93 protein-coding genes, 1 other RNA gene and 1 pseudogene (1 of these 95 running past the window's edge) are annotated in these 115343 nt (G+C 36.3%); 18 read left to right on the forward strand and 77 right to left on the reverse strand.

The annotated features are described in order from the left end of the window. Window positions 1-43 precede the first annotated feature (43 nt). The 4 genes from AC6IWN_RS11210 to AC6IWN_RS11225 form a co-directional block, all read right to left on the reverse strand. Entirely contained in the window at window positions 44-1654 is a 1611-nt protein-coding gene (locus AC6IWN_RS11210; protein ID WP_497987498.1) for a sensor histidine kinase, read from the reverse strand. After that, window positions 1651-2328: a response regulator transcription factor gene (locus tag AC6IWN_RS11215; protein ID WP_497987499.1), complete on the reverse strand. Its 678-nt coding sequence runs from the start codon at window positions 2326-2328 to the stop codon at window positions 1651-1653. Before AC6IWN_RS11215 ends, AC6IWN_RS11210 begins: the two co-directional genes overlap by 4 nt. Window positions 2329-2481: 153 nt before the next feature. Beyond that, window positions 2482-3474 (reverse strand): Gfo/Idh/MocA family protein, encoded by a 993-nt coding sequence (locus tag AC6IWN_RS11220; RefSeq protein ID WP_497987500.1) that lies wholly within the window; start codon window positions 3472-3474, stop codon window positions 2482-2484. A 168-nt stretch (window positions 3475-3642) separates the two neighbouring features. Then, window positions 3643-4536 (reverse strand): GNAT family N-acetyltransferase, encoded by an 894-nt coding sequence (locus tag AC6IWN_RS11225; protein WP_497987501.1) that lies wholly within the window; start codon window positions 4534-4536, stop codon window positions 3643-3645. Window positions 4537-4705: 169 nt separating this feature from the next. On the opposite strand from AC6IWN_RS11225, the gene AC6IWN_RS11230 reads away from it, so the two are divergent. From AC6IWN_RS11230 to AC6IWN_RS11240, 3 genes are all read left to right on the forward strand, one after another. Next, window positions 4706-5569: a YitT family protein gene (locus AC6IWN_RS11230; protein ID WP_497987502.1), complete on the forward strand. Its 864-nt coding sequence runs from the start codon at window positions 4706-4708 to the stop codon at window positions 5567-5569. Window positions 5570-5699: 130 nt separating this feature from the next. Then, window positions 5700-6512 (forward strand): DUF2935 domain-containing protein, encoded by an 813-nt coding sequence (locus AC6IWN_RS11235; RefSeq protein ID WP_497987503.1) that lies wholly within the window; start codon window positions 5700-5702, stop codon window positions 6510-6512. A gap of 56 nt (window positions 6513-6568) precedes the next feature. After that, window positions 6569-7105: a rubrerythrin family protein gene (locus AC6IWN_RS11240; protein ID WP_497987504.1), complete on the forward strand. Its 537-nt coding sequence runs from the start codon at window positions 6569-6571 to the stop codon at window positions 7103-7105. Window positions 7106-7341: 236 nt separating this feature from the next. On the opposite strand, the gene AC6IWN_RS11245 is transcribed toward AC6IWN_RS11240, so the two are convergent. Together AC6IWN_RS11245 and AC6IWN_RS11250 are read right to left on the reverse strand one after the other, a co-directional pair. Then, window positions 7342-8097 carry a M15 family metallopeptidase gene (locus AC6IWN_RS11245; RefSeq protein WP_497987505.1) on the reverse strand — a complete coding sequence of 252 codons (756 nt, stop codon included), beginning with the start codon at window positions 8095-8097 and terminating at the stop codon, window positions 7342-7344. A gap of 162 nt (window positions 8098-8259) precedes the next feature. Beyond that, window positions 8260-8985 (reverse strand): CAP domain-containing protein, encoded by a 726-nt coding sequence (locus AC6IWN_RS11250; RefSeq protein WP_497987506.1) that lies wholly within the window; start codon window positions 8983-8985, stop codon window positions 8260-8262. Window positions 8986-9325: 340 nt separating this feature from the next. Between AC6IWN_RS11250 and AC6IWN_RS11255 the strand changes: the two genes are divergently transcribed. Both AC6IWN_RS11255 and AC6IWN_RS11260 read left to right on the forward strand, forming a co-directional pair. Further along, on the forward strand, window positions 9326-9730 hold the full coding sequence (locus AC6IWN_RS11255; protein WP_497987507.1) for a hypothetical protein: 405 nt from the start codon (window positions 9326-9328) through the stop codon (window positions 9728-9730). A gap of 177 nt (window positions 9731-9907) precedes the next feature. Continuing rightward, window positions 9908-10057 carry a hypothetical protein gene (locus AC6IWN_RS11260; RefSeq protein ID WP_497987508.1) on the forward strand — a complete coding sequence of 50 codons (150 nt, stop codon included), beginning with the start codon at window positions 9908-9910 and terminating at the stop codon, window positions 10055-10057. Between the two features lie 12 nt (window positions 10058-10069). Here AC6IWN_RS11260 and AC6IWN_RS11265 read toward each other — a convergent pair whose 3' ends face one another. Continuing rightward, on the reverse strand, window positions 10070-10768 hold the full coding sequence (locus AC6IWN_RS11265) for an ATP-binding protein (RefSeq protein ID WP_497987509.1): 699 nt from the start codon (window positions 10766-10768) through the stop codon (window positions 10070-10072). 108 nt (window positions 10769-10876) lie between these two features. Here AC6IWN_RS11265 and AC6IWN_RS11270 point away from each other — a divergent pair, with 108 nt between their 5' ends. After that, entirely contained in the window at window positions 10877-11536 is a 660-nt protein-coding gene (locus AC6IWN_RS11270; RefSeq protein WP_497987510.1) for a Crp/Fnr family transcriptional regulator, read from the forward strand. Window positions 11537-11653: 117 nt separating this feature from the next. On the opposite strand, the gene AC6IWN_RS11275 is transcribed toward AC6IWN_RS11270, so the two are convergent. From AC6IWN_RS11275 to AC6IWN_RS11305, 7 genes are all read right to left on the reverse strand, one after another. Further along, window positions 11654-12514: a YitT family protein gene (locus tag AC6IWN_RS11275; RefSeq protein ID WP_497987511.1), complete on the reverse strand. Its 861-nt coding sequence runs from the start codon at window positions 12512-12514 to the stop codon at window positions 11654-11656. Between the two features lie 73 nt (window positions 12515-12587). Beyond that, window positions 12588-13718, reverse strand: a complete 1131-nt coding sequence (locus tag AC6IWN_RS11280; RefSeq protein ID WP_497987512.1) for a DUF4317 domain-containing protein — start codon at window positions 13716-13718, stop codon at window positions 12588-12590. A 60-nt stretch (window positions 13719-13778) separates the two neighbouring features. Then, a complete protein-coding gene (locus AC6IWN_RS11285; RefSeq protein WP_497987513.1) occupies window positions 13779-15629 on the reverse strand; it encodes an ABC transporter ATP-binding protein in 1851 nt (616 codons plus the stop codon). Between the two features lie 2 nt (window positions 15630-15631). After that, window positions 15632-17350 (reverse strand): ABC transporter ATP-binding protein, encoded by a 1719-nt coding sequence (locus AC6IWN_RS11290; protein ID WP_497987514.1) that lies wholly within the window; start codon window positions 17348-17350, stop codon window positions 15632-15634. Between the two features lie 25 nt (window positions 17351-17375). After that, window positions 17376-18824 carry an MFS transporter gene (locus AC6IWN_RS11295; protein ID WP_497987515.1) on the reverse strand — a complete coding sequence of 483 codons (1449 nt, stop codon included), beginning with the start codon at window positions 18822-18824 and terminating at the stop codon, window positions 17376-17378. Window positions 18825-18846: 22 nt separating this feature from the next. Next, window positions 18847-19263: a MerR family transcriptional regulator gene (locus tag AC6IWN_RS11300; RefSeq protein WP_497987516.1), complete on the reverse strand. Its 417-nt coding sequence runs from the start codon at window positions 19261-19263 to the stop codon at window positions 18847-18849. 361 nt (window positions 19264-19624) lie between these two features. Then, entirely contained in the window at window positions 19625-21769 is a 2145-nt protein-coding gene (locus AC6IWN_RS11305; RefSeq protein ID WP_497987517.1) for a methyl-accepting chemotaxis protein, read from the reverse strand. Window positions 21770-22081: 312 nt separating this feature from the next. Here AC6IWN_RS11305 and AC6IWN_RS11310 point away from each other — a divergent pair, with 312 nt between their 5' ends. Together AC6IWN_RS11310 and AC6IWN_RS11315 are read left to right on the forward strand one after the other, a co-directional pair. Then, window positions 22082-24244: an InlB B-repeat-containing protein gene (locus tag AC6IWN_RS11310; RefSeq protein WP_497987518.1), complete on the forward strand. Its 2163-nt coding sequence runs from the start codon at window positions 22082-22084 to the stop codon at window positions 24242-24244. A 392-nt stretch (window positions 24245-24636) separates the two neighbouring features. Continuing rightward, window positions 24637-25500, forward strand: coding sequence for an MBL fold metallo-hydrolase (locus AC6IWN_RS11315; RefSeq protein WP_497987519.1), 864 nt, complete (start codon window positions 24637-24639; stop codon window positions 25498-25500). Between the two features lie 135 nt (window positions 25501-25635). On the opposite strand, the gene AC6IWN_RS11320 is transcribed toward AC6IWN_RS11315, so the two are convergent. The 20 genes from AC6IWN_RS11320 to AC6IWN_RS11415 all read right to left on the reverse strand — a co-directional run bounded on the left by AC6IWN_RS11320 (window position 25636) and on the right by AC6IWN_RS11415 (window position 47977). Further along, window positions 25636-26220: a cytidylate kinase-like family protein gene (locus AC6IWN_RS11320; protein ID WP_497987520.1), complete on the reverse strand. Its 585-nt coding sequence runs from the start codon at window positions 26218-26220 to the stop codon at window positions 25636-25638. A 20-nt stretch (window positions 26221-26240) separates the two neighbouring features. Beyond that, window positions 26241-26981: an amino acid ABC transporter ATP-binding protein gene (locus tag AC6IWN_RS11325; RefSeq protein ID WP_497987521.1), complete on the reverse strand. Its 741-nt coding sequence runs from the start codon at window positions 26979-26981 to the stop codon at window positions 26241-26243. After that, window positions 26971-27639, reverse strand: coding sequence for an amino acid ABC transporter permease (locus tag AC6IWN_RS11330; RefSeq protein ID WP_497987522.1), 669 nt, complete (start codon window positions 27637-27639; stop codon window positions 26971-26973). The genes AC6IWN_RS11325 and AC6IWN_RS11330 overlap by 11 nt, the downstream gene beginning before the upstream one ends. A gap of 106 nt (window positions 27640-27745) precedes the next feature. After that, complete coding sequence (locus tag AC6IWN_RS11335) at window positions 27746-28534, reverse strand: transporter substrate-binding domain-containing protein (protein WP_497987523.1); 789 nt, start codon at window positions 28532-28534, stop codon at window positions 27746-27748. A gap of 236 nt (window positions 28535-28770) precedes the next feature. Then, a complete protein-coding gene (locus AC6IWN_RS11340) occupies window positions 28771-29403 on the reverse strand; it encodes an undecaprenyl diphosphate synthase family protein (protein WP_497987524.1) in 633 nt (210 codons plus the stop codon). Window positions 29404-29625: 222 nt separating this feature from the next. After that, window positions 29626-30354, reverse strand: coding sequence for a response regulator transcription factor (locus AC6IWN_RS11345; RefSeq protein ID WP_497987525.1), 729 nt, complete (start codon window positions 30352-30354; stop codon window positions 29626-29628). 4 nt (window positions 30355-30358) lie between these two features. Then, window positions 30359-32161, reverse strand: coding sequence for a cache domain-containing sensor histidine kinase (locus tag AC6IWN_RS11350; RefSeq protein ID WP_497987526.1), 1803 nt, complete (start codon window positions 32159-32161; stop codon window positions 30359-30361). A 79-nt stretch (window positions 32162-32240) separates the two neighbouring features. Then, window positions 32241-33077: a carbohydrate ABC transporter permease gene (locus tag AC6IWN_RS11355; protein ID WP_497987527.1), complete on the reverse strand. Its 837-nt coding sequence runs from the start codon at window positions 33075-33077 to the stop codon at window positions 32241-32243. A gap of 1 nt (window position 33078) precedes the next feature. Further along, window positions 33079-33966, reverse strand: a complete 888-nt coding sequence (locus AC6IWN_RS11360; protein ID WP_497987528.1) for a carbohydrate ABC transporter permease — start codon at window positions 33964-33966, stop codon at window positions 33079-33081. A gap of 127 nt (window positions 33967-34093) precedes the next feature. Further along, a complete protein-coding gene (locus AC6IWN_RS11365) occupies window positions 34094-35437 on the reverse strand; it encodes an ABC transporter substrate-binding protein (protein ID WP_497992198.1) in 1344 nt (447 codons plus the stop codon). Between the two features lie 524 nt (window positions 35438-35961). Continuing rightward, window positions 35962-36564 (reverse strand): VanZ family protein, encoded by a 603-nt coding sequence (locus tag AC6IWN_RS11370; RefSeq protein ID WP_497987529.1) that lies wholly within the window; start codon window positions 36562-36564, stop codon window positions 35962-35964. A 147-nt stretch (window positions 36565-36711) separates the two neighbouring features. After that, on the reverse strand, window positions 36712-40104 hold the full coding sequence (locus AC6IWN_RS11375; RefSeq protein WP_497987530.1) for an ATP-binding protein: 3393 nt from the start codon (window positions 40102-40104) through the stop codon (window positions 36712-36714). Then, on the reverse strand, window positions 40061-40705 hold the full coding sequence (locus tag AC6IWN_RS11380) for a DUF4194 domain-containing protein (protein ID WP_497987531.1): 645 nt from the start codon (window positions 40703-40705) through the stop codon (window positions 40061-40063). The genes AC6IWN_RS11375 and AC6IWN_RS11380 overlap by 44 nt, the downstream gene beginning before the upstream one ends. A gap of 80 nt (window positions 40706-40785) precedes the next feature. Then, on the reverse strand, window positions 40786-42195 hold the full coding sequence (locus AC6IWN_RS11385; protein ID WP_497987532.1) for a Wadjet anti-phage system protein JetA family protein: 1410 nt from the start codon (window positions 42193-42195) through the stop codon (window positions 40786-40788). Window positions 42196-42439: 244 nt separating this feature from the next. Continuing rightward, window positions 42440-43063 carry a hypothetical protein gene (locus AC6IWN_RS11390; protein ID WP_497987533.1) on the reverse strand — a complete coding sequence of 208 codons (624 nt, stop codon included), beginning with the start codon at window positions 43061-43063 and terminating at the stop codon, window positions 42440-42442. Between the two features lie 23 nt (window positions 43064-43086). Beyond that, the gene (locus AC6IWN_RS11395; RefSeq protein ID WP_497987534.1) at window positions 43087-44274 is read right to left on the reverse strand and encodes an ABC transporter permease; all 1188 of its coding nucleotides are present in this window, start codon (window positions 44272-44274) and stop codon (window positions 43087-43089) included. Further along, on the reverse strand, window positions 44271-44951 hold the full coding sequence (locus AC6IWN_RS11400) for an ABC transporter ATP-binding protein (protein ID WP_497992199.1): 681 nt from the start codon (window positions 44949-44951) through the stop codon (window positions 44271-44273). The genes AC6IWN_RS11395 and AC6IWN_RS11400 overlap by 4 nt, the downstream gene beginning before the upstream one ends. 55 nt (window positions 44952-45006) lie before the next feature. Next, a complete protein-coding gene (locus AC6IWN_RS11405; protein ID WP_497987535.1) occupies window positions 45007-46827 on the reverse strand; it encodes a hypothetical protein in 1821 nt (606 codons plus the stop codon). Between the two features lie 301 nt (window positions 46828-47128). Next, window positions 47129-47398, reverse strand: coding sequence for a hypothetical protein (locus tag AC6IWN_RS11410; RefSeq protein ID WP_497987536.1), 270 nt, complete (start codon window positions 47396-47398; stop codon window positions 47129-47131). A 126-nt stretch (window positions 47399-47524) separates the two neighbouring features. Next, window positions 47525-47977 (reverse strand): hypothetical protein, encoded by a 453-nt coding sequence (locus AC6IWN_RS11415; protein WP_497987537.1) that lies wholly within the window; start codon window positions 47975-47977, stop codon window positions 47525-47527. A gap of 267 nt (window positions 47978-48244) precedes the next feature. Between AC6IWN_RS11415 and AC6IWN_RS11420 the strand changes: the two genes are divergently transcribed. Continuing rightward, window positions 48245-48625 carry a YkvA family protein gene (locus AC6IWN_RS11420; RefSeq protein WP_497987538.1) on the forward strand — a complete coding sequence of 127 codons (381 nt, stop codon included), beginning with the start codon at window positions 48245-48247 and terminating at the stop codon, window positions 48623-48625. Between the two features lie 124 nt (window positions 48626-48749). On the opposite strand, the gene AC6IWN_RS11425 is transcribed toward AC6IWN_RS11420, so the two are convergent. The 4 genes from AC6IWN_RS11425 to AC6IWN_RS11440 form a co-directional block, all read right to left on the reverse strand. After that, window positions 48750-50039: an MFS transporter gene (locus tag AC6IWN_RS11425; RefSeq protein WP_497987539.1), complete on the reverse strand. Its 1290-nt coding sequence runs from the start codon at window positions 50037-50039 to the stop codon at window positions 48750-48752. A gap of 632 nt (window positions 50040-50671) precedes the next feature. Beyond that, a complete protein-coding gene (locus AC6IWN_RS11430; RefSeq protein ID WP_497987540.1) occupies window positions 50672-52093 on the reverse strand; it encodes a carbohydrate ABC transporter substrate-binding protein in 1422 nt (473 codons plus the stop codon). Window positions 52094-52249: 156 nt separating this feature from the next. After that, window positions 52250-54010, reverse strand: a complete 1761-nt coding sequence (locus AC6IWN_RS11435; protein WP_497987541.1) for a hypothetical protein — start codon at window positions 54008-54010, stop codon at window positions 52250-52252. 23 nt (window positions 54011-54033) lie between these two features. Then, entirely contained in the window at window positions 54034-55455 is a 1422-nt protein-coding gene (locus AC6IWN_RS11440; RefSeq protein ID WP_497987542.1) for an ABC transporter substrate-binding protein, read from the reverse strand. A gap of 397 nt (window positions 55456-55852) precedes the next feature. Here AC6IWN_RS11440 and AC6IWN_RS11445 point away from each other — a divergent pair, with 397 nt between their 5' ends. Beyond that, window positions 55853-56335: an RNA polymerase sigma factor gene (locus tag AC6IWN_RS11445; RefSeq protein WP_497987543.1), complete on the forward strand. Its 483-nt coding sequence runs from the start codon at window positions 55853-55855 to the stop codon at window positions 56333-56335. Then, window positions 56332-57609: an anti-sigma factor family protein gene (locus AC6IWN_RS11450; protein WP_497987544.1), complete on the forward strand. Its 1278-nt coding sequence runs from the start codon at window positions 56332-56334 to the stop codon at window positions 57607-57609. The genes AC6IWN_RS11445 and AC6IWN_RS11450 overlap by 4 nt, the downstream gene beginning before the upstream one ends. Window positions 57610-57833: 224 nt before the next feature. On the opposite strand, the gene AC6IWN_RS11455 is transcribed toward AC6IWN_RS11450, so the two are convergent. From AC6IWN_RS11455 to AC6IWN_RS11475, 5 genes are read right to left on the reverse strand one after another with little or no spacing between them, the layout of a single operon-like run. Then, a complete protein-coding gene (locus AC6IWN_RS11455) occupies window positions 57834-58919 on the reverse strand; it encodes an ABC transporter permease (RefSeq protein ID WP_497987545.1) in 1086 nt (361 codons plus the stop codon). An 18-nt stretch (window positions 58920-58937) separates the two neighbouring features. Beyond that, window positions 58938-60356, reverse strand: a complete 1419-nt coding sequence (locus AC6IWN_RS11460; protein WP_497987546.1) for a hypothetical protein — start codon at window positions 60354-60356, stop codon at window positions 58938-58940. A gap of 32 nt (window positions 60357-60388) precedes the next feature. Beyond that, window positions 60389-61234: a carbohydrate ABC transporter permease gene (locus tag AC6IWN_RS11465; protein ID WP_497992200.1), complete on the reverse strand. Its 846-nt coding sequence runs from the start codon at window positions 61232-61234 to the stop codon at window positions 60389-60391. 11 nt (window positions 61235-61245) lie between these two features. After that, window positions 61246-62091 (reverse strand): carbohydrate ABC transporter permease, encoded by an 846-nt coding sequence (locus AC6IWN_RS11470; protein ID WP_497987547.1) that lies wholly within the window; start codon window positions 62089-62091, stop codon window positions 61246-61248. 10 nt (window positions 62092-62101) lie between these two features. Next, window positions 62102-64333, reverse strand: a complete 2232-nt coding sequence (locus AC6IWN_RS11475; RefSeq protein WP_497987548.1) for an ABC transporter substrate-binding protein — start codon at window positions 64331-64333, stop codon at window positions 62102-62104. Between the two features lie 201 nt (window positions 64334-64534). On the opposite strand from AC6IWN_RS11475, the gene AC6IWN_RS11480 reads away from it, so the two are divergent. Beyond that, window positions 64535-65209, forward strand: coding sequence for a response regulator transcription factor (locus AC6IWN_RS11480; RefSeq protein WP_497987549.1), 675 nt, complete (start codon window positions 64535-64537; stop codon window positions 65207-65209). A 24-nt stretch (window positions 65210-65233) separates the two neighbouring features. Beyond that, entirely contained in the window at window positions 65234-66526 is a 1293-nt protein-coding gene (locus AC6IWN_RS11485) for a sensor histidine kinase (protein WP_497987550.1), read from the forward strand. 84 nt (window positions 66527-66610) lie between these two features. On the opposite strand, the gene AC6IWN_RS11490 is transcribed toward AC6IWN_RS11485, so the two are convergent. From AC6IWN_RS11490 to AC6IWN_RS11590, 21 genes and pseudogenes are all read right to left on the reverse strand, one after another. Next, entirely contained in the window at window positions 66611-67603 is a 993-nt protein-coding gene (locus AC6IWN_RS11490; RefSeq protein ID WP_497987551.1) for a 2-hydroxyacid dehydrogenase, read from the reverse strand. 205 nt (window positions 67604-67808) lie between these two features. Then, complete coding sequence (locus AC6IWN_RS11495; RefSeq protein WP_497987552.1) at window positions 67809-68423, reverse strand: hypothetical protein; 615 nt, start codon at window positions 68421-68423, stop codon at window positions 67809-67811. Between the two features lie 705 nt (window positions 68424-69128). Then, entirely contained in the window at window positions 69129-69542 is a 414-nt protein-coding gene (locus AC6IWN_RS11500) for a hypothetical protein (protein ID WP_497987553.1), read from the reverse strand. A gap of 120 nt (window positions 69543-69662) precedes the next feature. Beyond that, window positions 69663-70553 (reverse strand): C39 family peptidase, encoded by an 891-nt coding sequence (locus AC6IWN_RS11505; RefSeq protein WP_497987554.1) that lies wholly within the window; start codon window positions 70551-70553, stop codon window positions 69663-69665. After that, the gene (locus tag AC6IWN_RS11510) at window positions 70525-70827 is read right to left on the reverse strand and encodes a hypothetical protein (RefSeq protein WP_497987555.1); all 303 of its coding nucleotides are present in this window, start codon (window positions 70825-70827) and stop codon (window positions 70525-70527) included. The genes AC6IWN_RS11505 and AC6IWN_RS11510 overlap by 29 nt, the downstream gene beginning before the upstream one ends. 266 nt (window positions 70828-71093) lie before the next feature. Beyond that, a pseudogene (locus AC6IWN_RS11515) lies at window positions 71094-71211 on the reverse strand (IS3 family transposase); the annotation flags it as partial. Between the two features lie 454 nt (window positions 71212-71665). Next, window positions 71666-72044, reverse strand: a transfer-messenger RNA (tmRNA) gene (gene ssrA, locus AC6IWN_RS11520). Window positions 72045-72398: 354 nt separating this feature from the next. Beyond that, window positions 72399-72863 (reverse strand): SsrA-binding protein SmpB, encoded by a 465-nt coding sequence (gene smpB / locus AC6IWN_RS11525; RefSeq protein ID WP_497987556.1) that lies wholly within the window; start codon window positions 72861-72863, stop codon window positions 72399-72401. Next, entirely contained in the window at window positions 72864-74996 is a 2133-nt protein-coding gene (gene rnr / locus AC6IWN_RS11530; protein WP_497987557.1) for a ribonuclease R, read from the reverse strand. A gap of 404 nt (window positions 74997-75400) precedes the next feature. Next, the gene (secG, locus tag AC6IWN_RS11535; protein ID WP_497987558.1) at window positions 75401-75643 is read right to left on the reverse strand and encodes a preprotein translocase subunit SecG; all 243 of its coding nucleotides are present in this window, start codon (window positions 75641-75643) and stop codon (window positions 75401-75403) included. A gap of 57 nt (window positions 75644-75700) precedes the next feature. Continuing rightward, window positions 75701-77242: a 2,3-bisphosphoglycerate-independent phosphoglycerate mutase gene (gene gpmI, locus AC6IWN_RS11540; protein WP_497987559.1), complete on the reverse strand. Its 1542-nt coding sequence runs from the start codon at window positions 77240-77242 to the stop codon at window positions 75701-75703. A gap of 436 nt (window positions 77243-77678) precedes the next feature. Further along, a complete protein-coding gene (gene tpiA, locus AC6IWN_RS11545) occupies window positions 77679-78428 on the reverse strand; it encodes a triose-phosphate isomerase (RefSeq protein WP_497992201.1) in 750 nt (249 codons plus the stop codon). Between the two features lie 232 nt (window positions 78429-78660). Continuing rightward, entirely contained in the window at window positions 78661-79851 is a 1191-nt protein-coding gene (locus tag AC6IWN_RS11550; RefSeq protein WP_497987560.1) for a phosphoglycerate kinase, read from the reverse strand. Window positions 79852-80015: 164 nt separating this feature from the next. After that, window positions 80016-81026 carry a type I glyceraldehyde-3-phosphate dehydrogenase gene (gap, locus tag AC6IWN_RS11555; RefSeq protein ID WP_497987561.1) on the reverse strand — a complete coding sequence of 337 codons (1011 nt, stop codon included), beginning with the start codon at window positions 81024-81026 and terminating at the stop codon, window positions 80016-80018. A gap of 264 nt (window positions 81027-81290) precedes the next feature. Then, window positions 81291-81497: a hypothetical protein gene (locus AC6IWN_RS11560; protein WP_497987562.1), complete on the reverse strand. Its 207-nt coding sequence runs from the start codon at window positions 81495-81497 to the stop codon at window positions 81291-81293. 268 nt (window positions 81498-81765) lie between these two features. Continuing rightward, window positions 81766-82566 carry a sporulation transcription factor Spo0A gene (spo0A, locus tag AC6IWN_RS11565; protein WP_497987563.1) on the reverse strand — a complete coding sequence of 267 codons (801 nt, stop codon included), beginning with the start codon at window positions 82564-82566 and terminating at the stop codon, window positions 81766-81768. Window positions 82567-83103: 537 nt separating this feature from the next. After that, window positions 83104-84387 (reverse strand): SpoIVB peptidase, encoded by a 1284-nt coding sequence (gene spoIVB, locus AC6IWN_RS11570; protein ID WP_497987564.1) that lies wholly within the window; start codon window positions 84385-84387, stop codon window positions 83104-83106. Window positions 84388-84633: 246 nt separating this feature from the next. Beyond that, entirely contained in the window at window positions 84634-86358 is a 1725-nt protein-coding gene (gene recN, locus AC6IWN_RS11575; protein ID WP_497987565.1) for a DNA repair protein RecN, read from the reverse strand. A gap of 184 nt (window positions 86359-86542) precedes the next feature. Beyond that, a complete protein-coding gene (locus AC6IWN_RS11580; RefSeq protein ID WP_497987566.1) occupies window positions 86543-90367 on the reverse strand; it encodes an Ig-like domain-containing protein in 3825 nt (1274 codons plus the stop codon). Between the two features lie 145 nt (window positions 90368-90512). After that, on the reverse strand, window positions 90513-92663 hold the full coding sequence (locus AC6IWN_RS11585; protein WP_497987567.1) for a heavy metal translocating P-type ATPase: 2151 nt from the start codon (window positions 92661-92663) through the stop codon (window positions 90513-90515). A 2-nt stretch (window positions 92664-92665) separates the two neighbouring features. After that, on the reverse strand, window positions 92666-93031 hold the full coding sequence (locus AC6IWN_RS11590) for an ArsR/SmtB family transcription factor (RefSeq protein WP_497987568.1): 366 nt from the start codon (window positions 93029-93031) through the stop codon (window positions 92666-92668). Window positions 93032-93288: 257 nt separating this feature from the next. Between AC6IWN_RS11590 and AC6IWN_RS11595 the strand changes: the two genes are divergently transcribed. Further along, window positions 93289-93807 carry a GNAT family N-acetyltransferase gene (locus AC6IWN_RS11595; RefSeq protein ID WP_497987569.1) on the forward strand — a complete coding sequence of 173 codons (519 nt, stop codon included), beginning with the start codon at window positions 93289-93291 and terminating at the stop codon, window positions 93805-93807. Between the two features lie 104 nt (window positions 93808-93911). On the opposite strand, the gene AC6IWN_RS11600 is transcribed toward AC6IWN_RS11595, so the two are convergent. The 5 genes from AC6IWN_RS11600 to AC6IWN_RS11620 all read right to left on the reverse strand — a co-directional run bounded on the left by AC6IWN_RS11600 (window position 93912) and on the right by AC6IWN_RS11620 (window position 105369). Beyond that, window positions 93912-94169, reverse strand: a complete 258-nt coding sequence (locus AC6IWN_RS11600; protein ID WP_497987570.1) for a TfoX/Sxy family protein — start codon at window positions 94167-94169, stop codon at window positions 93912-93914. Window positions 94170-94183: 14 nt separating this feature from the next. Beyond that, the gene (locus tag AC6IWN_RS11605; RefSeq protein ID WP_497987571.1) at window positions 94184-95383 is read right to left on the reverse strand and encodes a glycoside hydrolase family protein; all 1200 of its coding nucleotides are present in this window, start codon (window positions 95381-95383) and stop codon (window positions 94184-94186) included. Between the two features lie 506 nt (window positions 95384-95889). Then, complete coding sequence (locus tag AC6IWN_RS11610) at window positions 95890-98322, reverse strand: glycoside hydrolase family 94 protein (RefSeq protein WP_497987572.1); 2433 nt, start codon at window positions 98320-98322, stop codon at window positions 95890-95892. 15 nt (window positions 98323-98337) lie between these two features. Next, entirely contained in the window at window positions 98338-104424 is a 6087-nt protein-coding gene (locus AC6IWN_RS11615; protein ID WP_497987573.1) for a glucoamylase family protein, read from the reverse strand. A 132-nt stretch (window positions 104425-104556) separates the two neighbouring features. Beyond that, window positions 104557-105369, reverse strand: coding sequence for an alpha/beta fold hydrolase (locus tag AC6IWN_RS11620; protein ID WP_497987574.1), 813 nt, complete (start codon window positions 105367-105369; stop codon window positions 104557-104559). A gap of 132 nt (window positions 105370-105501) precedes the next feature. Here AC6IWN_RS11620 and AC6IWN_RS11625 point away from each other — a divergent pair, with 132 nt between their 5' ends. The 3 genes from AC6IWN_RS11625 to AC6IWN_RS11635 all read left to right on the forward strand — a co-directional run bounded on the left by AC6IWN_RS11625 (window position 105502) and on the right by AC6IWN_RS11635 (window position 107175). After that, on the forward strand, window positions 105502-105879 hold the full coding sequence (locus tag AC6IWN_RS11625; RefSeq protein ID WP_497987575.1) for a LysM peptidoglycan-binding domain-containing protein: 378 nt from the start codon (window positions 105502-105504) through the stop codon (window positions 105877-105879). Between the two features lie 80 nt (window positions 105880-105959). Beyond that, entirely contained in the window at window positions 105960-106799 is an 840-nt protein-coding gene (locus AC6IWN_RS11630) for a glycosyl hydrolase family 18 protein (RefSeq protein ID WP_497987576.1), read from the forward strand. Window positions 106800-106893: 94 nt separating this feature from the next. After that, the gene (locus AC6IWN_RS11635; RefSeq protein WP_497987577.1) at window positions 106894-107175 is read left to right on the forward strand and encodes a hypothetical protein; all 282 of its coding nucleotides are present in this window, start codon (window positions 106894-106896) and stop codon (window positions 107173-107175) included. Window positions 107176-107295: 120 nt separating this feature from the next. Here the strand turns inward: AC6IWN_RS11635 and AC6IWN_RS11640 are convergent, their stop codons facing one another. From AC6IWN_RS11640 to ygiD, 5 genes are all read right to left on the reverse strand, one after another. Further along, entirely contained in the window at window positions 107296-108075 is a 780-nt protein-coding gene (locus tag AC6IWN_RS11640; RefSeq protein WP_497987578.1) for a DUF7847 domain-containing protein, read from the reverse strand. A 71-nt stretch (window positions 108076-108146) separates the two neighbouring features. Then, a complete protein-coding gene (locus AC6IWN_RS11645) occupies window positions 108147-109022 on the reverse strand; it encodes a methionyl aminopeptidase (protein ID WP_497987579.1) in 876 nt (291 codons plus the stop codon). 18 nt (window positions 109023-109040) lie between these two features. Continuing rightward, window positions 109041-109409 (reverse strand): helix-turn-helix domain-containing protein, encoded by a 369-nt coding sequence (locus AC6IWN_RS11650; RefSeq protein WP_497987580.1) that lies wholly within the window; start codon window positions 109407-109409, stop codon window positions 109041-109043. A gap of 106 nt (window positions 109410-109515) precedes the next feature. Continuing rightward, entirely contained in the window at window positions 109516-110136 is a 621-nt protein-coding gene (locus AC6IWN_RS11655) for a nitroreductase family protein (protein ID WP_497987581.1), read from the reverse strand. A 179-nt stretch (window positions 110137-110315) separates the two neighbouring features. Continuing rightward, window positions 110316-111095 carry a 4,5-DOPA-extradiol-dioxygenase gene (gene ygiD / locus AC6IWN_RS11660; protein WP_497987582.1) on the reverse strand — a complete coding sequence of 260 codons (780 nt, stop codon included), beginning with the start codon at window positions 111093-111095 and terminating at the stop codon, window positions 110316-110318. A gap of 429 nt (window positions 111096-111524) precedes the next feature. Here ygiD and AC6IWN_RS11665 point away from each other — a divergent pair, with 429 nt between their 5' ends. After that, window positions 111525-112934, forward strand: coding sequence for a PQQ-dependent sugar dehydrogenase (locus tag AC6IWN_RS11665; RefSeq protein ID WP_497987583.1), 1410 nt, complete (start codon window positions 111525-111527; stop codon window positions 112932-112934). Window positions 112935-113142: 208 nt separating this feature from the next. Here AC6IWN_RS11665 and AC6IWN_RS11670 read toward each other — a convergent pair whose 3' ends face one another. From AC6IWN_RS11670 to AC6IWN_RS11680, 3 genes are all read right to left on the reverse strand, one after another. Beyond that, complete coding sequence (locus AC6IWN_RS11670) at window positions 113143-113997, reverse strand: MetQ/NlpA family ABC transporter substrate-binding protein (RefSeq protein WP_497987584.1); 855 nt, start codon at window positions 113995-113997, stop codon at window positions 113143-113145. A 43-nt stretch (window positions 113998-114040) separates the two neighbouring features. Beyond that, a complete protein-coding gene (locus tag AC6IWN_RS11675; RefSeq protein ID WP_497987585.1) occupies window positions 114041-114751 on the reverse strand; it encodes a methionine ABC transporter permease in 711 nt (236 codons plus the stop codon). A 94-nt stretch (window positions 114752-114845) separates the two neighbouring features. Beyond that, on the reverse strand, window positions 114846-115343 hold the 3' portion of the coding sequence (locus AC6IWN_RS11680; protein ID WP_497987586.1) for a methionine ABC transporter ATP-binding protein. Its footprint extends 291 nt past the window's final position; 498 of the gene's 789 nt are visible here — the last part of the coding sequence; the start codon falls outside the window, past its right edge — the gene reads right to left on this strand; its stop codon occupies window positions 114846-114848.

Below are 115343 nucleotides of genomic sequence, written 5' to 3' on the forward strand. Positions count from 1 at the left end.
AGGAACATGCTATTCCCTTTCCGATTATGTTCTATTCTTTTTGTTAAATGGATTCAGCCTTAATATCAAGCTCAAACCAGAATTCAACACCGACAGGTCTATTAATTACACCAAATTCCTTATTATGAGAATTCATAACTGCCTTAACAATTGATAATCCAATACCGCTGCCACCATACTCTCTCGTTCTGGCTTTATCTACCTTATAGAATTTAATCCATATTTTATCCAGTTCATCCTCCGGAATATTATCTCCGGTATTGAATACCGCTACTCGCAAGGTGTCCTCTCTCGGTATCAACTTAACTTCAATGATTCGATTACCGGTAACATGGTTCAAAGCATTACTGATATAATTACTTACTACCTGTTGAATCAGGAATTCATCTGCCCATACATATACTGGTTCCGTATTATCAAAGTATAATGTAACTTCTTTTTGCTTTATCAAGATGTCGGAAGAATCTATGACGGAACGAATTAATGTAACAATATCAAAACGTTCAAAATTGACTTGATTATTTCCAAATTCTATTTCATTCAAGCTCAATAGTTTTTTCACTAAGTTATTCATTTTACCTGCTTCATCAATAATAACTTCGCAATAGAAATCACGACTTTCTATATCATCATTAATATTTTCTTTTAAACCTTCAGCATAGCCTTGAATCAATGATATCGGAGTTTTCAATTCATGGGACACATTAGATAGAAATTCCTTCCTCAACTCATCAATTTCAATTTTTCTTTGAATGTCTGTCATAAGCTCATTATTTGCTTGTTTCAATTCTGTAATAGTTGATTCTAATCTATCGGATAACGTATTGATACTGGTACCCAATTCGCCTATTTCATCTTCAGACTTAATCGGATACTTAATGTCAAAGTCCAATTCCGTCATTTTCTTAGCAATTCCCGCCATCTCTAAAATCGGTTTTGTAAACTGCTTACTAATTATAAACATAGCCAATGTTCCCATTATAACAGAAAGGATACCTACATACGCTAAAAATTCATTTGCTATAGCGACTCCTTCATCAATACTCTCAACATTGGATCGAATGAGTATAAACTTATCATCTATTCCATAAAGAATTTGGGGTATGCTTTTTGTTATCTGAGTATGATCTTTTAGCCCAGCCTTACCTGAATTATTAATGACTATACCAAACAAATCAATATAATTCGAATCCAGCTCCTTGTCATGAAGTTTGAAGATAAAGTAATTGTCCCTTTCTAATAAAAGTTTTTTATTATATTTATAAGGATTGTAGTAATTAAAGTATTCCTGAAACATATCTCTTATCTTATCTTCTTCTCTCTTACTTATCTGATTTGCAGGATACATCGTAAAAAAGTCAGGCTTTTTTTGCTTGTTTAAAGCTCTTGTAGAGTTCATGATATATGCATGTACATCATAATGGGTTTCATATTTTTGTATTTTCTTTTGCTGTTTCTCTGTAAGGCTTTCCTGATCTCCTGCTTCCTGAATCAGATCAGAAATCTTCTCATAGGACTCATCTATGTTATTTATCTTGCTATGACTGTAATAATATGGTAGGAAGGTTCTGTTGATACACCATGTAATCAACAGAGTAAGTACGATTACTATCGTAAGAGATAGGGTTATCTTCGTTCTAATGGAGTACTTCATGCATCCACCTCAAATTTATAACCCAATCCCCAGATTGTTTTAATAAAATCTCCCTTCTCTCCCATCTTGCTTCTTAACTTTTTCACGTGAGTGTCAATTGTTCTCGCATCACCAAAGTAATCATAATTCCATACATTATTCAAGATTTTTTCACGAGATAAGGCTACCCCTTGATTCGTTACAAAATAGGTCAAGAGTTCGAATTCCTTGAAGCTAAGTTCAATTTCCTCACCATCAATTTTAACCTGATGGGCCGATTTATCCAGAACTATTCCACCCACATCGATCATCTCATCATCGCTATTTGTAGTTCTTCGCAAAACCGCCTCAACACGTGCCACAAGAATCTTTGGGCTAAAAGGTTTTGATATATATTCGTCTACCCCCAAATCAAAGCCTAATAATTCATCTTTTTCATCACTCTTCGCAGTAAGCATAATGATAGGCACCTTTGAATATTGGCGAATTTCACGGCACACCTGCCACCCATCCATCTTCGGCATCATGACATCCAATATAATTAATGCAATGTCCTTCTTCGAAAAAAAGATATCCGTTGCCTGCTCACCATTTTCTGCCTCTATCACTTCATAATCCTTACGAACCAGAAAATCTTTCACCAATTTTCTCATTCGGCTTTCATCATCAACAACAAGGATTTTGAGTTTATCCATATCGCACCTCCATAGTTAATCCATTATTTCTTCTATTAATTAGTAAACTTCGTATTCATTCCATGTAGCATCCATACTTTTAATGAATTATATCATCCAACTATGACAGAATTGTGAAATAAGCCCCTCAGTTTTTGTACAACATTATGTATTCTATTTACACTCTCCAGGATAAACCAATCCCCAATCCTTACGCAAGGAGTCCATTAATTTCATGATATCAAGGGTATCCTGTAACGGTAGCATACTACTTTCCCTTTTCCCATCTCTAAGACATTGATTAACTTCTTCTGCTTCGAAGATATAACCATTCGGATGATAATTAGCGGAAAATGTATCCAACCGTTTTCCTGCTGTATCATAGCAACTTGCATTGTCCGCCATCCAGAAATTCGGAACCACAATGTGACCTTTATCCCCTATAATGACTGCATCCTTGCCAACATCTACTGTAACTGCCGAGCTAAGCTCTGCCAATACACCTTCTTCTTTATATTGGAAAGTAATCACATTCATTTCATCCACATTCGTAACACCGAGATGAGCACTGCTTGTGACATAATCCGGAAGGCGATCCATCATATGAATCACATAAGTAATCGGGTATATGCCCACATCAAGTAACGCTCCGCCTGCTAGATCAGGATTAAACAAACGATTCGTTGCATCAAATTCCTTGGTAAATCCAAAGTTCACTCTAAAGAACTTTACTTTTCCAATCAAACCACTCTTGATCCACTCTTTTACCTTTTTTGTTGCCGGAAGAAACTTTGTCCACATTGCTTCCATCAAGAAAACATTATGCTCCTTAGCCAAATTTATTAAATATGATGAATCATACTGATTTAACGTAAATGATTTTTCACAGAGTACCGCTTTCCCATATTTCAAGCAAAGAGATGCGTTATCTCTATGCTCGGTATGAGGTGTCCCGATATAAATTACATCCACCTCGGGATCTTTAGCCAACTCTTCATAACTGGAATAAGCCTTCTTAACAGAATACTCTTTTGCAAATTTATCTGCCTTATTCTGTGTTCTAGATGATACAGCAACGATCTCTGTATGATCCAATGAGTTCAGTGCCGTAGCAAAAACAGATGATATCGTTCCGGTACCAACAATACCCCAACGAATTGTCTTCATATCTTGTCCTCCATGAAATCTTTAGTTTAGACCGGCAGGAACAGTGTATTTGCTGAAAATAACGAATAACCTATCCGGTTTTGCCTGTTATATTATTTTACTCCTCACCCCTATAAAACGCAAGAAATCTATCCTTTATTCCATATGAGATATAGATATTTGGTGAGATTATTCCTCTGGAACCAATTGATATTCATACACTTGATCAATCACTTCGTATCCAACTTTTTCATAAGATCTTTCGGATAGCGGATTCTTTTTGTCAGCAAATATTGTACAGTAATCGTTGCCTGTTTTTAATAATTCCATACTCAAATAGAATACATTTGCAGCGGCAAACCCATTTCCACGGAATTCTTCAGGAGTATAAATGTAGGTAATCGTAGTACCATGCGGTAAATTTCTTGATGCGATTGCCATAGTAGCCACTTTGTTCTCCTTATTCTCATAAAAGAATACCTTATTATCATGAATTAAGTGATCCGCTCTAACTCTTGCTGCCTGATAATCTAACTCCAGCGCGAAAGCTTCTAATTGAAATTCGATCATCCATTCTGCGACCAATTTCGCTTCCTCCGGTAAGGCCGGGCGATGTGTCCCCTCTATTAAATTCATTTCCTTAAGCTCGCGTAGTTCCATTAAATCCATCCCCCATATTTCTTTGAACTGACTCATGGTAAGCTTCTTGTATTCCTCTATAAATTCTCTACATATATCAAATCTACCGATGATACCATTAATTTCGATATGGTTATTGCCAAAATAATCCGCTAAGGCAATCACTGATGATAAATCAGTGTTTTCCGGAGCGACATAGACAGCCAAATTATATGGCAGAACATTTGCAAAGAACATCTGTGGGCTCCCTGCTTTTATTACACTTCCGAATAAAACCTGATCAGTAATCTTTTTTTCACAGCATTTATACGCAGAATATAAAACAAGTTGGCAGATTGATTCGTGCTCAAGAAGAATTGATTCATAATCGTTAAGAAACATTTGTGCATCGTTATATTCTTTTATTTCCAATACTCTTCCCTTCTTCCTTCCAATTAATCTCAATAATAATCTTCCCGTATTTTACTACTTTAAACTTTAACTTGAAGAATCAGAGGTATCGATTCTGACATAGTTTTCAAACCCGTATAGCTAGCTATATCTTGTAGTATAAAATATTTTAACAAAGCAAATATTATATTGTGAGTTTTTCAGCCTGCAAAGGAGGTTGTTTATGGAACGAATTAATAATATAAAAGAAAAAATCAAAGAGTACACAGTAATAACAGTAGGAATTATGCTTGTAGTAGTTGGAGTATATTTCTTCAAATTTCCAAATCATTTTTCTATCGGTGGAGTTACCGGTGCATCAATTATACTTAGTAATGTATTTGATCAAAAAGTCAGCTCAGGAACTATCGTCCTAATTGCAAATGGCATTCTTTTAATTGTAGGTTATATATTTTTAGGCAAAAGCTTCGGCAATCGTACTGCTTATGGCACCATCTTATTATCCGTAACGCTAAAGGCTCTGGAATATATCTGCCCCATGAGTAAACCATTGACGCATCAACCTACCTTGGAGCTGGCTTTTGCTGTAATTCTTCCGTCATTGGGCGCCGCTATCTTATTCAACATAGGCGCATCCACCGGTGGCACTGATGTAATTGCTATGTTACTAAAAAAATATAGTAATCTTGATATCGGAAGAGCTCTGTTAACCAGTGATTTATTATTTACGCTGCTCACCTTTCCGGTTTTTGGCGTAACAATTGGACTTTTTTCAACTTTGGGACTTTTCCTAAAATCTACCCTGGTGGATACGATCATTGAAAACTTGAATTTAAACAAGTATTTTACGATTATATGTGAAAACCCGAAACCCATTGCCGACTTTATCATTAAGGATATTCACCGTAGTGCCACTGTTTTCGCTGCAAAAGGAGCTTACTCCGATCAAAACAGACATATTATCATTACAGTCATGAACCGTGGACAGGCTGTTTTGTTAAGAAAATTCATAAAACAGCAAGATCCGAATGCCTTCATCTTTATAACAAATACCAGTGAAATCATAGGAAGAGGTTTTCGAACATAGCAACACCAAAAACCTAGCCTTGTTATAATAATTAATCTAATCCTTCTATACTCTGCATATATTTATTAAGTAATAAACCATATACTCAAATGTTTATTTCAAAAATTGATTATTTTGGGGGATTAAGAGAATGGATTGTAATGTTGATATGACTTATGCATTATCGGAGCATCAATTTTGGTTACAAATTATGGGTGACCACTCCCGTTTTATTTATTTCTCTCTGGCTCCTACCGAGTCAGATTACATACAAATGGCAGGGGACTTTATTGCCTTATTTGATAGTTTACTGGAGCAATCTCATAAGCATGCTACTATTACCAGCTTAGAAGAATTAAATCGAAAGGCCTATGAGGCTACGCATCGTCTACGTGAATTTAAGATAGATTTATTAACCCTCTCTATTACTTCTACCCTTAACTCAAGCCTACCCCCATCATTTTTTAATGACATGCTGAATGAACTTGAAGAGTATCTTTTTATAGTTAATTCTTTAATAAATGGACAATGTCCTTTGCTGGATCCCATTCACTATCATATATTATGGTTAACTGATGCATTTGGACATTCCGCTTCTATCCTATCGGGATTAGATTTCATAGAGAAAGATCTTATTAATTTAGCAGATGAATTCGAAATCTCGTTTCATGATTTAATGACAAAATCCTATATGATGAACGGATACCTTCGAACAGGTATCAGTAACTTTCCTTCCTTGGATCGCCTCAACGAACAGGCCGAATATTTAATCAAGGAATTTATGGATTTTCTCAGCAAATTGCGCGACCAACGAATTGATAGTAAGATTCTCGGTACCTTGACTCCATTAATGGCAGACCATATGTATCGTGAAGAGTGTTATTATTTACTTAAATTATCCCAAAGCGCGGACAATATAAGAAAACCTGATTGTGATCCGGCAAGCCCAAGAATGGAACGATAATCATATAACCATAAACTTATTCATATTATTATACAAATGCAGTAACAGGAGGCAATATGGAGTTCAAGCAAAGCCAAACATATCAGAATATCCAAAGCATGTTTATGAGAAAACTCATGATCAGCACCTTATTTGATATATATAGTGACAAAGCTAGACAGGAGACCTTTATTCAGATCAGTAATATATTTACTTTTGCTGCACGGAATGAAAAAGAGCATGCCCGGATCTTTTTACGAAAATTGAACAATGATGTTATTCCTGATACCCAGACGAATCTATATGATTCGATCAATATTGGAACTGAAACAAATGCGCTATGTAGATCATATTCCACAACTGCAAGAGAGGAAGGCTATGCCGATATCGCTGCTCTGTTTAACGGAATTGCCAATATTGAACTAAATCATAATCTGGACTTTCGTACTCAATACGATGATATCATTCAACAACAGGTTTTTTGCAAACCAACCCAATCGCTCTGGATATGTTTGCAATGTGGAAATATCTTGGTTGGAGACTGTGCTCCACAACGTTGCCCAATCTGTGGCTTCCCTCAAGGTTATTATCAGATTTATGTTGCTGGGAGTTGACGTTCCTACTCCGAATTCAAATACATACAACGTGCGGCAGATTATGCATCCTTATTACACAGTTTGGAAATTAGATCAAACTGCGCTTAAAAAGGGCTGTTGTAAAATAATAGTTTATAGAAACAACGATTTATTGCAATTATGCACCATTTGGATTACAACCTGTGTAGGATGCAATATAACATTGTTCCTTGATATAATTATTATTTTGCAACAGCCCTAATTTTCATTCACATCTACTGAATATATCTTGAATAGAATTCATCATAGGTTAGTGAACTCTCATAGATAGCATCCGCTAAATCCTTCCCTACATAACGAAAATGCCAAGGCTCATAATCATACCCGGTGATCTCTTCTTTTCCTTTCGGGTATCTAAGGATGAAACCATAGCTTTGCGCATTCGCCACTAACCATTTCCCCGCCAAGGTATGTTCAAAGCTCTGCTCTAATTCATTGATGTCTACCGCTAATCCGGTCTGGTGTTCACTATGCCCCGGCCGTGCCGACACCCTATCTCGATCCGGTTGATACTCTGCCAAGGACATATAAGGTGTAATATTATTCAGGTACACTTTCCATTGGTAATAAAAGCTTCGGAAAGTTGATATTGCTTCCAGGTGAACGCCTTGCTCCAGAGCATCATTACACATTTTTTCAAATGCAACTCGAGCTTCATGTCTCAACATTAATCCATAAGAATTAAATAATGGGTTGATTTTTTCTAGATCTGCCGGAATATAATCCTCTCCGAGCTGATGATACTTATTCACTAATATAGTAAAACTCCCCGGGTCCTCTACCCTATGTATTCCCTGATAGAACTCCTGATCAAGGCCAATATTTACATAAGTGATAACATCCACCCATAATTTATGAGGGTGCTTTTGTTTGTAAATGGTATATTGATCTTTTTTATCACTTTTAAAAAACGGTAAGTATGAAATCTGAGCTATTTCATCCGAGTAATAATCTTTACAAAAATCATCCATATCGATTTCCCCTTTTCTCCGTCAGCACCTGTGTACTAATGCAATCCTTATCATATTATTATTCACTACCCGAAATAAATATTCTAGGGTCTTCGCAATGGCACTTTAATACAATTGCAAAAACCCTAGAATGATTATTGTTTAACTATATAATGATTAAATTTAATTTGTGAATACTTGTGTCCAATATATTGATCCATTTTTCTGATAAACGCCAACACCCAGTTTTCTATATTTTGTGTTCAAAATATTTGCTCTGTGTCCGGGTGAATTCATCCATGCATTTACAACCTCCTGTGGTGTCTTCTGACCACTAGCTATATTTTCCCCTGCTGCTCTGTAAGGAATTCCATATTCTACTAGTACGGAAGAAAAACTGGCTCCATTTGGTCTGGTATGTGAGAATGATGATGAGATTTCCCTTGCACGCTTACCGGATGCGGAAGACAATGTCTGATTTGTTGTACACGATACCAAGCCGGTTTTTGCACGTTGTTGATTAACCAACCGAAGAACCTCGCTTGCATAGCTACCCATTCCGGTAGATGCTGAGCTATTTGTGTTTGATGACGGCTTTGGTGTTATAACCGATTTAGTCGGCGCTTTCGTCACTTGCGCAGAAGATATAATCGATGGAGTTGTTGATACCGATGGGGTTGTTGATACTATTGCTTTATCGGTTGGCATTGGTGTTGAAGTAGAATTAGTAAACGGCGTCGGAGTAGTATCATTTGTGGCCAATTGACCACTCTGATAAGGTGTTTTTGTTACGACTAAATCGGCGGTATTACCTTCTGAATTTGATTTGATCATATTCTGATTATAAGCATACGCCCCATAAAGTGCCAGAACAGCCAGGCACGCTAATGTTACAAATAATTTTTTCATCTGTCGACCTCCACATTCATGTCTGTTTTAAAGTATGTTTTTAATTGAGTGTCTTACCTAAACTTTTTAATACTACATTAATACAGGTAAATCTGTCGATTTTATCCTTTCCATAATTTTAAAAATTTATGTATTTCAAAATGTTTTTATATTAATAATAACTTTTAAGCATTCAGATATTATTACCATTATAGCGGTTGTTCCATATAAAAGGCTTTTTAAAACCATCTACCATTATTTAATTGAATTAACATTATTTCTTATCATTTTATTTATCACAAAGGCAATACTAATTTTGAAAGAAGTGTACTCGCTGTTATTTTAGAAAGTGAGGAAGCTAATGTTAAAAGCGAAATTTTGCAGTTTTGCTATCGCAGGCCTGATTGGTTGTGCTAGTTTTCTTCCAATGAGTGCATATGCAACTGAAACGAACAAAGAATCAGTAACACTGTCGGATAAGAATGATAATCATAAAGAGAGAAAAGCTGCTTTTGAAGAATCGGTAGTAAAAGCCAACCAAAAATGGAATTCGTTATCTGCTCAGCAAAAGGCAGAGGTTTATGCATTGATTGAAGACGAGATGAAATCCGAGATGAGACTCTTAGACAAACTCGTAGAGTTTGAAATCATTAGTAGAGAAGATGCTGCAGCAGTAAAAGGACATTTAATGAGTCGGTTTGGAGAGATTAAAAAGAGTGGAGAATTTCCGTTTATGAGACAACGAGGTGCAAATAAGAAGAAATAATTGAACCTGATGCGGATAGGTTACGATTTAAATAACAGTAAGCACACTAACTTTCGTTCATATAAATAGGGTAATTGCAGAACATAGACTCTATGTTTTGCAATTACCCAAAATTAATTTGATTTAATATTGAAGGCAAGTTTAAAACTTACATTCTCATATGAAAGGAGCTATATGATGACACATAGTAATAATAATGATCAAAACACTCAAATTGGAGATCAAGACCCTCATAATACCAATACCACCAAACCAGAAATTGAACAACCTAAGCCCTCCACAGTTAACCCTTCCTATCCTCAAGAGATGCCTTCGAGAGAAGGGTAAGTAATATATTTTTTAGTTTAAAATCTTGCCATCGGTGGAGATTGTAACAACCTGCCATGGCAAGAATTTTCCGCTATTTTTTAAAGCAGTTACAGTTGCATGCTCAATGCCACCACAGCACGGAACTTCCATACGTACAACAGTAACACTCTTAATATTATTATTTTTAATAATCGCAGTCAATTTCTCACTATACTCACCCTCATCCAGTTTTGGGCATCCAATTAAAGCGATTCTGTTTTTAATAAACTGATTATGAAAATCTCCATAAGCATAAGCGGTACAATCAGCAGCAATCAGAAGATTTGCATTATTAAAGTAAGGCGCATTGATCGGTACAAGTTTTATTTGAATCGGCCACTGCTGTAGCTGACTTGATATATTTCCTACTGTATTCTCAACGACTTCTTCTGTTCTATGAATTGCTTTAGAATTTGTTCCCGGACAACCGCAAGGAAGTGTCGCCTCCTGCTGCTGTTGTTTATTCTCTAATACTGCTTCTTCATCGAACTCTGCTGCCTCACGCTCTTCAAATCCAATTGCTTCTGTTGGGCAGTGTGGAAGACACGCTCCTAAACCATCGCAATAATCATCACGTAATAATTTAGCCTTTCCATTAATTATTCCGATTGCTCCTTCATGACATGCATCCGCACATAATCCACATCCATTACATTTTTCTTCATCGATTTTTATAATTTTTCTTAACATAATTTATTCCTCCTATATGATTAAACATCTATGTTCTTGACTTTATGTGTTGATTTTACTATAGTGAAACAAATAAGTATGTTGTATTTACAACGAAAAGAGGATAATTTGAAAGAATATTATAAAATTTTAAAAAATGTTACTTTATTCGAAGGATTAAAGGAAGAAGAACTTGAGTCAGTATTAAACTGTCTCTCTTCTAAAACAGCAAAGTATGGTAAGAATCAGGTGATCCTTCATCATGGAGAAAATACTACAAATATCGGAATTGTACTATCCGGACAGACTCAGGTTGTGAAAGAGGATTATTACGGAAACCGTAACCTTATTGCAAGCTTAAGCGAAGGAATGCTCTTTGGCGAAACGTTTGTGTGCGCTGATATAAAAACGCTTCCGGTCAGTGTTATCAGCACAACCGAAAGCGTTATTCTTTGGATTGATTATCGAAGAATCATCTCTCCCTGCACACAGGTATGTTCCTTCCATAGTACATTAATTTATAACATGTTAAGAATTGTGTCCATGAAAAATCTATTACTTAGCCAGAAGATCGAATTCACATCAAAGCGCACCACCCGCGAAAAGCTGGTTGCTTATCTATCTTCTGAAGCTCAGAAAAATGGGACCAACCAATTTTCGATTCCATTTAATCGGCAGGAGTTGGCAGACTATCTCAGCGTTGATCGTAGTGCAATGTCTGCCGAACTCGCTCGATTAAAAAAGGATGGGATATTAGACTACCACAAAAATCAGTTTACATTATTATAGGAAAAACCTCAAACACAGCTAATCGCTCAGGCTTTTCAGCGGAATTCTTAATACAGTGAACTTTTCATACAGCAGAATGGATTATGCAGCTGATGGATTCTTATATAACAAGTCTCCTTAATGGATTGCTCTCTTTCCGTGATGGCCACCCATGACATCCGCAACATCATTAATCGTTACAAATGCATTCGGATCCTTATCATTAATGATGGCACGCATCTTTGAAAGCTCGAGACGTGAGACTACGGAGTAAATCACTGTTTTAGAATCATTCGTAAATCCTCCTCTTCCCTCAAGGAAAGTTACTCCACGTCCTAAACGATCATTTATGGCAGATGCGATTTCATCTCCGTTATTCGTCACGATCATAACTGCTTTGGCTTCGTCGAAACCTTCAATCACTATATCAACTGCTTTATGCACCACAAAGTACGCAAGCATGGAATATAATGCACGATCTCGTCCTAGCACAAGAGCTGCTAACAAGAAGATGAATACATTAAATATCATTACAATCTGTCCGATGGAAAACATACCACCCTTACACAAGATAATTGCGATAATCTCTGTACCATCCAACGATCCGCCATATCGTATGATCAAACCAACTCCTACCCCTAATATAATTCCGCCAAATACTGTTGCAAGTAATACATCTCCTGTATATTCTGAGATAGGGTGGAATAGATACATAAATATTGAGAACATTGTTATAGAAAAGAGCGATGTAATTACAAAGGTTTTACCAATTTGTTTATACCCCAAAAACAAAAAGGGAACATTAAGTACAAAGGTAAAAAAAGCAATTGGAATATGTGTTAATCGACCAGCTATGATAGAGATACCTACAACACCACCATCAATGATACTATTCGGTACCAAAAATATTTCGAGTCCCAAAGCAGCAATCAAGGCACCCAGCAATAATAAAAAATATTTTTTTAATATCTTATAGACGTTATTTTGTTTTTTTTTCATATATTCCCCCTATATTAAATCTCCATCTATTCAATAAGCTATGTTATTCCGTAGATGAGTTTACCCTAATTCATTACAGTGGTTTTACCACCATTCCATTTACCTCAACTTCGTCCGTAATTTCAATTACGATACATTTTCGTCCGTCCACCATCTTGGTTTGAATCAAATCCGTTCTCTCCGGATTTACCTTCACTACAACATCCGGTGTTTTCACTTCAAAAGCTCTGGTACTAGTAAGATTCGCTGCAAGCAATGTGGCATTCTCCCCAGTCATAGCATCAAAGTTCTTATCAAATTCAATCAGCTTTTCCTCCTCAACTCCGCTATCGGATAAGAGGGTTTTAACTTCTGTCTTATCAAGAACCAAAGGCTCCGGAATTTCCTTCATTTTATGTTCTTCAATTATCTCATTTAATTTATCATGAATATTCTTTACGATTTCATATTCGCATTCTTCCCCGAGTGTCTCTTTCACCAAGGTTTGAAAGGTTTCTTTTTGTATCCCTGCAGTCATTGGCACATCACATCCAAGTAGACCATCAACAAATTCATTGTGTAACTCTTCGGAATCTTTGGAATAGTACAGTATGCTATGTATGTCTGTACTTCTATCATTAAAAGCTGGGAATAAGAATCCGTTGTTAGGAGCTCCTACCACCCAATCTTGGATACGCTTTTGAATCTGATTTGTATCGGTATTATAGCTAAGTCCAGGTTTTGAGAGTTTAACCGGACAGATGGAACTTAATATAAAGCGATAAACCTCATCGGAGGCATCCTCCATAAACTGTCTATCTTTTGATTTTCCTGGAACGTCATAAGCAGCATATATTACTAAGATTAAGTAGCTTCCCACAAAATCATACAACTGCACAATCTTCTGATAAAATTCATCCAGTAATTCTTCCTCTTTTAATTCACTATCCCGAAGCTTAAGTAAGAACTCTTGCGTTCCTCCGTTAAACTCACTCTCGGTAGGAAACTCCATGTTCATTAGATTCTTTCCAACTGAACCGGATAAGGTCTTTTTAAAGATTTCAAAATATTTAAAGGTTTCTTCCTCCGGCATACAGAGAAAGGATTCCGTAAATCTTGACTTAATCTCTTTTTCTCCGTCAACATAACATCCGCTGACCTTTGTAATAGAACAATTCTCATGATTAAATTGTTTTTTAATTTCAGATATTTCACTATTGATCATCTGCATTCTCCTCCCAGTAATTTATTCTCAAAAACAGTTTATCATCTCATTAACTTATAATCAAGTGATAGGTAGCGCAGTAACACTATATCCCATCTGACTCATCACCATCTCATAGTATTGTCCTTTCAATTTCATAAGGCTTTGATGATTCCCGTATTCTAGAATTTGTCCATCTCCAATAACCATAATCTTATCCGCATCACGGATTGTAGACAGGCGGTGAGCAATTAAAAAGCTGGTACGGTTTTTCATAAGTGATACCAAAGCCTTCTGTATCTCCTTTTCTGTCTTTGTATCCACACTACTGGTTGCCTCATCTAAAATCAATATCGGACTGTCACAGAGAACCGCTCTGGCGATGGATATCAGTTGCTTTTGTCCCTGACTCAAATTATCCGTTGAGGCTGACACAATCGTATCATATCCATTTGGTAATTTATCGATAAAATCATGTGCATGTGCTATTTTAGCCGCCAAAATCACCTGTTCATCATCCGCATTAATATTAGAATACCGAATATTATCCTTAATGGTACCACCGAATAAGTTCGTGTCTTGCAGCACTACAGAGAAGCATTTCCTTAGGCTATCTCTTTTTATATCGGTTATTGGAATTCCATCAATTAAAATCTTTCCGCTATCTGCATCATAAAACCGAGTCATAAGATTAACAATTGTAGTTTTCCCAGCACCGGTTTCCCCTACTAGCGCAACAACCTCTCCCGGTTTCACTTGAAAGCAAACATTCTTAAGAATCTGCCTATTCCTATCATAGGAGAAGCACACGTCAGAAAAAACGACCTCACCGGTTGGATTTTTTATAATGATTGCTTTATCCACATCAGCAGTTTCTTCTTCATAATCTAATATTTCAAATACCCTCTCTGCACCCGCAAGTGCAGATTGTATTGTATTAAACATTCCTGCTACCGAATTAAGTGGCTGAGCAAATTGCTTCGAATAGCTCAAGAAGCTCACAACCGTACCAACTGCAAGCCCATTTTGTATTGATAAGATCCCTCCTACAATGGATACCACTGCAAATATTAAATTATTAATGACATTCATAAGGGGCATCATATATCCGGACCAAATTTGCGCTTTAGTACTGCTCCTTTGCAAATTCTCATTGATCTCCTTGAACTGAACGATTACTTCCTCACGACGTTCAAAGGCCTTCACCATCTTAAGTCCGAGTATACTTTCTTCTATTACACCATTCAAAGCTCCAAGACTTCTCTGCTGAGACAAAAAGTACGCACGGCTTCTAGAGGCAATTAACTTCGTTAAAAGTGTTACCAAGGGTACACATAAAAGAACAGTAAACGTCAATGGAATATTCAATCGAATCATCACGATTAAGGAGCCGATCAAGGTGAGCACGCTTGAAATTAATTGAGTTGTCGTTTGAGCGATAACAGTGCTGATATTATCCACATCATTTGTAATTCGACTCATCGTATCACCATGAGACCGGGTGTCATAAAAACTTAACGGTAGCTTCTGCATCTTCCGGAAGAATTCACTGCGAAGCGTTAAAACTAATTTCTGGGATATCTTCAGCGTGATTACACCATTAATTAAATTTATCAACCAATTTGTAATATAAAATGATAGAATCACAATTAATAAAAAAGTGAGCCGGTTAACATCTACACTTCTATCCTTCATATGAAAGGTATTAAAGCTTTTACCGATATAATATGGAATTGCGACTGATATCACAGAAGAAACACCGGTCAGTAAGATAGCAACAAATATAGTCTTCCCCCATCGCATATAGATTTGAATGATACGAAACAAGGTTCCCTTTGCATTTTTCGCCTTTGCAGTGGGCGCGAAGCGATCCCTTCCGGCTCCCGGACGGTGACCTAATGTTGGTCCCCTCTGTTGAAGTGGCTCAGCCATATTTATGCCTCCTTTCCACTTTCTATCTGCGTATGATAAATATCCTGATATACTTCACAAGCCCTCATTAATTCCTCGTGGGAACCAAAACCGACTTTTCTTCCGTTCTCTATAACAAGAATCTTATCAGCTAGCATCGCAGTTCCACACCGCTGTGTTATAGTAATTAGCGTCTGACAATGTTGTGATGCTCTAAGATTATCCCGAACTTTCGCTTCTGTCACAGCGTCTAATGCACTTGTAGCGTCATCAAGAATTAATATCGGTGATTGTTTTATCATTGCACGTGCTATGGAGATCCGCTGCTTTTGTCCTCCGGATAGATTTACTCCTCCACTTCCAAGAATGCTGTCATAGCCACTATTCATCTGTGTAATGAAGTCTGCCTGAGCTTTCTCCGTTACCAGCTTTATCTCATCAATTGATGCATCCTTCTTACCCCAACGTATATTATCCGTTACCGAACCGGAGAATAACATCGGCTTTTGAGGTACGATTGAGATATTGTTCCGAATCTCATCTACTCCCAAACTTTTTATATCATAATTATCCAAGAGGATTTTACCACTGTCCGTATCATAAAAACGCAACAGAAGCCAAGCGATTGTAGATTTACCGCTGCCGGTGGGTCCGATAATTGCCAGACTTTCACCCCGATTAACCGAGAAGGACAAATCCTTTATTGCTGGAACGCCGCTGCCGCCGGGATACGCAAAGCTAACTCGTTCAAAAGCAATACTTCCGTATAGATGATGCTCCTTCTCGCTCCCAGCGAAATCCTCATCACAATCAAATACCTCTTGAATACGTGTAGTGGAGGCTTTCGTTCGGACAAACACGGTAAATATATTCGTAATCATTATTAGTGAATTCAGTATTTGAGCCATGTAGATGGTAAATGCAGTCATATCTCCGGTATTCGCCAGATTCCTTTGAAATAATCTGCTGCCGACTAGAATAACAGTTACCGTTCCTAATCCAACCACTAATGTCAATATCGGTGAGATTACTGTTATTACCATCTGGGAAGACACGCCCTTTGTCATTAAATTACTGTTTTCCTTATCAAATTTATCTGTTTCACTATCGTATGTACCAAAGGCCTTCACCAGCCGTACTCCGATCAGATATTCCTGAACCCTTGAGTTAACGCGATCAACCGCTTTCTGTAATTGATAAAATCTAGGATAACTGAATTTCATGCTGATATAGATTAATATTGATACGAGGATAACTACCCCATAGATAATAAGACTTAACCGCGGATTCATTATGGTTGCTAATATAATACTTCCTATACAGGTAATTGGAGCTTTCATGAATATCCTCATGGTTCCATTAACACACTGAATAATCTGAGCAGTATCATTCGTCATTCTGGTAATTAGTGAGCCATTCTCAATTTTATCAGCGCTAACTTCCGAAAAGGACATTATCTTCTCGAATAAATCAGATCTAAGATCTGCTCCCGTTCTTTGTGATACATAGCTTGCCAAGTTGTTTCGTATCACTGCAAAGCATGCTCCTATCAAAGTCACAAACAGCATCATCATGCCCCAATAATAGACCTGGCTTAACTCTCCCTTTTCGATTCCACTATTGATAATATGTGACATAAGAGTCGGACCTAACAAATCACAGAATGCTTCAAGGGATACACATAGGAGTGCAACTAAAAAAGGGGTTTTATATCTCCTGAAATATTTTTCGTACAACTTCAATCTACATCCCTCATTTCATATCTTACTAACTCAATGAATCCAACTTACCATCCGATGACCAATCCGGTTCTGCCCCTCTGGAATAGGAAATTATCGCTGCGATTATACTAAATATAAATGATATCATAAATGCCATTCTAAGTCCGCCCATAAATTGACCTACTGCAATTCCTTTTGACCCCACTTGAGTTCCTACAAATAAAGCCTGCATCGCATCCGGTGATATGGAGGAAGATATAATAGCCATAGATATCGCTATACTTAATACATTGCCTGCATTCATTGACATCGTTCTCACTCCGGCCGCAATCCCTCGTTTATTTGCAGGCACAATACTCATAATCGCAGAGGTATTCGGCGAGAAAAACATTCCGGAACCAAAACCCATAATTAACATCCATACCATTAATTCTACCATAGATGTGTTCTTCGTGATAAACATCATTCCAAAAAGACCGGCTGCAGAAATCAGTAGTCCAACCGAGCTGAGCACTCTTGCGCCGTATTTATCCGAAAGATAACCGCTAACCGGGGACACAACCATCATCGAGATAGCAAATGGTGCAAGTAAAATCCCTGCCTGAATTGGATCAATGCCTTTAATCCCCTGAAAATAAAAGATTAATAAGAATGTAACCGCACCTCTTGCAATCCCATTAAGAAGATTGCTGGCATATGCAAAAGCAAGTACTCTTGTTTTTAAAAGCTTCATATCAAGCATGGGGTCTTCTGTTCTGTTTTCAATATGCACGAAAGCACTTAACAACATTACTGATATTACGCTTAACCCTATAACAGAAGTATGGAACCACCCGGTAAATCCACCTATCGTAAGAGCGATTAATAGAGCAAGCATGCCAAACGAGAATGTTATCGTTCCCTTAATATCAAACTTCTGTTTTGTTGTTATAATCTCTCCCTCCTTCAGCATAAAAGCTGCCCAAAGAGTTCCGATAATACCGATTGGAATATTAATATAGAATATGCTTCTCCATCCGATATTTATCAAAAATCCACCAAGAATGGGACCTGCGATTGAGGCTATACTAATAATCATGCTATTAATTCCCAGTGCCCTTCCAAGTTCACTTTTTGGAAATGCATCTGCAACAATCGCAGTACTATTTGCAACCATTAACGCTCCTCCAAGAGCTTGAATTAATCGAAATATCAACAGCTGAGTCCCTGTCTGTGATATTGCACATAATAAAGAAGAAATTGTAAATATCGCGAAACCACTCACATATAATTTCTTTCTCCCCCACATATCTGCAATTCTGCCGATAGCTGGGACTAATATGGTCATCGCTAGCATATATCCCATCAAAATCCAGGTTACTAATGCCATGCCCACTTTTAAATCCTTCATAATTACAGGAAGTGCCATCATTAATGTACTTCCGCTTAATACTGAAAACAATGCACCCATTGATGTGCAGGAAAGTGCAATCCATTTATATCTATCTTGTTTCATTTTCGTCATCTCCTATGGTGGATTAATTATTGTTGATTTTTGTATCAAGGTCAGTCAATATATCCAAATATTTTGCTTTCACTCGCTTCATCGTTTCTTCTTTCTTCTCGATCAATTCAATCTGTTTACCGATTGAATGAATTGATTTTTCAATCATCTCCTTATCTTGATGTTCCCCATCAATAATACCTCTGATAATCAATTCTAGATCAAATACATCCTTCACTTCATTCAGACTAAAGCCAAGACTGTCCTTATAAGATCTTATTCTCGATATCCTTTCAATGTCATCATCGGAATATAATCTGTACTGTGATTCAGTTCTGACTGGTTTGATCAGTTCGATATCCTCATAATAACGGATTGCTCGCTTTGTAAGGCCAGTTATTTTCGCCACCTCTTCAATTCGATAAAGCTTTTTCTCCATAACAATTATCATACCTTTCATCTAATGGCTGTTGCATAACAATAATTTCATTAAGGAACAAAGATATATTATCTGTTTTGCATAAGCCTCATCGTCAGCGAATTTACGTTTATTCACGCAATGCTATTATAAAAATTATATGCAACTATAACATTAACGTCAATGTTATAGTTGCATATAATTTTTATTGATTATCAGAAAAAATCTGTATAAATTTCTGACTAAAAAAGAGATGCCGGTCATGATAATACTTAAGGAAAATGATTCCTACGATATACTATCATGTCCGGTATCTCTTTTTTTTGTGGCAAGAGGAATCGATTCATTAATTCATCTTACATATTAGTTAAATCTAAAATTATAACGGAATACATTATTCCTCTTCCTCAAATTTAAACATTAAGATCGATTTCTCAAGAACCTTCGCTTCTTCTGCCAGTTCATCAGCGGATCTGCTTAAGAATTCTACTGAATTAATCTGTTCAATTGCTGTAGCACTTACTTCCTCAGAAGCTGATGCCGTCTCTTCCGATACTGCGGATATATTCGTAATTGCATCCATACTGCTATCCTTAGCAGACTCAATGGTCTTTACTCCCTCCGATATATTACTCAGATTGGATACCAACTTCTCTACATGGAGATTAATATTTTCAAAGGTAGATATTGCTTTACTCAAAGCCTCCATCTGTGATTCAACAATATTCTTCGCTTGATTCGCTGAAGTAAATGTTATCTTAGTCTTCTCTTGTATCACATCCACAATTTCTTTGATTTGATTGGAAGCAAGTGATGATTGATCAGCTAATTTACGGATTTCTTCAGCTACAACTGCAAATCCTCTACCTGCTTCCCCTGCTCTTGCCGCTTCAATGGATGCATTTAAGGATAATAGGTTTGTTTGCGCTGCAATATCATTAATTGCATGTATAATATTCTGAATATTTCTAGAGTGCAGCTCCAAATCTTCAATTTCACTAATTACAACATGAGTAATCTCCGTGGTTGCACCTGATTTTTTATTTAATTCATCAACGATAACAATTCCTTCTCCGATGATAGTGGTTGTATCCTTCGCAATTTGTTCAATCTCATAGGTACTTTTATACACAAGATTAATCTGATCCGATAAATCAGTCATCATATTGGAGCACTGTTCTGTATCGGAAGCCTGCTGTGTTACACCGTTACCAATTTCATCAATTGCAAGAGAAATGTTCTTCGTAGAGTCCAATATATTAGTGGAAGCGCCGGATAATTCATCCGCTGATTTGGTGACCCTAGTGCCCACATTCGCAACCTCTTTTATCAAATTCCTCATTTCTCCCATCATACCCTTTAAGCTTTGAGATAGAATTAGGAATTCATCTTTTCTCTTCGTATCAAACTTAGTGGTTAAGTCTCCTCCTGCTGCTTTCTTGATTGACGTGGATAATTTTGTAATCTCATTACCTATACCTCTCGCCAGTATAGTACCAATTACTGATACAAATACACATGCCAGTATTACAAATATAATTACTAATATTTTTATATCATTAACCTTATCTAGAATCTCACTTTTAGGAACTAAAGCACAGATAGTTGCGCCAGTTTTATCCACTTTACTATATAAGAAGAGATAATCCTTTCCCTTATACTTTTCGAACGAGAAGCCAGAATCTCCTATCTTCTTCGTTGTGCTTTTGTAGTAAGGAAGGCCTTTAAATACATTGGTGTCTGTAGTACCAAATAATGCTTCCTGTCCATCACTCGTTATAAAGCCAACGATACTGTCCTTTCCAAGGTTTAACTGTGAAATCGGTCTGATGATTTTACTTGTAAGCACATCTATCACAATATAACCATTGTTCTCAGTCAACTTACGTATAATTGTTGCAGAATATGCTGTTTGAGTATTACGTAAGGATTCATCAAGAAAAGGATGTTTACCAAGCCAGATAAAACGTTGAGTGGAAGATTGTATCTTCTTTCCTTCTTCTGATTTACTGAAATTCTCATAAAAATCCTTTGGAAGCTTACCTGCAGTGGAATATGCATCCCCATGTTCCCCAAAGACATGGATATTATAATTAACACTGTTAGATGTCTTCGCTGCGGATAACTCATTTACCATATTCATATAGCTTTCATTATCTTTAAGTGATCCATCCTCACTTCTCTTGTAATAATCCCTTACAGATTCATAGCTTATCAGATTATATGACTCATCCAACACGCTATTCAACTCCATCGTAATATAGTCTTTCGTTGCATTCAATGTAGTTATCGTACTATTCTCATAATTATCAATGATTGCAGTGGATGCCTTTTGATATGCCACAAATCCAATAACAGCTAAAAATAAAATAGGAACAGCGAAGGCAACCATGATTTTTGTTCGTATGTTAAGCTTATCCCATACGTTCATACTAGGTAACACCTTTGCTATCCCTTTTTTCGTTATACTAATATTCAATTTCTTGTGTGTCTTTGGCTTTCGCACCTTTTGTCTTTTTCGTTCTTCCTCTTTGGTCATAACCTCTCTCACTCCTAATCATCGCTTTTGTTTTGTTGAATTATGTATAAAAAACTCATATATGATATCTATGTATTTTAAAATATCAGAATAATTTTCTCTTGTCAACTAATCTGTTAGTTCTAATTGATCCCATTTTATAATATCCGGGAGAACTTTCCATATTTAATAGATCTAATGATTTAATAGGATTTTAATTTGTAAATTATTAATTATAAGTTATAATGATTATGAACTGTCCATAAAATCCAATGACGATATTCGGACATACGAATTAAATCCGATTCAAAGTCTAATAAAGGAGTGATAATATTGAACAAAAAAATCTTAAAGCGATTTGTTGCATTAACAATTTTTGTATTGGCTCTGGTGATGGTATATGACATCCCTTCCGACGCATTAGCCTCTACAAAATATGTTAAGGTCTCTTTCAATTCAGGAGGTGGTTCCGCAGTTTCCGCTAAAAAGGTTGCTTATAATAAATTAGTAGCTGCACCAAAAGCCCCAAAGAAAACGGGTTATACCTTTGGCGGCTGGTATAAGGATTCAAAATTAAAAACTTCCTGGAATTTTAAGAAAAATAAAGTTACAAAAAACATCACGCTATATGCTAAATGGAATATTAATACCTATAGCGTAACCTTCAACTCAGTTGGCGGCTCTAAAGTAACCACACAAAAGATAAAATACAAAAAGCTTATTACCACCCCAAAAAGCCCTACCAAAACAGGGTATTCATTTACAGGTTGGTATAAGGATTCAAAATATAAAACAGTTTGGAATTTCAAGAAGAATAGTGTTACAAGCAATATCACACTATATGCTAAGTGGACACCAAACAAATATACCGTGAACTTTAATTCACAAGGTGGCAGCGCCATATCCTCAAAGATTGTTACATACAACAGCGCCATGACCACACCGACTACACCGACAAAAAATGGATATGTATTTGGGGGATGGTATACTTCACCAAGTCTTTCAACCGCATGGATTTTTTCTAGTAAAGTACATTCTGGTATGACACTATATGCCAGATGGAAAGCACCCGTTCCGTCCAGTTATATGGGAATTATTCCATCGAATATATCCTCATTAAATGTCAGAACATCTCCTAGCACAGGAAGTACCAGTAAAGTTATTGGCGCTTTAAAAGGAAATACATCAATTACAGTAACCTCTTATAATAATGCCGGTTGGTTCCAGATTAAGTATAATGGCCAAAATGCTTACATATCAAAAAGCCTGATGGATCAAAATAATACCGTATCCGCGCAGCTAACCGCTTATGCGGCTTATATTACAGCAAACGGTTCAGCCAGTATTTACACAACAGCTTCTTCTTCATCCAAAGTACTCGGAACAATAAAGAACGGTACTTATGTGAATGTCCTGCCAATCATCGGCAATCAGGATTATGTTCAGATTGCCGCCCCAGGTGGTAAGTTAGGTTATCTTGCTGTATCAAATCACCAGCAGCTTTTTTATAGTACGTTAGATATTCGCAAGCCCTCCTCTGTAACTGCTGCTCAGATTAATACGGCGATTACTAATTATAAGAAGAATAATAAAATAACAGTAGCTTTACCGATTGACAATCAAGGTCAAGCTTTTATTGACGTTGGGAAGGCATCCGGTATTAATCCGCTTATCCTTGCTGCTGTAGCAATGCATGAAAGCGGTTGGGGTACAAACAATCTGGCTATTCGAAAAAACAATATATATTCGGTTGGCGCGTTTGATAAATCACCATATGATAGTGCTTATACGTTCCGTTCGATCAAAGAAGCGATACAGTATCAGGCGAACCTACTTAACCAGTACTACTTAACCACAGATTCAAATAACAAATTGTACTCGGAAGGCAACTACCTTGGAACAGGTGGTATCGTAGGATCACTAATTGGGGGCAAAAATAGAGGAGCCTCAGGACTTAACTATTATTATTCCTCCGACATTAATTGGGGATCTAGTATAGCATATATCTGTCAATCAATTCTCCCCTATAGCTCAAGCTATGCATCCACAAAATCGATGACAGGTAAGATAATTGATGTGAATCTTGCAGATATTAACAATGATTTTTCCAGGATGAATATTACTGGAAAATATAAAGGATCCACTCCATTATATCTATATAAAGTGTTAGGCTCCTCCGATATAAAGGGCTACACTTTAGATGCAAATAATCAACCAGTGCAACTATTACCATATAATGCATCCACAAGTCCGACTACTAAAGTTGGTACCTTCCGGGTATTAAATCTATATGGAAATCTTAAGAATGGCTGGATGAAGATCACAACCACCATCTCCGGAACGACCTATACCGGCTATGTAAACTTTGGTGGCCTTAATGATTATTCCACCAGATTTACTCTGGATAATCTGATTCGAAATTCGTCCACCGGGATTTATGCAGCGCAGAACATGAATTACGGTGTTCCATCCGGTTATGTAACTTGCTATCGATAATACAGGATATTTCTGCCAATTAATAATTGATTGTATACCTGATATATACACATAAAAGGGTGAACCCACAAACGTTATTATTTCGTTTTGTGGGTTCACCCTTTTAACTAATTTCTTTTCCAAAATTTCTTTATCTAATTTCTTTATCTAATTTCTTTTTCTTGTAACTAGTTTAAATACATTAACCTGATTATTCTTTATAACTCACTTATCATTGTATTGATTCATTTTAGTAATAGTAAATAAATTTTATTTCTGGTAAAATATAGTTACTATTAAGCAACAAATATATTATTAATTTGTAATATGCACAACAAACGAATACTATCATCGTTACATCATGGATATGAACTTTAAAATTGGAGAAACACAATTATAAAGGGAGGAATTTCATGAAAAGATATTTGATTATTGTATTTATTTTAACTGTAGCCTTCATTTTTTCGGCTTGTGCAGTACAGGGTTTAGAAAAAGCGAACGTTAATAGGGATGGCGAAATTACAGCTGTATCAACAAATACAAAGACTACACCTACTATTACTCCAACTATTACACCGCCCAATACACCTACTATTGCTCCCGACAATAATACAAGTACAAATCAACCTTTCACAGAAGGTGTGTGGATCAAAAAATATCCCGGTGATTATGCCTGTTTTAAATTTGAGACCCCTAATGGTTTTCAGATTGTTTCCGATCCATTTGTAATACGTAAAAAAATCCAACCGGATGTCGTAACAGAAAGTCATCAGGACATGGATCATAATGATGTTACAAATCTAGAGAAACCCTATAAATTACTAACCGACCCCGGAGAGTATAAAACAAAACAAATAGTGATAAACGGATATGCGGGCAAGCATAATAAGGGCGACGAAGGTGATACGAACAATATATTTGTCTTTATGATGAATGATATCAAAATTGCCCACTTTGCCTCACAAGGAGAACTTCCAAGTATAAAAGATCTTAAGAAAATCGGCAAAGTCGATGTACTGCTAATACAGATATTCGAAAATCCCGCTGCTTCAAAATTACTAATCGAAGATGTTGATGTGATTGTTAGTAGTCTCAAACCAAAAATCATTATACCTGAGCATGGAGATGTCGACGCCGGAAAGAACCTGGCAGAACACCTTAATGTGAAAGAAGAGCGCAAACAGGATGGAGAAATTATTATTACTCGTGATTATATTGATAAAATCAATGAAGTACAAGTCATAAATCTTGATACGATTTATAAAGTACAAAACTAATAATTAAAAATTCCTGCTCCAATTAAACCGTGAATTATAGTGTAACAAATCAAAAAGATGATACCCAAAGTCTTTAAAGACTATCGGTATCACCTTTTTCGTTTTATAGCTCCCTTTTATCAAGTACTATTCGTATTATTCCTTAGCCAAATTACAAATAATATCTACACAAGTATCGATACTCAACTTGGATGTATTCATGCTGATATCATAGTAATCTGCCACACCAAATTCAGTATTGGTGTAATACTGACAATATTTTTTTCGCATCTTATCTATGAGACGAATCTGTTCACTAAGCTTTGCCTCAGAGGTATCCGGCATTTTATTCTTCATACGGTCAAGGCGCCAGTACGGGTCTGCGTGAACAAATACATGGAGTCCATTATCAAATTCCTTTAAAATGGTGTTCGCGTTACGTCCAACAATAACGCAATTACCTTTTTCACCAATTTCTTTTATGATCTGTTGTAAGGCATCAAACAGCTTCTCACTTAACGGTTTATTATAAAAATCAAAAAGACTCTGCGCAAAACCGAAGTTCATCGGAACCTTTTCATCCCAACGTAGCATACTTTCTACATCGATATTGGATTCTCTTGCTGCCTCTATAATCATCTCTTTATCATAGTAATCGTAATTCAATGCTTTCGCTACTTTTCTGCCAATTTCACCACCACCGGCTCCAAACTCACGACTTATGGTTATAATCTTTTTCATTGATCTTTCCTCCAAGCAGATTATAAAACTTTATTTAAGAAATCAATTGTTCTTGCTTCCTTAGGATTATCTATTACTTCTTGAGGAGTTCCCTGTTCTACAATATATCCACCATCCATGAATACTATTCTGTCAGCAACTTCTTTTGCAAAACCAATCTCATGTGTTACTACTACCATTGTCATACCGTCTGCTACCAGTTCTTTCATAACAGCGAGTACTTCACCAACCATTTCAGGGTCAAGTGCGGAGGTAGGCTCATCAAAGAGCATGATATCCGGATTCATGGCAAGTGCTCTCGCAATAGCGATACGCTGTTTTTGACCACCGGATAGCTGGGAAGGATACGCATCTGCTTTTGCTTCCATACCAACACGTTTAAGCAATTGCATCGCCTTATTCTTACCCTCCTCCTTTGTCATCTTCTTTAATAAAACCGGTGCATGCATAATATTTTGCAATACCGTCTTATGGGGAAAAAGGTTAAAGTGCTGGAATACCATACCGATATTTTCTCTGATTTTATTAATATCTGTATGCTTATCTGTAATATCTTTACCGTTTATGAGAATGGTTCCGTCTGTGGACTGCTCTAACTGATTCAAACAACGCAGAAATGTGGATTTACCGCTTCCGGAAGGTCCAAGTAATACTACAACCTCACCTACAGAAATATCTATATTGATATCCTTTAGCACTTCTAAAATTCCAAAGTTTTTCTTAAGATTTTCAACATGTATAATTGTCTTATTATCTTCCACGGTTCACCCTCCTTTCAATCTTCTTAGCCAATTTACTTAATGAAATGATAACTATCATATACATAATACCAATAACCGCCCAAGACTCTAAACTCATCATCGTATTCGCAACAATCGTTTTACCCATATTCGTAAGTTCCGGGAATCCGATAACAGAAAGAATGGAGGTATCCTTAAGTGTAATAATAAATTGGTTAATAATTGATGGAATCATCGTGCGTATCGCCTGTGGTAACACAATTGTTTGCATACTTAATCGATAATTGATTCCAAGACTTCGACTTGCTTCCATCTGGCCTCTGTCAACGCTCTCAATTCCTGCACGGATTATTTCCGCCATATAGGCTCCACAGTTCATAGAGAGCGCAATGGTACCAGCCTGAAGAGCTGAAAACCTAAAATGCTCAATTCCCAAATATTTCATTCCGGAAGGTACACCGAAGTATACAAAAAATGCCAAAACAATCAAAGGTACACCTCTCACCGCATCAACATAAACCGTTCCTACCAGATTAAAAAAACGATTTTTTCCAACGTTCATCAATGAAAATATTAAACCGATTATCATGGCAAAAAATAATGAAAGTAGTGTAAGTAATAATGTCTTGCCCATTGCTTCGAGTAGCATTGAACTATATTTTTGAATTATTAAAATCATTATTCCTTCTCCTTTCTATTTTAATTAAAAATATTGTAACGTAAGAACGTGAGCAACCTGCAACAGGTCCCCCACGTTCGCAATCATATCACAATTGTCTGATGTATTATTTTAAATACGTATTTAATATCTCATCATACTTGCCATTTGCTTTGATATTTTTCAAACCGGCATTGAACATATCGAGTAACTTCTGATTATCTTTATTCATAATAGCGAAACCGTAAGGTGCACCTTCGCTTTCCATTCCTGTTGGAATTTTAAGTGCAAGTTTGCCTTCTTTGATTGTCGCAGACATAATTGGTGTATCTTCAACACAAGCAACACTGTTACCTAATACAACATCCTGATACATGGTAGGAGAATCATCAAATTTAGAAACTGTAAATCCATATTTATCCTTTAAGCTCATTGCAAAATCAGCACCTGCTGTACCGTTCTTTACTGCAACATTTTTACCCTTAAGGTCTTCATATTTTGCAATTGTACTATCTTTTCCAACTACGAAAGTCTGAGTAGCATTAAAGTATCCGTCTGAGAAAATCCAGCCCTTATCAATACGTTCCTGTTTGATAGTAGCGCCAGCGATAATACCATCAGCCTGTCCAGCTTGAACAGCTGCAACAGCGGCATCCCAACCAAGGCTATTTAACTTGTACTTAAATCCCTGATCTTTTGCAATCGCATCAAGTAAATCAACGTCGATACCTACGAATTTATTCTTCTCATTGGTGTACTCAAAAGGTTTGAATACTGTGTCAGTTGCAATCACCCATGTTTTATCTCCGGATTTTGATGTATCACCATCTTTTGTATCAGTAGTTTTCGTACCGCATCCAATAAATAATGAGCTAGCTAAAACTGCTACACATAATAAAGCTGTAAACTTTTTCATATTATCCTCCTGTTTTCCTAAATATAAAATCGCAAAAAATTTAAGCGTCGACCTTATAATATAATATTGACCTCTTAGTCTACGCTTAATGCATAAAGTAATTATATATATGAATCCTGCCCTTGTCAATGCTATATAACTATGATGTAGTAAAATTATAGTGCAATAAAGTATCAAATAACTATTTTTTCTTGGAAATTCCGTAAAAAACAGGATATTTTAATCCCAATTTTTAATTAACCGCCAAGCGTTACATCGCAATCCTGATACCACTTTAGTGCATCTACAAAATGTGATTTCTTAAAGCTAGGCCAATAATCATCAATCACATAAAAATCAGAATAAACCGATTGAACGGGTAAAAATCCACTTAATCTTCGCCTTCCGCCCCATCTTATGATTAAATCAACCCGAGGTATCTCATCAGAGGCCAGCTGTTTCTTATTCATCATACTTTTTAAGTCCCATTCCCAATCGTAGTTTACCAAAAAGTTAAGATTAATAATACCTCTGCCAAATTCAACTCGTTTATTCGCATATTTCAATAATTCCTTTGGAAACGCAACAGAATCGGTATTGCCGATCACCAATAAATTCGCATCCCTGCCACTCAACAATTCTACAGCGTCAATACATGCTTTTGTAAATGCATCTCTTTGTGTCTTTTCCCTTTTATTATTATCCTTCGTAAATCCGTAAAAGGTAGCTTCCTGAATTCCATATTCGATCATCATCTCATACAATTCAAAACCCGGATTTATTCCATGATCGTATCCAGCCTTCTTTTCAAGACCTTTTTCTAATGCCCATCTTCTATTGCCGTCTGGGATAATTCCAATATGCCTAGGAATTCTTTTTAATTTATCCATATATGCTCGTCCTTTATCGATAGTATTCTTATATTCTTGTCAGCTGCGTTGTTAATTATGTAAAAAATCATGCTATCCTATCATTTCAACTGGTTATTACAGTTTAAATGATACAATATCATGATTCTTACGTCTATGCTTATTCAAAAATTCCTTGCTCAATACTCTTTGTAGAATATAAATCATCTATTTCCATCTTTGTACAAAGCGCTCACATTGGCACTACTTCTTTTTATATTCAGAAGGAGACATTCCTGTGACTTTTTTAAACACCTTCGAAAAATATTTTTCATCATTGTAACCGACTTTATAAGCAATCTCATATGTTTTAAAATAATTCTGCTGCAGATAAGAACAGGCATGCTCTACTCTAATTTCATTCAGATAGTCGATAAAGCTGCAGTTCATCTTCTGTGTAAACAGCGTAGATAAATATCCTGCTGTTATTCCAACCTTTTCTGATACTCCATTTAGGGTCAGATTCTCATAATAGTGCTCATTAATATACTCTCTGGCGAAATCGACGAATCCATTCATTCCTGATTTTACTGTTATCCCAGACTTTTTCTTCTCTCCAATCAGTCCATCCGCAGTATCATTTAGCTTCTTCAGAATATCGGAGGAACGACTGGGCTTTAATAGATAATCTTTTGCACCGTAGTGCATCGCCTGTTGTGCATATTTAAACTCATCATAACCACTCAATATAATGGTAACCGGCATAATTCCCGCTCTTTGTGCCTCCTGCATGACATTAATCCCATCTTTAATCGGCATCTGCACATCCAGCAACATCAGATCCGGCTCATGACGAAATATTGTATCGATGGCAATCTGTCCGTTCTCTGCCAGATAGATCTTATCAAATCGATCTGTATGTAATTGAATATATTTTGCCAGACCATTTCTAATCATATCTTCATCGTCCGCAATCAGTAGTTTTACTCCCAAACTATTACATCTCCTTATTTTCATATGGTAATTCAATAATAACAGTTGTTCCGCTACCTTCCTTACTATATATCAATAACTTAAATGCTTCATGATATTTAAGTTCCAGCCGTTCTCTTATATTTTTGATTGCATAACGGCCAATTCGTTGGCTTGCATATCGCTCGGAATCATCTACTTTTAGTATAGCTTTCACCTGCTCTTTGCTCATTCCGATGCCGTTATCCTTGATCATAAAGATAATATGATCTCCCTTTTTCTTTCCTACAAGTGAGATAAAGCACTTTTCACCTGCCTTTTCAAAGCCATGAACGATTGCATTTTCCACAAAAGGCTGGAGGATTAGCTTCGGGATATTAGCATCTAATATCTTATCCTCAATTTTAATCTCATAGTCCAATCGCTTCTCAAATCTCATTTTCTGAATATGGAGGTATCGATCGATTAAATCCTGTTCATTCCTTACAGTAACAATGCCTTTTCCTTGTCCTAGAACCAGCCGGAATAATTGGGACAACGCATAAATATTTTCTGCGATTTCATTGTGATCCGCGTTAGTTGCCTGCCAATACAAGGAATCCAGGGTATTGTATAAAAAATGAGGATTAATCTGAGCCTGAAGTGCATTTAACTCACTTTCCTTCTCCCTGAGTGCCATAACATAATTATTATCAATCAAGGTCTTGATATCATCCACCATCTGGTTAAAGCAAGCCGCTGCTTCTCCCACTTCATCTAGGGTATTAACCTCTACCTTCTGATTGAAGTCTCCCTTTTTAAACAGTTCCATTGCATTACATAATTTATTCAAGGGCTTTGAGATGATATTGGATACAAAGATCAGAATTGGAAACAATCCAACCAAAAATCCTAAAAGAAGAACCGCAGGTGCAAATGCAATTGCAAATAACTGCTTCCCTAGCCCTTCTTTTTCTACTAATCGATAAACAATCGTCCCTGTATCCTCATCTCTACTAAAGAAAACTTTATAGTTCATATAGCTGAGGAACCCGGATGGATCTTTTGATATAATACCTTTCGCTTCGTCTTTTAGTACCTGTGTTAGTATATCCTCATTCACTTTACCGCTTCGAATTAGCTCTGACCCATCTGAACTAACTACGATAATCGCTTCATTATCCGAAATGAGTGTATTATCACACAGCTCAGTAAATTTGTCCATGGACGCACCGATTACCAAATAACCCAACTTATTTCTCTTAGCAAGATCATAGATTTCGCGGTACATAACGATTTTATCTGTTCGATTCGCTTCATAGGTATCTGTATCACTTTTATTCACTCGTCTCCATAGTATCTTACCTTTTCGTGCAACGACCTGTTTATATATGTCTTTCGTGCGAACCAGGTCGGTGCTCTTTAGATAGGAGGTTGCATCCATACATCGCAGATATGGAATAACACCATTCTCCGGATAGATAGCGATTGTCTTAATCTGCCCGTTCAGAGCCATCATATCCTGAAATATCCTCATTGGAGCATTGTGTAACCAAAGCAGGGAATCTTGATTCAAATTCTGAGGTTTATTGGAAGTAAGTATCAATTTTATATCATTATTGATACATATGTACGTTCCGAATTCTATTATATTTTTCTGAAGCACATCAATGCTACTTGTTAAGTTCTGTGTAGTTTGAATATAGCTTTCATTTTCTTTTTCTATTGTCGCATTATAATTTCTAACGAATAAAACCGCACTGATAATCAGTAGAATGGGCGTGATGATTATGTAACTGTAAAATATCAATTTTTTTCTAATACTCAACTGTCGAATCCAATATTTCATATGTCGTATAATCTCCCATCTAAGATCATTATTTGATAGTCAAGATGACAAAAAGAGTTCAATTTCTGACATATAAATTTTATCCTTTTACAGCACCCATTGCAACACCTTTTGTAATGTGCTTATTCAGGATAATATATACAATTACCGCCGGTGCAGCTGTTAACGCCATAACTGAGAATTGAACGGCATAATTTGATGAGTACTGCCCTGTGAATTCCAATACAGAGAAGGGTAGCGTCTTCCATTTTGGGGTACTTAAGTAAGTACTTGCCATCATAAATTCGTTCCAGTTATTTAGAAAGGTCATGATTGCTACTGTTGCAATGGAAGGTTTTAATAAAGGAGTTACAATTTGAAATACAATTCGATACACTCCGCAGCCATCCATAACTGCTGCCTCTTCCAACTCGATCGGCAATGCTTCAATAAAGCCTGTCATTAAAAACAAAGCTTGTGGAAGAGAAAATGCAACATAGGGAATTAATAATGCCCATATGGTGTCTGTAAGGTGAACCATATGATATATTTTATAATTTGGCAGCAAGGTGGCATGAATCGGAATCATCATACCTAATAAAAGGAGCGTTTTCACAAATCCATTTAGTCTCCAATGCATTCTTCTGCAGGCATATCCGGCCATAATCGAGAATAGTGTAACAAAAAATACAGCAAGACCATTTATCAATACACTATTTTTTAAATATAATAAAAAATGTCCGTCAACAAACGCCTTTACATAATTCCCCCATTGTATCTTTTTCGGAATAATTAAAAGCCCATTCGTGAACATCTCATTACTGGTTCCTAGAGAAAAGTCAATTAACCATACTAGAGGAAATATCTGAACAATAGCTACCGCGGATAGGATAATCCAAAGAATAATTTTTTTAATTAATGCACCTTTATCTGTCATATCAATTACCCTCCTTTGCCGGTTGCTTTTCACGGAACAATCTGTTCAAACCTACGGTTACAATTAGGCAAATGATGATAAATACTACACCGATGGCATTACCATAACCGTATTTAAATGCCTTAAACGCCTGTAGATACAAATAGTTCGCAGTAAATTGTGTACTGTCACCGGGACCACCCTTCGTCAACAGATATACGGTTTCCATCTGCTTCAATGCTGAAATCACCGCCAACGTAACATTTATCTGTATAACTGGCTTCATAAGAGGAAGTGTAATCTTTAGAAAGGTTTCTTTTGAACCGGCACCATCTATCGCTGCTGCTTCATATAAAACAGGGTCAATATTCTTAATTCCGGCATAATAAATTAACATACCCCATCCAAATCCATGCCAAATCAATACAATTAATACCGACCATATGGCTGTATCCGCATTGAACCAGTTTATTTTACCGTGATAACCAAAGCCTTTTAGTATATTATTCAGTAATCCAAAATCCGGGTTATAGATAAATTTCCACAGATACGCAATAATCGCAACCGAGATAACATTCGGTATGAAGTAGATGCAGCGAAAGAATCCTTCCGCCTTTCCCTGTAATTTATCTAAAACAGCAGCTACTATGATTGCAATCGGATGCTGGATTACAATAAACCCAACCGCCAAAAGCAATGAGTTCATCAACGCTCTGTGAAAGGTCTTATCCGACAACAATGCCTTATAGTTATCAAGGGCAATAAATTTTGCATGACCCATGCCCGAATAATTTGTAAAACCATAATAGATACTCAAGCAGATTGGAGCCAGTATTGCCAGAACAAAAAGTACTAACCCGGGTAATACCAAACTGAGAATAACTAATTTATTGCTGTATAATTTTTTCATATAGTCCCCCATACTGCCGAAACACCGCGAACTTGGGCGTCAGCACAAAATTTGCTATGCAACTGTAAGTAACAAGGAAGTGGCTGCCCACATCAGACAGGCAGCCACTCTCCCACACAATAAGCGTTTACTTACAAGCCTCGCCAATCTTTGCAAGGAAATCTTTTATTGAAGATGTTCCATTAGAAACACTCTGAATTTCACTCTCGATAGCTGCTTTGAAAGCGGAAGGACCACGGTCATTCATCGTAGTTCCTGACACGCCTGTAGCATTCTTTAAAATACCGGTAAATGTCTTCTGTAATTCTGTTTCATTACCTGTCATATAAGCTGTTTGATCTTGTGCGGACATACCAACACCCTTCTCCCAACCATATTTGGATAATTTATCAGGCTGATACATAAAGTTCAAGAATTTGATTGCTTCATCCTTCACTTTCGAATCTGCTGCCACTGCATATCCGCCACCATTCCAAGCTGCGATGTCAGTTTGAGCACCTTTTCCTCCTGTAACTACAGGCATGCTAAATGCTCTAACATTATTTCTAACCTCTTCTTTGATGTCCTTATTTAATGCCATGGAGGATTCCCAGCTACCCATATAGAACATTGCTGCCTGACCATTGGTAAATAAGTTCATTGCAGTTCCGTAATCCTGTGAATCATAACCAGTCTGGAACATTCCAGCCTTCACTGCCTTAACAAGTAATTCTGTAGCCTGAGTAAAGAGTGGATCAGAGAAATCGCCGGATGCTATCGCCTTATCAACTAAAGCCGCCTCATCTTTTCCATCAAGACGAACTAATAAATCTGTTAAATAGATTGCTAAAGGCCATCCATCTCCACCATCCATTGCAACCGGAACAATATTAGCTGCCTTGATCTTCTTGGACAGATCTAAAAGCTCATCATATGTAGTAGGAACTTTCCAGCCATGGTCATCGAACATTTTCTTATTGTAATAGAATCCCATGATATCTGTATTTCTTGGTAGTCCATACAGTTTACTGTCTTTCATAAAACCATCAAGTGAGCCAGGAACAAAACCATAGTTAGCATAATCAGCTTGGTTCAATTCCGCAAGTACTCCTGCATCAAGCACTTCGCTTAAGAAGGACGGCTGTCCCCAGATGCTAACAACATCAGGCATACCATCCATTGCATATGCTTTGAATTTGGTTTTATAAGCTTCTTCATCAAGTGCTTCAACCTGAATTGTTACATTCGGATTTGCTTTTATATATTCATCAATTATCATTTGTTCCACTAATCCCTGTCCGTTCTTTCTGTCTGGAAGATTAGAAAACAACTTTAATGTCACCTTCTCCGGAGCTTTCGTTGCCTCTGGTTTGTCAGTCGCCACCGTTCCCTTATCCGAGTCCGTCTGCTGATCTTTTTTGTTTGAGCAGCCGGTTACCATCGTTAGTACCATCACTGCCACAAGTATGAATGCCCATATCTTTTTCATAATTCTTTCCTCCCTGGAAATATTTTTTGCTACAATTAGATAGTACCATCCCACTATATCGAAAAACAGATGGCAGAATTTGAAAATAGTGCAATATTTTCGAATGAACAAGATAATATTAATATTTTAACAAAGGGACGGAGTCGTGAGAGTGCAGATAGAAGGAGGTAGGGACGTGTGGGAAAACAAGCTGGATTTTCGGTACTTTCTGCACACGTCTTTTACTTTTTGCTCCGACCTGATTGATTCGTCGGTCGCTCGCAAAACGAACTAGTGCGCAGAAACTCTCTCGAAAATCCGCTAATTGTTTTCTCACATCATCCCTACCTCCTCCTATCCATACCCTCACGACTCCTGATATTGGAACAAATATAAATCATTTTTTTGATTTGAGAATTAATTTCTTAGGTTTTAGGTATTTGTTTAAATTGCTAATTGAATTGATGGTTTGTTTTATAAAGGTTCTTACGAATACAATTTTAGATTGTTTAAACGTAAAGATGTTTCTAACAATACGAATTTATGATTTATTTAGTTACACCTATTTTTTTGATACTACCAATAACTAATCGGCATAATAGATAAATGACAAATCCTATTAATACTCCAATAACATTTAATATAATATCATCGATATCAGCACGGCGTCCAATAAAGTATTGAATAAATTCAATACACAGTGATGTTATTAACCCACTCAAAAAGATACTTAATAGCGATATGTACTTCTTTGACAAAAGTGGTAAAAATATTCCCAACGGTGCAAAAAGTAGGAGATTAGCCCAAAGATTAAGACTTGAAACCACTTCCCAACCATCCATAACCGAGCTGCTTGTATATAAATATTGGTAAATCGTATGAAAAGGGATAATATTAATTGGTGCAGGTTTATATATAAATATATTAAAATATGGTTTCCCATTTATAATTCCGGCATCCCACATTGGTAGTACTGTTTGAGATATCAGCCCTATCATATACAGCATAAATAGTCCCAATACAGCTTCTCTAAAAAATGATGTGTTTATTCTTCTCTTTTTTATTACAATAAATCGGATAAATACATATAGAGGAAATGCTGCTAGAATATAACCAATCATCTCCCCTATATATGTTATTATTAGACTCAAAATTGTATCCCCCAATACATTTCAACTTAATATCAAAAACAAGCTTCATACTTTATATTACCATATATGTCAATATTATCTACCTATCATATTTAATAAACTAAAAAGGAGTACATGCTTTGCCTCCTTTTTGGTTTACAATGTTGATTAATGGTCAAATGTAAAAGTAACCTGTTCTTCCTCTAGTATACCCTCGTCACCTTCTAGGTTTTCAAGTAGTTCATAGAAACGATTCTGTTCAAACTCTTCGATAGAGATGCGAGTCTTGTTCTGATTCGCAAATAAGAAGATCTTGTCTACGCTTTCCGTATAGTTTTGAATCTTATCATTCGGTGCACTGATAATTGCTTGTACATGAAGAGAGTTTATTAAAGCGATACAGGTTGAAACCTTTTCTCCGTCCATCTTTGAGAATGCCTCGTCAAGAATAACCAGTCTTGGTGTCGGTCTTCTCTTAACCTTCGCATTCACATTGATTCGATAGATTTGTGCAAAGCTTGCGAGCAATGCAACATATAACGGGTTCTGTCCTTCCCCTCCGGAGTTCTTGGATAACATCTTGGCAAGTGAGGTAGGCGGTCCACCATTTACTCGTTGATTCATATCAAAGGTAAGATAGGTTCGGTAATCCGCATAGCGCTCCATATTCGCACGTGCTGTCTCTAAAGTCTTTGCATCGCTGTTCGTAGGTGGCATGAACATCTCTAAAAGCTCGTTCATGATCTCGTTGTATTCACTCTCATGGCTCATACTGAACAAATCAACCTGACCATCCATGTTATTCTCCAGATGCTTCGGATTGATCTCTAAATCCTTGTTCATGAACATCTCATAGAATTTGCCCTCTTCTCCGGTGTTCTTTGTCACACTGAAGCTATATTTGTCCTTACCAAAGTCAAGCTGTTCCAATACCTGATTCAGGTCATTCTTCTGCTTTTGCGCATCCTGAATTGCAGCTCTAATTTTATATACAAAGTCCGATTTAAAATGCTTAATCGCAATTTGTGCCTGACGATTTGCCTTTTCTGTGAATTCAACCAGCTTCTCGCTGCTGAGAATGCTCAGAAGATTCTCATAATCCTCATTATCCTTACTGGTAACCCCAAATCCTCTGTAGTTATACACATCATAATGAGCCTGTCGTTTTTCGATTAAAGAACTGTACTCAATTTCTTTTCGGTTTTTGATATCTTCCAATTCATTTTGAATACGAAGCTTAATATAATCCGTTCTTTTTCCTGAATTCTCCGCCATAAATGCATCATAACCTTCATCTCTGATAGCCTCCTGAACAAAGTTCTTTCGTTTTGCCATCAACTCATCGTGATAGGTTATTAATAGATCTCCGATTTCTCTATGTTTGTTGGATTTTGCAACTGCATATCCATCCGCCTGACTCTTGCGAACTCTGAATTCCTCTAAAGATTTATCCAGTTCAGTGAGCTTTCTTTGCCAAGCCTCGATATCCGTTTTCTTAAGATCTTCAATTTTACTTTGACATTCTGCTCTTTCTTTCTCCGCTTCGATAAGTGATTCCACATCCTTCATCCATTCCAGGTATTCCTGGGTTTCTTGGAAGGATTCAAATGACAGTACCTCTGCAATCTCCCTGCTTCGCTCATCCAAAGGAAGCTTCTCATCGCTTAACTGTGTTAAAATCTCCTGGGCAACACCAAGTCGTTTCACGATTGCACCTTGGCCAATATAAGCAAAATCAGTATAGTTTTTCGGATCAATATGCTGTAATTTATAACCCTGATATAGGACGCAATCCTTGGTGATCCCACTGTGATGATTTCTTAATTCCTCAATCGAATCACATTTGATTACACGTCCGAGCAGATAATCGATATACGTTCTCACATAATCCGCCTTAGTCATTACCTCTTCCGCTAACGAATTCACCATTGGTACTTTCGCATTTAACAATACCTTCTCGGTATCTATAACTGCTACCTGATGAAATCTCTTCGAATCCAAGGCACGGTAAAATTCCATCGCTTTCTTTGCATATTTGGGTGGAACAATCAACGTTGTTTTATTACCTCCCATATATCCTTCAATTGCATTTAGCCAGCTTTCATCTTCCACATCTATCACATCGGCTAATACCTCTGCCTCTATCGTCTCTCCGAAATAATCAGATAGTTGCTCTGAGATCTTCTGTTTTGCTTCTAATAAGGTATGAGAATAATTCTTATGCCCATTTTTTAATACCTCGATTTCCTCTTTGCTCTCCTTGATTCGATCACCCAGAGAATGAAGCTTTTTGTTCAATTCTGATTTTTCCGCCTCTAATGCTGCTTTTACTTTCTTGATATCCGACCGGATTCCCTCCATCATGGATTGATCCGCTTGATATGTTTCAAACAGATGGATTGTTTCTACCGTGTCTGAGTTCAAAAGTTCGGTCTGTACCCATGCCTTAAGCTTGTATGCCAGATTGTCATACTTTACTCTTGATCTATCTAACATATCGATATTCTGAGTAAGTAATTTTAGCTGTTCCTGAAGATGGGAGTAACCACTATTTTGAATAAATCCAGCCACCTCATCTCGCTCAACCTGCATGGTTTTAATCTGACTATATAAGCTCTCCGAGGTATCCTTTAGCGATTTAATATCCTTGTCAAGCGTCTCTAGCTGGGATTGGTTATACTCAATCGTTTGCTGCACTTGCTTAATTTCCAAACAATCCAGGTTGTATTTATATTGAAGTTCCTTATTACAGCTGTAATCGTATTTTTGATACTGCTTTTGAATCTCCATAAGAAGCTCAATCTCTCTTTTGGTATCCTCAAGTTTAAGCTTTAAATTCGAATACTGTGCTACACTGTCCTTCATATCATCAATTCGGATATTTACTTCCGTAAAGATATAATTTTTGATGAAATCATCCAGTTTCATATCCATTTTAAATGGAATCGCTTTTTTAAACAATGCAATAAAGCGTTCATCGGGAAGACCGCCAAAGTAGTTATTATAGATTTCATTTCGAAATCTCACATCTGTTGAAGTTAAAAAATACTCATCCTGTGAGAAGTTCTTTTTCAAATAATCCTTTAATTCCGATATTGTAAACGTTTTATTATTATCCCCTCGGTAATTATTCTCCGGTAATGCTCCTGCATGCCAAAACCACTGCTTTGATATAGAATTATTTGAGGTATCCACATCAAATGCTACCCCCATGCACTGACTGTTATTTGTCTCCGTATCTTGGAATTCCAAGACCACGGTCGAGGAAAAATTCTTATTTCGCAAATACTTAATGCTGTTATTTTCTTCAATCTGCATCATACCTCTAAGGTATTCAATCAAGGTTCGGTTAGAATCCTCCTTCGCCGCCTTATTAAAGAAGCCTCTACCCGTCGTATCAGCATAAAATATCATTTGTAATGCATCGATCACCGTAGACTTACCACTGCCTGAATGACCGGTAAAGAAGTTTACGACCTCGTTATAGCACATTACACGTTTATTAATATAGTGCCAGTTATTCAAGCACATCTTCGTCATCGCCAAAAATCGGTTGTTCATCCTCTTCCTCCTCTCCCTCCTGGTACTGCTTAATCACTTCTGTAATCTCCTTGTTATCAAACAGCAGATTTACAATGGGATTAATGATAAAACGGATTTCACTGTCCAGTTCATTGACCTCATCAAGAACCTCTACAATCTGGTATCTCTTTAAAAAGGCAATCGTTTTCTTCATCTCCGTAATTCCCATCTTGCCCTTCCAAAGACGGAACAACTGCAGCTTTTCATTAATCGTGCCCAGAGTGGTATAGACATGGATGGAGTTTGAGATTGTACTCATCTGCTCATCATAAATCACTTTAAGCAACAGGATAAAATAGGTCGATAAAGGAGATATCTTTTCTCCCTGCAAGGTTGGTGTTTTTAAATATATAATATTGTACTGACGGTTCTCATACAGGTCAATGTCAGCTACATTAAAATAATCCTTTAAGAATTCAATATGCCTTTCACAGACACGATAGTCGTCATTAATCATATGACGCTCTGTTCTTTTATCATATTTTCGTTCCATTATATAGGTTTGGCTTAAAAGCTTCTTTATTACATCAGTAACTTTTGCTTTTTCTTCATCCATTAAGCCATTATAATATGCCAGCATTTTATTACTCCTTTTCTTTTTCTTTATACATCTCTGCCCTTTTCTAGGTTAGTTTGTGCAGAGAATTTTGCAAACAAAACTTAGGGATGTGAATTATGTTTTTCAATAATCACACTATCTTTCATCTTAAAAATTGCCTTCGGATAACTAAACTCTCCGCTTCTTATCATCTCTTCACTATCCCTGATCACTTCAAATGGACTCTTCACGCGATAGCTGTAATCAAAGGCTAAAATCAGCAGTTCAAATTCGCTTCTATTCGTAACGGCATGATCCTCCACCTGATAGACTCCATCCTTTATTCTGCTCATTACGAAGCTTTCAATCTGAGCTTTATTAAAACGTGCCTTGCTCTTATTCGCCTTAAGAATCTCTTCCTTGGATAACTCTTCTTCTAATGGTTCTTCGGACTCATCAACTTCATCCACCACATTCTTCTTTATTCTCTTTTTGTAAAAAGAATCTTCTGAATTAATCGCAAAATCATTTAGCTGAATCTTGTCGGTAACCCTCTTTGTGATACTATCACTATGCCGCTCGGACATTATATTGAGTAATGTCACCAGATTTCCTTTCAGATTCTGATCCCTACTTAAGAGGTATTCCATTCTACTCACAGTCACTCGTACATACTTCGAATGCTCCGCATCAATATTTGCAATACGATTTTCTATATTTGAGATGCTTCGATCAATTTCAAATATCAAATCATGATATTCTAGGTCAATGTCCTCCGGTTTCATATCCGGTTTATCCGATAATATCTTTCTTTTTAACAGGTACAGTCTACTTTCATCCTGTTGCAATAGATATAGCAAATCCTTTATGTCATTCTTATATTTATAAAAATTATCACTGGTTTTTAACAGTCCGTATTTTCGATTAATTTCAGTCTCAACAAATACCTCCAGATGTTCAGTTAAAACCTCCTCATAAGTGGTTTTTGCCAGTAGACTCTCAAAGAAACGATCCATATTATGTAACATATTCTGCAACGAGCGGTTTAACTTGGTTGCATTCTGCCTTGCACTCATTAACATCTCAATTCCCAACTTTTTATCATTATAAAAGGAGTAAAGATTTGAGAATATATTCTGAATCTCAATATCCGTTTCCTGATCATTCGGATCATTCAGATTGATGAATGCCTCTATTAAAGTAGCAGCATAATCCGGAATTACGATATTGGTCTTAAAATTAACATAATCCTCAACCTTCCTTATCCAACCAAAGGAGGTAAGCTTATTGATAATCTTCATGGAAGTCGGTTCATTACTATCCACTTCAATCTCATCATCGTCCCCAGATACGTCAATCATTCTTCCTTCAAAATGCTCTGACAAGATACGTATCCCTGTTTCCCTGGTCAAGAAATAATCATTGTACAGATATTCCTCATAAATCACCATTAACGACTCTATATAGATATAACGGTTACTGCTCCGAAATAAATTCCAGAACTCCTGTGGTATCTTCTTTAATTCGTTCATTTGCCCTTTTCCTTTTTCAAAATGTAACTTTCTACATGGCATAAGTCTGATAATCACCTTGATATATCGCCTTAGCCTATCTATTATAACATAGGAATCGATATATTTCACACTTTTGTTGTATAAAGTTTACTCTAAGCACTGATTGAATATCATGCAAAGATATAAAAAAAGTCATAGGATATTTCACCTATGACTTTTTAAATACACCTATGAACTTGTAATAAAAGATTAAATTAATTTGCTATTGTGCGGAATTACTGCCATTGTTCGCGTTGCCATCTGTGTTATTATTCCCATTTTCTCCGTTCCCTCTAAACATTCCACCGAAGCCATTCGCGAGTGCTTCTTCTATTGCATCTGCCTGTTTCTGTGTAATCGTTTTGTCAGTAACTAAACTCTTTAGCTCACTGGAATACATAGCACCTCTCTGTCTTCCTGCTCCTTTAGTGATATTATTATTCGTATTGGGGTCATTTCCATCATTTGCACCACTATTATTGTTACCGCCTTGACCCCATTGGCCTTTTCCATCTGCACCTGGTGAAGGTCTTTCGCCGCCGTTTCTCTCTCCATTACGAGGGAATCCGGTAATCGATGCCATCCTTTTCTTCATATTCTCAGAAATCGCATCGATCACCTTATCCTCCTGCTCCGCTGTAATAGTACCATCCTGAACGAGAGAAGATAGATTGTCATCCAGCATTTTCTTTATATTTTCAGCACTAAACTCTTGCCTGCCTGGATTGTTTTGGCCTCCCTGTGAATTGTTCGATCCACTTTTCTTAGAACCACATCCCGTCAATGTAAACATCGTGGCTGTCAAACAAAAGATTAGCAATACCGTTAATATTCTTCGACTTTTCATAGCCTTGTCTCCTTTATTTATCATCATTCATATCTTAATGCTTCTATCGGACTTAATCTGGACGCTTTTCCTGCCGGATACAACCCGAATACAATTCCTACCCCTGCTGAGAAGGAAAATGCCATCAGCATAACGGAAAGCTGCATCTGTACAGCAATTGATGTAACCCCCGGTAATATCAAACAGATCAGTACTCCAAGAAGTACTCCTACAATACCACCGGTACAGCTTAAAAATACTGCCTCGATCAAGAACTGTGACAGAATATCTCTACGCTTTGCTCCAATTGCCTTACGAACACCTATTTCTCTGGTTCGCTCTACTACGGATACCAGCATAATATTCATAATACCGATTCCTCCAACCACAAGCGAAATTGCTGCTATTCCTGCTAACATCATAGTAAGCGTATTCGCTGTTTGATTACGCGCACTGATCATTTCACTCTGGCTCAATACTCGAAATGCATCCGTATCGTTATTATATTTTGAAAGCAGGAATTGATTCAATATATAGGTGGCTGAATCTACAGCCTTTGCAGAGGCTGCTTCTACAAAATAACTTGATACTGTAGTAGTCTTTAATAATCTCTGGGCACTGGATAAGGGCATAATCAGTTGATTGTCACTCGAACCGGCTGAGCTGGTTCCCTTACTTTCAAGAATACCGATAATCATAATCGGTGTTCCATTTACCATAATGTTTTTTCCAATCAGAGATTCATACTTTTCCGCCTGTACATCCGGGAAGATATTTTGTAATACTTCTATCCCGACGTCACATACCTTATAACGATTATCGATATCATCCTGTGTGATAAATCGCCCATATGCAGTGTGAAGATCTCGCACTGATTCATAGTCCGGTGTTGTTCCGATAATAGAGGCAGTATTATTATTTGCTTCATTCTTTACTGTTGCATTCCCTGTAATCTGAGAAGCAATTCCTCCAATGGAGAATTCACTTTTCAGTTGCGAGATATCATCAGCGGTCAATCTTGATGAAGAACTACTCGTAATACTTACTGTCAACATATTCGTACCCATATTTTGAATTGCATCTGTAACCTGTTTCGCAGAGCCCTGTCCGATTGCTATCATTACAATGACGGATGTGATACCGATAATAATACCCAACATCGTTAAGAAGGATCTCATTCGATTGGCGAACACAGAGGCTAGTGACATTTTGATTGCCTGAGAAAATTTCATCGAACAACCTCCTTAAATACATTGATTTTACCGTCATGTATGGTTAAAATTCGACTTGCTATATTAGCGATCTTCATATCATGCGTAATTAACAAAATGGTATTCCCCTTTTGATGAAGGCCGCATAATATCTCAAGCACCTCTTCTCCGGTGTGGCTATCAAGGTTACCGGTTGGCTCATCGGCTAGTATCAGCGATGGATTCGTCACCAGTGCACGTGCTATCGCAACACGTTGTTGCTGCCCTCCGGAAAGCTCCATGGGCTTATGATGCATTCTGCTCTCCAAACCGACAGACTTAAGAGCCTCCACTGCTCTTTCGCGCCTCTCACTACTGGGAACCCCCTGATAGATCAATGGAAGCTCCACATTATCAATTGCTGTTATCCTGTTCAATAGATTAAATCTTTGAAAGATAAACCCTATGGTTTTGTTTCGGAACTCTGCAATCTCATTGTCGTTATATGTACTGATCTCACGATCCAATAATTTATAACTACCCGTAGTGGCTATATCCAGGCACCCAACGATATTCATTAAAGTGGATTTACCGGAACCGGAAGGTCCGACAATAGCGACAAACTCATTATCCTCCACCTGCATCGTAACATCATCAAGCGCATGAACCGTATTGCCACCTAATTCGTAGGTTTTAAAAAGATTAGTAATCTCAATAATCGGCATCGTTCTAATTCTCCTTTATCTGAATTTGCCTTAAAGCTGACGGTTTCAACTAATTATTCCCTCCAGCCCCTGATGATTTGTTATTATTGCTAGTTCCACCATTACTCTGGCTGGAAGTATTATTGTTTCCAGAGCTCGCTGCGTTATTATTAGATCCACTACCGCTAAAGCTTCTTCGATTAAAGCCTCCGCCTTGACCAGTTAATTCTCCCATACCACCCATACCACCAAATGCATTCTGCGTTGTAGTGGTATTCTTGAGGGAATTAATCATTGACTGTGATATCGTTCTAGGTACCGCTATTTGATCTCCTTCAGATAAGCCGGATACAATTTCAATCGTACTTTCATTTTTGAAGCCGAGTCTTACTTCTTTGCCTTCCTTTGTTAACAACGAATCAATATTTGCATTTTTTAAAGTAACTGATTTACCTTCTTTATCGATATACTTGGAAGCTAACAACACTTGACCTTTGGTGCCTTCAATATTTTGAATTGCGGATGCCGGAACCGTTAATACATTCTCTTTTCCTTTGATAACGATGGTTGCCGTAGCATTCATGCCTACTTTTACATCTGTTGCATTATCAATGGATACGGTAACATTATATGTAGTGACACCATTTGAAGCAGTTCCGATGGAATCAATCTGAGTCACCTTACCGGTATAGGTATTTTCGCTCAAAGCATCTATTGCTATATTTGCATCCTGACCCACTTCAACCTTAGTGATATCTAACTCGTCAATTGATACAATTACCTGCATTTTCTTAGGATCCACTATGGTAGCTATAGACTCTCCCGCCGTTACGCTATCGCCATTCTTTACATTCAATTCCGATACAACACCGTCGGTTGGAGTTGTAACTGTATCCTTATCTGCTTTCTCTTGTGAATCTGATAATTGATTCTGTGCCATGGTTACTTGCTGCTTGAGTTTTTGAATATTATTTTGAACAGAGGCATCATCAAATTTGAAAAGCTTTGTATTCTTCGACACCTTCTGATTTTCTGAACACAGCACCGATTTCACTGTGCCTGAATTGGCACCTTCAATAGTAACCGGACTATTAACTTCCAGTGCTCCGCTTCCTAAAATCGTTCCGTCATTCGATATTACTGATACGGAAGCATCTACCGGCCAATTATCACGATTAATTGTCACTGTTACATTACCCATGCCGCTATTTGTTTCGGAATTACCGCTTATGCCTTCTTTGGTACTGTCAGATGAATTGCTACTATTACTCGAATCGCTACCACTTGTAGAGGTAACCGTACCAGTAACTACACTTCCATTGTATTTCACCTTAACCTTATCATTTACCTGTAGACCAGATGCATTAATAGAAACTTTCATTTTTCCATCGGTTGATATGGTACAAAGTACTCCATTATTCACTGCTTTCATAGTTCCCAGATCATCCCCTGACTGGACAGTGATATTCTTAATTCGACCACTGATTGGAGCTTTGGTATAAACTGTATCGACATCCTGTTGTGCCTGCTCCAGGGCATCCTTAGCTGACTGCAGCGCGGTCTTATTTGACTCTACCTCCTGCGCGGAATCAGTTTCATTAATATGTGCTACTGTTGTACCCGACTTAATTGTATCTCCTAGCTTTACTGGCATCTTATCAATTGTTCCAGCATTTGCAGCGGTTAGTGTATATTGAGCCCCTGAACTCACTGTACCGCTACCGGATACCGACTGATTGATATTTCCTTTCGTAACCGATACTAATCTGAACGTAGTTGTTGTTGCATTTTGACTAGCTTTACTAAAATGCTTATAGGTAAATGTCCCCCCACCTACAATCGCAACAACTAAAACTCCAATGATTGTGTTTTTAATCCACTTTTTTGCCATCACCTGTAACCTCCAATTATTCATTCTTTTCTAGTGATTTTCGGATTGTTAAAATGTTACACCATTCAACGACCTATTTATATATTTTTGATGTGTCTACGCAATTAAGATTATAGTTTTTAAATGTGAAAATACTTTGGAAAATATGTGAAAATACTAAGTCCAAACACCTATGGCATGACTTTATCATTTAAAATAAACGGATCTATCCCTGGAAATAAAAAAGGAATGTGACAAACTCTAGGTCTTATCACATTCCTTTTATGGGAATAACTATTCTTCAATTATTATAGTAACTATTTTAGTTATGATCTGCTTTATAATTCATTTTCATTTTTAACTTCGCTAACTTATCTTCATTTTCTATAATCTGTTCTCTTACTTCCTTCACTTCAGACATATAGTCTGCAATTAATTCATCTAGGAATACACTTACCTTTAATCTCAAATCTGTCTGGCTTTGATTATCCTCATCATAAGCGCTGGAGATTTCATTTAAAATCTCCCTGACATCATTAATTTGAGAAACAAGTTTATCTATCTTGATTACACTTACCTCGAGCCGATCCATACACATCACCTCTTTTGTAATAATTAACACCCGTAAATTCTGTTTCTACCTGCACGTTTTATGTGTTATAACATCTCTCCTTTCTATTTTATTGATCCCATGCTCAAGGGTATCTTCTGAAAAAAATTACGGCAATTGCTTCTGTATGTATTTATGATTATATACTCCGGTCACTGAATCCTTATTCACTCTATTATTTATTTCCTGAATCATGTCGTTTATTTCATAGTTATTGATGGAATTCTTTCTTAACTCTGACATATCGTCCATTTCTTTCAATAATTCAACAACATAAGTAATATCATTTAAAACAATCGGTAACGCAATGACAGAAACAATCATACCATCACAGTTACACTCGATTTTATAAATTGTGTCCTTCTCTATGTATGCCCTTATACTGATGCAATTCTCACAAAAGGATTTCTTCCCCCATCGGGCAAAGCAAGTATCATCCGAACCCATCATATTATTACAACATTGAATAACTTTTTTATGTATCGGATCTACAAGTCTCATGCTATCGTACAGACTATCATATGATGAAAGCTTTCTGCGAATTTCCTCTAATACATCCATAAGAACCTCCTGTAATTCTATATAAAATAACATGGATAATCCAGTGTATGATCGTCATGACCTTTTCTGACATTTTTTTCTTATAGTATATCAGATGTATCATTGGGAATACAATACCAATTATAGAAAATATAGTATAATAAAAGACGTATCACCATTATCAGATGATACGCCCAGTCCTTGCAAAATATTGATGTAAAACAATATATAATATATAATAATCACATATACTATCAACCGAATTCATCAAATATAGGAGTTTATAATATGAATTTAAAGAACAACGCAAAAAAATTAAAAATAGATATACCAGCTTTATTTCTTGCACTCAAGAAGAAGGAAACACCTTTGATTGCGAAAATCTTTGCCGGAATTACAATCGCTTATGCTTTATCACCGATTGATTTTATACCTGATTTCATTCCAGTAATCGGGTTAATCGATGACCTAATAATACTTCCCTTGCTAGTCGTATTGACAATAAAATTTATTCCTGACAATATATTAAACAATTGTCGGGTTGAAGCTAAAGAATTAATAAGTAATGGACTATCAAAGAAATGGTTTTATTCTCTCCCTATTATATTAATATGGGTCTTAATTATACTGTTTATTTTTAAATTTGTAATTCATATTTATGAAAAATAATATCCTTATCTTTATCTTTGACATTATCCGTAATTTTAAATTGCATTTTCAAAGCCCCCTAACTAATTTTTTATAAATCTACATAAAGGAATACTTTTCAAATTCTTGGTTCCCCATACTATAACTAACACTCCTCTATCTTACTTGATTGGTGAATTTTATCGGTCGATATATAATAAAATACACAGGTAGCCAGTATTCCTAGCAGCAACAATCCAACACTGAGTACAAACGGCAGTATTCTTGAAATATCACTTAGTAAACCACCAATGTATCCAAATGGTACACTCACCAACATCACCGTAGTCTGAAGTAATGCCATAATACCGGAACGCTCATCGGGGTCAACATGAATTGCAACTAAGGATTCTCTAAGTGTACTCAAAACAGCTACTCCCAGCGCTTCAAATATTAAAGAAAGTGATAATATAACATATCCCCACACTCCAATATTAGTGATGGAGATTAATAATAAACAACTAATTATGGAACTTATGAAACCACCAATCAACGGCCATTTTAGTTTGGTTTGTTTTATATGTGTTATTACCGTAAAGAATAAAAATATGGAGAGTATACTTCGTGCCATTGGAAAGATAGGTAATAAAGTGTTGGGGATTCCAATACGCCTAGAAGCAATAATCTGCCAGAAGGTCATTCCAAGCATCGCCACAATCTCCACTAAGATACTGATAACAATAGCAAAGATAGTGCCTCGTGAAGTTATTATTTTACGTAAGGCACTTTTGTAACCGGATAGCATCTGTCCCCAGGACATGCTCCGTGTTTCTTCTCGTCTAATTTTACCTACTGCAGTTTCTGTTGAAAACTTATACAAAATTAATAGCTTCACAGTCATAATAACAAAAGCATTGATATAGAGTATACGTATCGCCGGAATAAGTGTCAGCTCCGAAACCAGAATAGAGGATATCGGTGCAAAAAGTGCAGATAGATTTCCGGAAATCATAACCCATGAATAAATATGGGTTATTTTATCCTTTGGAGCATCTTCTACTAACAGACAATCCCAGGATACCGTTGTTATCTTCATTAAACCGTTTAACAATGCTGCGATAACGAAGAACCAAAAACCCTGACTAAATGCCCAAATCAGGCAAGGTAGACTCCATGCCAGAAAATCAAATATCATGGTGCTTTTTCTGCGTCCCATTCTATCTACAATAACCCCGGATAAAAACGCACAAATCATCTGTGAAAACATATAGATTGAAGTTACTATACCAACCTGTACATCGCTCATCCCTAAGGTTAGCATATAGATTGAAGCATACGGCAAGCAAAGGTTCATTGAAAGTCCCCACATAGGTTCCGTATATACACAAGCCCGCGGATTGCCGCGCAAATCAAAAAGGGTACGCAGTAATTGATGCTTTAATAATTTATCTTTCATGATTTTCTAGTCCCATCTTTCATCTTGTTCGTTAAATTTTATATCGTATGTAATAAATTTTTATCGCTTCGTATTCTAATATGTTATAACTCATCATGATCATCGTTCTTACAATGTTCTTACTTCTAACGTAGGTCGTTATTTCTCTTTTTATGTATACGTAATTGTAGTAAAATATCAGCGACTAATGACCCCAAAAACACCGCTATTCCTGTAGAGATTTTCAATGTTTCAGGAAAGATTACATGCCCAACAAAAATAATCAATAAATATATTAGTGCTTGAAGAATAGATCTTCTTAATAATTTTTCATTGATATTTTCATTAATTTCTCCCTCTAATATTGTTAATAAGAAAACAAAAAATTGCTTGCTTTAAATTCTCTGATTTGTACATGTTTTGTTTAAACATATTATTCTAATCATACTACAAAACAATGTTTTTCTCAACTGTACGAATTGCATAATTATATGGGATTTAAAATGTTTACAAAGAAAAGTACAGAATTAAAACTGCTCATACAAAAACGGGAAAGCCCTCATTCCAAAGGTTTTCCCGTTAATATCTGCAAAGTATTTCAAGAAACATAAATTTTCAAGCTACTTATATGATATGAAATCAATCTGACAATTTTATTCTACCACAATATTAACATTGTTTTTTACATTCTTTTTAAAATCTGCAATCGCCTCCTCCTTTGTTTTCTTTCCGGCTGCATACGCACGTACCTGATTAAGCCAGTAGTTGTCGATTACTTTGTCAAACTCAGTAATATTTTTACCATTTGCAAGCTTTCCGGCTTTATTAAATATTTTAAACAAATTCTGTCCTCCGAGGAAATCAAGTTTACCGACGGAGCTCTTCATGACTGTACCGGATGTAACAGTATCCTTTACACCGTCAGAACCATCCCAAGTACCGTTAGTCCAATAATGTTGAAGACCTGTCGTGGAGCTATCAAGTGTTATCCACTTAATAATATCACGTATAGCATCTTTTTTGTTCGAATTCTTATTGGCAAGAATCCAAGTGCCACCCCAGAAGAATCCCACCGGAGAATCACATACAGCCCAATCACCATACGTTCCTTTACCAACCTTATCACCACCCGAATGACTTTCCATTACGTAACGTATCAGCCATGCCGGACCTAAGAAACCAAAAACCTTCTTCTTACCGGTCCCCTTCATATCAGCGTACCAATTATCTGACCAGTCCTTTGTATTATTGCTGAAGCCCTTGTCTTTGAGTTTTTTAGCTAGGTCAAGAAAAGCTTCACGCTTTGGATCAATATTGAGCTTACCATTAACAACCCATGGGGTATCTGCGCTATTTTCAACGGCGTGCCAGATATCACCATCGCTAGATACTATACCATACCCCTTCGCTTTTAAATCAGCTGCAGCATTGAAAAATCTATCCCAGCCCGGTCCAATTTTGTCTTTGATTGTAGCTGGATTGTCCGTTCCCCAAACTGACTTTGCGATGGAGCGACGGTATATGAAAGCACCACCAGTTCCCTGATAACCAAGACCAACTATTTTACCATCCGGATTTGTTCCGATATCAATGGAATACTGAGCTATATCTGCTTCTTTTATAAGATTGTCAACTTTAATTCCGAGTTCTTCATAAGGTATTGCATATTGAGCCGCATAACCTTTCGTGTAATTGATCACAGAATCGCTATCCACACCATAAATATCCGGTGTATTTGCACCGCCGGCAGCAAGGTATTCATCTAGGACTTCCGTAAATACATATTCTGCGGTCGGTATAGCCATATCATGGATTATATATGGAAAATCAGGATGAAGTTGCTTATACTTTTGAACTATCTTTGGTACTTCCTCTGTGCTAGCAAAAATATTGATTACATTATCCTTAGGTGTATTTGTTACCGTTGCTGCATTATCAGGTTTTTTATTATCATCTGCAGATTTTGTTGAAGTAACACTCGGATTAATCGGGTTGTCTTTTCCTTTACTACATCCTTCTAATACCATTGACATAAGTAGCAGACAAATTAGAAATAAAGTCACAAAACGTTTCATAAATTACCCTCCTTATGCTTAATAAATTAGATATTGGCCAACATATCAATGATTCGTCGGAACTAAACTTTCTGTTTGCTATTACCTATACTAGTCAAATCAAATTACACTTATATCCTTCACTTCACCGATAAACTTAATTTATGTATAGTCTCATTACGGTAAGTAATCCACAACCCCAAAAGAAGTAGTATCCGGTGCCAGTATTTTGTATACTCCTTTTTGTATTAATTTTTTATCACTATTCTGATCACCAAATAACATTTCACCATCTTTTACAAATGCAATTCTATCCTTGTCGCCAACAAAATAATTTCCCTCAGCAATATTCTCCGCGATCTTATAAATCTCGTCATTTTTGATATATAACAATGAATAAAACCCTGATTTACTATAGACATAATAGTTTGTATTCGGCAAATTTTTAAAGCTCTTTCTCCATACATCTGCATCACGCTCCACATCATCTGGTCGTAATATATCTACTCCTTTATCAACTAACTTATTATTAATATATAGCCTTCCTTTTCCGTTTCCACTCGGTTTGAAATAGATTAAATTATCACCAGCAATTTGGATCGATGTTGCATCTTTTGAATCTACTAATTTAGTCTTTGAAACTGAATTCACTCCGATTGTTGCATAGTAGAGCAATCGACGATTATCATCAGTGCGTTCTTCAAACCCAAGCATTTTGTCTGAAAAATATACCTCACTTAAATTCTTAATATTTTTTATTGTCCCTATTACCTGCCCTCTTTTACATATTACCAGCTCAGTACCTGCATTATTTTTCTTTGTAAAAGCAATCACCTTGGCAGATTTACTATCGATGGAATCAATATTTCCCCCCGTGTACACATCCGATGTACAATTCTTACTCAACAATTTTGAAGTTCCGTTCGAGTAATAGTACATCTCACTTTTACCGTAATTAAAATAATACATTTCACCGGTTTGAAAGATTTTTGCAAACACGAATTGACCTGTTATAATTTCTTTCTTATCATACCCATCCTGCAGCAAGTACAGTGCTTGATTCGCAGTGTAGTATATGGTATGAAGATCGTCTGACGCATATGGAACACTACTACATGGTATTTGTTCTGTTTTATTACCCATCTTCAAGTAAAAGCGATGATTATTGTCTTTGTCCGATGTTTCATATAATATCCAATCGCCACTCTTATTGATGTAAAAATTCTCAACTTTACCGCTTATCTTAGATTTTGTATTCTTGTCACTCACAAATAATTCATTTTTATTATTTGTATAAAATATCTTCGATCCATCCTCATTCATCTTATATGTAACAGCATTATCATCGATTTTATATGATTTATAATTACCACCAGTTAAATCACAGTAATATAATTTTGCCTTTTCTTTCGATTTATCTGTTTCAGAGTCATTATCTGATTTCGAACTTCCAGATACTACTGAATAGAGTATTTGTTTCCCATTACTGCTAATTTGCATATCTTTAACTTTAATTGAACCATCACTGAATTCTTTGGGATGAATTGAGTCAATAAAGGTATGATAGATATTATTATTGCCATCCATATAGAATAGGCTGAGTTCTTGCTTGTCAGAGATCTTATTCGTTGATGTTCCTGTTGATGTAAGCTTATTATTTATCCCTGCCATAGAAGCATTCATATTTGTATTATCCGGAGTTGTCGTAATCTTACTAATAATACCAGAGCCCGATATGATCAAAATCAGTAATACTGTAGCAATTACACCAATCGGTGCTATAACTCTTACGATTATTTTATTACTCCACTTATCTTTATAACTTTTTATAACCTTATGTTGGTCTGTACCATCTGTGTCATCCTCAACCGGTGTAGCACAGAAATGGCAAACCTTTTCATCCTCTAATAATTCCTCTTTACATTTTCTACACTTCAAAGCCCTTACTCCTAACTAATAATTTATTCTACTATAATATTTATGTTGTCTTTAACATTCTTTTTAAAATCTGCAATAGCCTTCTCTTTTGATTTCTTACCGGATGCATACTCACGTACCTGATCGCGCCAGCAATTGTTGATTAACTCGTCATACTGTGTTTCATTTTTACCATTTACGAGCTTTCCAGCTTGATCAAATATTTCAAACATATTCTGTCCTCCAAGGAAATCGAGTTTGCCATCGGAGTTCTTCATAACAGTACCGGATGTTACCGCATCCTTTTCTTTTCTATTAACGTCCAAAGCACCAGTAGCCCATAAATACTGGAGACCAGTATCGGAGGAATCCAGAGAAATCCACTTAATAATATCACCTAAAACGTCTTTATTGTTCGAATTCTTGTTAGCAAAAATCCAATTACCACTCCAAAAGAATCCCACCGGTGGTTCACATACTGCCCAATCGCCATATGTACCTTTCCCTACCTTATCACCACCTGAATGACTCTTTATTACGTAATTTACCATCCATGCAGGACCGAAGAATCCAAATATTTTTTTCTTACCGGTACCCTTCATATCTGCATACCATTCATCCGTCCATTCTAATGTATTATTACTGTACCCTTTATCTCTGAGTTTTTTGGCAAGGTCAAGATATGCCCCACGTTTTGGATCAATATTGAGCTTGCCATTAACGATCCATGGAGTGTCAGCGCTATTTTCAATAGAATGCCAAATGTCTCCATCACCGGATACGATACCATACCCCTTCGCTTTCAAGTCTGCTGCAGCATTGAAAAATTTATCCCAGCCCGGTCCAATTTTATCTTTGATTGTAACCGGATTGTCCGTTCCCCAAACTGACCTTGCTATGGAGCGACGGTAAATAAAAACACCTCCGGTTCCCTGATAGCTAAGTCCAATAATTTTACCATCTGGATTTGTTCCGATATCAACGGAATATTGAGCTATATCAGCTGCTTTTATAAGATTATTCACATCAATTCCAAGTTCTTCATAAGGTACTGCGTACTTAGATTGTTCGCCTTGGGTATATCTCATTACAAAAGCACTTTCTACAGCGTATATGTCCGGTGTATCTGGCCCGCCTGCAGCTAGATATTCATCAAGTGCTGTCATATACGACACATCTACGGTAGAAAATATGTAATTCTTGATCGTATAATTGAAGTCTGGATGTCGTTCTTTATACTCACTAACCAACTTAGGTACCTCATCTGTGACACCATAAACATTGATAACAGTATCTTTCGGAGCGTTCGTTACCTTTGCTGCATTGTCAGTATTTTTATTATCATCTGCTGATTTTGTTGGAGTAACACTAGGAACACTTTGGTTGTCTTTCCCTTTACCACATCCTGTTAATACCATAGATATAATTAATAGGCAAGTTAGAAATAAAGCCATAAAACGTTTCATAAATGACCCTCCTTAAGATTTAACATTTCCATATTGATCAACCTAAAACTAATCATTAAAACTAGCTTTGGAACAAATCAAACCATTTAACATTTACCATATTAGTTAATTTATACCATATAATCGCCCTAAAATCAACAAATATTGTAATATATGCACGACATAAGGTATTGATAATAAGTGAATGATTAATGTATAATACTCCCATACCAAGAATTCCCAATAGTTTACAATCGAGTAAGAATGCCTGCCGAATTTTCGTCAGGCTTTATTACTAAATATGTATATAACATTGTTAATGATTATTAACTTAACATTGCTATATTTTCCAACTTATGTAACTTAAATCATTTTACTGCATCTAATGGTTGAATATTCTAGGAAAGGAAAGATGATCTTGGCTGATTTTTCAGAGGTTTATGAAGAATATGTACGTAAAGTATATCGTTTTTTACTTGCACTTTCTGGCAGTGAGTGTATCGCAGAGGAACTTACACAACAAACTTTTTATAAAGCATTTTTACATATAAAGTACTTCGAAGGGCGTAGTAGTTTGTATACTTGGTTATGTTCTATAGGCAAAAATGAATGGCTAATGGAATGTCGGAAGAAAACATTTGTTTCATATTATGAACTTGATGAAGTATCGGACACGAAAAATCCAGAGACAGAGGCTGTCCGTCATGTTGAACAACGATTGGTTCAAGAAGCTATACAAAGAATGCCATCATTATATAGAGATGTAATGATTTATCGAACCTATGGGGATTTGTCATTTGCAGAAATTGCTACTATCTTCGAAAAAACCGAGAGTTGGGCAAAAGTGACCTACTTACGGGGAAAAGAAAAATTAAAAATCGAGTTGGAGGGATGTATATGATACCATGTGATGTATATAATGACTTGATTATGTTATATGTATCAGAGGAATGTTCAGAGTGTACAAGGCAATTGGTTGAGGATCACTTAAAAATCTGTCCCAAATGTCAAAAATATTATCAGGAATTATTAGAACCAATAACTGAGGTAGAGTTAAATCCAGAACTATTGGAAGAGAAAGTAAAAGAGTTCGAAGTTAAGAAGAGCTTTTTAAAAATTCGAAAGCGTTGGTTCATCTCATTAATCAGTGTGGTTTTAATTTTAGGATTGACATTAGGTATTGGTTATATGACTTATAACCAAGCAAGAGGTGAAGGAATTTGCTTTACTAATACAGATGAGCTGATGATGTCAAAATCATTTATGAAAGCAATCAAAAACGGTAATTATGAAAAGGCATTTTCAATGCTTAATATCGAAAAAATGTATAAATACATGACTTTTGACCAAGTTGAGAATTTGGAACATCTACAAGGAAAATTATATTCTGTTGAACCTATTTACGAGTGGAATATGGATAAAAAAGAAGAACTAATTAATAAAGTAACTAAGTGCTCTGATTATTACAAAAAATTGGGTTTTAAAAGCTATAAAGAAAAGCAACAGACAGAATTTTTAAGAAGAATGGAGAATATAAAATCTCAAGGAGTCACAATAACGGGCTATACAATAGCTTCAATTTATTTTACGAAAAATATTAATAATGGTAAAGGATGTTGGGATATAGATTTTAAGGTTAAGTGTAGTAACCAGGATATTGGTCGGATTACATTAAGAATTTATAATGGTGCTCTTTTGATAATTGATAGTAAATGGAGTACAAATATGATACAAAGCAATCTCTGTTTACCAGAGGATGTTGATAATTTTTACACCTATACTTATACTGGGGAAAGAGAACAGTGGAATGCTGAGCTTAAAGTAATTGAAACTCCTAAATTCACCAAAACAGATAGTGGAATGGATGTTGAAATTGAAGCTAAAAGGGTATTATTGATAACTTATAAAGGAGAATTAGCTGATTTATCTCCTTTTAAAGATATGGAAGTTACATATAGATGTAATGATGAAAGAAATGATAGAGTCTCGTGTATTGTAGGAAACATTTCATCTAAGACATTTACTTTTAATTCTGAAATCACAAATGGTACACTTTATGATCGAGATGATATAATTACAGTGTTAATAGGAGCGAATAGTGAAACCAAATTAAGCAAAGGCACGTTGGAGAGTAGTATAGACTCTTTATCCGTTCTTAAACTAAGGAGTAAGTAAAATAAATTTTGATCTAAGATGAATAATATGTTAAATTAAAATCACTACTTTATACTCAAAATCAATCGCTATTTTTTTCAATTATAATCTGAAAGGAGGGAAATTACTTCCCTCCTTCAATCATATCTATATATCACTTTTATTTTCTAACTAGCTTAATAAATTTATTCCTATTGTCATTAACTCGTTCTGTTGTCTTTGTTATGCTACCATCTCCTCGTCTCTCACTTCGCACTGCAATCCTGAACAAAACCTTTAATAAAAATCCCCTCCGCTATTACCGCCACAACTGCTCCGGTTAACACGAATATAAATCTTCTTCTCAGTACGATTTCCTTATAATACTGTATCATCCCTGCTCTATCCTTTAGTGAATTCATCATTTCTTTCCATTGTTTGCTCCAAAAATCGAAATCTGACCACCGGTTCGGAATTAGAGAATTTGGATAATAGATATAAAAATCAGTCAGCTTAATCAATATAATAATGAGTGCCACAACCATCAGACCGCCCGACAAGGATAGCACCGGTGAAGCTTTCAACGAGTATACCCTACGGATCGAAAGTCCTATTATCCAAATACCAGCAAACCATACGGGAATATGTATCAGGCGCTCTGCAATCTTTTGGTATAAATAACCATCAATATAGGCAGTAGGCTCATCATAACCACAAGTTGATACAAAATTTTTCGCCAAGGTTACTGCATTTTTGGTATCAGGAAAATTCAGCTCCATACAGCTATATTTTGTTATTTCCCCTTCTTTCTGCTGAGAATTATCGACTTGGATTATCATGGTATTACCGATCGCCGGCTTTATTACACCTCTCACGGTATATTCTTTTCCATTATTGTTAAGTTTTAATCCAACTGCGTTCTCTGTATGAAAAAGCTTGTAGGCAGTATTCTTATCGATTACACACCCATTGTAATCCTCTTCAAACAAATATCCGCCATATAATATCGACTCTGGATATACCCGTGTCATATTTCCGACCACTGATACCTGCTTTAGATTCAAAGAGGTTCCAATCCTTTCATTCTTGATTAAAACATTCTCTTCACTCTGCCAAAGAGTAACTTCTGGAATATTATCATCTTTTCTTAAAATCATATTCTCCCGTACATTCTCAATTTCTTGCTCCGTTAATACAGCCTCTCGGTACCTCACACTGACCGATCCATGGTAATCTGCCAAGTATTTCTGATTAATAATGGCACCTACCCAAAAAAGTGTGCCCATTAGTAGGATAAAAAAGATTCGAACTGTTTTCCCGATGTTGTAGCCTAAGACCATCTTCTGCTTCATAGCACATACTCCCTACGACTAACTTATTCGTACCTTATCACCGTCATTAATGTATTTACTGCTGTCTGTAATCACATCATCTTTTTGCGACAATGCACCTTCTTTCACTGCTACCATAGAGTCGCTTTTACCAATAATATCAACCTTAACCCGAGTTGCAATCAGTATTTTCCCAAGAATATCCTCGTGTTCCCTTGTTACTAAAACATAATACTCATTTTTACCACTTTCATGAAGCGCTTGAATCGGGATACATTGGTCATAGCGCTCCGATTGTGTCATTATTTTAAATTGTGCCCCTTCCATCCGATATTTTCCACTTGGTAATACAGCAACAAGTTCCGGTGATCCATTCTCATTTATCCTTAATTTAGAAACCTTAGAACTAATTTTATCTACTGGTCCTCCCGCAATCGTGATTTTAACCTTACTTCCAATTTCTACATTGACTTCTTGTTCACTAACAAATGCACCTTTTAGCACATAATCTCCCACACCTATCTTGATCAACTCATCTCCCATCGTAGTCTTACCTTCTTCTAAACTGATATGAGAAATGATACCTTTAAAAGGCGAGGTTACTTTACCAGACTTGTTCAGTAGAGTATTTACGTTTTTTAGTTCATTTTCTTTTTCAAGTAAATCCAAACGATACCCTTGAATGGTCAACTCTGTAATCTTATTACTTTTATTAGTTGATTTGATTTTATTAGCATCACCTTGTTTGGAGATATTGTATTGTAGGTTACTCGTTTCGACTATCTGCTCGGCAATCCGTACTGCCTCTTTTGCTGCTTTTACTGCTTCTAATTTCCCTTGTAATTCACTATTATACTCTGCGTTCTGCTCACCCAGCGGTTGCTTCTTATTTTCTTGCAAAAAGTCCATATAATCCGCTTGCACTTCTGATAATTTAGCTCTTGCAGCCGATAAGTTATCCTTTGCTTGTTGTAAGGAAAGTAACGAAGCAGGTGCAGCAAATTGATCTACCGATATTGTATTCAGTTGAGCTATCTCAATCTGATTATGTATTTTCTTTATTTCATTATTGATAGAATTATATTTATTTTGTAGATCCTCAACACGATACTGATATAAAATAGTTTTCGTACTAACTGCTTCTCCGGTTGAAACATAAATCTTATCGATATGATAACCGGGTAATATATTCATAGTTTCTTCCTCAGCCATCGCTATCTGCCCTGTCCCCATCAATGTATGAGTTAAAACATCTCTTCTTGGATTTTCCACTACCACACGCGCAACAGCAATTGATTCTGTAGCCCTAGATAGGATTGTGAACAAAAGCATTATCACAAAGAAGAATATTAATATTTTTCCTGCCACACGGGAGAGGGAACTCTTTTTCCCTTTTTTATTTCCTGATAAAACTTTACCATATTCAGAATGTAGTAATTCTCTTAAACGATGTATCATTATAACCTCCATCATAATAGTTGAAAAGTACCTTATTCATTTAGTCCCGATACCATAATCCCCTGTTCCAAATATTTTTGACCATATAGGAATAGTAATAGTGCCGGTGAAAGCATTATTACAGAGGCAACCAACGTTATTCCGGCTTTATCCGTTGATATTCCGGGAAGATATAAGGTTAAAGGCCATAAACTTTTTGTTTTCAAAAAATTGAGTGGTTGTTCCATTGCATTCCACAGCTCCAGGAAATCCAAAATCAAAGCAGATAAGATACCAACCGATCCAATCGGGATACCAATATTCCAGAATATCCTCCATTCACCGGCTCCGTCAATTCTCGCTGCCTCAATCAAAGATTCCGGAATTGATTTGAAAAATTTAAAGATGATAAAAACCGGGAAGGTTGAGAATGCAGCAGGTAAAATAATCGAAAGATGACTATCCAGTATATTCAAGCGATCCAATACCAGATACGTGGATACCATTGTTACTTGGTACGGCATAACCATTAGTATGATATATAACGTAAACAATGCCTTCTTCCATCTAAATTTAAAGCGTGCAAAACTCCATGCAGCCGGCACTGCAATCATTAATTGACCAAGGAGGGCAGGGAATACCTGCTTGCAGGAATTCCAGAATACAACGAAAAACTTTGGTGAATCAAGTAAAAGCTCAACATAGGAACGAAGTGTTGGATATACCGGTAAGAGAGGCCAAGATACTTTTCCTGTAGTATTATCTAGCACTGGTTGAAAGTTACTCTGAAATTCACCCGTGCCCATGAAAGAACCGGTTATAATAAACCACAGTGGAAGAACCATAAGTAATGCAACGATTATAAGGATAAATATCCTAAGTATCTTTAAGCATCCCATAACTATTTTTTTCACTCTTCACCACCAATCTTTTTATCTACTTGTTGTAGTATCATAATTACTGCTACCACAACAAAAGCAACAATGATTGCAGCAGCGCACATTTTCTGAATATCCAATGAAGTAAACCAGTTATTGAACAGATGCTGTAACATATAAATACTATCATCACTCGGATATGGCCCCGCTATCAGATATGCTTCACGGAACACCTTAAAGGTGTTTAATATGGATAGTACTGTTACGATAAACACAGTAGGTAACAAACCGGGTAATGTAATGTACCAAAACTTGTTCCATGAATTTGCCCCATCCACCCCGGCTGCTTCATACAGTGACGATGATATCCCATTTAGTCCTGCAAGCCAAAGCACCATATCGTAACCGAGATTTTTCCATATATAGCTAAATACTAGTACGGGAAATGCCTTCGTATTAATCCAGTCACACCCCTCTAAACCAAACTTCGAAAGTAATACATTCAAAAGACCATTCTGATGAAAGACTACTTTCCACAGAAATACTGCGGATGATACGGGAATGGCCATCGGAATAAGAAAGGAGGTCTTAAATAAATCCTTATGCTTACCCAAATTGAATATCATTACCGACAATATCAGTGATAATACTAATAGCAGGGGTACACAAGTAATTATGAATTTTGTTGTGTTATACACAGCTTGCTTGAAGGCCTCGTTATGAATTACGGTGTTGTAGTTTTTCATTCCAACATATTTACCGGTTATCGTTTCAGAAAAAGATCTTCGAAAAACATCTCCAAAGGGTAGTAAAACAAATATGATTACTCCGATAAAACTGGGTGCCAAAAAAGCCCATGCTGTTTTTGTTTGCTTCATCTTTTGCCCCCTATTCGGACAAGTAACGATTAATACGGCTCAATACATTGTCCGTGGCCTGCTTTTCAGTAATATCACCTTTAAGAAAGCGTTCTACTTCATCTAATATCATATTTACAACAGTGGTATCATTCACCATTGGTTGCTTTAATGTACTTATATTTTCATAAATTTTTTTACGATCCTCTTTTTCTGGATAACGACCAAATAACTTATCATCTTTACTAGTAATCGAGTTGCCTATATTATCGTGATCTTCCTGTATCCATCCCTCTAAGGCTGCTTTATTGATTGGAAAACCATCTGACAAATCTATGCTTTGAATTTCATTCGAGAATAATAGTTGTACGAATTCTTTTGCTAACTCCTTATGCATCCCTGCACGATTTATTCCTACCAAGGAATTTGCACGATAAGTATTGTTAATCGCTTTATATGACCCTTTCCATGCTTTTGTTGCCACAAGTGGAAGCGAATAATTATTGATATCCACCATCTCTTCCATATTCGTCTGATATAATTTCTTATTTACCCCAAGTGCTTGTGTTAGCCAATAGCCTACTATCATCATACCACTATCTCCCCTATTCCCACCACTTAAAGGTACATCATCGGAAACATCAATATTAACGGCCAGTTGCTTAACATATTCCAAATATTTTTGAAAGGCTACTTTATCAATTACATTTTTATTATTTATAATCTGATCATAATATGCCAATAAAAACCATTCAGCCAATGACCTGTGGGTGGTTGGGGGCAGTAATGGTATTTTCTTATTCTTCTGCATATAAGATGTTAATTTCTCCATCGTATCAGTCGAATTTACAGCATCTGCTGATCCATATATAAGTGGTATCGCAAACCGAACCGGCATTGTATACACCTTACCATCCTTGCTATAGTTTTTCGCAATATTCCCCATCAGTTTGCCGGATTTAATCATAGGGTTAAAGATACTTCCCATATCCTCCAGAACTCCCTTTTCAATATACGAATCAATAGGTAACCCGTCCAGAACCAGTATGTCTGCTCCCTTTTTCGCCAATAGTTGCGTATTCAATGCGTTCACATAATCCTTTTCAGCTGCCAATTTCTCCTTTTTTGCAGACCCATATTCATATATTATATTATCTGTATTAGCCACTTGATAATTTATCTTTACATCCGGATGACTTTCTTGAAAGGAAGCAATCGCCTGACGGATCGTTCTACTCTCATTTAAGGAATAAATTGAAAGCTCTTGCGAAGGTACCGATTTTACATTCTTGTCATAATAATACTGATTTATAATCGCTCCCTTATCATCCTTCATCACGAGATAATAGTTATTCTGTGCGCCTAAGATAAACTTTCTTAAGGAATATCGAGGCATACCTAATTTACTTTGATTCCCATCCACTATAGTCTCCCATATCGTACTACCTTCTTTAATTAACTGGATTCCTGATGTATCACATAGATAGATCATTCCGTTGTCAACTTCTAATATAGCCTTATCCGACAGTTTTTTTTCTATTTTGCAGGAAGCTTCTTTTTTCAGAGTTTCCATATTAATCTTAAGAATCTCATTCCCTTTTTCATCTGTATAATAGAGTTCATTCCCTTCTGCTGCTATTTTTCCAGAGTTATCACTATTTAAATTTCCAACTACTGACTTTCCATCCGGAGAATATACTTCAATCTCTCCCAATGGATAGATTGCGGCAATCATCCCGTTCTTCAACACTTTTAAAACATTTGGCCTGATCGGTGAAGTCCACCCCTCATATTTTTCATGAAACTTTTTAATATCAATCTTTTTGTAAGTCCCATTCTTAGAATGCTTATATAATGCATAACTATAGTCTACATTATCACCAATTATATATTGGTTCCCATCTTCCCCATAAAATATATCCGTAATATTAAAATATGAGGAACCGAAATTACTTCTAAATTTGATCAACTCATCTGCATTATCTTTTTTCCAACTATTATCTACATATGTATATTTCTCAATTTTTTTGGAATGTAGCACGTATAACTCCATTCCATCATCCGGATTTTTAGTAAGCGATATATAATCCTTTGATGCGATTCCATCCGGCAATTTAATATTCCCATCCACATATTTGCCTTTAGCAGTATTTTTGTCAGTCGTTTTCTTAATTGTTTTGTCACCCTTCATGCTACAGCCGGTTATTGCCGTAATAAATAATAAGCTAACCATAATTATCGATATTACCTTTTTCACACGCATACCTAACTCCTATCCGCTATAATAAACAGCACAAAATCATATTAATTTTCACTACATGGCTGACTTTCATCCACTTTCACAAATTATATCAACCGAATATCTAAAAAATCTCTAATAATGGTTTTTTTGAGAAATATTAGAGATGCTTGTGAAATAATGTTATAATAGTGGTAACTCATTTAATATTCGGAGGTATTAACAATGAAAATCTTGTTGATTGAAGACGATATAGATCTAAGTCAGGCATTATGCCATAATTTAAATAAAGAGGGCTATGTAGTCGATACCTGTTTTCAGGGTGATGAAGCGATTTATTATGGCAACTCTTCTTCCTATGATGTTATTATTCTAGATCGAATGCTCCCCATCATAGACGGCATAACGATTTTAAAGACCTTGCGCAAGAATAATATTGCCACTCCGATTATCCTGCTCACAGCCATGAACGGAATTAATGATCGCATTGACGGATTGGATGCCGGTGCGGATGATTATCTTGTAAAACCCTTTGATAGCGGTGAACTATTGGCAAGAATAAGGGCATTATCCAGGCGTCCCAGAACGATCGAAAGCAACACTGTACTTAAGTTTTCTAATTTTTCTTTGGATACTGACCTACATACTTTATCAACCGAATCAAAGACCGTTACTTTATCCAATAAAGAAGCCAGCTTATTAGAGTTTCTGATCCGAAATCGCGGACAAGTCCTTACCAGAGATCAAATCCTTGCTAGAGTTTGGGGATTAGATACTTTTGTGGAGGATGGTAATATTGACAATTATATTTATTTTGTCAGACGAAGACTAAAGGTTGTAAACTGTAACGCACGAATTAAAACCATACATTCAGTAGGCTATCAGCTTGAAGAATTATGATTCATAACTTCTAGGAGGAAAATAATGATTAAAGCACTTCGGAATAAATTAGTCCTGCTATACTCCGTATCGACGGGGTTCATTCTGGTTATTGTAATCATTGTCCTTTTGATCTTTACTGAAAAAGAATTAAAAGATAAATGGCAGGAAACCTTTCAAAATCATATCAATACGATTATAAATAAACTTCAATTTGAAAATACGATTAGTGATGTCTGGCTTTCTCAATTAGAAGCAAAAAACAATCTTATCATTCATATTGAAGATAATGGAAACCCACTAAACTTCCCCGGAGTATTGGATACTCCAACCAATCGCCTTGCGTTGCTAGATCGCCTATCTGCTCTTGCTTCAGAAGAAGGAATTAATACAAAAAAACCTATCCTATCCTCCTTAACCCAAAGCAGCATTTTCACAATTAAAGGGAAGAAGAGTGATATGTATTACGGATGTGTTGCAATAATTCCAAATGATTCAAAATGGAGAAGTATCTTATTAATTCAGTATCTTCCTGATTATTCTTCCTCTATTCAAAATCAACGAATTATGTTTTTCCTTTTGGGTTTTTCAGGGATCTTTGCTTTATTTATCGTTAGTTTATGTTTTGTATCAAGAATGCTTAAACCAATCGAAGAAAATAATGTAAGACAGACTCGTTTTATTGCTGCGGCTTCCCATGAACTACGCTCCCCTTTAGCCGTAATCCGGGCAAATCAGGCATCAATCACTGATGTCTCCCCACAATCGCAAAAATTTCTTACAGGAATTGATAACGAATGCAAACGTATGGCACGTTTAGTTGATGATATGCTATTTCTCGCCTCTGTTGATGCAAAGTCCTGGACAATAAAAAAAGAGCCGGTAGAAACCGACACTCTTTTCGTTGAAACCTATGAAGCTTTTCTTCCATTATTCATTCAGAAAGAAATCACTCTTCTTCTGGATATTCCGGACGAAGAGCTACCTACCACCTATGGAGATAAGCATCGTTTACAGCAAATTCTCTCCATACTACTAGATAATGCCTTATCCTACACGCCCTCTCATAAAAAAGTCACATTACGAGCCTTCGTATCGAATAACCATCTCTACTATGAAGTTGAAGACCAGGGTACTGGCATTGAGGATCAACATAAAAAACAAATATTTGACCGCTTCTACCGCATGGATCAATCCCGTAATGATAAACAACATTTTGGTCTTGGATTAAGTATAGCGAAAGAATTGGTTCATCTTCTTGGGGGTAAAATCTCGGTTAGAGATGCCGAAGGTGACGGAGCTATCTTTGTAGTTTGTTTTACAGTAAACTCTTGGTGAGTAAAGAAAGTAATAACGAAGACTAATCTGTTTTTTCAACAAGAAGCCATTGAGCTGCACCTATATCAGTGTACTCATAAACCTTTAGAGCTGATTTTCTAGAATCTCATCTCCTTTTTTATTAATAAAGTTCAGGGCATTATTCATAGTTGTATGGCTAATTGCCATCATAGATTCTTCCGTTAAAAATCCCTGGTGAGATGTAAGAATTACATTGGGATACATTAATAACCTTGCTGTAAAAGATGTCTGTAGGATGTCTTCTGAATGATCTTCAAAGATTAAATTACTTTCTTCTTCATATACATCTAATCCAACAGCCCCAAACTTACGATTTCTGATGCCCAAAATCAATTCATTGGTATCAACTAATCCACCGCGGGATGTATTAATGAAAATAACACCATCTTTCATTAAGCTAATTGTATCTTTATTAATCATATGATAAGTATCTTCCGTCAAAGGGCAATGAAGAGAAATTAAGTCTGATTCAGCAAAAACTTCATCTAATGACTTATATGCCATAAATTTTAAAGATTCATTTTGGTACTTATCATATCCAATTACATTCATACCAAATCCGTAACAGATTCTAGCCATGGAGGCTCCTATTTGACCGGTGCCGATAATACCTGCAGTCTTGCCTATAAAGTTTCTTCCCATTAAACCATCCAAGCTAAAATCATTTTCACGATTTCTATTGTATGCCTTATGTATTTTTCGGTTTGCAGCTAAGGCTAATGTTATGGCATGTTCTGCTACGCTATCCGGCGAATATCTTGGAACATTCATAACAGTAATTCCGCATTTTTTTGCTTCTTTCAGATCAACATTATTGTATCCTGCACATCTCATAAGAATTAATTTAACCCCATAAGAATGCAATTTATTTATTACCACCGAATCAATAGTAGCGTTTACAAACGCGCAAATAGCATCGTAATCCTTCGCTAACGAAACAGTTTCTTCGGTAAGATTCGGTTTGACATATTTTATAGTAATATTAGGATAGTCTTTTAATATTGGGTTAAAATAATCCTTATCATATGTTTTTGTTCCAAAAAATAATATATTCATTTTTCCTCCTTGGTTTTATTATTTTGTTGACTTGTAGATTTTCACATCCTAATTGAAGTTTATCATCTTTTTACTCTTAATGCCATTATCTTTTTTATCAAGTATGATAGTTCATATTCTTCTATATTTTTATGTTTTTTTTGCCATCTACCCTTCCCTTTGCTCCAAATATTTAATTGTAAAATATTGTGACTAAGCAATCTCTTTACAGACTTTTAAATTTCTGTTCAATAGTCTCTATTACATCAGAATAGTGCCTTATGCCATTAACTCTTTCGCAAGAAAGTGCTTCAGATACAATTGGAAATTCATCTATGAATTGCATATTTTCTATAAAATAAATTCCTAAAGAATTTAAGGTCTCAATTAATATTTCTTTCTTATCAGTCCAAATTGTCATATATTTGAAACTAGTGACAAATACTTCATTTAAAGATTTATCATCATAATTAGCTATTCCAAATTGTAAATATCCGTCATTTGTAAGTTCAAATGAAAAATCTTGATAGATATGAATAAGATTTTCTTTTGTAGTAAAATCACTCAAAATAAGTTCATCATCCTTAAACCCAATTAATCCATATGCAACTTTATCAAATATTTTGTTTACTATTGCACAGAATACATCCCAAACCTTATCAGAATCCACATTTACTTCTAAATAGTGTGTAAATTTTTCTCCTGATACTTCCTTAATTGTATATCCTTCAATAATGTTTGCATTATTCCTTTTTTCATTAATTGCCTCTACATCATAAGCACTAGGATATTCATTATTATTGGGAATTCTAATTCCCAATGGCAATTTATAAATAGACATTCACTCTATCCCCCTGATATAAATTTCACTTTATCTAACTATTTTAAACTTTTGCAAACTATAAGCATGGTAACATTATACAGCAGCTTTTTCTTAATATCAATTTATCTGACTAGCCTAAATAAAAACCTTTTGGGTTTTTATTTACTTTACATTATTATTTATATATATTTGTCTAGGAATACATAAAAGGAGCAGATATCTTACCACTATCTACACTCTCTACTACTAACTATACCTTGCTTGAATAGTTTTATATCAGCCTCCACACGATAGATGCCTGTTGTCTTTGCCATGCTACTATCTCCTTTGATTTTTCAGATAGTAGAACAGTATGGATATATAGGGGCAAAAAAAGGGATACTCCCACATTGTTCTAATCTGTGTTAGTATCCCTTATCTGTTCAAACACCTGTTATTACAGGCTTTTCACTTGTTTTAACTGATGGAGCTGAGGGGAGTTGAAGTACCGTCTATTCTTATCAAATTCCCTATTTATAAGACTTTCATGATATTATTTATATTAACTGACCAAGATTTGACCAACTTATCTGATTGAATAATTTTTCCAAACACAAGCTATTATAATTAGATTTACTCTACTAAGAACCTCATTATTTTTTCATACGATAATCAATAACTTTATATATTGAACACTATGAACTCTTGTCTATTTCTTGAGAAGAGTTTATAGTGTTCACTTCGTTATTGTAATTTATGATCTTCCGAAAACCCACTATATAATGTTTCTAAAACGGTATTGTAATTTTTAGCTGACCTATAGTGATGTTTATTAATTCCAATATCTTTCGATAAGGTTGATATTGAAATTCTTTTGCCATCTTGTAATTTAATAAGAATTAAATATACAAACCCATCTTTTTGACTAGATAATTTATAATTAAGCTTCATTGATTGCAAAGTATTTAAAACCGTTTGTATATCTTCCTGTTCAGTAAGTAAATAAAATCCTGACGGACCATTAAACACTATTTCCTTTATATCAGATGTAGTTGTTTGTTTTAACTGTCTCAAATCACTGTTTCCTGTCCAATAAACAAGTACAATTACTAAAATAATTACCACTATTGAGGAAATAATTGCAATCACTTTTTTCATTATATAACCTCCTCTTAAAAATTATTCAGTTGATTTTACACTTCTAAAATTATTTCATTATATATATATATTAATTAAATCTGAAAACTTTAAACGATTATTCAGTTACATTACTAATTCTTAGTAGAACATTGATAAGGAATGAATCCAAGTATAGGTAGATCCTCCATTCGGAAATGTTGTACCATTAGCACTGTAAGAAACAATTTCTGTACCTCCTACCATACCATCAGCAAGAGTTGATCTCATTCCTGAGTTCCATATAACCACATATTTTGTTGAGTCTGATTTGTATCCGTAAACTGTTACTTGATGATTCCTTGCTCCTGCTTCGCAATGGATAAGTATAGGATATTTTTTATCAATATTAGTCTTTATACTTGACCAAGTCATCCTATTTAACACATCCAAATTTAAGTTATTATAATTTATACCATAAGCTTGAAGAGCCAATTGTGATACACCTATAGATGCACCTGAATTATAACCCACTTTCATTTTATCACAAACATTTACAGCAGTTATACTTGTCCCTTTACGATAATTAACAGTTGTTGCAACTGCAGCAGCCCAACAATCACCGTATTCAATTTGACCTTGTTTCTTATATAATGCACAGACCTTATTCGCAGTTGTTGATTCACTAAATGAAGGCGTATATGTATCCTTTACTAAAGTATCATAACTTTTCTTAGGAGTTGTATCTGTCTTAACAAACTCATTAATTCTATTAAAAATTAGTTTCTGTTTTTCCTTATATTTTAAAACTCTAAATTCCTTCAACTTCTTATTTTCATTTCCATAAAGATTTTTTTCATAATGTGAATTCTCTGCAATAATATCATTATCAGATTTATAAAACAAATAATCATTATTTGTATAATCTACATCATTTAATTCTTTTACCATTTCTTTAGAAACAGCTAATCTCCATCCATCAGTAGTCCCCATTACACATAGAGTTAAAATCACTTCATTCTTATTATTTAGAATTGGATAATAATAACTCATCTTGTTTAGTTACATCAATATCATAAATCACATATGGATTACCTAAAGTTAAGTTATTTAAATCCACAGATTTTAAATTAAAATCATCCTCATAATCTTTAACAACCTTAATAATATCTTGATAATTATCAGAAGCGTATTGAGTTGCATCAACAGGAATTTTATTAACTAGGGCATTATCTGCTGCCATCGCATTAATTGGTAATATTGTAATTAATAAAAACATTACAAGTAGTGATAAAGAAGTAATAACTCTTTTAAAATTAATAACCATTTTTTATAAACCTCCCTTACTTACATTTTACACTTAATATCATTCTTAGAATAGCATTTTAATTTGGTTTTTCAACTAATTATGTAAAATATTACTAAAATAATAGTTTTATAAATGTAAAATGAATTAGTAAATTGCAGTTTGCTCAATCCAGGAAGGTGCTGACGTTTCTTGGTCTTAGCTTGGCAGTCCCAGACAAGGTCAGTACTACAATGGGCTTCATTGCACGAGTGATATTTTGATACTGAAAAGCCTTCACAGGCTTAATTATCTGGAGAACAACCTTTCTTTGACATTGAACTTATAAGCCCGGCTTTCTCCATTCGTTCGATCCAGCCTGTCGATAGATAATCAACCTCGATCAAAATGAACAATATGATTTTCTCTTAGTATATTTACCTCCGTAGGAGTTTATTACTTCTTTTATCCTAGATTATTCATCTAGATATTTTTAACGGTGCTTCACACCGCATTGTTACTGGTTTTATTCTGCTTTTTTACTTTCACTTACAAAGTGAAACACAATTGCATAGAAAAATAGCCTTTTAAAATATAAAACCCTTATGCGAGCATTGTTAAAGGGATGATGCATATTATATTTTTACAAATGGTAACGTTTCATTTAATGTTAACGCCCTTCTATTCAATTTTCATTATTATAATAGGTAATGTAGCTTTGTTTTTACCCTTATTCATCCCAAATTTATACCCAAAAACATTCGAATTGATACAAAACAAAACGTTTTGAAACCAGTTTTCCAGTATTCTTATGACAAACAAAAAAATGCTCAAACTCCTAAAATCAAGGTGTTTAAGCACTTTTAAATGTTGTTAATTAGTATGGAGCTGAGGGGAGTTGAACCCCTGTCCGAAAGCCCATCCATTGCAGTTTCTCCCATTACAGTCGGTCTTTTATGCGAACCCGAAGTCCAGGTGAACTTTAGTTCACTATTCCCTCCGCTAAGCGCCGACAGACAGGCTCTTAGTTTCAGTAGCTTCATAAATCTTCTAACTCCTCAAAGCTTTGGAGATAGAGGGCCTCGCTAGTTTGATGCCGAGGTCTTAAGCCGCGAGATGCTTAAGGTCGACAGCTGCCACTAGGCAGCGTACGCTAAATTTTCGTCTGCGTTTAAATTTAATTCTAAGTTGGTGACGCAGTCCTAGTCTGCGAATGGCTTCCACAATTTCCAAACCCCCGTCGAAACCAGTACAACCCCTAAGAATAAGAGTGTGATTACAAAATAGTGTGTTTAGGGCTTCACCCTACAGTGACTATCCGTAATATCCGGCTAACAGACGCATATTCATCATAATATAATTTATGCACTTCGTCAAGCAAGAGGAATGAGATTATTGAAATTATTGCTGCCAATCTTGCCAAGAGCTTCTTAATCCATACTAATATTCCAAATACACCAAATTCCTCTTTTAAGAACAAGTAAATATTTAACAAATTAATATTAATTCAGTTAATCTTAATTTAATCAATCTAAAGCATAAGGTTTTTATAATTGAGAAACTACTTTTATTACTTCGATAAAAATGTATTTTCAATATAAACATATTAATAATTAATATAGATTCTTCACTTTAAAGTCCTTTTCCGCTTCTCTTCTCATATCTTTTTTCGCAATATCCTGACGTTTATCATAAAGCTTCTTACCACGTGCAAGACCGATTTCAACCTTCACTAAGCTGCCCTTAAAATACACCTGTAACGGTACCAAGGTATACCCCTTAGTCGCTAGTTGTCCGTTAATTTTATTGATTTCAAACTTGTGTAATAATAGCTTCTTCACTCGAAGCGGATCTTTATTAAAGATATTACCCTTTTCATATGGGCTGATGTGCATACCATAGATATACACTTCGCCATTTTCAATGCGAAGAAAAGATTCCTTTACACTACACTTTCCCATTCGCAAGGATTTTACTTCCGTACCGTGCAATGCGATGCCAGCTTCATACTTATCCTCTATAAAATAATCAAAATACGCTTTTTTATTGTTTGCGACTAATTTTATATTTTCCCCCACTTACTCTTCAACCTCCACGAGTGCAAAATCGATGGTACGTAAAAGCTTATCCGCATTTACTACCTCAACCATCACCTTTTGTCCTAATTTATATATCTTCTTGGTGTGCTCACCTATCATCTGGTAACGCTCTTCATCATAGATATAATAGTCATCCTGCATCTCACTGACACGAATCATACCCTCCACAGTATTCGGCAGTTCGACATACATACCCCAGGAAGTTACTCCGGAGATTACTCCCTCGAATACTTCACCAATATGACCAGCCATATATTCCACCTTTTTCAGTTTCTGTACTTCACGCTCGGACTCATCCGCTCTACGCTCCATCCTACTGGAATGATCAGCCACCTCAAAGAGTATCTTGTCATAATGAATTCTTCTCTTTTCCCCAATCTTACCGTTCAAATTTTCCTTAATTATTCGGTGTATCTGAAGATCAGGATAACGACGAATCGGTGAAGTAAAGTGGCAATAATACTTTGCAGATAATCCAAAATGTCCGGAGTTGGACACAGTATACTTGGCCTGCTTCATCGAACGAAGAGTCAATCTACTGATTAAAGCTTCCTCTGGGGTATCCTCCACCTTGATTAATAGCTTTTGTAATTCCTTTGGATGAATATCCTCCTGACCTACTTTAATGCTGTAACCAAAGTTATTAATAAAGATAGCAAGCTTTTTAATCTTTTCATCATCCGGTGTGTCATGGGTACGATATACAAACGGAACTTCCTGCCAGAAATAATCCTCTGCGATTGTTTCATTTGCAATTAGCATAAATTCCTCTATGATCTTTGTTGCCTTATTTCTATCATATGCTTTAATTTCAATCGGTTTACCCATCTTATCAACCAGTATCTTACTTTCCGGAAAATCAAAATTAATTGATCCACGTTTATGACGTCTCTCTCTTAATACCTCTGCTAATTCCTGCATTAATAAAAACATGGGAACGAAATCTTCATATTCCTTCTTGACTTCTTCGTCATTGTCTTCCACGATCTTAGCAACATTTGTGTAAGTCATTCGACGGTCGGATCGTATCACCGTTTCCGCAATCTGATGACCAATCACTGTTCCTTTTGAATCAATATCCATAAAGCAACTTAATGCTAAGCGATCAACACCAGGATTTAAGGAACAGATACCGTTAGAAAGCTTATGAGGCAACATCGGAATAACACGATCAACAAGATATACACTTGTTCCTCTTTTTAATGCTTCCTTATCAAGTACTGCATCCTCTCTGACATAATGTGATACATCCGCAATATGAACGCCCAGATGATAGATGCCATCCTCCTTGGATATACTAATTGCATCATCCAAATCCTTTGCATCTTCTCCGTCAATCGTAACTGTTTGAATGTTCCTAATGTCCATGCGAACAGCGATTTCTTCCGGATCAATTTCATCCGGTACTTTATCTAGTGATCTCATAACCTCCTGTGGGAAATCCACAGGTAAATCATATGCTCTAACCACTGACATGATATCAACACCCGGATCATTTACATGTCCCAGTATTTCAACCACTTTTCCTTCTGGGCTATGGCTAACATCTCCGTAATTGGTTATCTTAACAACCACCTTATGTCCGGTTACAGCACCCTTGGTATGCTCCTTAGGAATAAATATATCCTTCCCAAATTTTTGATTATCCGGTAATACAAAGCCAAAATTCTTACTTTTTTCAAAGGTTCCAACTATCTCATTCTTACCACGCTCGATGATGTTAATAACCTCGCCTTCTTTACGTCGGCCGGTCTGTTCATTCTTTATCACAATCATGACACGATCGCCATGCAGCGCCCCCTTGGTTGCATCTCCGGGGATAAATACATCTTCCGTTTCTCCTTCTATAACCACAAAACCAAATCCTCTTTGTGTACCGGAGAAAGTACCTATCTTCGTATCATCACCTGGTTTCTTATATCTGCCCTGGGAATCTACAATAATCGTTCCTTGTGAAACCAATTGATCAAGTACAATCTTTAAATCATTCTTCGCCCCTCTTGGAACTTGTAATAGTCCTACAAAATCCTTGAAACGCAAAGGTTTATATTCTGTGTCGGAAATCAATTGTTCCAACATTGCTTTTTTTTCTTCTATTTGTTCCTTTTCCATATATCTCTCCAATCTGCTATCTAATCTCTCTATAAATATGTCTTTTCAATAAAGCATTTCCCACTATATCTTTAATTTATTCCTATTGTTTTAAGACGAATATATATAACGAATGAGTATTTTACTATTAGTAGTATACCATAAAATAGCAGTATTTAAAACACAAAGCTAAATAAGAACTCAAACAAAGAATGTGTCTTACCACATTCTGAATAAGGTAATATTTCTTCTACAGCATTCACTATCTTTATTTTGTATAGTTTTACAACAGGGTATTATTTTACAGCAGAAAAACATTTTCACCCCAACTCTTGACAAAGAGCCATAAAAAAAGCTGATACAAAACTATAATCTTATGTCAAGATTATCTTGCCTTGTATCAGCCTCTTACAATGGTAACTTGATTACCAAGCTTTTAAATTCAGTATTACAGAAATAATGATGAACGCTGCAGCTAAATACTTTGTTGCTTTTTCCAGCGTTCCTTCCATGGAACGACCTTTATTCTTGGACCAATAAGTGTCACTAGAACCGGTAAGTGCGCCGCCTAAACCGCCTGTTTTACCTTCCTGTCTTAATACGATAAATGTTAATGCTATACAAACCAATATATAAACTATCTCAATCGCTAATCTTAAATACTCCATGTCCACACCTCCTCAAAAACTAATCTCAATTTTACCATATAATATTTTTTATTTCAACTATTTTTTGATTAGTAAGGACTTACCTGTCATTTCAACCGGTTTCACCATACCCATCATCTCAATCATCGTAGGGATAATATCAGCAAGACAACCATCCTCTGCTAACTTGTAATCCTTATTATAATTAACAAGAATAAATGGAACCGGGTTTGTTGTATGAGCTGTGAAAGGCTCGTTAGTGTTATAATCCACTAACTGCTCTGCATTTCCATGGTCTGCACAGATAAACATCTGGCCGTCAACAGAAAGTAATGCTTCAACTGCCTTTCCTACGCATTGATCAACTGTTTCAATAGCCTTGATTGCTGCATTTTCGATTCCGGTATGACCAACCATATCCGGGTTCGCAAAGTTCACAACAATTACATCATATTTTTGAGATTTGATTGATTCAACTAACTTTTCAGCTACTTCAAATGCACTCATCTCAGGCTGAAGGTCATAGGTTGCAACTTTGGGAGAGCTAACAAGGATTCGATCCTCACCCTCATTCGGAACCTCAACACCAGCATTGAAGAAGAATGTTACATGTGCATACTTCTCAGTTTCAGCAAGACGAAGCTGTGTCTTGTGGTTCTCCGCAAGAAACTGGCCAAAGGTATGGTCAACTGAAATCTTATGGAAAGCAACTATTTTATTCGAAATAGTTATATCATACTCAGAAAAACATACATAAGTTAAATCAAGTCTCTTTGCACGCTCAAAGCCTGCAAATTCATCATCACAGAAAGCTCTGGTAATTTCTCTTGCTCTGTCAGGTCTGAAGTTAAAGAAGATTACAGAATCTTTATCCTGAATGGTTGCAACTGGCTTGCCATTCTCTTCCACTACGGTAGGTAATACAAATTCATCGTATTTTTCCTGATCGTAAGAGTTTTGTACTGCAAGAACACCGCTATCTGCCTTCTCACCTTCACCAAGCGCCATCGCTTTATATGCTTTTTCAACACGATCCCAACGGTTGTCACGATCCATTACATAATAACGACCCATAACTGTTGCGATTTTACCTACACCGATAATCTGCATCTGCTCCCAAAGAGCCTCAACAAAACCTTTACCAGATGCTGGTGGCGTATCTCTACCATCTAAGAATGCATGAACATATACATTTGTAAGACCCTGCTTTTTCGCAAGCTCTAATAAAGCATATAAATGAGTATTATGACTGTGTACACCACCATCCGAAAGCAAACCGAATAAATGAAGTGCAGAATTTTGTCTTTTACAATTATCAATTGCTGCTAATAATCCAGCATTTTTAAAGAAATCGCCATCCTTGATTTCTTTTGTAATTCTTGTTAACTCCTGGTATACGATACGACCGGCACCCATATTAATGTGACCAACTTCAGAGTTACCCATCTGTCCGTCCGGCAGACCAACTGCCATACCGCTTGCATAACCTTTTACAAAAGGATACTCAGCCATTAATTTATCCATAACCGGAGTTTTTGCTTCGGCGATTGCATTCGCTTCCTTCTTATCATTCAAACCATATCCATCTAATATCATTAAAACTGTAGGCTTTTTACTCATGTTCTTACTCCTTTACTAACCACGAAAAGCAAGTTTGCTTTTTCTGTCTTATCCTCATACACTAATATAATACAAATTTAGAACTATGTAAATGTAATAGTCACCCATATACACCCACAAAAACCTCAAATAGATTATGCACCATATCAGAGGTAAAGTAAATACTAAATACGTAAACTTCATAGAAATCAATCTCGATGTTTTACAATTTCAAGAAATGTGAAACATATTTTCATAAACAATTGCTTAAAGCAACCGATATCCCTGCTACTTTAACATAATGTATATAAAATATGTTTCACATTCTTAAATCAATACAAAGGACGAATCCTGACGAAGAGCGATGTATTCAACAAATCATTCCTCACTATACGATAAATAGGTATTGATATTGTCCTTATTAAGTAATCGATATATATTCCAATCAATTGGATTCTTACTTATAGTTTACTATTTTACCAAAATCAGCTTTTAAGCTAGCACCGCCTACTAATCCACCATCGATATTAGCCTGGGAGAATAATTCAGCTGCACTTGCTGCTGTTACGCTACCGCCGTACTGTATGCGAATTGACGCTGCAGTTGCATCATCATAAACTTCAGCGATGCACTCACGGATTGCTTTACAAACTTCTTCAGCCTGCTCAGTTGTAGCAACTTTACCGGTACCGATTGCCCAGATTGGCTCATATGCAATAACAGCTGTTTTAGCCTGATCAGGAGTAACATTTAAGAAGGCGATTTTGATCTGCTGACGTACAAAATCAATAGTAACGCCCTGCTCTCTCTGAGCTAAGGTTTCACCACAACAAACGATAGGAGTGATTCCATGCTCGAATGCCTTTAATACTTTCTTATTAACAGTTACATCTGTCTCTGCAAAGTATTCTCTTCTCTCGGAATGTCCGATGATTACATACTTAACACCGATATCTGTTAACATGTTAGGTGCGATTTCGCCTGTGTATGCACCGTTTTCTTCAAAATACATGTTCTGAGCACCGATTGCAATATTAGAACCCTTAGCTGCCTCAATTGCTGTGGTTAAGGAAATTGCAGGTACACAGAATATTACATCTGCATCTTCTGTTACAACTAAAGGTTTTAACTCATTGATTAAGGTAACAGTCTCGGAAGGAGTTTTATTCATCTTCCAGTTACCAGCGATAATCTTTTTACGCATGATAATCCTCCAAATTATTATATAATTTTTGAATCGAAAGAGAAACACATACTCTACGATTCTACTACAGGTTTTCAATATCATTCAAACAAATACAAATCTTAAGAGTATAAAGACAGATGTATCTACTTATTTAAATAAACATGAATGATACAACTATAAACAGTTCATTCCTTACAAATAAACTGTTTATAGTGTAATTGTATATCCTTATGCCTATAGGCACTTAATTTATTTATTTATCGTTTGCTGCAGCTACACCTGGAAGCTCTTTACCCTCTAAGAATTCAAGAGAAGCGCCACCGCCTGTAGAGATATGTGTCATCTTGTCGCCGAAGCCAAGAATGTTTACCGCTGCTGCTGAATCACCGCCACCGATAATTGTTGTTGCATCAATTTCAGATAAAGCTTTTGCAATTGCGATAGTACCCTGAGCAAAGTTTGACATTTCGAATACGCCCATCGGTCCGTTCCAAACAACAGTCTTTGCATCTTTGATAGCATCCGTATATAATTTACATGTTTCAGGTCCGATATCAAGTCCTAAATATCCTTCTTCGATATCCTGTCCAACTGTTTTAAAAGGAGCATCATTAGAAAACTCTGCTGCTACAACATTATCAACAGGGATTAACATCTTAACGCCCTTTTCATTTGCTTTATCAAGCATCTTCTTTGCGTAATCAAGGTAATCTGGCTCTAATAAGGATTTACCTGTATCTTTGCCGATCGCTTTCAAGAAAGTATAAGCCATACCACCACCGATGATTAAGGTATCTACTTTCTCAAGAAGGTTTTCGATAACAGAAATTTTACTGGATACTTTAGATCCACCAAGAATTGCTACGAAAGGTCTCTTAGGATTGTTAACTGCATTGCCAAGGAATTCGATTTCTTTCTGCATTAAGTAACCAACAACTGCAGTATCAACGAATTTTGTAACACCTACGTTAGAACAATGTGCTCTATGAGCTGTACCAAATGCATCGTTTACAAAGATATCTGCAAGAGAAGCTAAATCTTTACTGAATGCTTCGCCATTCTTTGTCTCTTCTGCTCTGTAACGAGTATTCTCAAGAAGAACAACTTCGCCATCCTTTAACGCTTCAACAGCAGCTTTTGCGTTTTCCCCAACTACAACATCATCTTTTGCAAACTTAACTTCTTGTCCTAATAACTCAGTTAATCTTGCAGCTACAGGAGCTAAAGATAATTCAGGCTTCGGCTCACCCTTTGGTTTACCTAAATGGGAGCAAAGAATGATCTTACCGCCATCAGCGATTAATTTTTTAATTGTAGGAAGAGCAGCTACAAGACGGTTTTCGTCAGTAATTCTTCCTTCCTGTAATGGAACATTGAAGTCACATCTTACTAAAACTTTTTTACCTTTTACGTTGATATCATCAACAGATTTCTTATTTAACATATAGTCCTCCATTCTGTATATTGCAGTTAAATTTTTATACTAATATTTTGCGAATAAGCGAAACTCGCGAAAATATCAAAGGGCCCGGTCCTGAAAAGACCGGACCCATGATGGATCAATTACGCATATATCCAAGTTGAACGATTAAATTCCCTTGTCGTGAATTATGCTAATTCAGCGAAGTATTTGATTGTTCTAACCATCTGGCTTGTGTAAGAGTTCTCATTGTCATACCAGGAAACAACTTTAACTAATGTCTTGTCACCTAATTCAGTAACCTTAGTCTGAGTTGCATCAAATAAAGAACCGTATGTGATACCAACGATATCAGAAGAAACAAGTTCGTCTTCTGTGTAACCGAAGGAAGCACTAGCTGCTGCTTTCATAGCTGCGTTGATATCAGCTTTTGTTACTTTGCCGTTAACAACTGCTACTAATTCAGTAAGGGAACCTGTAGGAACAGGAACTCTCTGTGCAGCGCCGTCTAATTTACCGCTTAACTCAGGTACAACAAGACCGATTGCTTTAGCAGCACCAGTTGAGTTAGGAACGATATTTACAGCTGCAGCACGAGCTCTTCTTAAATCACCCTTAGGATGAGGGCCGTCTAATGTCATCTGATCACCTGTGTAAGCGTGGATAGTTGTCATGAAGCCTTTTTCTACTGGAGCTAATTTATTTAATGTATCTGCCATAGGAGCTAAGCAGTTTGTTGTACAAGAAGCTGCGGAAATGATTGTATCAGAAGCTTTTAAGATATTCTCGTTTACGCTGAATACAACAGTTGGAAGATCATCGCCAGCCGGAGCGGAGATAACAACCTTCTTTGCACCTGCATCGATATGTGCCTGAGATTTAGCTTTGGATACGAAGAAGCCTGTACACTCAAGAACTACATCAACACCAAGCTCACCCCAAGGTAAGTCTGCTGGATTTCTCTGAGCATAAATCTGGATCTCTTTACCGTCAACAACGATAGAGCTTTCTTTTGCTACAACTGTATCAGCTTTTGCATATCTACCCTGTGCGGAATCGTATTTTAATAAGTGTGCTAACATTTTAGCATCTGTTAAATCGTTGATTGCTACAATTTCGTAACCTTCTGCACCGAACATCTGTCTGAATGCAAGACGGCCAATACGTCCAAAACCATTAATTGCTACTTTTACTGCCATGATTATTTTTCCTCCTAAAAGTTTAAAATTTATAATATACTGCCAATAGACAGCAATTAATCTAAGAAATTGAACTTTGACAAAAATTTCTCAATCCAGAATTATTTTACCTAATTTAAGATAAAATATCAAGTGCTTTGTTCCTCATTTCATGATTTTATTAATATGTTTATATTTTGCATTAAAACCGATTTTTTTTTGTGCAGTTTTAATTGTAAATATCCATATAATTACAGGAAGTTTTTAAATTAGTCAAACTTTTGCTTACTCTTTTGAATTTGGCTTGCCAGCCTGTATATTTTCATCCATAACAACTGCACTATTTAGAAAACCTTTTGTCAATCCGGTACTTCCTATATTCATAGATCTAGATTGTGATGTATTATCCATTTTTTCCAGTTTCCCTCGTTCACTAACCATTAACCTATTATTATGATTTGATTTTTCATTACCGTTATCTTTTTTATCCATATTAATCCTCTCTATAACTAATAACTGTGTATTTGCCCTTAGTAGTATTCAGCGTGAGGAAAATCATGATTTCTTCACTTGCATCTACTTAATACTTATACGGAATTATTGTTTCATATAGAGAAAAAGATATACATGTTTTTGTGTTATTTTATATATGTTCGCATACATTTTATAATACATGCTCATGTTCATAATATGGGACATACCATATTATAACATGTACGTTAATAAATGGTATGCCCCTTATGTAAAAAAATTCAAATGACTATGATCTTAATTTGTATTCCAGACGAATCTTATCAGCTATTAATGCAACAAATTCCGAATTGGTTGGCTTACCCTTGCCATTACTTACAGTGTAACCAAATAATTCATCTATTGTATCCATCTTTCCTCTGCTCCATGCCACCTCTATCGCATGGCGGATTGCTCTTTCCACTCTGCTTGGTGTGGTTTTATGACGTTTTGCGATGGACGGATATAATAGCTTTGTGATTGAATTCAACATCTCTGCATCATTTACAGACATCATGATTGCATCTCGCAGATACTGATAACCTTTGATATGTGCTGGAACTCCTATTTCATGAATAATATTAGTTACGTCGGATTCCAGATTTCTCTCAACATAGGAACTCTTGCTTTCAAAAGCACTTACTCTGTGATTATCAATCAATTTATTATGATAATCTCCTTTAATCTGTTTTATCCTGGACAGAATAACATTGTTATCGAATGGCTTCATTATGTAATAATTTGCGCCAAGCTCAAATGCACTCTCTGTTACCCCTTCCTGTCCAATCGCTGTTATAACAATAAAAGAGGGATTCTTTTTAAACTCTGCATCTCTTCTTACTTTTTCCATAACTCCAAGCCCGTCCAACTTTGGCATGATTAAATCCAAAAGTACAACATCCGGCTTCTTCTCTTTAATCATATCAAGTGCATCAATACCATTATCGGATTTTCCAACCACTTCAATATCCGAATCATCTTTCAGAATGTCCTCTAAAAGATTCACCATCCTTTCATTGTCGTCTACAATAGCTACATTAATTTTACCCATTTGCTTTTCCAACCTCCATTACTTTCATTCTTCTTGCAATAAGATACTCCGTTTCCCCTTTTGTAATTCCCTCTAGATTAGGTTGTCTGTACTCTCTTTCACAATTCGTGAATTTCTAAACAGCTTTTTGGGTTTCATGTTGTTAAATTAATTATATAACTTGCATATTGGTGCGTCAATCACATTCGATTTGGCACATTATACAAATTATGGATATGAATTCGATAGTTTTATTATTAAAATCTTACATCTTTTGTCATATAACAACATAATAACCGATACATCAACATCATTTGTGGAAATTCGTACATGTAAATAATTACCATATGTGAATTATAGCTATTAAAATCACAACTATCAATCCTTACTTATCGCACCATTCGACAATACAAAGAAAGAATTTTTAACCATTATGATGAGAACCACAACATTTTGTGTGGCAGGAAAAATTATCCAGTTAATATGCTGTTATATTACAAAACTTACTTTTATTTTTTCAGTTATTTCGTCGATTATTTTTTTTAACAAAAGTTTTGCTTATTCTAAGTTATTTACCATATTTTCAATGAATGTCCCGTAACCTTTCGTTGAATCCTGTATAAAAACATGTGTAACCGCACCAATTATCTTATTATTTTGGATAATAGGGCTACCGCTCATTCCTTGTACGATACCTCCTGTCAATTTTAGTAGACGTGGATCAGTTATTTTTAATACAATCCCCTTGCTGTTATTCGCATTATTCAAATCAAGGCTTACAATTTGAATATCAAAATCTTCAATTTTATCTTGAACTGTACATCTAATTTTTGCTTTTCCTTTTCGGATTTCCTGCTTTAAGCCTATTTCCAGAGGTTTTAAACTAAGCCCATTATTTACACCACCATCCATCGTACCATATATACCCTGATACGTATTTTCTGATATATGCCCCATTTTATATTGTCCGCTTTGCCTAATCATACCGATTAATTCACCAGGTTCTCCTTCCTTCCCTTTCACTATGGACATAATCTGTGCCTTATAGATTGAACCCTCCTTTACATCCATTAGTAACCCTGTATCAACATCCGTGATACCATGACCCAGCGCACCAAACTGACCATCCGGTGTCATAAATGTCAAGGTACCGATACCCTGTGTATTATCTCTAATCCATGCTCCTATCTTATAGTTTCCACTTGCTGTTTTAACGGGCTTTATGTTAATCGTAAAATCCTCTTTATTACGGCGTACTAAAAGGGTAACATCTTTACCATCGCATTTTTGAACCTCATCAATTAACTCTTTTTTTTGATTAACCTTTTTGTTATTGACTTTCAGAATGTAGTCTCCTGATTTCAATTTATTATTAATCGGTTCGTAATTCAATCCGTCATCTCCGGTTATGCGTCCACTACCAAGTACCAAGATACCATTCGTCTCGACATAAATTCCGATTGGGTTGCCACAGGGAATCAGCTCTTTTGGTTCAATGACATCCAATGAGATATTTTTAAACTTGAAAATTCCAAATAGTTTTAATGCAACATCATACTCACCAATTTTCGTTGACTTTAATGTGAAAGGATGATTTAAATTTATATTAATTTGGTTTGATGGTACTTTTAAATCATTAACACTAATAACTCCGATATCTTTCGTATTAATATCCGCTTTTAATGGCATATTAAAATCAAAACTTTCCTGTTGGCCTACCATCATTTTAATCTCATTGGGGACATGTTTCTCCAAATAAGAATAGAAATAAAAACCTAATAATAATATATTTGCCGTAAAAAGGCATATTAATATCCTTCTGTATATCTTTAAACTCCTCATCCTCTCACCTCATGTCAGTATTCTAAAGTCTTTCTTTTAACCCTCTCACATCCCTATATACGATAAAAGTTATCACTATCCATGCACATCTTACTTGTTTCCCAAAAGCACTATCTCACTGAGTGTGCATCCCGCCTGGAAGGCTCATTACTGCAAGTATTACTTTTAAAATAATTTTTATATAAATAAAAAAGGATATACATAGTATTGTATATCCTTAAATGTTGTATACCTGATTTTCAATTTTTACGACATGTATTTTTTAGTAGCTAATGCCAATTCCTTCATCTCTTTGGCATTTTCCTTCACTCTCTCTGTAATCTCAGCTCCGCCAAGTATACGAGATAATTCGTCAACTGACTCATTTTGTGTAAGGGATCTGATATTAGTTTGTGTTGAAGTGCCATCCGTAGTTTTTTCTATTATGTAATGCGAATCTGCCATAGCAGCAATTTGTGCGAGATGCGTTATACAGATAATCTGATGATGCTTCGCAATATTGGTCAGCTGTTCGGATACCTTTTGTGCAGTTCTTCCACTGATACCAACATCTATTTCATCAAAAATCAATGTATCGATTTCATCCTTCTCCGCTAGCACGGACTTTATTCCAAGCATAATTCTGGACAATTCACCTCCTGAAGCAATCCTTGATATCGGTTTCATCTCTTCTCCAGGATTTGTTGATATAATAAACTCCCCATCGTCAAAACCATTCGCAGTATAATTCTCCATTCGAATGAAACTCATCCCAAATTTTACATCTAAGAAATTCAATGCAATCAATGCTTCACTTATCTTAGCAGTAAGCTCCTTTGCTTTACGTTGGCGAATATCGGATAATTGTTCTGATAAAGACTTCACCTTTTTCTCTGAAGTGTTTAACGTCTTCTCCAGTTTAGCCATATATTCATCGTAGTCCCTATATTTTTTTAACTTTTCTTCGCATTCTTCACAATGCTTATTGATTAATTCTAATGAATTGCCATATTTTGATTTCATATGATTGATCAAATCCAAACGCTTCGTCACTTCATCAAATTCTTCTTCTGTTTGATCCATATCTGAAAGGTATTGGGATAAATCTCTATTTAAATCATTCATTAATGCATCAATATCATTTACCTGACTCAAAAACCCACCGATCGCCTCATCAAACTCAGCAATTTTTGTTAGATTTCTTAATGCTCGTCCAACCAAATCACCTGCATTTCCTGATTCATATCCCGTCAGGCCATAAACACTTTGTAACCCTTCTGAAATAGCATTTGCATTGGATAATTTTTTATACCGAACTGATAATTCTTCATCTTCCCCTGACATAATAGAAGCATTCTTAATCTCATTCACTTCATATTCTAAAAATGATATCTCTCTTAAACGCTTTTCTTCATCTATTCCTGCATGATTAAATTCATATTTTAACTTTGAATATTCTTTATAACTTTGTTCGAGCTCCTGTTTTATTGAACAAATCTCTTCTTTTGCAAAACGGTCAACAATCTCCATGTGCTTTTGTTTATGTAAAAGTGATTGATGTTCATGCTGGCCATGGATATCAATCAACATCCCCGCGATCATGGACAAAGCTGTAGCTGTTACATTCTCACCATTAATCTTACATATGCTTCTTCCAGACATTATCTTCCTGGAAATAATGATCTGTTCTCCTTCAATTGGGATATCTAAATCAGCCATCTTCCCAAAAACTGCTTCATCATTCGTCTCAAATACCAATTCTACCAAAGCATATTCTGCACCATTACGAACAATGTCCTTATTAACTTTAGCACCTAGTGCTGCATTTACAGATCCTATGATGATGGATTTACCTGCTCCGGTCTCGCCGGTCATTATGTTAAGGTGATCCTTAAAATATACTTCCACTTCATTAATAATAGCAAAATTCTTAACGTGTAGGCTGACTAACAATTTATCCCTCTTTTCTGTAAACATATGTTCTGTTAACATTTTATCACACTAAAAATGTACTTTCAATCCATATTTTAAACCTCGTGTAAATCGACTATGTTTCCAGCATATTATGAACATACTGCCTAATCAATATGTATAAAAAGAAGGATATTAATGGTGGTACTTTCCCACTAAAAATATCCTTCTTTAATCATGCAATTATTACACTATCGTATTTGTTCTATCTTTTCTTTTTGATTGTCATCTTTTTAACCGTTATCTTACATTTTAGCTTACGTCCATTTACTGTGGCTGTAACCGTAGTTGTACCTGGTCCTCTGGTACTTATAGTTCCATCACTGTATATTTCAACAATCTTTTGATTCTGGGATGACCACTTGACCTTACTTTTCGCACCTTCAACCGATAATGCCTGTTTGTAAGTTGTATATACCTCAGTTGTAAGTGAAGTATCACTCAAACCAACAACTGTAACCTGGATGGTTGCTTTTTTACCTGAATCAGTCATTACAGTTATCGTAGCGACACCGGTAGCTTTCGCTTTAATTATACCTTTCGATTTATCGACACTTGCTACTCCTGAATCATTGGAGCTCCACTTCACATTATCCGATGAATTCGAAGGTGTTAAAACAAACTGAACTGATTTTTTTTCTCCCTGAACCATTGTAATCTCAGTATCCTGCATCGTAATTCCTGTCGCCGGAACACGCTCATTTACTGATAGATAGCAAATTGCTTTCCTTCCACTATTATCTTTAGCAGAGGCTGTTATTAACGCGGTTCCTTTGCTTAGAGCGGTTACCGTACCAGTTGAATCAACCGTAGCTACTTTTGTATTGCTTGAGGTCCATTTCGCAGTTTTATAAGTCGCATTACTTGGTTTTATCGTTGCTTTTAATTTCTGTCTGGTTCCTACATACATAGAACTCGAGTACTTATTTAAGGATATACTAGAAACTGGTGTAACAACTCGAATCTCACAACTCGCTTCTACCTCACTGCCATCCTTCGCGGTAGCCGTTATTGTTGCATAGCCTAGTTTCTTACCAGTTACTTTACCTTTTTTATCAACGGTCGCTACTTTCGTATTGTCCGACTTCCATGTTACATTTTTATTCGATGCTGTTTGAGTGGATACAATAGCGGTAAGCGTAACCTTCTTTTTCAGTCCGAGCTTATAGCTGGTAGGTTTTATTTTAATGCTTGTTACCAGCTCTTTTACTGTTACGACACAAATGTCAGCCAATTTTCCATCTACTGTCGTACAAGTGATAACTGCTGCTCCACCTGCAACACCTGTAACTGTTCCATCCGTAGTTACTGTTACCACGCTCTTATTGGAGGTTTTCCAGGTAACTGCTTTGTTCGAAGCTGTCTTAGGTTCTATGGTTGGTGTTAACTTGAACTTTTGTCCTTTATATATGGTTTTCGTTTTGGAACTTAACGATACCCCTTTTACAGGCTGGGTTACATTAATTCTACAAATCGAGAGAAACCCGTTGATTTTTGCAGTGATAAACGTTGTCCCTGATGATATCGCAGTAACCTTTCCGTTATCATCTACCTTCGCGATATCTGTGTTGTAAGAAGTCCATTCAACTAAATTATCTGTAGTATCTGCAGGGGCTAATGTAGCCTTAAGAAAATCAAAATTACCAGCTAACAAATTCATAACTGTTTTATCCAATTTGATACCGATTGCAGATTGCTCTACTTTTATTGTGCAGTAATCTGTAAAGCCTCCATCCACTGATTTTACTATAATAACTGAAGTACCGACTGCCTTTGCAGTAATCTTTCCGGTTCCATCTACAGTAACTACCGAAGTATTTGTGGATTCCCATTTTACATCCCTTATATCAGCTTTATCCGGTAATAAAGTGTATTGTAACAGTGCTGTTTCTTTTGTATGCATCTTTATATTATCTTCCCATAGAGCAATTGACTGAACAGGGATTAATATTGCGATGTTACAAATAGCAGAAGCATCGGGATTATCCTTTGATGTAGCTATGATTGATACGAGTCCTGGTTTTAATAAGGTAACGTATCCATTTGAATCAACTTTTGCCTTTGATGTATCGGTTGATTTCCACAAAACCGTCTGATCTGTTGCATTATCCGGAGCAACTGTTGCAGTTAATTGCAAATACTTTACATTGAGGCTAAGTGATAAATCGTTCTTATTAAGAGTTATTGATTTTACTGGTTGCTTAACAGGCTTGACCGTTACTTCAAAAGATCCCATCTCAACATTATATTCGTTCGTTGCTGTAATCGTCGCCCTTCCGGCTGCTACTGCCTGAATGGTGGCAGTTGTTGTTGGATTCGCTACTGAATTAATTTTAACAACAGATGTATTTGATGATTTCCAATGCAGTTTAAATCTTGCATCACTTGGTGTGACAGTTGCTGTTACTGTTACTGTTTCTTGAATATCCAGTATACTTTTATAACAGTCCAGTACTATTTTCGATACGGACTGTTTTACAGACACCTCGCAGGTAGCTGTCATAACAACACCCCCGATAATCTGTTGTGCTATTATCGTAACATCACCGGATGCAACACCTTTTACCAATCCATTATCATCAACCGTGGCTATACCAGTATTGGTCGACGTCCAGGTAACCGGAGTGAGTGGATCACTTAGCACCGGTTCTAATTGCAGCGTTCCCCCTCTTTCAAGATCTGCTGATGTTTTATTAAGTGCTAATTTATCAACTACGGTGATATTTATTATGAACGGATCAACAAGCGTGGACGTATCATACAACTTGTTTGCCGCATTATAATTCAGCTGTATTGTAACCTTACCTTTCATCTTCGCACTAAACACATAGTTAGAACTGTTAAAGCTTGCGATATTAGAATTACCTGACAAATAAACAGGTGTTGTAAATATCCCAACCCCCGGAAGGTTTGAATTATCCAGTAAGTTATATGTATTGCCCACAACCATTACAAGATTTTGATTCGGAATTCGAATCGGAACCACAATCTTCATATATGCATAGGGCGCATTCGTATTTTCATTATAGCTTGAGTTTGCAAAGGCAAATATTTCATAAGTACCAGCTTTTACATTACTGAAATTAACATTACCGTTAATCTGGCTAACGCTATAGGTCATCTTGGCTGAGGTACCTGCTGGGATTACCTTTTTCGTTCCACCTGTACTGTCATAGACAACCCATTTCAAATTATTGCCCATTGTAGCATTGGATTCAAGCTTGAAACTTGACGGAACATCATTAACAATTGATGGCGTTTCATTAAAGTTATCACTGGAAGGATATATATCCATACCACCGGAACCATCAGGAAGTGATAATGTAAAGTTAGGTGCAACAACCACTCTCATCTTAACCGACATTGGTTTATCCCCGTACAAGGTCTTTGTAGAAACCGTTATATCCGCACTACCTGCTCCCACCGCTTTTAGCTTACCACCACTATCCACTGTAACAACTCCGACATTGCTACTTGACCAGTCTACCAGCGAATTATCAATAGAATCATCACCGGATGAGCCATCAGCCACCACATATTTGATAAATGCTGTCCTCTCCTGTCCAATGGAATCAAAGGTCATAATACGTTCATCATTTGTTGTTGAATAGACAATACCGGACATCTTCGAATAGTCGAATGCTAAATCTACTCGAATGACACAGTATGCCATAAATCCGTCATCAAAAACCGCTGTAATGGTTGCATAACCAGGGCTTTCACGTCTTAATTGTATAAAGTTCTTATTATTAAATGAGGTAGGATGAACGGATACTATCTTATCATCAGAACTGATCCATTCTGTTACTTGCGCCGTGGATCCGCTCGGTGAGGTAACACTCAAATAAGCAGTCTGTGTATTCAGTTGTGCTTGATTCCCCACGGAAAGCGACTGATTATTGAATACAAAATAATAGTCATTCGCTGCATCTGCCTGTATGGCATGAGCAAGTAATGCAATCGTAATTGCGGATAATATCGCACCTATAACAATTATATATTTATATCGTAATTTAATTAATTTCATCATTAGATAACCTCCCAAACAATCCTATAAATTTTATCGGCAAACAAATCTATAATAATTAGCTTATGTGCTGATATTTTAAATAAAATATTTGGCATTACTGTGTCATCTCATGATAAAAGAGGTAAAGAATCTACATTTTTCGATATTATTTTATTTTCATCGCTCTCATCGCATTAAGAAGTGCCAGTAGCGCTACTCCAACATCGGCAAAAATCGCAAACCATATGGAAGTATACCCCAGAAATGCGAGTACCATGATCAAGGCCTTCACCCCTAATGCAAATATGATATTCTGAAATACAATTTTCTTGGTCTTATGAGCAATCCGGATTGCAGTTACTATCTTTGTAATATCATCATTCATAATAACTACATCAGCAGCCTCAATTGCTGCATCGGATCCAATTCCACCCATGGCAATACCTACATCTGCTCCGGCTAAAACTGGGGCATCATTAATTCCATCGCCAACAAATACAATCTTACCCTTACCTTCTATTTTATTCTTTAATTCTTCGAATCTGTTCACCTTATCCTGAGGTAATAATTCCGCCTCATATTCGTCCACACCGCAAGCCCCGGCGATTTCTTTCGCAGCATTCTTATGATCTCCAGTAAGCATGATTGTTCTTTTTACACCTAGTTCCTTTAATTGACTCATCATGCCTTTTACACCGGGTTTTATCTCATCGTTAATCAACAGATATCCAAGATATTTTTCATTTTCCGCTATATACACGATACTTCCGTTTATCTCCGGTTCATCAAAATGGATACCAAATTCCTGCATCAGCTTTTCATTACCTGCATATATTCGATTGCCGTTAAAGTCTGCGATAACCCCTTTACCGGAAACTTCAGTAATGTTTTCAGCTGGCATTATGGCTACATTATGTTTTTCTACATAATTAATAATCGATTTAGCAATAGGATGTGTGGAATGGCTCTCTGCAATTACTGCAAGCTGAATTAATTTATCACGATTAGACTCATCCACAGGTTCAATTTTCGAAACCTCGAATACTCCCTTCGTTAAGGTACCTGTTTTATCAAAAACTATAGTATCTACCTGATTGAGCGCTTCAAGGAAATTACCTCCCTTAATCAATACACCATGCTTTGCTCCACCACCAATTCCTCCGAAGAAGCTTAACGGTATGGATATTACCAGCGCACACGGGCAAGATATAATTAAAAAGCTTAATGCACGGTACAACCAAACTGAAAAGCTACCGAATCCTAAAAGAGGAGGGAATATAGCAACCGCAAGCGCGGAAAATACAACGAAAGGTGTATAGTATCTGGCAAATTTCGTGATAAACTTCTCACTCTCTGCCTTCTTACTTCCTGCGTTCTGAACCAGTTCCAATATCTTTGAAACCGTTGATTCTCCAAATACCTTGGTAACCTCTATTTCAATAACACTACTTGTATTGATTGTTCCGGAAAGTACTGCGTCACCGACGTTAATCGTTCTTGGAACACTTTCTCCTGTTAATGCCCTGGTATCTACAAAGCTACTGCCTTTTGAAACTACTCCGTCAAGCGGAATCTTCTCACCCGGCTTAACAAGAATACAATCACCTACTACTACCTGTTCAGGGGCAACCACAGTAACAGCTCCATCAACTAACTTGTTCGCATAGTCAGGTCGGATATCCATTAAACCTGCGATATTTTTCTTGGAATTATTTACTGCCATATCCTGCAACAACTCACCGATACCATAGAATACCAATACCGCAACCGCTTCCGTATGGTCACCGATCAGGAAAGCTCCGAGAGATGCAATACCCATCAAAAAGTTTTCATCAAACACTTGACCTTTTAAAATATTTCTCACTGCACTACGTAGTACTTCAAATCCTACTAAGATATAAGCAACAATAAAACCTACTAATTTTACTGTGTAAGGCAATGGAACAAATGCAAATATTGCTGTTAACACCACGGCCAACACAATTCGAATCAGGTAAGATTTTAAGGATCCCTCCTCATTACCTCCGTGGCTATGACCATGTTCATGTGTATGTTCTTGCTCATGATGATTCGTAGCTGCCTCTTCCTCACTTGATAAATCATGCACTACAACAGAAGATTCATGCTTTGAGACAATCTTTTTCAACTGATTTGTAATGTCGTCTGATATTTCATCCATGACAAGACTCATTTTACCATTCATCAAATTAATATTGGCTTCCTTTACCCCAGCCAAAGATCCTACTTCCCGTTCGATCTTTGAAGCACAATTTGCACAGCATAGACCATCCAGTAAATACTCCTTTTTCTTATCCATAATCATCTCTCCTCTATATGCTCTAATCCAATTTTCAAAAGACTTTCTACATGATCATCAAGTAACGAATAGATTGCATTCTTTCCTTCTCGACGATACTTAACAAGCTTTTCCTGTCGCAATGTTTTAAGTTGATGAGATATTGCTGACTTCGACATATTCAGCAAAGCCGCCAGATCACATACACACATTTCCTGTTGCTCAAGCGCCCATAAAATCTTTATTCTAGTGCTATCTGCAAACATTTTATAAAAATCCGCCAAATCATATAGTTTTTCCTCCTCTGGCATGTGAAGCATTACCTGTTCAATAACGTCGGTATGTACTATTTCACAATCACAAAATTCGGATTTATTGTCATCTTTCATAAGAACTCCTTTCATTGGTTACCCGTATAACTTTATTGTAGGTATATTTTGTCGATTTATTAAAAGATTTATTCAGTACAACGGTTGTTCAGTTGAGTAATTGTTCAACTGTTGATTCCATTATATACATGTAAATGATTTTTTGCAACATGTTTTTAACTAAGTTTTTAAAATATATTAGAGATTATTTTAAAATTATTGAAACTTAACATTATACCCTATATAATATTTCCAGAAACTCAGAAAGGAATCCTGTTATGAATTATCATTTTAAGAAATGCACCATCGATGACCTCAGTATGCTACGTAATATATCTTATCGTACTTTTTATGATACATTTAGCGATAGCAATACCTCTGCCAACATGAATGCTTATATGAATAATGCATTTCAAATTGAAAAACTTAAGAACGAACTATCCAATCCTCATTCGACTTTCTATTTTTTATATAGTGAGAACGAAATTGCAGGATATCTTAAAACAAATGAATGCGAAGCTCAGACAGATATTCATGACCCTAATTCTATAGAAGTGGAACGAATATACCTACTAGAAGATTTTCAAGGAAAAGGACTGGGGAAAGCCTTAATGGAAAAGGCTATAGACATAGCTCATAGTGTAAACAAAGATTATCTATGGCTGGGCGTATGGGAAAAGAACGAAAAAGCCATCGCTTTTTATAAAAGAAACGGCTTTTTCAAAATTGATAAACATTCATTTTTTATGGGTGACGAAGAGCAGACCGACCACCTTATGCGTAAGGATCTAAAGTAGCATAATATCACTGTGCTCAGTTAAGTTCTGTGGGAATTGCTAGAGCATATTGAATTTAATTGCGGATAAGGGAATTTGACACCCGAACTACTAATTTTTTCTTACTACCCCTTGAAATGATTATAAAATTCCTTCAAATCTGCCCTGCATTCCGGTGCCAAGTTCTTCTTGTTCATATTTTGCAAAGCTCCCTCTATGGCATATAAACGATTGATGCAGGCTGAATCATCTATTTCTTTAATTTTAAGCCATGCCTGTTTGCTTCCAATTGATTTCAACTCCTCTAAGGATATAATTCCAACTTGATTTAGTTGTCTTTCCACCTCAGGCCCAATGTTTGGTAACTGCGATAGCTCCCCCATTCTCTTTCTCCTCCTTATTTAAAAACTGCTGCCTTACATACATTATTAATACTGATAAGTTTTATAATCTGTTTCCCACCATAGGCCAGAAAAAGTGCTGCTTTTGCTCCCGTCCCAGCCAATAGTATATTATTCTGGATTGTAACCTTGTTAAATGTGGCTCCGTTAAACCCTACTATCTTAACCGCATTGCTGTATCCTGTGATTTTATTTCCTGTGATAACTGTAGAATAATTCCCCCAATTACTTATCTTCGCATTGAGCCCTACATATAACCCAACCGAGGTGTAATCATTCGTTTTATGCAACACCTGTATTGTGTTATTTGTAACGGTAAGTCCTTTTATATCATAGGCATTTATACCTTCATTCTTTGTTGCAAATATTGTATTATCAGAGATCTTTATATTTACATATGACGTGTTTCCCATGTTATTTGTTCCGATTCCTCTTACATATCTTATTCTACACTTTTGAATCGTAATATTCTGGCATGCCGTATCATCCCAAGGTGCTCCAACCGGTGAATTTGATTTCGCATAAGTATTATCAATCTGAATTGCTTCATTATTGGATTCCCCAACATAGACACTCCCTGCCATATCCATATTGCAGTTTATAATCTTGCCATTCTTTATTCCACCCAGCTCTATAAAATGTCCGTTATAATTATGTTTAAAGCTCGCATTTTGAATCGTAATATTTTGTCCATGCAAGAACATCATGCTACAATATCCTACATAAAAGCCGTTACTCTTCAAATCCTTTGAAACATCCGGTTTGTAAGTGCCAATCCAGGTACCGCCATCAATCGTTATATTCTCACAGCTATTATAGCCACCCTTACCTTTTCCATAATTGCTTCCCTCAAACCTTGCATTGATTAGAAAGCCCTTTCCGTTCGTCTTCTGAATAAATGTAGCTCCAGTCGCATTTATCTTTGTATTATTGAACACCTTCAAAGAGTATATAAAATAATAAGTACCGGGTTGTAGGGTAATTTGCACTCCATTATCCCCATTACTGGCGAGGCACTTTTGAATTATTTTATCATCGTTCTCACCCTGCGAATTAATCACATATTTCCTGATCCCATGATCCGTTGTACTTGATACAATCGTTGCTGCTTTTACGTTTTTTGTCGGACATCCGATTATAAGGAATATTAATGCAACGATAAATACCATCATACACCATCTCATTTGCTTTATCATGTTCTTACACCTCAAAGTCTTTCCTTTGTACTAGCTAAAATAATATCCATTCCTGTATATAACAGTATATCAAAAAAGGTTGATTACGAAAAGATGCATTCCATTTCCATTACTAATTTACCATATGACAAACCAATTAGTGAATTGCAACACTAAACTTAAATCAAACTGCTTGATTGTAACAATATTTGTATTTGGGAAAGTATTCCCTATATTATGTACTACGAAGTTTGGTTGCCAAAAGCCATTATTAATATTATAGCCATCAATATGCACTCCCTTATCTACAATATCAGAATTGCGAAACATATAATATTAAGCAACTGTATGAAGACGTTGGTGCTTAGGCTGCGTAGTTTGCGGCTTTATGCACCATTACGTACTTCATCCAAGCGAGAGCGTATTGCTTCGTAAATATGTTTCGCAATTCTTTTCAGAACTTTTGTCATTGCATACTGATGATACCATCTTAAAAAAGGGTTTTGGCTGCACAGCCAGTTACATTCCTATACAAGAACCTGGTGTGTCCTCCCATCATCGATAAGGGTAATTCGATTTCCTTTCATCTTTTCTCCGTCCAAGGTCAGCTCCGATGTAGTCATTGCTCCCTTGCTCCGGCTTTCCACCTGTATCTCATAAACAGCCGCACCATAACGATAAGTGATCGAATATGCCCCAAAGGATTCCGGCGTTGCGGGATCGATGATCAGTTGATCACGTTCTTTTCGAATACCTAAGAACCAGCTCACTAGTCCCTGATACATCCATCCGGCAGATCCGGTATACCAGCTCCACCCTCCTCTTCCTGTATAGGGTGGACTAAGAGATATATCAGCAATCATTACATAGGGTTCCTTCTCGTAGCGGATTGCATTACGCTTATTGGAGGTGATATGAATAGGATTGAGCATAGTAAACAAAGTGTTCGCCATTTTATAATCCTTTATCATGGATGTTGCAATCGCCAGCCACACCGCCGCATGAGTATATTGACCACCATTTTCACGAATACCAGGAATATAATTTTTAATATAACCGGGATTATTTTGTGTCTTATCAAAAGGAGGGGCTAGCAGTAGGGAGATTGATTCCTCTTCTCTGACCAGATACTTCCAGGCAGATTGCATTGCCGTGTATGCTCTTTCTTTTTTTGCTCCGTTCGATATTACACTCCAGGACTGGCTAATGGAATCTATTCTGCATTCATCATTTTCTTTCGAGCCCATCTTTGATCCATTATCATAATACGCTCTCAGATACCATTCTCCATCCCATGAATTCTCCTCAATGCTTTTTAGCAAATTCTCTCTCTTTTCTTCCAGTTCCTTGGCAAACTCCTCATCACCCTCTTGATAACAAATCGGTATAAATTCTCCTAAGGTATAATAGAGAAACCATGCAAGCCACACACTTTCTCCCTTACCGTCCTTTCCGACTTCGTTCATACCATCATTCCAATCCCCACCACCCATCAATGGAAGACCATGCTCCCCGAAGTGAGTGATTTGAATTGTTTTTTTACTATGCTCATAAACAGAACCGGTCATGTCTGAGACTTCGGGTGTAATCATTATTTCATGTTGATCCTCTCTTAATATTGGTCCCTTAATATATGACACCATCTCCTTTGTAATTGAAGTGTCACCGGTACTTTTGATATATGCTGCTACCGCATATGGTAGCCACAATAAGTCATCGGAAATTCGGGTTCGCACTCCCACTCCCATCGGTGGATGCCACCAATGCTGTACATCTCCCTCCTCAAACTGTCTGCTACAAGCGATAAGGATCTGATTTCTCAACACCTCTGGCTTAGTAAACATCAGGGAAAATGTATCCTGGAGCTGATCGCGGTATCCGTAAGCACCTCCACATTGGTAAAATGCCGCTCTGGCATTTATTCTACAGGATATGGTCTGGTATAGCAGCCAATTATTGACCATGATGTCGATCGCCTTATCCTGTGTTTTGACCTGAATCACACCGAGAATTTTATTCCAATAATCGTTCACTTTACCAAGCTCGTCATCAAACTTTCCAATATCCTTGTATTTATTACGAATATTATGAATCGCAGCGGACTCAGTACTTTGGCCAATTCCAAATAATATTGTTCGACTCTCTCCCGGATTTATTGCAATCGAAGTTTGAATCGCCCCACAAGGATCATACCCGACTCCAGTGTGGTTGGAGAATTTATGGTCCAGTCCATGCGGATCCCTTACCGAACCTTTTAAACCTAAAAACTCCTGTCTATCTCCGGTATATCCTTTTATCATCTCACTTGAAAAGATAAAAGATCTCGTATTAGTGAACTGAAAGGTATAAAGGTTTTTTGCACTCAGATATTCATGCTCATTATTATAAGAAGTTAATATATAAGGATTCGTATGCTCCCTCTGCGTACCTAATACCCATTCAACATAATAAGTGGCGCTTAGGTATTTCACCTTATCGGATTGATTTATAAGGTCTAATTTCCATAGTTTTACCGGTTCCTCTAAAGGAGTAAACACGGTCAAATCCGTTGTTAATTGATCTTCTTCATGAAGAAATCTAGAATAGCCAATTCCATGTCTGACACGATAGATTCCATGGTCTGATTTTCCCAATGAAACAGGTGTTATCACCTCACCTGTAATCTCATCAAACAAATAGATTGCTTCCGTAGGCGGATCACTTACCGGATCATTCGACCATGGTGTTATTTTATTCTCCCTACTATTCGTTGCCCATGTGAAGCCGGCGCCGGATTCAGAGATGTGAAATCCAAATTCTTTGTTTGCAATAACATTAATCCAAGGAACCGGAGGCTTGCAGGTTCCATCCAGTACGATCTCATATTCTTTCCCATCCTGAATAAACCCTCCAAATCCGTTAAAAAAATCATATTTATCTTCTTGCATTTTTGAAAGGTTCAGATCATTAACAGAATCCATGCAAATTCCTCCCTCCTAATCTTCTACTAATTCCGTGATTTTTTCTTTGATGCTCTTAAAATAGATACCCGTTTGATCAGAAAATACCACTCTTGCAATCGTGAAAAGCAAATCAACCTCTGCAGGTACCATTTGATAGGAGTGTAACAAGAATAAGCTAGGCTTATCTTCACTTGCATCATATATTCTTAAGGAACTGGATAAATCACTGATAAGAATATCTAGTTCTTGCATATAACCATGCTTTGCCTCACTTAATAATATCAAATCCACGTTGACGCGGTTGATTCTTAGATATTCATATGCCTTGAGTACATCCTTGATTATCTCCGCTTCATCAATCGAGTGAATTAACAGGAGCATAATCGGATTATCTCCGGATATACCAAATCTCCAGAGGAAACTCTGGTTTTGAAAATTCCTACGAATATTCTCCTTTGGCCCCCTGTATAGTGCATTCGGATAATATATCGGACTAATTAAATCCTGGAACGCATTCAACTGGTACCTTGTAATCTCCAGATACTTCAGCTCTATATCCCTTTGCAAGCGGAATTTTTCATATATATCATCGATACGATACGAGGTATTAAACTCTCCACTGATGTGAATTGCCTCACCGCGATCATCACAAACTCCGGTAATAAAGGATACATTCTGTGTTTCTCCAGGGTTTAATGTGACCGTAACACGTATACTCATAATCGGGTCATTACAAAAACCTGCATGATTAGAAAATGTTTGATTATTCACCACTGCATCGGGATTTTCTAGCGTATTATTTCTACCGATGAATTTTAAGCGATCATTTTCAAATTCTAGTTTCATTATCACTCCCGAATTTGCTTTTACCATATGAAGAACATAGGGGTTAGAACCTCCCTTGCTTCCTCTCCTCTTAGATAAAAAGGTAGCATGCTCTTCGATAAACTCACTCTCAACAAATAATTTATTGAACGCAGGATGACTTAATTCCGCCATGTGACTATCACCTACTACCTCAATATAACTGGTGACTTCTAATTGCTTTGTATCGCTGCCATGATTTATCAGTGTCACCTTACGTATTTCAACATTATGATCCGGCGACAAGCTGATCTTCGTCTGTGTTTCCATATCCCCATCTTTTCTTTTGAATTCCACTTTATGAGGAGCAAAAATCACCTGATAGTCCTCCGGCTGTGTTCTGGTCGGATGGTAAGCGACACTCCAATAATTGTTATTATTAACATTTTTAATATAGATATAATTACCGGTGTTTGCATAGATATCTGCTCTCCACCGATATAGCATCATATTTTTATACTTACTAAAGCCGTCCCCATCGGAAGTAATCATCATTGAGTACTTATTGTTAGAAAGCATATTCGCAATCGGGAATCTTGGCGCAACACTATTGATATATCGGTTACTGTAATCCTCGTCTCTCAGATGTATCTTGCCAATACGAATTGTATACCCATGCTTAGCAAGGGATACCAGATGAGATTGTCTTTTCTCTTCAAGCAGCACTTCCGTAGCTTTTACAATTGGCTCTGTGTGAAATCGTTTCCGCCAAATACCTTCTTGTAATATATTATTTATGCTGACAATGATCATTCCCTGGTGGTGTGCCATAAATGATTTTACGATGCTATAGGGAGTTAAATCTACGGAGTTTGGACTGCTAAAGTCCAAGGCTTCATAAAATCCATACTGCCCATATCCTCCGAGCCGAATCAATTCTCGTAGATTTGAGAATCCTTCCTTCCCTGCATATTCTAAGGCTAGCATGGTAGCATAAGGAGTCACAACCAGAGAATTTTGCCTAACCGGCTGCAAACGAAGCTTTGGTACACCGAATGCCTTATATTGATAGTTTGAATTCATATCAAATCGATAGAATTGTGATTCCGATATACCCCATGGTATCTTCATCTCTTTCGCATAGTTCATATGCTGGCAAACTGCTGCCATCGAAGATTCTGCATAAACCGAATCCTCATACTCCCGAAGCACCAGATTCGGCATTAAATATTCAAACATTGTCCCGCTCCAGGATACAAAGCACGGCATACCATTTATCATGGTAAGAGGCCGCCCGAGTTTTTGCCAGTGCCGCAAAGGAATTTCTCCTCTGGCGATGGCTAGAAAGCTTGTCAATGCACATTCTGAAGCCATCAAATCATAACAGCCTGCGTCAAGAGTACCTGAATTCGTATGGTATCCAATGTGGAACAAGCAACGTTTTTCATTGAATAAGAAATGAAAGTCCACGTTTGCGAGATCATGATCAATTTTATTACATAAATCTTTGATTCTTAATATTAAGGATTTCGCACTTTTATTTTCCTGTTCCTCTAACTGTCTAAGCGTAGGACATTCTGAAAAACCAATCTCTTTCAGCTTCAAGTTCGAGGCCTCTTTTACCAAGTTCTCAACACTCTCAAGAAACTCCTTACACCAGATAGGATCTTCCTTCTGATTGCATTCCCTGCACCCAAGATCTTCCCAGATATCACTGATATCTTCTACGAATTCACCAATTGATTGATATTCTTCTTTCAATGACCCTTCGTATTTGCTTAATTTCATTGTTTTGTTTATCTCATGAATAAGGTCACTAGAGAAAATCGGAACATCAAGTAATTCAATCAAACCATTTTTTAACGCAATCAAATGACCGATATAGTTACCGCTGTCTACTGTGGATATATAAGCTGGGTTTAAAACCTCCAGCGTTTTTATCTGATACCAGTTATATAAATGTCCTTTCCATTTCATTAATTTCTGTATGGTATTCATAACATTTTCAACATGTTCCACCGTAGCACTGATCGTCAAAAATCCCAAATCCCTAGCAGATAATATCGCAAGCAGCTGCAACCCGATATTGGTCGGTGAGGTTTTATCACTTTGTTTCTCTGCGCGCGAAAGCTGATAATTATCCGGGCATAGCCAGTTATTTTCCCTTGTTGACATGTCCTTAAAAAACAACCAAGTCCGCTTAGCGGTGTCAAGTAATAGTTCTTTATCCTCGTTACCGATTTCTACCTCAGAGGTATCCTTAGGCTGGCTGATCCGGTAAGCATAACGATATGAAAATACCCAGCTGAGCACTACAACTGCATAAATAAGAGCTCCCATCAAGCCGATATCCACAAATCGAAGTAAGATCACCAGAAGAAAAGAAGGAATCAAGCTGCTCCACATGATCAGGAAATACCCTTTTTTCGTATTTACAACGGAAGAATCTACACTCTCAGCTGTATTCCAACGAAGAAGATTTCTCTTACTGATCAATAAACGGTAAAATGTGCGAAGCATCGCATCTGTGGCAAGATAAGCCCTATAAGGAGTCAGCACTAATTCCGAATACGCTCTTTGAAGAATTATATAAAGTTCCTTTAGAAAGCTCTTCGTTACTAATGCAAGCTTAGGACGGAATAACTTTTGCATTGTAATTGCAATAACCAGAACAATAAATTGAAATGCATCTACAAAGAAAACTAATCCAATCCACAGATAAAATATTGCCGGAAACAATGCAAGATTTAATAGAATGATTAAAACTTTACTCATTGGTACCAAACTTCTTCTTAAGTTATCAAATATTTTCCATCTAGATAAGGCACAGAGAGGCTTACCATGCATTACATCCCTTTTAAACAGCCACGGAAGTAACTGCCAATCTCCACGTATCCATCGGTGTTCTCTTTTCGCATAAGCTATAACGCTACTCGGAAAGCTGTCCATAATTTTAGCTGTACTTGAGAATGCCGTCCTTGCATAACAACTTTCTAATAAGTCATGGCTTAACACCCTGTTCTCCGGTATAACATTATTCAAAAGCTTGTGAAAAGCAGCCACGTCATAGATACCTTTACCAGTATAGATTCCTTCATCAAAAATATCCTGATAAATATCGGATATCACTGCACTATAATGTGCCAAACCTGACTGTCCTCCGAAAATCTCAGCAAAACGACTCCCCTTCTTATCCACGATATGATTCCTAACAGAAGGCTGTATGATAACATATCCCTCTTTTACCTTCTTGGTTTGTTCTTCCACAATCGGTCTATTTAACGGGTGGTCAATTAGCCCAACAAGCTTAGCAGCATTATCTCGAATTAAATTCGTATCTGCATCCAGAGTGATAACATATCGATACCTCCCTATGAGTTCTTCATCTGTTAAAATCATGGAAAAGGTTGTATTCTCTATATCTATCCCATTTAAAAGATTATTAAACTCTTCTAATTTGCCTCTCTTTCTTTCCCAACCCATATAGCAATTTTCAGATTTATTCCATTTTCTATACCGTATGAATAGAGAGAAGCGTTGATGTCTAGCATAATACACCTCATTCAATTCATTCATCCTGCTAATTAATGCACTCTCTATCATCTCATCCTCCGGTGCAAATTCATCCGGAGAGTCTTTATAATCAATCAAAAGTGCAAAATACAGATTTTCTTGCCTGTTAGCAAGATAATGTTTATGCAAACGCTCCAAATATTCTATCCCCTGTTCCTTCGAGGATACAATCACCGGCATTACCACAAAAGTTCTTGCATTATCAGGTATTGCACTAACATAGTCTAAGGAAGGGATTTTCTTCACTTTAATATGTCTGGTGAACATAAAATTAGTCAATTCCAGTGTTATTCCAATCACCAACGGGGAGGCCGCTAATAAAAATAAGACCAGCGGAAGAAATCGACCATGATCACTACCTTTAAGCAATAAAAACCATAGAGCTATATAGACACAAACAGTCAGAAAAGTTAAGGTAACCACATAACAACTACCTTTGGTATTTTTCTTCTTCATGATATTGATGTTGGCAGGTTTATTTAAAACTTTTGCCTTTAGTAAAGGATAGCCTTTTGATACTAGATAAGTGCCAACATGATGTGACTGATGCAGACCATCCTTTCCTTCTATTGCAAGCTCCAATACATCATTTACGATTTTTTGTTCATCCAACTTATAGCGATGTGCCAGTTTAACGATAACTCCACGATACATACCCTTACTTTCCGAATCCATCAGAGGATAAATTCCTTCCGGATCCTTAGTCAGCACCTGTTCTAAGTAGGAGAATTCTTCATAAAATCCCTCCAGATTAAATTCATTTATTTCTCTAAGGCTTACGATTAATGAACGAATTCTGGTCTCTAGCAGGGATTCCACCTTGCCCTCTTCCACAAATACCTGAGCAGGTGATAACTGTGTTCCTTCCGTCCGAATATGATATTCCAGATATTGTTGAATCGCTAAATCATCATAGGACATGTTTTTCAACAAATAAATCACATGTGCATGGAATGAAAAATTATTCTTACACTCCTCTTCCACATCCGTTAATAGTACCCGAATATCCGCACCGTTTTTCTCGTTCTCCAACCTTTCCCGAACAAATAAATCTGCTCTGGATTTTAGATGAATGATGTGAAGAATATCTTCCGCTACATCAATAATATTCTCTAATAAACAAAAGCCCAACATCTCTGGTAAAACCCATAATTCCTTATCCGTTAACGGAATATCTTTTTGATAGGCAGACAGCATAACTGCGATATTTTCCTCATCCAGATGTCCTTTGGATAACGCTACCATCTTCTTTGCGATAATATAAATTCTAGGATAACCGCGATATTCCTTATTTCTTAAAATGGGAAGTATCTCATAACTTGTCCCTGATGTCCTAACCTTTTTAATTTCTCGATACATCATTTGAAAATTATCAAACAACCAGCGGGCAGCAGGAATTAGAGTGATAATATCAGTGGATATTGCAGAAATCTCATTTCTTATTTTATTCAGCTTTTTATAAGCAATTTGATTATAATCATCCAAAACAAAATTATATTTCATCAATTTGACAGGCTCATGACTCCTTGCCAGTTCCTGCATTTGTTGTTCCATTTCATTCGTACTAAGAACGATGTTATTGCCCGAAGACTCAATATTAAAACGTAGTCTTTTATGAAAATGACTAAAGCGATAGTAGAGAAAAATAAGTATACACCAAATAATTGCAATAACAATAATTAAAACCTTGACCCCTGTCGGAATATATATAGTAAATTGATAACCTTCCAATATCGTAAACAATGTGACTCCTCCTTAATGATTGCTAAAAAAACAGCACAAGTATATATTGTGCTGTTTTTGCGATTCTTATTATATAGATTGTTAATTTAATCATATCAATATTCATTCCGGATTTATCTTATAGAACATTTACTAACTCTCAATGAACTTTACTAAAACATCATTAAACTCGCTCTTTTGATCATAAAAGGTTGCGTGGCCTGAGAACTCAAAAGGTACCAGCATTGAATTCTTAATCATCTGCTCCTGAATCTGACCTAATTCAAACGGAACTACTTTATCATGAATTCCATGAATAATCAAAGTGGGCACATCAATTTCTTCCAAATCAGAGAATAATACTTCCCTAATCCATGTTTCAGAGACCGCGGCGGTAGCCCAGCCTGCTGCCTGTAACCCCAATTGGAAGAACCAATCGGAAAATGGTTCAGTAATATGTTGAAAGAAGAATATATTCCCAAAGTTCTGTAGCATTTGTGGACGATCATTATTCGCTCCATCAATCAAATTCTGAACAACACTGACATCCACCCCATAAGGAAAATTCTGACGTTTGATCAAGCTTGGAGCAGCTGCCGCTGCCAATACCAGCTTAGATACCCCCTTCCCCTTATGTCTTCCCATATACCTTACTGCAATCGAACCACCGGTGGAATGACCTAAGAGAGTAAAATTCTCTAATTCCAAGGCTTCTACCACTTGGCTTACATCATCCGCCAAAGTATCGTAATCATAACCGTGAAAAGGTTTATCAGAATTGCCAAATCCTCTTGTATCAATCCCGATACAGCGATATCCTAACTTAGGTAACTGATCAAACTGGTACTCAAATAAATTATGACTACCAGGCCATCCATGAAGAAATAAAATTGTCTTTTCCCCATCCGGATTAAGATCTTCCACATAAATATTTACATCATTCTCTACCGTAACATAATAACCCATAAAGTTCTCCTAAATGAATCGTATTCAGATTATTATATTCAATACTGAAAGTAATGTCATACATTTTATTATTAGTTATCATTTTAATTTCTAATCATATATTTTATATATATGCTTATAGGGGGGAACCAAGTGGAAATCTATGTGGTTAAGCAGGGTGATACAATTGAATACATCGCTGAAAAATATGATGTATCCGTAACAAGACTTATCCAAGACAACGGTCTGGATAATCCCAGTTCACTGGTTCCAGGTCAAACCATTGTGATATTTTTTCCCACGAAAACATATACCGTGCAAGAAGGGGATTCCTTATTCAGTATCGCTGCTGCTTTTAATGTCTCAATTATGCAGTTGATAAGAAATAACCCTTACTTATATAATCGCGATTACATTTATCCCGGCGATATATTAGTAATCAGTTATAATGTTGAGTATGATATTACCACCAACGGATTTGCTTACTTTTTCATTAACCGGGATACTTTAAAGAAAACCTACCGTACTTGACCTTCCTATCCATCTTTAATTATAGAGCAACCAATGAAGGTACGGTCTATTCCTATGGAGATGACAGCGAAATAATTGATATGGCTAAATCATGTCAAACGATTCCTTTATTAATGATCTCTTCACTCTCCATTCTCGGAGAAGAAAATACCGAACTGGTTTATGAAATTCTATTAAATGAAGACATAGGGAATAATCTGATTAAAAACACTTTACAGATTGTACAATCAAAGGGCTTCAAAGGAGTAAATGTCTTGATCAGTAATATTAATAGCACAAATCAGGGGTATTATTTAAAATTTCTAACAAGATTATCGGACGCTTTAAAAGAAGAGAATTATATCTTAGTAGTAACGATCAACCCCAATATCAGTCAGATAGGAGGTTCTGTATTCTTCGATCGACTGGACTATAACAGTATCGGACGAATTGTATATCAATTAGTATTTACCCAATATGTGTGGGGACAAAACAAACAGCCACCCGGACCGGTCAGCTCAACTTACCTACTGCGTTCCTTTTTAGAGTATATTCAAGCAACCGTAACAACCAACAATATCTCTTTAGGAACACCTTTAATCGGTTATGATTGGACTCTTCCCTATGTACCAGGGAAATCAGTAGCCAATGCGATGACTGTCAATTCCACAATCACTCTGGCTAATGATACAGGATCAAGCATTCTATTTGATGAGGTTTCGCAGACACCTTACTTCACGTACTACGGCTCCTATAACATCTCACCGGTAGAGCATATTGTATGGTTTATAGACGCTAGAAGTATAAGGTCACTCTATGACCTAATCATTGAATTTAACTTTGTCGGATCAGGTATTTGGAATATTAATCATTATGATCAGCAATTATGGTCCATGATTAACGCTAAATTTGTTATCATCAAAATAATGCTAGATTCGTAATCATATTATTTTAAAATTAATATAACCACAGGACATCGTCTGACCCCATCCTATGTTTTAATAATCTCATACACTGAAATAGGAGCTAATCATTATGCCATTTTTAAACCCGGATAGAAAACCACTTATTCGCCATCCTCAAGGTCATCCCCTCGCTGTAATTGCTGCTTTTAATACGCTTGGCGATATAATGCCACGATATTTTTGCATTGAAGATGATAACTCAGAATTATTCAAATATCAGGTGTCCTCAGTCAAACAGATCAAAGACAGATACATGATTAAAATATTTTACTGTACCTATGACGCCCACGGGTATCGCAATAATATCACTCTTAATTATGATATAACCAAATGTATCTGGCTTATGGGATAATTAAGTTATCGCAAAGTAATATAGTCTATAAAAATAATGCTATATGCCACACAGATAGATGTGTTAAGGCAATATAGCATTATTCTTACATGTTATTAATCATGTAACAGTTCTATAAGCTTAAGCTCTGTTTTTATAATCCTTATAGATTAAAAATGTGATTGGTAAAACTACTACTGCGATAATTGCATCCACCAAAATTGTAGCATAATATCCCGGGGTATATATATTACCTTGTATAAGCGAGTCATAAGCGAATATATAATAAATAATAATCGGCAGGTACATAACAACAAATAATAGCACCAACTTACCGTAATTTTTCAATCCGGCCTTAAAGCCATTTTTTAACCCCTGAATAATCTTAATATCATCAAGAAAGATGGATGGTAACCACAAAACAATAAAAGGCATAGCTAGTATAATAAGCATTACCGTTATTAACATAGTTACTAATGTAACAATTTGAAAATTACCGCCATCACTAAATGCCATCATCATAAAGACAAACAGTATTGAAATTATCCCAATTATAATTGATATACCAATTGCAATGGCAGCGGATAAAAGGGCCATAAGTAAAACACGGACAAAAAACTTTTTAATACCTGGAAAAAAAGATTTTAATGACGTTTTACCTGACTTAATTGCCTCAGATATCATATTCCCATATCCGGAGATGAACAGTAACGATAAACCACACATTAACAACGACGCAATTAGCATTTTCATCATAGCAATCATATAACCGGCAATGTTGATTCTCTCTCCCTGAATATACTCTCTAATATTATGAGGATAAAGCAAGAAGAAAATTAAAGCTGTTAGTGCATAAAAAATGAAATAAACCAAGATAATTGAATTATTATCCCTAAGTAATTTTATTGACCTTTTGATCATTATAAGATTCCCCCTATTATATTTTCCATTTTTCTCATCATGTATATTATATACGAAAGGGGAATAAATTACTAGTACGCTAGGATTTCATATCCATTATCAGTAATCAGAACAGTAACTTCCCATTGTGCAGAATCCTTCCCATCCATGGTAGTTATCGTCCAGCCATTCTCATTATTTAAATCAACATCCGCTTTCCCCGCATTTATCATAGGTTCAATCGTAAATACCATACCGGGAACTAACAACATTTCCGTTCCGCTTTTCGTCACATAACTCACATATGGTTCTTCATGAAATTCAATCCCAATTCCATGACCACCGATTTCTTCGACAACAGAATAACCGTTAGAGCGAACAAAATCATTAATTGATTGTCCGATATCCCCCAGAAAGTTCCATGCTTTTGCTTTTTCTAACCCTATATCAATTGCTTTTCTTGCAACTTCTACTAATCTATTACGTTCTTCACTGACATTACCTAAACAAAACATTCTTGATGAATCCGAGAAATACCCATTCACTATAGTTGAAACATCAACATTAATAATATCTCCATCTTTTAAAATAACCTGATCCGATGGAATACCATGGCACACTTCATTATTAATTGAAGTACATACGCTTTTGGGATAGCCTTCAAATCCAAGTGTTGCAGATATACCTCCCAGTTCTTTTGTTTTATCATTGATTAGTCTGTCAATATCTCCGGTGCTCATACCGACATGGATTTGCTCAGATACATAATCCAGTATTTGTGTATTAACTTTACCACTTTCACGAATCCTATCAATTTGTGTTGACGATTTTATAATCTTTCTCTTAGGAACGATGTAGCCCTGTATCTTATACTGCTTGATTTTCTGATCCATATCAAAATGGCACATCTTATATTTTCTACCACTTCCACACCAGCATAAGTCATTTCTTTCTAGCTTTTTATACATAAATTAACTCCCGTATTCTTACTTAGGAGTAGATTGAATTATAGATTTATCGTAAAATATTAGCTTGGGCTGCGCTTTACGAAACATGCTTGGAGAATATCCAAAGCACTTACAAAACGCTCTTGAAAAAGCTTCATTGGAAGAAAAGCCATATTTTATGGCAATATCAATGATCTTATGATTGGTCTCTCTCAAATCATATGCGGCCTGAGTAAGCTTCCGCTTTATGACATATTCCTTAAATGATAAACCTACTGTTTCATGAAATTTCGCTGAGCAGTAAAACGAAGAATATCCCACATATTCGGACATCTTCTCAAGCGTTGGGGTATCTTTCAAATTCGTTTCCACCCAATCTATCATTGTTTCAATTGTTTTTATCGACAAACCTCTTCACTCCTTGTAATATTAGTATAGCAAAGTTGACGTGTATGTTCTTGATAGAAGTTGTGAATCTGGATTCGTAGCTTACGAATATTTGATATGGGCATGATTAAATGAATTTAGCAAATTCCCGCACTGTTTTTCTGGCGCCTCTAAGCTTTACACTGCCCGGATCCATCTTCCCCATAGTAATCATTATTACCGGTATTTCATTTTCCGGAATATTTAAAATTGATTTTATCTTTTCCTGATCGAAATAGATCATAGGACAAGTATCCCAGCCTCTATCCTTCGCTAACAGCATGAACTGCATGGCGGATAAAGAAGCATTGCGTATTGCCTCATCATGCTGGAAGGTTTCTCCCCAGCCCTCGTAAAGTCCGGCAATCATATCCAACATCCCTTGATATTCTTGCTCATTCAAGATACCGAGTAGCTTTGTACCTTGATAGATATTAGCTGCATTTTTATAAGCAAGTTTATCACCTGTTACGACTATTACTGCTGAGGAAGTCTTTACTTTATATTGTTTATATGCAGCTTCGTATACTTCTGCTTTTACTTCCGGATTTCTAACTACATAATAATTGGCGTGCTGCAGGTTAAAAGCAGAAGGAGCTGAGGTTAACTCCTCAAAAATATTCTCAAATTCCTTTTCGGAAATTTCTATGCCTTCTATAAATTTATCGGCTGATCTTCTCTCTCTGACTACATTTAATAATTCGCTCATGTTTCTTTCTCCTTTTTATCTTAAGCGTTCTCTGAAAATCTGTAAAGCTCGAGTTAGCTCTTGTTTATTGATACTGATTTATCTGATTCCCTTGCCAAGTAGAAATTGTCAAGAAAATAGTATCTTATACTCTGCTTATTACTATTTATCTTTGGTTCTAACTTTACTATATATTTCTTCTAGTAGAATAAATACGAGGTCATAGATAAGGATCCCAACATACAGGAATTATTAAATATCTTTACCTTGTCACCTTCATCTGAAGCCCCAAGTACATATAAAAGCGGATAGAAATGCTCCGGGGTAGGGAACGATAACTGAGACGATTGCCCTGCCTTCTCATATTGGATAACATCTTCATATTGTTTATTAACAACTTTATCTTTAATATAGAGGTCAAATTCTTCCGCCCAAGGATATCCTCCAGACATGTTCCAGTCTAGCTTTCGTAGGTTATGAACTACATTACCGCTGGCAAATATCAATACACCCTTCTCTCTTAAAGAACTGAGTTCCTTGCCAATTTGATAATGTGTTCTGGCATCTGCGTTCCTGTCCACACTCAACTGGTATACGGGAACATCTGCTGCCGGATACATCTTATGAAGAATGGACCAGGTACCATGATCATATCCCCAGCTATTGTCTATTATCACTTCCTTTTTTATTAAATCCTTGGTCAATCGAGCCAATTCAGGTGCTCCTTTTGTATTATACTCTATCTTATACAACTCCTCCGGAAAGCCATACATATCATAAACCATCTTCGGATTGGCTGCATCTGTAATTCTCGTTCCTTCCGTAAACCAGTGTGCGGAGATAGCTAGTATGGCAGTTGGTTTCGGGATAAGTTCACTAATCTTCGCCCAGTTCTCTGTATATTCATTCTCTTCTATTGCATTCATTGGTGATCCGTGCCCAACAAACAGTACCGGCATTTTTTTATTAATATCTGACATGAACTTCACTCCTCATTATGTTATAGTGATTATATTTTTACTTTAATAAGTGTTTCTATTAGCAGTTTAAGAAATGTTCTGCATATTGTTACTTACTTTATGTAACTATATTACTATAGTTTACTTACTTTTGTCAAGTAAGTATTATAAATTAATTTAAAGATATTTAATTAATCGAATCATCTGCTGGAATTCTCCGAATATTCATATACTGATGATAGTTGTACTATTATAAACACTATCGATTGGTTTACCACAAAAAATTGTGTACCAATTAGCTTATCTTTATTATATAATACGGAATGATTTTATTTTACATTATTCTTAATCAGCTGTTTTACATACCCTTTGATTTACTGACTTTGGTAATATTAGAATCGTTCTAATCATATTTTATAGATAAAAGCAATAAGTAAGAGGATGAGGTTATTGGAAAAAGTTAAAGTTCATTTACAGCCAATTGTTACTAATATAAACCTACCCACTGTTTTAACAACTGCCATATTTCCGGGTGATACAATAGAAAGATTATTTATTGCAACCCAAGTAGGAGAAATCTTTTATATAGGATATGGAAGTATTGAGACTTTTTTAGATATTCGTCACCTCGTCTTGAAACTAGGCGCTTCTTCAGGTGGATATGACGAGCGTGGTCTCTTGGGAATGGCATTTCATCCCGAATTTAACTATAATGGTCTACTTTATCTGCATTATTCAGTAGCAGGAACACAAGGACCAGATGCCATTACAAAACCCTTCAAGCCTGATCCATGCGATCCAAAAACCTTAAACCTTAAGTGGATAAACAGAGAAACTCAGTATAATCATATTGATACAGTAGAAGAATGGGCTTTACAACCGAATGGTCAAGTCCAAAAGCAAAGGACTCTACTTAATTTGAGAAGACCTTTTCTAAATCACAACGGAGTTAATAGTTTGAACTTTTCACCTGAAACAGGCAATCTTTTTTTAACAACCGGGGACGGTGGATCAGGGTATGATCCTTTCAATTTAAGTCAGGATGATATGGAGATTGCCGGTAAAATAATTGAAATTGATATAACTAAGAATACGTCAAATGATAATCCACCCGTAATTACACGTTTTGATGAACTTCCAACCTCTTTTCAAGAAACACTTACGGTTATAGCGAAAGGGGTTCGCAATATATCAGGTATCTCATTTCAACGGTATTATAATCAGTTTATAAAATACATAGGGAATGTTGGGCAGGATCTGGTTGAATCAATTTTCTCATTCGTTAATTATATACCGATACCGGTTACTCAACTTGTCCAAAATTCATTGATTGAATCTGATGAGGAGGGCTTTATTAACTTTGGCTGGCGAGGGTGGGAGGGTGCCTTTCCGACTTCGATTATAAAGAAATGTACTGAAAATAAGACTTTGGATAGAAAGATATTTGCTTATTACGATGAAGTGGTAAAAACTTCAGTTAGTCGTCTTCCACCCCTAATTAGTTATTTTCATGACGATCCCCGCACCGATAAGTTTGGAGCAACTGCAATTACAGGAGTGAAGCCATATATGGGGAATGATATCCCAGATTTAGCGGAAAGCATTGTATTTATCGATTTAGCCCGGGACGAAGGATCCAAGCCTCCGGCTAGAGGTGCGTTAGCTTATACCAGAGCAAGAATAGATTGTAAGTTAAATGATTTCACTGTGATAGAAACTGAATATGATTTTGGGTCAGAGTCAGCATTTTACGTTAGTTTGGGATCGAATATGGATCAAACAAGATTATATTTAGCGGTTTATGGATCTATGAAAGTAAATGATTATAACAAGGGTACTATTTTTGAAATAGTTCCTTGATTCAGAGTCGCTACTATTTATAAGAATAGAGGTGTCACACTAATTCATAATGTGATACCTCTATCTTTATAAACATAATCATGATTATATTATAATATGCTCGGCAGAAAGCCCACGAATTGCAAACCCAACATGAATAATCTGAAGCTCATATTTGTCAATCCCACCTCAGCTATAATACTCACCTTCTGCTGTATCTCCTCGTTAATTATTTGAGTTTCGCAGGAATTACAGCTCCATTATACTTTTCTTGAATAAACTTTCTTGTGTCATCTGACTGTAATGCTTTTACCAGTGCGACAATTGCTGGATTATCCTTATCTTCTGCACGTACCGCGATAATATTTGCATAAGGACTGTCATCCCCTTCACTAAAAAGTTTCGCGGAAGTTATTTTTGCTTCCAAAGCTTTATTAGTATTGGTAATAAAAAAGTCATAATCATCTTTGGTAGGTATGATTTGCGCTGAATCTAACTCTACAAGTTTAATCGGTTTAACATATTCTTTAATGTCAGCGACGGATGCGCTTAATGTGGTGGCCGTTTCTTCATTTAATTTGATGAAACCGTTTTGCTCCAAAATACGCAATGCTCGGTATTCGTTGGTACCGTCATTTGGTATTGCCACAACTGCATTCTTAGGAACTTCATCCTTACTTTTGTACTTATCGGAATATGCGGTTATGGGCTCTATGTGGATATCTCCTGCATTTACCAAATCAAATCCATTTGCTTCATTCCAAGACTTCAAATAAGGATAGTGCTGGAAATAGTTAAAATCAATTTCTCCCTTTGCTGTTTTCTCATTGGTTGTAGTATCTGCTGATGTTGCTACAAGCTCAACGTTGATTCCCTGTTTTGCTAGCTTAGGTTTTACAAATTCAATAATTTCCGAATGAGGTACAAGATCTGCAATCCCCTTGATTGTGACAGTTTTTTTCTCATTAGTGCCTGTATCTGTCTGTGTTTTCACAGTATCCTTTGATCCCGAACTACAGCCGGCAAACACAGTCATTGACAGAATTGCTGTAATAAGTAACATTAAAACTTTAAACTTTTTCATAATATACTCCCTTTCCTATGTCTTATTTTTATTTTAATTACTTTTATAATAAATTCCTTTTTTGAAGAATTTTCCTTGAAGTAAAATCCCCTATAAATTGAACCAGTTGAACCAAAATGATTAGGATGTAAACTGTTGCAAATAATACATCATGCTGAAAGCGCTGATATCCAAAACGAACTGCAATGTCACCTATTCCTCCGGCACCAAACATACCGGCGAGTGCAGTCATCGATATAACAGCGATTACCGCTACTGTAAATCCACGTATCAGAGAAGGAATTGTTTCTGGTATTAATATTCTAAAAACGATCTGAAAATTTGTACTTCCAATTGATTTTGCTGCCTCAATCTTACCTTTTGTGATTTCCAGTAAACTGCTTTCTACAATACGTGCATACATAGGGATACAGCTTGCAGCTATAGCTATGATACAGGCATTTACCCCATAAGACTTACCAAATATCAAACGAGCTACAGGTATCATTAAGATTATCATAACCATTTGTGGTAAAGACCGCAGACCATTTATCAACCACCCGGAACCGGTATAAAGTCCCTTTAGCGGCACCAATCCATTGGGATTCGTAACCGTCAGTAAAATTCCCAATATCAGACCAAAAATCAATGTTATTATGGAAGCTAATGCAGTCATGTATATAGTTTCTAAAATTGCGGGTGCAATACGAATCCATACTTCCTTCGCAAAAGAACCTTTAATAACCTCCCAAATGGGAGTATCCAGTAAGCTCATATCACTCCTCCTTTTATGATTAATTGACACATGCAACTTTGTATTAATGTCAAAACTAATATTTGTATTCCTCTTTATTACATGCTTTGATAATTTAAATACCCTGCCCATTCTCAAGATCTTCGTACTTTTGGAATTCTAAGAATACCTTCGCAAATAGTTCTCCCGTTCTACTTTTAGGATTAAAAAAAATATCATTAACTGCCCCAGATTCTATAATAAGTCCCTCTTCAAGAACTGCCATACGCTCACAAGCATATTTGATTGCATCCAGCTCATGCGTAATCATAAGTATTGTGATACCTGTAGACTTATTGATTTCCTTTAAAAGTTCCAATATTTGAAGTGTTGTCTGTGGATCGAGAGCAGAAGTGGCTTCATCACTAAGCAGAAGATGTGGACGGTTAACCAGCGCTCTGGCAATACCCACTCTCTGCTTTTGCCCGCCTGAAAGTCCGCCGGGATATACTGATAATTTATCGGATAACCCTACAAGTTGTGCTGTCTCCAAAACGCGCTGTTTAATTTCTGCCTTAGGAACACCGCTGATTTCAAGTGGATATGAAATGTTTCGGTATACTGTTTTGGCCTC

This window comes from Variimorphobacter sp. HTMS_6, assembly GCF_059717775.1.

Bases quoted from the DNA above. Each gene is read 5' to 3' on its own strand.
- spoIVB (WP_497987564.1), bottom strand. From the start codon at position 84,387: ATGAGGAGTTTAAAGATATACAGAAGGATATTAATATGCCTTTTTACG.
- AC6IWN_RS11350 (WP_497987526.1), bottom strand. From the start codon at position 32,161: ATGAAATATTGGATTCGACAGTTGAGTATTAGAAAAAAATTGATATTT.
- AC6IWN_RS11330 (WP_497987522.1), bottom strand. From the start codon at position 27,639: ATGATTTTAATAATTCAAAAATATAGTTCAATGCTACTCGAAGCAATG.
- AC6IWN_RS11275 (WP_497987511.1), bottom strand. From the start codon at position 12,514: ATGAAAAAAAAACAAAATAACGTCTATAAGATATTAAAAAAATATTTT.
- AC6IWN_RS11550 (WP_497987560.1), bottom strand. From the start codon at position 79,851: ATGTTAAATAAGAAATCTGTTGATGATATCAACGTAAAAGGTAAAAAA.
- AC6IWN_RS11560 (WP_497987562.1), bottom strand. From the start codon at position 81,497: ATGGATAAAAAAGATAACGGTAATGAAAAATCAAATCATAATAATAGG.
- AC6IWN_RS11465 (WP_497992200.1), bottom strand. From the start codon at position 61,234: ATGGGATGCTTAAAGATACTTAGGATATTTATCCTTATAATCGTTGCA.
- AC6IWN_RS11395 (WP_497987534.1), bottom strand. From the start codon at position 44,274: ATGAAATTTTCTCAGGCAATCAAAATGTCACTAGCCTCTGTGTTCGCC.
- AC6IWN_RS11620 (WP_497987574.1), bottom strand. From the start codon at position 105,369: ATGGGTTATTATGTTACGGTAGAGAATGATGTAAATATTTATGTGGAA.
- AC6IWN_RS11675 (WP_497987585.1), bottom strand. From the start codon at position 114,751: ATGAGCTTACTGGATACTCCCATTTGGGAGGTTATTAAAGGTTCTTTT.
- gap (WP_497987561.1), bottom strand. From the start codon at position 81,026: ATGGCAGTAAAAGTAGCAATTAATGGTTTTGGACGTATTGGCCGTCTT.
- AC6IWN_RS11380 (WP_497987531.1), bottom strand. From the start codon at position 40,705: ATGCTGGCATATTATAATGGCTTAATGGATGAAGAAAAAGCAAAAGTT.
- AC6IWN_RS11230 (WP_497987502.1), top strand. From the start codon at position 4,706: ATGGAACGAATTAATAATATAAAAGAAAAAATCAAAGAGTACACAGTA.
- AC6IWN_RS11580 (WP_497987566.1), bottom strand. From the start codon at position 90,367: ATGATGAAATTAATTAAATTACGATATAAATATATAATTGTTATAGGT.
- AC6IWN_RS11605 (WP_497987571.1), bottom strand. From the start codon at position 95,383: ATGATAAAGCAAATGAGATGGTGTATGATGGTATTTATCGTTGCATTA.
- AC6IWN_RS11635 (WP_497987577.1), top strand. From the start codon at position 106,894: ATGCCATTTTTAAACCCGGATAGAAAACCACTTATTCGCCATCCTCAA.
- AC6IWN_RS11355 (WP_497987527.1), bottom strand. From the start codon at position 33,077: ATGACAGATAAAGGTGCATTAATTAAAAAAATTATTCTTTGGATTATC.
- AC6IWN_RS11220 (WP_497987500.1), bottom strand. From the start codon at position 3,474: ATGAAGACAATTCGTTGGGGTATTGTTGGTACCGGAACGATATCATCT.
- AC6IWN_RS11250 (WP_497987506.1), bottom strand. From the start codon at position 8,985: ATGAAAAAATTATTTGTAACATTAGCGTGCCTGGCTGTTCTGGCACTT.
- recN (WP_497987565.1), bottom strand. From the start codon at position 86,358: ATGTTAACAGAACATATGTTTACAGAAAAGAGGGATAAATTGTTAGTC.
- AC6IWN_RS11595 (WP_497987569.1), top strand. From the start codon at position 93,289: ATGAATTATCATTTTAAGAAATGCACCATCGATGACCTCAGTATGCTA.
- AC6IWN_RS11500 (WP_497987553.1), bottom strand. From the start codon at position 69,542: ATGAAAAAAGTGATTGCAATTATTTCCTCAATAGTGGTAATTATTTTA.
- AC6IWN_RS11420 (WP_497987538.1), top strand. From the start codon at position 48,245: ATGAATTTAAAGAACAACGCAAAAAAATTAAAAATAGATATACCAGCT.
- AC6IWN_RS11260 (WP_497987508.1), top strand. From the start codon at position 9,908: ATGACACATAGTAATAATAATGATCAAAACACTCAAATTGGAGATCAA.
- AC6IWN_RS11385 (WP_497987532.1), bottom strand. From the start codon at position 42,195: ATGAACGAATTAAAGAAGATACCACAGGAGTTCTGGAATTTATTTCGG.
- AC6IWN_RS11210 (WP_497987498.1), bottom strand. From the start codon at position 1,654: ATGAAGTACTCCATTAGAACGAAGATAACCCTATCTCTTACGATAGTA.
- AC6IWN_RS11405 (WP_497987535.1), bottom strand. From the start codon at position 46,827: ATGGCAAAAAAGTGGATTAAAAACACAATCATTGGAGTTTTAGTTGTT.
- gpmI (WP_497987559.1), bottom strand. From the start codon at position 77,242: ATGAGTAAAAAGCCTACAGTTTTAATGATATTAGATGGATATGGTTTG.
- AC6IWN_RS11495 (WP_497987552.1), bottom strand. From the start codon at position 68,423: ATGTCTATTTATAAATTGCCATTGGGAATTAGAATTCCCAATAATAAT.
- AC6IWN_RS11640 (WP_497987578.1), bottom strand. From the start codon at position 108,075: ATGATCAAAAGGTCAATAAAATTACTTAGGGATAATAATTCAATTATC.
- AC6IWN_RS11440 (WP_497987542.1), bottom strand. From the start codon at position 55,455: ATGAAACGTTTTATGGCTTTATTTCTAACTTGCCTATTAATTATATCT.
- AC6IWN_RS11480 (WP_497987549.1), top strand. From the start codon at position 64,535: ATGAAAATCTTGTTGATTGAAGACGATATAGATCTAAGTCAGGCATTA.
- AC6IWN_RS11390 (WP_497987533.1), bottom strand. From the start codon at position 43,063: ATGAAAAGTCGAAGAATATTAACGGTATTGCTAATCTTTTGTTTGACA.
- AC6IWN_RS11255 (WP_497987507.1), top strand. From the start codon at position 9,326: ATGTTAAAAGCGAAATTTTGCAGTTTTGCTATCGCAGGCCTGATTGGT.
- AC6IWN_RS11585 (WP_497987567.1), bottom strand. From the start codon at position 92,663: ATGGATAAGAAAAAGGAGTATTTACTGGATGGTCTATGCTGTGCAAAT.
- AC6IWN_RS11240 (WP_497987504.1), top strand. From the start codon at position 6,569: ATGGAGTTCAAGCAAAGCCAAACATATCAGAATATCCAAAGCATGTTT.
- AC6IWN_RS11300 (WP_497987516.1), bottom strand. From the start codon at position 19,263: ATGATAATTGTTATGGAGAAAAAGCTTTATCGAATTGAAGAGGTGGCG.
- AC6IWN_RS11265 (WP_497987509.1), bottom strand. From the start codon at position 10,768: ATGTTAAGAAAAATTATAAAAATCGATGAAGAAAAATGTAATGGATGT.
- spo0A (WP_497987563.1), bottom strand. From the start codon at position 82,566: ATGGGTAAAATTAATGTAGCTATTGTAGACGACAATGAAAGGATGGTG.
- AC6IWN_RS11320 (WP_497987520.1), bottom strand. From the start codon at position 26,220: ATGAAAAAGATTATAACCATAAGTCGTGAGTTTGGAGCCGGTGGTGGT.
- ygiD (WP_497987582.1), bottom strand. From the start codon at position 111,095: ATGTCAGATATTAATAAAAAAATGCCGGTACTGTTTGTTGGGCACGGA.
- AC6IWN_RS11450 (WP_497987544.1), top strand. From the start codon at position 56,332: ATGATACCATGTGATGTATATAATGACTTGATTATGTTATATGTATCA.
- AC6IWN_RS11455 (WP_497987545.1), bottom strand. From the start codon at position 58,919: ATGAAGCAGAAGATGGTCTTAGGCTACAACATCGGGAAAACAGTTCGA.
- AC6IWN_RS11425 (WP_497987539.1), bottom strand. From the start codon at position 50,039: ATGAAAGATAAATTATTAAAGCATCAATTACTGCGTACCCTTTTTGAT.
- AC6IWN_RS11215 (WP_497987499.1), bottom strand. From the start codon at position 2,328: ATGGATAAACTCAAAATCCTTGTTGTTGATGATGAAAGCCGAATGAGA.
- AC6IWN_RS11485 (WP_497987550.1), top strand. From the start codon at position 65,234: ATGATTAAAGCACTTCGGAATAAATTAGTCCTGCTATACTCCGTATCG.
- AC6IWN_RS11475 (WP_497987548.1), bottom strand. From the start codon at position 64,333: ATGCGTGTGAAAAAGGTAATATCGATAATTATGGTTAGCTTATTATTT.
- AC6IWN_RS11235 (WP_497987503.1), top strand. From the start codon at position 5,700: ATGGATTGTAATGTTGATATGACTTATGCATTATCGGAGCATCAATTT.
- AC6IWN_RS11305 (WP_497987517.1), bottom strand. From the start codon at position 21,769: ATGACCAAAGAGGAAGAACGAAAAAGACAAAAGGTGCGAAAGCCAAAG.
- AC6IWN_RS11490 (WP_497987551.1), bottom strand. From the start codon at position 67,603: ATGAATATATTATTTTTTGGAACAAAAACATATGATAAGGATTATTTT.
- rnr (WP_497987557.1), bottom strand. From the start codon at position 74,996: ATGGAAAAGGAACAAATAGAAGAAAAAAAAGCAATGTTGGAACAATTG.
- AC6IWN_RS11335 (WP_497987523.1), bottom strand. From the start codon at position 28,534: ATGAAAAAGTTTACAGCTTTATTATGTGTAGCAGTTTTAGCTAGCTCA.
- AC6IWN_RS11245 (WP_497987505.1), bottom strand. From the start codon at position 8,097: ATGGATGATTTTTGTAAAGATTATTACTCGGATGAAATAGCTCAGATT.
- AC6IWN_RS11280 (WP_497987512.1), bottom strand. From the start codon at position 13,718: ATGATCAATAGTGAAATATCTGAAATTAAAAAACAATTTAATCATGAG.
- AC6IWN_RS11655 (WP_497987581.1), bottom strand. From the start codon at position 110,136: ATGAGCGAATTATTAAATGTAGTCAGAGAGAGAAGATCAGCCGATAAA.
- AC6IWN_RS11415 (WP_497987537.1), bottom strand. From the start codon at position 47,977: ATGGATGTATTAGAGGAAATTCGCAGAAAGCTTTCATCATATGATAGT.
- AC6IWN_RS11600 (WP_497987570.1), bottom strand. From the start codon at position 94,169: ATGGGGGAGCTATCGCAGTTACCAAACATTGGGCCTGAGGTGGAAAGA.
- AC6IWN_RS11610 (WP_497987572.1), bottom strand. From the start codon at position 98,322: ATGGATTCTGTTAATGATCTGAACCTTTCAAAAATGCAAGAAGATAAA.
- AC6IWN_RS11505 (WP_497987554.1), bottom strand. From the start codon at position 70,553: ATGAGTTATTATTATCCAATTCTAAATAATAAGAATGAAGTGATTTTA.
- AC6IWN_RS11315 (WP_497987519.1), top strand. From the start codon at position 24,637: ATGAAAAGATATTTGATTATTGTATTTATTTTAACTGTAGCCTTCATT.
- secG (WP_497987558.1), bottom strand. From the start codon at position 75,643: ATGGAGTATTTAAGATTAGCGATTGAGATAGTTTATATATTGGTTTGT.
- AC6IWN_RS11430 (WP_497987540.1), bottom strand. From the start codon at position 52,093: ATGAAACGTTTTGTGACTTTATTTCTAATTTGTCTGCTACTTATGTCA.
- AC6IWN_RS11670 (WP_497987584.1), bottom strand. From the start codon at position 113,997: ATGAAAAAGTTTAAAGTTTTAATGTTACTTATTACAGCAATTCTGTCA.
- AC6IWN_RS11340 (WP_497987524.1), bottom strand. From the start codon at position 29,403: ATGGATAAATTAAAAAGAATTCCTAGGCATATTGGAATTATCCCAGAC.
- AC6IWN_RS11295 (WP_497987515.1), bottom strand. From the start codon at position 18,824: ATGAAACAAGATAGATATAAATGGATTGCACTTTCCTGCACATCAATG.
- AC6IWN_RS11460 (WP_497987546.1), bottom strand. From the start codon at position 60,356: ATGATACATCGTTTAAGAGAATTACTACATTCTGAATATGGTAAAGTT.
- AC6IWN_RS11410 (WP_497987536.1), bottom strand. From the start codon at position 47,398: ATGGATCGGCTCGAGGTAAGTGTAATCAAGATAGATAAACTTGTTTCT.
- AC6IWN_RS11375 (WP_497987530.1), bottom strand. From the start codon at position 40,104: ATGAACAACCGATTTTTGGCGATGACGAAGATGTGCTTGAATAACTGG.
- AC6IWN_RS11630 (WP_497987576.1), top strand. From the start codon at position 105,960: ATGGCTAAATCATGTCAAACGATTCCTTTATTAATGATCTCTTCACTC.
- AC6IWN_RS11470 (WP_497987547.1), bottom strand. From the start codon at position 62,091: ATGAAGCAAACAAAAACAGCATGGGCTTTTTTGGCACCCAGTTTTATC.
- AC6IWN_RS11590 (WP_497987568.1), bottom strand. From the start codon at position 93,031: ATGAAAGATGACAATAAATCCGAATTTTGTGATTGTGAAATAGTACAT.
- AC6IWN_RS11510 (WP_497987555.1), bottom strand. From the start codon at position 70,827: ATGGTTATTAATTTTAAAAGAGTTATTACTTCTTTATCACTACTTGTA.
- AC6IWN_RS11285 (WP_497987513.1), bottom strand. From the start codon at position 15,629: ATGGCTGAGCCACTTCAACAGAGGGGACCAACATTAGGTCACCGTCCG.
- AC6IWN_RS11360 (WP_497987528.1), bottom strand. From the start codon at position 33,966: ATGAAAAAATTATACAGCAATAAATTAGTTATTCTCAGTTTGGTATTA.
- AC6IWN_RS11645 (WP_497987579.1), bottom strand. From the start codon at position 109,022: ATGTATAAAAAGCTAGAAAGAAATGACTTATGCTGGTGTGGAAGTGGT.